The organism is Pseudidiomarina tainanensis, assembly GCF_004214835.1.
In the GTDB taxonomy this organism is placed as follows: Bacteria; Pseudomonadota; Gammaproteobacteria; order Enterobacterales; family Alteromonadaceae; genus Pseudidiomarina; species Pseudidiomarina tainanensis.
In genome coordinates this window covers 1,436,900-1,552,242 of the sequence record NZ_PIQJ01000001.1, presented here as the reverse complement: position 1 = coordinate 1,552,242, position 115,343 = coordinate 1,436,900, and the positions used below count along the sequence as shown (strand labels likewise).

Genomic DNA, 115,343 nt, shown 5'->3' with positions numbered 1-115,343 from the left:
TTCGTCGCGAAGTTGAACAATTCATTTGTGAGCGTTATTGGATAAGCTTTAAAGCTTGTCTACAAAACCTTCCTGAAATGCTGTTGGTGGTTTTTGAAGATAACGCGATTGTCGCCGCTTGCGGCATTCAGCTTGCCGAGCAACGCGCCTTGTTCTCGGAATACTATTTAACGAACCCGGTCGAGTCTTATCAGGTTGCGCATAAAGCGATGCCAACCCGGGACAAGATTGCAGAAGTCGGGTCGATGGCCGCAACATCTGCGGTGTATCTGCAGTTACTTTTTAGTGCAATTGTTAGCGCCCTAAAAGACTTGCGGCGTGAAGTGGCGGTATTCACTGCAACACGTTACTTAAACTTGAAACTGGCGCGGTCGGGCGTGAAGTTGACCATCTTGGCGCAGGCTAAAGAGTCAGCTCTGCCAACTGAGTTACAGTCGATTTGGGGCGATTATTACCAGCATGAACCGATGGTTTTTGCTGGGTGGGTCGCTCAGGGGAAGTTTTTACAGGCTCCGCTTGAATCGACCAAGGCCAGCTTTAGTTTGTTGGAGTCGATTGCATGTTAAAGCAATTCCAACAGCGGCTTGACGCTCACGCTACAGCGAATCCAGAACAGTTAGCACTTGTTGATGGCAACATGCAGTTAACCTATGTGCAACTTGCAGAGCAGTTATCGCAGTTAATTGAGGTGATCAATAAAACTTCTTATCAACGTTTTGCGCTGGATATGAGCAATAGCGTGAACTGGGTGATTTATGATCTCGCGATTATGTTTTGCCAGCGTGTATGTATCCCGATACCGCCATTCTTCACGCCTGAGCAACGCATCAATGTATTACGTGACAGTGGCGCTGATGTTGTTGTGCTAGGTAACGGCAAATTACAGCCTCTTGCACCAACAACTATTCCAGAGTTACCGCTACATACGGCAAAAATTACTTATACGTCGGGTAGTACAGGAGCGCCAAAGGGTGTTTGCCTGTCTACCGATAATCTATTTAACACCGTTGGCGCGTTAACAGAGCGCGTTGGCGATGTTGCGACGCAACGTCACTTGGTCATCATGCCGTTAGCGGTGTTGTTGGAGAACGTGGCGGGCGTTTATTTAAGTTTATGGCTTGGCCATGAAGTAGTGTTGCCGTCTTCCGATGAGTTAGGTTTAAAAGGTTCGTCGGGCCTCAACGGTCAGGCTTTTTTCCAAGCGCTGAATCATTATCAACCCCAGAGTCTCATTCTAACACCGGCGCTATTAGGCGCAGTTGTTCAGGGCGTGAGTTCGAATTATCTCGAAGCGACTCAATTCAAATTATTAGCCGTGGGTGGTGCACGTTTGCCTGAGCCGCTTGAACAAAAGGCGTATCAATTGGGTTTGCCTGTGGTGCAGGGCTATGGCCTATCTGAGTTTGGTTCTGTTGTGGCATTTAACAAGCCCAATAACAGCGTGCTAGGAAGCGTCGGGAAGCCACTACCCCATGCCAAAGTTGAGCTGAAAGACAATGAAATCTGGGTGTCAGGTAACTGCATGCTAGGCTACCTCAATCAACCCGAAAGCTGGTATCCCAAAGGGCTACCCACCGGTGACTGGGGGCAGTTTGATGCGCATGGCAATCTCCACATTCTCGGCCGTAAAAAGAACACGATTGTGACGGCTTTTGGTCGCAATGTTGATCCTGAATGGCTTGAGGGACTGCTCGCGCTTGAACCTGAAGTGTTGCAAGTGGCGGTACTGGGGGATGAACAAATTCCCTTAACAGCACTCTTGGTATTGCGCGATAAAACTAGTGATGCAGCGACAATTATTGAACGCGTGAATCGCGCACTTCCGGATTATGCACACATTCAAGACTACAAGGTGTTGACCACGCCTTTTTCGGTAGCAAATGAACAATTAACCGGCACCGGTCGATTACGTCGTGACGTCATTCGAACAAATTTTGAGCCAATTCTTTTCTCCAGCGCAACGTAGCGAGAGGTATATTTATGTCATTTTTCAATCAACTATGCGAAGCAACTAAAGCAGAAAAACAATATTTGCTCAGCGCACCAATCATCGCTGATGCTTTGGCTGGCCGCATTAGCCTTGCTCAATACCAGGCTTTTCTGACCCAAGCATTTCATCACGTTAAACATACGACGCCTTTATTGATGCGTGCTGGAAGCCGTATTTCTCATCAGCAAGAGTGGATGCGTCGCGCCATCATTGAATATATCAATGAAGAGTATGGTCATGAGCGCTGGATTCTGAATGATCTTAAAGCCACGGGCTTGCAACCCAAAGTTGTCGAGCAGAGTGAAGCACACACGTCCACCGCGGCAATGGTCGCCTTGGTTTACCATCGCATTGATGATGTTCATCCAGCGTCGTTCTTTGGCATGGCACATGTACTTGAGGGTACGAGCGTGAAGTTGGCAACTCAAGTAGCCGGCAAAATTAAAGAGAATCTGAAGCTTCCAGACACAGCTTTCAGTTACTTGTTATCACACGGCGACCTTGACCTAGAACATGTCGAGTTTTTTGAAACGCTGATGAACAAGGTGACCGACGAAGCCGCGCAACAAGCCATTATTACGACAGCAAAACATGTTTATCGGTTATATGGCGATATGTTCCGGGCTATACCGGAGCTAGCTGCTGAGCCAGTAAGCGAAATTCATGAGCTCGCATCATGAACACGGTGAATTGGCGTAATCAACATGTGTTGCTAACCGGAGCTACTGGCGGTCTAGGACAGGAACTTGCTCGTCAACTCACCGCCAAAGGTGCTCGGGTAACACTAGTTGGTCGTAACCTCAAGAAACTTGAGCCGTTGGCGGAATCTCTACAGCAGCCGTTGTTAGTGGCTGATGTTTTAGCGGATGACTTTCTCGAAGTTGTTGATGCGTATATGCAAGCTCAGCACGAACGGCCGGTAACAGCGCTTATTAATAATGCTGCCATTACCGTCGTCGGGCCATTTGAGTCAGTCTCTGGGGCCGATATTGAAACCGTTATTCGAACCAATCTGATCCGTCCGATGCAGTTAACGCAGCTGGTGTTACCGCAGTTGCCAAATTTTGGTTGGGTCTTAAATATTGGCTCGGTGTTTGGCGCGATAGGATTCCCTGGGCAAACGCTTTACAACGCCTCTAAATTTGGCATGCGGGGATTTACGCAAGGATTGCAACGTGAGCGCGAACAAACGGAGGCAAAAGTTTTTTATTGTGCGCCGCGAGCGATTGCTACATCAATGAATGATGGCTTGATGAGCGCAATGAATCGTGCATTAAAAACTACTGAAGATACGCCGGAAGTTGTTGCACAACTTGCCTTACGGCAAATAGAAAAGGGGCATGCCAATACCACAATTGGTTGGCCAGAAAAGCTTTTGGTTCGTTTAAATGGAATCCTCCCTGGGATTGTCGACGGAGCCATGAAAAAACCTCGTTTACTACTTAAACAGCTCACTAAAGGAGCCGCATCATGAAAGTAAAATCATATATTAATGGTTTAGGTTTGGCGCTAACTGTGTTGGCGTCATCAGCGTATGCCGACGAAGCAACCTTAAGTCAGATTCAAACTCGTTGGGCAGAAGTGAATTATACCTTACAGGGCGATGCCCAAGAGGATGCTTTCGAAGCGTTGTTAAATGAAGCGAAAGCTTGGACTGATGCTGAACCCAATAATGCGGAAGCATTTATTTGGCGTGGTATTGTGCAAAGCACATTTGCTGGTGCTAAAGGTGGCTTGGGTGCGTTAGGTTTAGCAAAAGATGCCCGCAAATCGCTTGAGTATGCACTGAAGTTAGATGCTAGCGCTTTACAAGGCTCAGCATATGGCAGTCTTGGTACGTTGTATTATAAAGTGCCTGGTTGGCCACTCGGCTTCGGTGATGATGAAAAAGCTGAAGAATTATTGCTAAAGGCACTCGAGATTAACCCCGATGGTATTGACCCCAACTACTTTTACGCCGACTATTTGTATGAAGAAGGAAAATATACGCGAGCACAGCAGTTTGCTCAGCGCGCATTAGCAGCTGCACCTCGGCCACAACGGCCGTTAGCGGATGCGCAGCGACGCATTGAAGTTGAAGCGTTGCTAGCCAAAATAGGAAAAAAGGTAGGTTAAATGCGGGTTCTTCTGGTTGAGGATGATGCACTACTGGGTCAGGCGGTCCAACTTGGACTGTCTGACCGAGACTTCTCGGTACATTGGGTACGAACGGGAGGGGCTGCGATTTCTGAACTTAACCATAACGAATACGACGCCATGATCCTTGATCTTGGTCTTCCGGATCTCGACGGTACGCGTGTCCTGAGCAGCATACGTAAACGCGGTGGAACGATTCCAATACTAGTATTGACCGCACGTGAACATGTTCACGACAAAATAGCTCATCTAGACGCTGGGGCGGATGATTATCTCACTAAGCCGTTTGATATGAATGAACTTGCTGCGCGCTTGCGGGCTTTATGCCGGCGGCGAATTGGCCAGGCATCCTCAGACATGCAGGTTGGACCTTTGCAGCTTAATATCAACACAAGAGAGGTTACCGTTTCCGGAGCACCAATCAGTTTATCGCGCCGTGAATTTGAGTTACTAAAAGCCATGATGTCAGCTCCTGAGCGTGTTTTAAGCCGAGACAGGCTTGAGCAGGCGGTATTTCAAAGTGAATCGGACATTGAAAGCAACGCGCTTGAGGTACATGTTTCTAACTTGCGACGTAAATTAGGACATAAAGAATGGATTGAAACCATTCGCGGCATCGGATATCGCTTAAAATGCAATTAATCTCGCGGTTAAGAAAAAAATTCCGTTCAATTCGACGCAGAATCCTCGTATTCGTATCGGCCGTTTATTTAATCAGTTCAGGCTTGTCTGCGATATGGATCTATTACGAGGTTAGCCATGAAGTTGACGAATTGTTTGATGCAGAAATGGTGCAGCAGGCAAAAACGCTAGCCGCATTTTTACCAGAGCATCTAACCGAACAACATCTTGATCTCGGCTCACGTATTCTGGGTGATGTGAGTAATCATGAATATGAAGACAAATTGTCCTACCGAATTGTGGACCTCGATTCGGAATGGTCAATTCGAACGCTCGGCGCACCATCACAACAGCAAGTTCCATTTAAACTCGGTTTCAGCACGATTCATTTAGATGGTGAAATTTGGCACGCATTCGGAATGAACTCAGGCAATTACCATGTGCTGCTGTTACAAGAAGATAGCTTCCGCTCTGAACTACGCAGTGATCTTGCGACAGATACTTTAGTGCCTGTTTTGATTTTACTCCCAATGATGTTGTGGTTAGGTTGGTGGACAATCAATCAAAGCTTTGTCAGTTTTCAACGCTTGGCGAGTCACTTACGAAAACGGCGGCCAGATGATTATAGTGCCATAGAACCAGCCAACGATGATGAAGAGGTGGCGGTTGTTAAACAGGCTTTGAACTACTATTTGGGGCGCATTGAACAAACGTTCCACCGGGAGAAGCGATTTTCAGCCGATGCCGCTCATGAATTAAGAACTCCTCTTGCGAGTTTAAAAGCAAGCTTGCAGAACTTAATATCCAGCAAAGAACAACCGCAACAAGACCAATTAAAAAATTTACTTTACAGCACTGATCGTTTGATTCAGCTGGTGGAAAGTTTATTACTTTTGTCGCGGGCAGAATTACCACCGACACAAATCGAAAAAGTGAACATAGCCAAAGAGGTACGTCAAATAATTGCTGAGTATTATGCTCTTGCAGAGGCAAAGGGGTTGACCTTTGATGTGGATTTGCCCGAGTTACTGACTGTTGATGGCAACCTAGATTATTGGCGCGTATTGCTTGCTAACCTCATTGATAATGCGATCAAATATTCGCCTCAACACACCCGTATTGAAATCACCTTAAAAGCTGATTCGTTACAGATTAAGAACGCGATTGTTGAAGATCATCGTGTTGACGTAGAGCGTTTGAGCGAGCGTTTTTATCGTGGGAAACACCTCGATGTGCAGGGGGCTGGGTTAGGTTTAAGTATTGTGCAAAACCTTGCTCGTCAACTGGGTGTTTCAGTTGAGTTTAGTCATCAACAACAGTATTTTATCTGCCGCGTTCAATGGGGAGATAATCTGTGAAGGTTGGGGTATTCGATAGTGGTGTGGGTGGTTTAACGGTTGCAAAGGCACTACAACAAAGTGGATTATTTAGCGAGCTGTTGTATTACGGCGATACTGCGCGTGTTCCATATGGCAATAAAGACAAAAATACAGTCACCCGCTATGCGCTTGAGGCAGTCGAGTTCTTTAATGGCTCTGATGTTGATTGTTTAGTTGTTGCTTGTAATACGGTGAGTGTGACCGCTTTAGAAGCGATGCGACAGTTTTCCAATAAGCCTGTTTATGGTGTCGTTGAGCCCGGTGTTTTGGCTTTGAAACAGTTGAATTTAGCCAATCAGGATGCTCGGATTCTAATTATTGCAACGCGCTCAACTATTAAATCTGGCGTGTATCAACAGCATATCGGCGAGCTTGGTTTTAACCATATTGACGCGATTGCGACACCGTTATTCGTTCCCATCGTCGAAGAAGCATTATTTTTTGGGCCAGTATTAAAAGAAACGATACATCATTATTTTGCTGATTTAGAGCAACCTGATGTGGTGTTACTTGGCTGTACTCACTTTCCACTTATAGCCCAGCAAATTTCGGATTATTGGGGCGGCGTCAAAACAATTCATTCAGGTGAAGCAATGGTCGATTGGTTGCGCCAGCATCTTCGTATAGAGCCAACTTTTGCTGAGACGTCGATTTCGATTCATGCATCCGAAAATGTTGCCGCAGTGAAACAAACAGCACAACATTGGGGCATCCAATTATAACGTTTTAAAGTTGTGGGTTAGTGTTTAAGAACGCGACTAAGTCTTGCTCAGAGATAGGTCGCGATAGCACATATCCTTGAATGGTTTCACACTTCATAGTGCGTAAAATCGCCACTGTATCATGCTCCTCGACACCTTCCGCGGTTACGGATAGGCCTAGCATATGTGCCATTTCAATTGTTGATTGCACTATTTTGTGATTCCGTTCGTTGTTGGCAATATCGAACACATAGCTTCTATCAAGTTTGATTTCAGCGACAGGGAATTTACTTAAGTACGACAGTGACGAGTTACCTGTACCAAAATCATCAACTGAACAGCTGATTCCGAGGTCATTCATTTTTGATAACACATAAAGGGCACGTTCGGAGTCGTCAATCAAACCCGTTTCGGTAATTTTCAATTGCAGGCATTGTGGATCGATATTGGTCACTGTTTTGCGCATAAAACTGACAAAATCGAGCTCGGTTAAATCACGTGTTGAAACATTAATGCTTATCACCAAACCTTTTTGACAAAGATTCAGTCGTTGAATCATCGCAGTGGTTTCTTTTATGACCCAGCGTGTAACCTGCGTCGCTAAACCAGTTTCTTCTAATAAAGGAAATTCTCATCAAGCCACTGAAGTGGCGGGTAATATTGAGAGCCTGTAAAAATAATCGTCGTGTTGTTGGCTAAGGCTATGTGCGGCACTACCGCGACAATAAGACAAAAACAACACGACAGAAACGTTCGCTTCCAAAGCATTCCCAATGGCTTTTTAGAATAATTAAGTCATTGTTTTAGAATGGCATATCTTTCAAATAGATCAATTTTTGAACAGTTATTAATTTAGTGTAGCTCTGGTGGTACGTAATACATCCGGTTTTCATACAAGACGGATGGCAACATAGCGTGTGCCCGGATACGCTGTAATGCCTTTTCATTGAGTCTATTCATACTTGGCGTAAGCGTCTTGCTCGTGGCGTCGTAACTGAATTCTTGATGACCTTTGTCGAGGGTTAAAACGGTTAAATGATCATCTTCGAACCAACCAAAGTTATCACCAAATTGCATAAACGCCCGATTCGCTGGCGCAATATCGGTTCGGCTTAAGTCTTGACCTAGGGTTGGAACGAATGTGCTGACCCCAGCAATAGAGAGTAGGGTCGGTGCGAGATCAATCTGGCTGGCAATCGAAGTGACCTTGCGTGGCGAAATGTCAGCGCCCAGAATAAGGCCCGGAATATGAAATTTTGACAGTGGAATGAGTTCATCGCCATAAACGCGTGTGTCGTGGTCAGCGACCACTAAGAACAACGTGTTTTGCCAATATTCACTTGCCATAGCTTGATTAAAAAACTCTCCAAGCGCATGGTCAGCATATTTAACGGCGTTATTAACGGTATTTTGCGGTTGTTCTAAAAGCGTCACATCACCAACAGGAAATTCAAACGGCTCATGGTTAGATGAGCTAAACGCTAATGTAAATGTTGGTTGCTGGCTATCTTTATTGGCTACAAGACGGTTATGTAGCTTTTGAAATAAATCTTGATCGCTCACTCCCCAGCTACCAACAAACAGTGGGTTCTCGAAATCATCCTGGTCGATGATCTGTTCAAAACCATTGCCGCTGAAAAATGCAGCCATATTGTCAAAGTGCGATTCGCCGCCATAGATGAATTCCGTATGATACCCTTGGCGTTTAAGCGCGTCGGCAATGGTGAAGAAGTAACGCTGTGAATTTGAGAGCTTGACAGTGCTGCGAGCTCGAGACGGCGGAAATCCAGCAACCACAGCTTCAATGCCGCGCACGGAACGAATACCTGTTGCATAGAGTTGTTCGAACCACCAGCCATTGTTTTTAAGCTTCTCAAGGTTGGGGGTTGCGGCAATTCCGCCGAGCGATTCCACAAAAGTGGCACCCAAGCTTTCTTCAAGAATAATGACAATATTAAGCGGTTTATCTCGCGTCACGGAAGCCTGTTGATAGTGCACGGTTGGGTACTGCTTTGACGGAAAGGTTGCATCGCTTAAATGCGGTTCTGCAGTAACAATTTGAATCACCTCACTATCGCTTAGATCACCATAGACGCTATTTGCTTTGGCTTCGTGTTTGAGGTTATAAGCTGCATAAGCGACCGAATAACTTGAGTTGATAAGTAATGAGTTGACCATCGCATCACTGGTTACGGCGAAAAAGGCCGGGTTGGCAGGACGATGCGCCAACGTGGAACGTATGCCTAATACGGTTACAATGACGATGAATGGCCAAAGTATCCAAGCAGACACATGATGCGGCTTGCGTTGCTTGCACTGATGGTAGACTTTATTTATTGCTTTCGTTAAGCCATAAAGAGTCAGTCCGACACTGATCACACCAAAAATTAACCAACCACGAAATCCTTCCCATAAGGTTGAAAGGACTTCTTTCGGGTACAGTAGGTATTCAAAAAACAGGCGATTTGGACGCGTATCGTATTGCATGAGAAATGCCGGCGTTGCGACCTCTAAAAATACGATAACGATGAAGCAGAATGCTAACCAAATCAAGCTCAGCTGAAACCAACGTCGGTGTAGCCGTGAATTATTAAAAAAAGGAAATAAAAGCAACGGAATTAGGGTGAAATAACCTACTTGGATAATATCGGCACGCAATCCGAGCAAAAAGTAAGTTGTTAGTGTTGTGGCGTGTAGAACACGATCATGAAACAAGAATAAATAACCGAGCCGAAATAAACTCAGCACAACGAGGCTGCTTGTCACAAATAGAATGATTGGCAGATAACTTGTCATACCTGATTTAATTGCTTTGATCATATGTTCTCGCCATGTAAAAGAATACAATGACGTTATCAGGCAATCCTTAAGCGAATCTTAAGAAATGAATAGTATTCTTGTGCGATTGCAAAAGAGAGGGTTCCTATGAAGGCAAATAAAACAGGATTAGACAGAATTATTCACGCAACTTTTAATTCGATGCGTGGCATTGCAAAAGTGTGGAAATACGAAGCGGCATTTCGTCAGGAAGCCATTCTATGTGCGATTTTAATCCCCGTGGCTTTATTGATTGAGGCATCACTAGTCGAGCGCTTATTACTTATTTTTACGTTGTTTATTGTGGTTATTACGGAACTGCTTAACTCAGCCGTTGAAGCGGTGGTTGACCGGATTGGCGCCGAATTTCATGAACTGAGCGGTCGTGCTAAAGATATTGCTTCGGCAGCGGTATTCTTTGCTTTAGTTCTGATGATCGTTGTCTGGTGTGCCATTCTATTTACCCCACAATTTTTACAATGACTCGAATACTGAGATAAAGGAATTCTCTGCGCATGTATATTTTCAAGTCACCGCGTTGCCTAGAAACCGAACGTTTCGAGTTGCGGCAAGTATGTTTAAACGATGCGCCATTCTTACTTGAGCTGTTTAATGATCCTAGCTTTATTCAGAATATTGGCGATCGAGGTGTACGTTCAGAACAGCAAGCGCAAACGTATTTAAAATCTGATGTGATAAAGCCACATCGGTTTGATTACATGGGGTTATGGGTAATTCACTCAAAGGAGCGAAAACAAGCGCTCGGTGTCGTCAGTGTGCTGCAACGCGACTATTTACAGCATCTTGATTTAGGCTATGCATTGCTACAGTTTGCGCGTGGAAAAGGCGTCGCATTTGAAGCAACACAAGCAATTCTGGAGTATCTTACTCAGCAGTGTGAGGTGTCTACCGTTGACGCCATTGTTAAACCAAGTAATGCCGCTTCACGCCGCTTATTAGAAAAACTGGGCTTTCAATTAGATGGCGAGGTAACGACCCCGGACAATGAGAATCTGTGTTTGTATCGCTACCGAATCACCTAAATATATGGCACTCTTTGTCCTAAGCAGCAAAAAATAAGAATAAAATGAGGCGATTATGGCAAAGTCTTTAACGGTTTCTACACGAGTTATTTCATTATTCGGGCGCATCGATATCACCGACGAGAATGGTCAACTTTGTTATTATGCGAAAGGTGAGTTTTCGCTGTTAAGGCGGCGTTGGCGCATCTATCGTGGCGATGATCAAGAGATTGCGCAATTGATTCACAAACGTTTTGCCATTCGCCCAACATTTTTAGTCAGTGGTATGCTTGGAGACATGGTGTTGCAGCGAAAGTTTTTTTCGCTGAAACGAGAGTATTGGGTTACCGGTGGACCTTATGATAGCGCTTGGTTTAAAGGGAATATACTTGACCTTGCGTTTACCATTAATCACAACGGCAGATTAATCGCTAAGGCGGCTGAGAAATTAATCTCAATCCGTGACACGCATCGCATTGACATCCATGACGGTAATGAGAATGACGAGCTATTTACCGTGATAGCAATGGTGGCGATGCAACTTGAAAAAAAGGCTTCCGATTAGATGCTCAAATTAGCATTGGCAATTATTATTCTAGCTTTGGGGGGGAATGCCATGGCGCATGCAACTGAAACCTTTACTATTTACGTGACGCGCCATGCAGAGAAGGTCCCTGATCAAGTTGATCCAGGTTTGTCGAATAAAGGTCAGCAACGCGCGAATAATCTCGCCATTATGTTGAAACACACGAAGCTTGAGAAAGTACTCTCGACGAAATATAAACGCACACAAGAGACTGCTGCGCCAGTTGCCGCTCAGTTTAATTTGCCAGTAACCACTTATGTGGCAAGCGATAGCGAAGCTTTGGCAAAGGCGCTGTTAACTGAGCAACGTAATGCATTAGTGATTGGTCACAGTAACACTGTACCGACGCTCGTTAAATTTCTTGGTGGTGACGATTTCGAACTAAGTGAACGTGATTACGGCGATGTGTTTATGTTGCAATTTCACGCCGATGAGTTAATTGTCACAAGACTCGTTGTTACGGTTCCTGAATAATAGACAATGCTAAAGCAATACATTCAAACGCTTGCTGATTATCAGCAGTTTTGGCAATTTTCACCTTTTCAAAATACCCTGTTGACGACCTATCCGTGGCCGCAAGACTTGATTAACGCATTGTTAGAACTGAGTCATAGCGATGTCGAAAGAATCGATAGTAGCTTTGAATATCAGCGTGAATTTTTTAGGCCGTGGTTCGGCGACGTATTCTCACTTCCGAAAATACCACAAGCACTAGCACCTTCTCATCAAACAGCACCATTTTGGCTCACTAACGGCATCGGGGGACGTAAGCTGGCACAAATCAATGCGTTTATTGAACACGTTCCACAACGGCAATCCGTTATTTTAGAATGGTGTTCCGGTAAGGGGCATCTTGGGCGATTGCTGGCTTACGCAGGGCAGCGTCAGGTGATTAGTGTCGAATGGCAACAACAGTTATGTGAAATTGGGAAACGTTTAGCTCATCAACATCAGCTTGCACAACAATTTATCCACGCCGATGTGTTGAATGCCGATTTGTCAGCCACTTGGGCTGTTGCTGACTGCGCTGTTGCGTTGCATGCATGTGGTGATTTGCATGGTGAAATGTTAAAGCAAGCTGTAACACACCGCTGTGCCGATATTATGCTTGCGCCGTGTTGTTATCATTTGAGTGAACCAACTGATTACATTGGCTTTTCTCAAGCAGCACAACGTCAATTGCACGACGCTTCACTGGCGTTAACGACAGAGCAACTAAAGTTAGCCGTGCAGGGGCAAGTGACGGCCGGCGACAGGGTTGCTCGGTTACGACAAACCGAAGTGCAATGGCGGCTGGCTTATCAGCAGCTTTACCAACACGTAACTGGAGATACGAAGTATCGTGCGTTGCCGTCTGTCGGCAAGCATTGGTTTAGCGGTAATTTTGAAGATTTTGCGATTTGGGCGGCTAACTACCATCAACTTGAATTGCCATCGAAATTGAACTGGTTACAGCTATTAGAAGACGGGCATCAAGCGGCTGAACGGGTTGCTCGACTAGAACTTGTGAGGCATGTTTTTCGGCGCCCGTTAGAAGTCATGTTGGTGCTCGACCGTGCCGAATATTTAAAGGAATCGGGTTATCGTGTATCGGTTGCTGAATTTTGTTCCTATCAATTAACACCGCGAAACTATTTAATTCGTGCTGCGCTCGTCAATTGAAAATATTGATGTGGATCAATATTTTAAAACGATAAAAAACTAAGATATTCATAAGACCACAAAAGGAGTAAGGTTATGAATATTTTGCGCGAATTTTTTACTGACCCAGTATTATTCTTCTCATTTACTGGGCTCGCTATTGTGATTGGCCTATGCGTTTTCTACGCAATATTTTTCATCAAGAAGGCAGCCGAAGCAGAGCAGAATCAATCTTCACATTGAGTAAAGCAGTGATCGAAAACCTCGGCACAAGCGTATTTGATGAGCTAAAGTAATGATACTTCTAATCATAAGGTTACTTCCATGAAATACGCACTTCCGAGTTCGCTTTCTCTATCGCTTTCTGCGGTAGCATTGACAATGCTCACTGCAACCGCGGCTCATGCAGATGATCATAATTATGCCCCGCCAGCGTCCGCCAACGCGCAAGACTTTATTGCTGTGTTTAAAGAATTAAATGGCGTCCACCCAGGTATTCGCAAAGCTCATGCGAAAGGTGTGTGCGCGGCAGGAACATTCACGCCATCGGCCGCCGCTAGTCAGCGCTTTAATACCGCTTTATTTGATTCCGGCGAAGTCCCGGTAACACTACGTTTTTCTATGGGTGGCGGAAATCCAGAAGCTGATGAGCGCCAAGGCACTCGTGGCGTGGGGATTCAATTTCAGTTACCAGATAACAAACAGCACAACATTGCAGGAATTACTTCCGCTTTATTCTCGGGGAGTACGCCAAATCATTTTCTAGGTTTATTGCAGTGGAACTTGAAAATTATGCGTGGTGAGGCGACGCGTGAGGACATTGCGAAGTACATTGCTGCTAACCCATCAATGCAAGCAGCTGTTGATTGGAACAAGGGCAGAATGCCATCAAGTGAATATACCAATGCAGATTATTACGGAATTCACGCATTTTGGGTTGCCGGCGAACAGCAGCGCGAGAAGTTTCGCTGGCAGTTGTTACCAAGTTCGGGCAATGATTATTTAACGCAAGAAGAACAGAAATCGCTGCCGACCACATTCTTAGCCGAACGTTTAGTAGAACGACTTGAAGCAGACGGTGAGGTGAGCTTTGATTGGCATTGGACGATTGGCGCTGAGGAAGATCCAACCAATGATCCTTCTGTTTTATGGCCAGAAGATCGTGAGCGTGTCAATGTAGGTAAAATTACCATTACTGCAGCCGGTGGCGAAGATTGCACACCAATCAATTTTGACCCAATGCGTGTTGTTCGTGGTATTCAGCCGAGTGATGACCCTGTATTACCTATGCGTTCAGCCGCTTATGCCATTTCGTTTGGTCAGCGTTTAAGTAATCAATAGTTACTTATTGTTCACTTTTAATTTCTTGAATCAACCGTTGAAAGTCGGTGTTGTTTTGTAGCAACTCAACACCGACATCGGTCAACGCGTCTGCTTGTTCTTCGCTTAACGAAAGACTCGTTGGTATTTGATTAAAGAATCCGCGCCGAGTTTCTTGTTGAATCCCTTCAAAGCTTATTTCGATAAAATAGGGATCAATCGGCTGCCAGAAGCTGGATAGTTCATCAGACCATCTCTCCATACTTCTTCGAATTAAACTGATCGTCGCGGCATTATAGCGATGTAACTGGGTATCGGTAACGGCACTAATCGTTGGTTCGATATCAGGAATCGCATTGGTGTGCTCGATATTGTAGCGCGGTTTCGTTGATGCATTGACTGAGATAATCACCAAACGCTTAGAAGGCTTACTGCCAATTCGCTCCATAAAATTAGCAATACCACCGCCAATTTCAACCATCTCATAAAACGCCATGAGTCCCAAATTATCGGTGATTCCACCGTCGATTAAATGAATATACTGGCGTTCTTCGCGATTCTTATAGCTTCGCAAGGTTTCTACAGTTTCCATAAGGTGCGGTGCTAGCTTAGCTTCCTCAATTCGGTCTTCGTTAAGCTGTTCTAGGTAGTTTTGTGCTGGGTTGTAGCATCCCTGATGATTTTTTAAGACCACCGGATTAAGCATGACGGGTACGGCCGAAGATGCGGTAACTGCTCGGGCTAGAGGAAAACTCGCAATATTTGAGCACAACAGATCAAAATATTCTTGTATAAATGAAAACCGAATACCGCCGCCTAAATCTGATGCATTGATCAGTATTAACGGGCCATCTTGTTTGCTTAAATCAGCGAATGTAGCGCCTTTGAACAATCGTTGTTCATATATACGAGTGGCAATATCGGTACGGCCTTTGCGCGAAAACCACAACATAGGGCTCGCCAAACCATATAGCCATTCGGAAACATAATCGCGCTGTAGGAAATCTTGTTCAAAATCATCAAAGATTTTATCGCCGTGTAAACCATAATATGCGGCAGTAAAACTCCCCCCGGAAACCGAAGTAATTAAATCAACTTCATCGAGTAAGCGAACTTCTTTGTCATCAATGATAAGTTGGGTGTCACGGAGACCTTCGAGGACACCATAGGATAATGCCGCTGCGCGACTACCGCCGCCAGAGAACGCTAAGACCAAGGTAATGTCATCTGAGCGAGAATGGTTTGCATCATAATTCATCAATGAATAGTTTTGCGGCGCATCATTTTCGGTTTGTGATTGGTTATCGATAACGCCGTATGTGGCGCAGCCGGTTAGCTGCAAAAATACCAAAGCACTCAAACCATTTATTAATAGACGCATAAAATCTCCAGAACTCAATCTTGCTCCAGTTTATGAAGTGCAACGAAAATTTGCTAGTAAAGCTTGCGAATTAACTCGCTTAGTTTATGGTTAATAAAGTATATAAACGGTCGGAGAACCTGTGTTTTCAACTCATAAACGCCGCATTGCTTTTATCATTGCTGTTGTGGCCTCGTTGTTGTTCGCCCTTGTGGCAATAGAATATTTGCACGTGTTGAATAAAGAGCGTGTGAAGTCTGAGCAACTGAGCCAGTTACAAAGTGAATTTACCGCTGTGCGAGCGGATCTCGAGTCTGAATTAAATGCCGCGCTTTACAGTGTTTGGGGTATCGCGAGCTATCTTGCGACTCACCCTGATAGTACCCCGCAAGAATGGCGCGCAATGGTGCAACCTATTGTCGAAGGCAATAATTTCGTTCGAAACTTTGCTATAGCACCAAACAATGTTGTGTCTTTTGTTTATCCTAGGCAAGGTAATGAATCTGTGCTGGGGTATGACTACGAGAGTAATCCCGAACAGCGCGACGTCGTAAAACAGGCTCAACTCACTAAAAAAACCTTACTAGCGGGTCCTGTGTCTTTGGTGCAGGGCGGCGAAGGCTTTATTTATCGCATTCCAATTTTTAGCCATCAAGATGATACAGAAACCTATTGGGGGCTTATTGCGTTAGTTATTGATAGTAATAAATTATATGAAGCGACAGGCGTATTAAATTTAGCGGCATTCTACGATGTCGCTATTCGTGGCCGCGATGGTAAGGGTGGTACTGGCGAAGTGTTTTTTGGTAAGGAGACGACCTTCACAACGGCAGATTATACCGAAATAGTGCGTTTCCCCAACGGTTCATGGACATTGGCGCTTTCGGCTAGTTCGTTTATTGATGGGAACTTCTGGGAGCAACAGCGCATTCGACTGATCGGATATCCATTTGTAGCTGCCTTGTATATCATGCTCTTTACATTGTTTGCTTGGTACCGTTCGTCCTATAGCGAAGCGATGGCCGACCCGCTAACTAATGTCGCTAATCGCCGAATGATTATGGATAGGCTACAGACTCTAACGCAGATTAATGAGCGACATCCAACGCCTTTTGCGGTTGTTGTTGTGGATATTGATCGATTCAAACGGGTGAACGATGAATATGGTCATCAAGCCGGAGACACCGTATTAAAAACCGTGGCGCAACGAATGTTCACCAATACCCGTGCTACAGATACGGTCGCACGTATTGGTGGTGATGAATTTCTAGTCGTTCTCATGGGCGTGGACAACGAAAAAGTGATAGTTGAACAATGCGACAAGCTTGCTGAAATTATTTCGAAACCCATCCGGCATAAAGCAATAGACATTAATATCACTGCTAGCCTTGGTTATGCACTATTCGGACGAGATACAAAAACCGTCGAAGCTCTTATTCAACGAGCTGACCATAAGATGTACAAAAATAAACGGAAGTCATGAAAACGCACAGAACAATAGCTGAACTTATTGAAGTCATTCCAGACGCAGCACTTATTTTAAATCGCAACAACGAGCTTGTTATGGTGAATACCATGCTCACAGAGATGTTCGGTTACGCACAGCGGCGTGAGCTTCTTGGTCAACCTCTCGATATTCTCCTACCAGAACAAGTTCGAGCTGGGCATGCGAAGCATGTGGCAGCATTTTTTAATTCTGCACAGAATCGTCCGATGGGGCGAGGTTTTAAGTTTGTTGGTGAACGCAAAGACGGCAGTACCATTTATGTCGAGATCATGCTGAGTCATGTCGATTTTGATGGAGAGCATTTTGCGATCGCATTTGTGCGCGATGCCACGTCTTTAAAAGTAACAGAAGATAAAATTCGCCGTGAATTGGAGCACGAACGTATCTTAGCGCAAACGGATCATTTAACTGGGGTGGCGAACCGCCGCGCTTTTGTTGCTGCTTTGGATGATGAAATTCATGACTTGCGCGATCATGGACTAGAGTTTGCCGTATGTTTTATCGACCTTGATGACTTCAAAAAAATTAATGATACCCACGGTCATGAAATGGGCGATCAGGTACTACAGCAAATTGCGCATGTGATTGAAAGTACATGTCGGGCAAATGATTTAGTTGCTCGGATTGGTGGGGATGAGTTTGCCACCATTCATGTTGGGGCAACGCTTCAAGATGCAATGACGGCGCTGGAACGGATTCGTGAAAGGCTAGTACATGAATTTGCTGAGCACGATTGGCCTGTCACCTTGTCGATGGGGATATGCCACTGCAACGACCCACAGCAGCACTTCGAAGTCGCAACCATATTACGCGCTGCAGATAAAGCCATGTATGAAGCCAAAAAGCAGGGTAAGAACCAGATTAAGATTGCGCACGTTGCCGCTGTTTAAGGTTCTTAATAAACGTAATGAGATGATTGATAGACATAGGGCGCGCGTATAAAAAGCCTTGAAACTCTTGGCAGCCAGCAGTCATTAAATAGTTCGCTTGAGCGTGAGTTTCCACACCTTCAGCCACAACGCGCAAATGTAGCGCTTGCGCCATGGCTAATATCGTCTTTACAAGCTTCGCATCTTGCTTGTTTTGGACAATATCTTTGACGAAACTCTGATCGATTTTAACTTCTTGAATAGGCAGTAATCGAAGCGTGTTCAACGATGAATAACCGGTGCCAAAATCGTCAAGCGACACTTGTACGCCTTTCGCTGTGAGTTTCTCAAGAACTTGTCGCACACCTTCTAAGTTAAGTAACGCTGCACTTTCCGTAAGCTCTAACTCGATGACGGACCAATCGCCAGGTAACTGCGAAAGATTAGCGAGAAAGCGATCGCAGCTCTCGTTACCATTAAAGTCAGCGGCTGAAACATTGAATGAGACCCGCTGTACATCTCGATACAACAAGCCATGCTCGGTTAATTCGTCAATAGCTTGACGCATGACGAAGTCGGTGATGCCGCAAATGAGACTATTTTGTTCAGCTAGAGGAATAAACTCAGCCGGCGATATCACACCACGTTCTGGATGATTCCAGCGGACTAAGACTTCAAGCCCAGTCATTCGGTTTTCTTGGACACAAAACTGTGGCTGGTAAACGACACTCAGTTGACGCTTTTCAATAGCGGCTTTTAGGTCAAACAACAACCGAGCTTTATTCGACATGATTGCACTTAATTCAGCGTTATAGAGCTTGTAGCTGCCGCGACTCGTTTGCTGTGCTTGGTCTAACGCTAGATTGCCGGCATCGATTAATTGGCTCGCATCTGAACCGTCACGCGGGTATAACGCCAGTCCGGCGCTAGCTGTAAAACTCAATTGTGGTGCTTCTGGAATGCGAATGTGCTCAATCCTACGCTGAATTTTCTGCAGTACGGGTAATACGGCGTCGGGCCAAGTGGAGTCAGGTAACGCAACCGCGAATTCGTCATTACCAAACCGAGCAATCAGTGCTTGCTGATGGCATGATTCTCGTAATACACCAGCAACGGCGACTAGAAATTTATCTCCAGCTTCTAAACTGACATGGCTATTAATTTGTTTGAAGCCATCAATGTTGAGCATGATGACACTGAGATTTTGTTGGTTATCGTACGCATATTGAATTTCGCTTGCCAGTTCGCGCTCAAACATATGGCGATTCAATAATAACGTGAGTCCGTCACGTTCAGACAAGTTGCGTTCGCGCTGTAGCGCACGAAAAGCTAATACGTAGAGGAGGGCAGCTGTAATGGTGACGTAGGCCCAACCTTTATAGGTTTGTAACTCAGTTAAATACGTTGATTCTGCTGCGATAGTTAGCAAAAAACGGTCTGAAAAACTAATCCAGATATAACCAAGAAATAAATAAAGAAACGCTATGGCGGCTGCGGCACGGCGCGGCGACATATACTGCTCCTTGTCGGTAATTGAAAACCATTCCCGAAATAGGGTTAAATTTACATTAGCAAGGAGCAGAAAATTTCACCAGATTTTTTTAATACAACCTTATTAATTATCGCAAATGTTGAGCGTGAAAACGCAGATGTTGCTCGATGAAACTGGCGATAAAGTAGTAGCTGTGATCATATCCTTGATGACGTTCAATTTGTGCTGTGATTCCGGTTTTTTGAATCGCTGCATCTAGATCATCAGGACGTAATTGTTCAGCTAAAAAGTTATCCGCTTCACCTTGAGATACCAACATTGGTGGTGCACTCTTTAACTTAAGTAACAGCTCGGTTGCATCATATTCGAGCCATTCAGAGCGATCATCACCGAGGTAGCCGCTAAATGCTTTATGTCCCCATGGGCATGCTGTTGGATGACAAATGGGTGCAAATGCGGACACACTAGCGTACAGGTTCTGATTGCGCAGTGCCATGACGAGCGCACCATGTCCGCCCATGGAATGGCCGCTGATACTGCGGTTGTGATTGAGCGGTAAATGTTGCTCAACGAGTTCGCGCAATTCGGTCACCACATAGTCGTACATGTGGTAATGCTTCGCCCAGGGTTGTTGCGTTGCATTGACATAAAATCCTGCGCCAAGGCCGAAGTCATAGGCTTGTTCCGAATCATCAGGAACATCGTCGCCACGCGGACTTGTATCCGGAATAATGAGCGCAATACCGAGTTCAGCAGCGATGCGTTGAGCGCCCGCTTTACTGCTAAAGTTTTCGTCGGTACAGGTTAATCCAGACAGCCAATAAAGCGCCGGAACCGATTGATGTTCTGCTTGTGGCGGAAGATAAACACTAAACTGCATGGTGCAGTTTAGTGTTGTTGATTGATGTTCAAAGCGAATTTGACGGCCGCCAAATGCTTTCGTTTCGCTAACTTTATTTATCATAGTGAATCACCGAGCGAATCGACTTACCCTCATGCATCAAATCAAATGCTTTATTGATATCTTCAAGGCCCATGGTATGGGTGATGAAGGTACTTAGTTCAAACTCACCATTTAAGTAGCGTTGCACATAGTCAGGTAATTGGCTGCGACCTTTAACTCCACCAAATGCGCTACCACGCCAAACGCGGCCCGTTACCAATTGGAATGGTCGTGTTGAGATTTCCTCTCCGGCACCAGCAACGCCGATAATCACTGACTCACCCCAGCCTTTGTGGCAGCATTCAAGAGCTGAGCGCATCACTTTCACATTACCAATACATTCAAACGAGAAATCGACACCGCCGTCCGTCATTTCTACAATGACTTCTTGAATTGGTTTATCGTAATCATTTGGATTAATGCAATCAGTAGCACCAAGTTTCTTTGCGATATCAAATTTTGACTCGTTAATATCAATCACAATAATCCGGCTTGCTTTGGCCATCACCGCACCAATAATCACCGATAAGCCAATACCACCTAAGCCGAATACGGCAACGGTGTCACCTGGTTGAACTTTGGCGGTGTTCATTACGGCGCCCATTCCTGTGGTGACGCCACAGCCTAGTAAACAAACTTCTTCAAGAGGCGCTTCTTTACTGACTTTTGCCAGCGCAATTTCTGGCACAACGGTGTACTCTGAAAACGTTGACGTGCCCATGTAGTGGTAAATTGGCTTACCGTCTTTGGAGAAACGGGTGGTGCCATCTGGCATCAAACCTTTACCTTGCGTCGTGCGAATAGCTTGGCACAGGTTCGTTTTGCCTGATTTACAAAATTTACACTCACCGCACTCTGGGGTGTACAAAGGAATAACATGATCACCTACTTCAACTGAAGTAACACCTTCGCCCACTGCTTCAACAATACCGCCACCTTCGTGACCTAGAATAGCTGGGAATACGCCCTCTGGGTCAGCGCCTGATAGTGTGTAGGCATCGGTATGACAAACACCGGTGGCAACGATACGCACAAGAACTTCACCTTTTTGTGGTGGCATTAAATCAACTTCTTCAATTGAAAGTGGTTCGCCTGGAGCCCAAGCAACAGCCGCACGAGTCTTGATCATTTCCATAGTTACATCCCTTATGGTTTAAAGTTGAGTGATTAGTGTAACCGCTACGGAAAAAAATTGGAAAAAGCTCAAAAAAAAAGGCCGCTCCGAAGAGCGGCCAACACTTACATGCAGAATGAAGTTACTACAGCGCGTTACCGTCGCTATCCAGCATGGTAACTTCGCCAAGGTTCAATGAACGAACTTGCTCAGCGATTTGGCTCGCATCACCAACAATAACCCAAGTTAAGGCGTCAGTGTCGATGAGTGTGCGCGCATTACTTTGTACGTCTTCGACTGTAATTGCGTTCACTCGTTCACCGTAATTTTCCAACCACGCCATGTCTTTACCTTTATCCAAGGTATCAACAATCGCACGTAACAGCGCACCTTTAGTTTCATAGGCACCTGGTAACTTAGCGGTTTTGTTCATTTGAACTTTTTCAAGCTCTTCCGCTGTTGCTGGTTTACTTGTTTGATACTGGTTCAATTCTTTCAAAATTTCTTGAATTGATTCTTTGGTTTTGTCTGTTTGCACAGGCGCCAAAGTGAAGAATAAACCGGCTTCATCGTATGCAGACCAAATGGTACGTGAACCGTAAGACCAACCTTTGTCTTCACGAAGGTTCATGTTGACGCGACTGGTGAAGCTACCACCCAAAATAGTATTGGCAACGTCGAGCACTTCAGCATTCGGCGTATCATCTGCAGGTGCTAAATGACCGGCAAAGATTGTCGATTGCGGGGTGCCCGGCTGATCAATAATGTACACGCGCGGTTTCGTTTGCATCGCTACATCAGTGAATTGCTTGGTAGGCTTCGCTGTTGCTGGAGCTTCCCAATCGGCAAGTGCACTTTCAAGTAGCGGCTTAATTTCGGCTTCAGTTGTTGCGCCAACAATCACCAGACGTGCATTGTCAGGACGTAGCCAGGTATTACGGTAGTTAATCAAGTCATCACGATTTAAAGATGTGATAGATTGCTCAGTACCTGAACCTGTTAACGGCACGCCATAAGCATGGTTATCGCCGAAAATCAGGCCTGGGAGAATACGTAAGGCTTGGCTGTTCGGGCTCGCTTTTTCACGCTTAATGTTTTCTAACCAGTTAGCACGCTTACGCTCAATTTCATCTTCGCTAAAAGACGCATTTTCTAGAATATCTGCAAGAATGTTCAAACTTGGCTCTAAGTTAGTTACCAAGCTATCCATAGAAACGCTTGAGGTATCAATGCTTGCGCCGGTGTAAAGGTTGGTACCTAGTGTTTCAAGCTCTTTCGCAATTTCTTGTGAGGTACGTGATTCAGTACCTTCGCGTAACATACTCATTGCGAAGCTAGCAGTACCAACTTTGTTACCGAAATCTGATGCATAGCCGCTATCAAAGGTTAACGACATTTGGACTGTCGGCACGTCATGACGTTCAGCTAATGCAACTTCCAAACCATTTGATAAGGTAAAGGTTGTTACTTCAGGCAGTTCAAGTTCTGGTAAATCACCAACCTCTGGTAATTTGGAGCGGTCAGCCTGAGCTTCAGCGGTGGTGAATTTAGGTTGTGGTACAACGTTCAGTACGAACGCACCATCGGTTAACCAACGTTTTGCAGCGGCTTGAATATCTGCTGGTGTCGCGCTACGAAGCTGTTCCATTTCCTTATTAAAGAAACCAGGGTTGCCATGATAAACTTCGCCTGCAGCTAACAAGTCTGATTTACCACCGAAGCCGCCGATACGCTCTGCACCGCGAACAAAGTTAGCAACGTCTGAGAATTTCACTCGAGCTAGCTCTTCAGCGGTTGGACCTTCAGCGATAATTTTTGCAAGTTCTTCGTCGATAATTGCTTCAATTCGCTCAAGCTCAACACCTGGTTTGGCGTCTGCGATAACGAAGAACTGACCGGCTAAAATACGCTCATACTGGAAGCCAGAGACCATGCTAGCGATTTGTTCTTCGTGAACTAAGCGCTGATACAAACGCGAGTTCTTTCCACTGGCTAAAATGCTGGTTAGCAAATTCAAATAAGTAGAATCTGCGGTACCCATTTCAGCGGTATTCCAAAGCTTGTAGACACGTGCGGCTGGCACGTTATCTTCCATTGTTGCACGTTTGGTACCGGTGCTTTTTGCAATCCAGCTATCCAATTTTTGTAATGGCTTACCTGGTGCAATGTGACCAAAGTACTTTTGCATTTTTTCTTTTGCAGTAGCAACGTCGATATCACCGGCTAAAACTACAACGGCATTCGCTGCGCCATAGTAGTCGTTAAACCACTGATGAACGTCGTCTAAAGATGCTGCATTCAAATCTTCCATTGAACCGATAACTGACCACGAATATGGGTGGCCTTCAGGGAAGGTCTGCTCAGCTAAGAAACCAAACACGCGGCCGTACGGTTGCGCTTCGCCTTGACGTTTTTCGTTCTGAACAACGCCGCGTTGCTCGTCTAATTTCTCTTGAGTTACGGCACCTAACAAATGACCCATACGGTCAGATTCCATCCACAACGCCATATCGAGGGCAGGAGTAGGGACGTTTTGGAAGTAGTTAGTACGGTCATTGTTGGTGGTACCGTTCATGTCGGTAGCGCCGGCACGTTCAAATGGACCAAAATACTCATCATCGTAGTTTTCAGTACCGTTGAACATTAAGTGCTCGAACAAGTGTGCAAAACCAGTTTGGCCTACTTTTTCATCCTTCGAACCAACGGCATACCAAACGTTGACAGCAACGATAGGGGCTTTGCGATCTTCATGAACAACGACGCGAAGGCCATTATCAAGCGTGAAGCTTTCGTAATTGATATCAACAGCTGGAAACTGTTGTGCTGCAGCAACTTGTTTGGTTGATGATTGCTCTGCTGTCGTCTGACAACCAGTAAGCAAGACTGACGCAACGGCAACTGCCGTTAGGGTTTGACGAAATAACATAGTAATGTTCCCGTTTTTTATGACGTTATGAAATTGTAAGTAATGGCATCATACCGAAGCTTACGGACAGGGAACACGAATTGATCGTGTCAAAATGTAACAAAATCAGTCGAACTGTCACAATGCTTCCATTTGGAAGCCTTATCGACGATAATTGCCGGCTGTTGTCGGGCAAATGAAAGAAGTTACGCGTGGGAAAAACAACCATCATCGCCATTGCTGGCGCTTCCGCATCAGGGAAAAGTCTATTCGCTTCAACTGTTTATCAAGAGCTTGTTGCTGAGCTCGGAGGGCAGGGTATCGCGATATTGGCCGAAGATGCGTATTATCGTGACCAAAGCCACTTGAGCTTTGAGCAGCGTCAATTAACGAATTACGATCACCCATCGGCTTTTGAGCATGAGTTGTTAGTGCAACACCTCGAACAGCTTCGCGAGGGTGATTCAGTTGCGATGCCGCAATACAGTTATAAAACCCACACGCGATTGCCAGAGACAATTAAAATTAATCCAGGGAAGGTCATTATGGTTGAAGGTATTCTTCTGCTCAACGACCCAAACCTGCGTAAATTATTCGATATTTCAGTATTTATGGACACGCCGTTAGACGTCTGTTTACTGCGCCGAATGATTCGCGATGTTGAAGAACGTGGTCGTACTATTCAATCTGTCGCTGAGCAATATCAAGAGACAGTGCGTCCGGCCTTCTTTGAGTTTATTTTGCCGTCCAAGCAGTTTGCCGATTTGGTGGTCACTCGTGGTGGCCAAAATGAGATTGCAATAGACTTGATAAAATCTAAAATTCGTCAATTATTGGCGGAATAACAAAAACAAAAAACGGCTTTTATACTATGAATAGTTTTCTTGGCATTGCCATTATCTTATTGGTTGCTTACGCATTCTCATCACACCGTAAACATATTCGCTGGCGTACAGTAGGTGGTGCGTTCGCCTTCCAAGTCGCACTCGGTGCCTTCGTTTTATATGTTCCATTCGGGCAAGATGTTCTGTTTGCAGTAGCTTCTGGCGTCGCCAAAGTCATCGCCTTTACCAATGCCGGCATCCAGTTTATGTTCGGCGGCCTCGCATCTGCAGATTTCGGTTTTGTTTTTGCTATTCAAGTGCTTAGCGTTATCGTTTTCTTCTCGTCATTAATTTCTGTGCTTTATTATCTTGGCATTATGAAATGGATTATCCGCATTTTAGGCGGCACCTTGCAGAAAATTATTGGCAGTAGCCGACCTGAGTCGATGTCGGCTGCAGCAAACGTTTTTGTAGGGCAAACCGAAGCGCCAATGATGGTGCGTCCGTTTATTGCTAGCATGACCCGCTCGGAATTATTTGCTGTCATGGTGGGTGGTATGGCGTCAGTATCGGGCTCAGTACTGGCGGGTTATGCCGGGGTTGGAGTTGAACTGAAATATTTAATCGCAGCGAGTTTCATGGCGGCACCAGCAGGTTTGCTGATGGCGAAAATGATTATTCCTGAAACTGAAAAGCCGCGTGAAGATATCGAGAATATTATCTCTGGCAAAACCGGTGATGCGAGTGATAGCGTTGAAGTTGAAGACCGCTCAGTTAACGTTATTGATGCTGCGGCAGCGGGTGCATCGAGCGGTGTGCAATTGGCTATTAACGTTGGCGCCATGTTGATTGCATTTGTCGCCTTAATTGCGCTGATTAATGGTTTATTTGGCTGGGTTGGTGGCTTGGTTTGGCTACCCAGATTTGTCGTTGCAGCAATTATTTGGTTATGTTTTTCAGCCTGTTGCTTATGTCCTTGGCGTAAGCTGGGATGAAGCGCAACTAGCGGGTAGCTTTATCGGACAAAAATTGGTGATTAATGAATTCGTGGCCTACTTGGATTTCGTTAATTACAAAGACCAATTGAGCATGCACAGCCAAGTGATAATCACCTTCGTACTGTGCGGCTTTGCCAACTTTTCATCGATTGCGATTCTTCTCGGTGGGTTAGGCGGGATGGCGCCAAGTCGCCGTCATGACATCGCGCGTTTAGGTATCAAAGCATTGTTAGCGGCAACGCTCGCGAACATGATGAGTGCGGCGATTGCTGGTTTCTTCTTTTCGCTCGGGTAATCTAGATTAGTTAGCTAGCAAAAAGGCGCCAAACCGGCGCCTTTTTTGTTATTTGCGATCGTGCTTGCGCACCACACCTTCTTGCATGGTTGATGCAACCAAGGAGCCATCGCGAGTATAGATTTGACCTCGAACTAAACCCCGTGCGCCGGTAGCAACCGGGCTATCGATGGCATATAGCAACCAATCGTCCATACGAAAATCTTTATGGAACCACATCGAGTGGTCAATCGTCGCCATTTGAATATTCGGTTGTGCAAAGCTATAGCCATGAGGCTGCAGTGCTGTCGGTAAAAAATTGAAGTCTGATGCGTACGCTAATAAATATTTATGTACTCGTGAATCGTCAGGCATGGGGCCATTTGCTCGTAGCCAAACATAACGTCGAGGCTCATCAATGCTTGGTTTGAATGGATTGTTGGCCGTCACAAAGCGCATCTCAATTGGTTTTTCTGAGATAAACTTGTTGCGGATAACTTCAGGTATAAGCTCGGCATGTTCACGATAAATATCGATATCGGAAACCAGTCCTTCCGGGCCGGGCACATCCGGCATCGTGTCTTGATGCTCAAAACCAGGCTCTTCAATTTGAAATGACGCCGTCATGTAAAAAATGGGCTTACCATATTGGATGGCCTGCACACGCCGAGTGGAAAAGCTTTTACCATCACGGATATTTTCGACATCGTAAATAATCGGTTTATGAGCATCGCCGGGGCGTAAAAAGTAGGTATGGAGTGAGTGAACTTTGCGATCTTCAGGCAAGGTTTCTTTGGCTGCCGAGAGCGCTTGACCGATAACTTGACCACCAAATACTGCACCAAAGCCTAAGTCTTGACTTTGACCGCGATAAATACCTTGCTCAATTGTTTCTAATTTCAATAAGTTAAGAAGATCATCCAATACTTGGCTCATTCGTATTCCTTTAACAATAAACAACTGGTCTAATCAGTTTATTATACGGGCTCAATATTGTGGAACAAGCACTCACTTGTCGTCGGCCGCCACTTTAATGCGGTTATCTGTCATTAATTTTGCTTGATACATCGCATTATCGGCTTTTAGTAGCAGTTGCTCAAGTTCACGGCCACAATCTTTTGAAAGTGCGATACCGATACTAATCCCGACGGTAAATGGTTGGCCTGCATTAACTTCTATTGGATTTTGAAAGGCATGGACGATTTTTTCTGCGATATGCTTGGCATCAGTAACCGATTGAATGCGCTCAAGAAGCACCACAAATTCGTCGCCGCCGATGCGCGCGACCATGTCGTTTGTGCGTAAACTTTCGGTGATGCGCTGCGCCGCGACTTTTAAAACTCGATCGCCAATAGCGTGACCGAACGAGTCGTTAATTTCTTTAAACTTATTAAGGTCGAGATAAAGGAGTGCAACCTCACTACGACGTTGCAAAACCTGCAACGCCCGCTGGTAAAAGTAGGCTCGATTCGGTAATTCCGTAAGCGGATCATAAAGCGCCTGCTGTTCGAGTCGTTGCAAAAGCTGTAAACGTTCACTCTCTGCTTGGCGTTGCTCGGTGACGTCACGAGCAACGGCGATACGAAAGTCGTCTTCTTTTGAATAACGTGCCGACCATAGTATGTGAGCAACATCACCATTTTTGCGAATATACCGATTTTCGACGTTAATTTTCGCAATTCCTTGCATGATCTCGGCGACCACAGCCCGAGTTTTGTCATGATCTTCAGGATGCATAAATTTAAACATCGAGTGACCAATCATTTCCTCCGGCTTATAGCCAAACACACGCTCGCCACCGCCACTCACGTATATAAACTCACCATTGGAATTCACCACGCATATAGCGTCAAGTAACAGGTCGAGATACTGTCCAAGGGCTTTGAACTGTACGAGTTTGGGATGCGGCATTGTGTTGTTAATTCCATTCGGAGTTATCTTTCATTTATAGCATGCTCTGCGGTGAAGCAAAATAACTGGCGACTTACGCGCATCAATATTTATCAATGTAACGCATATTCAATATGTTAGCTGGTTGATCTTTGTGTTCATTGTACCCATAGTGAATATAGATAAACGCTATGGCTGAACCACAGATTTGTGTCTAAGCTTAGGGGATGCATCGTTTAAAGAAGGAGTAAGCCATGTCGAGCAACGACAGCTTGAAAACGTTAAGTACGTTAGAAGTAAACGGTAAGACCTATCATTATCACAGTTTGCCGAAAGCGGCAGAAAAGCTCGCCAACATTGCCGATGTCAAGAAATTACCGACATCCATGAAAGTCTTGTTAGAAAACTTATTACGCAATGAAGATGGTGATACGGTTACCTCTGAAGACATTGAAGCTATTGCAAAATGGTTAGATAAACGCAGTTCCGATCGCGAAATTCAGTATCGTCCAGCGCGTGTATTGATGCAAGATTTCACTGGCGTGCCAGCGGTTGTTGATCTCGCCGCCATGCGTGATGCTGTTGCTAAGGCAGGACAAGATCCAGACCAAATTAATCCATTGTCGGCCGTCGATCTGGTCATCGACCACTCGGTAATGGTTGATAAATATGCGTCTGCAGAAGCTTTTAAAGAAAACGTCCGGATTGAAATGGAACGCAATTTTGAGCGTTACCAATTTTTGCGTTGGGGCCAGAATGCCTTTGAAAACTTCCGTGTGGTTCCGCCGGGAACAGGTATTTGTCACCAAGTAAATTTGGAGTATTTAGCCAAGGTTGCGTGGACCAAAGAGCAAGACGGCAAGACATTCGTGATGCCCGATACCTTAGTCGGTACTGACTCGCATACCACAATGATTAACGGTCTTGGTGTACTTGGCTGGGGCGTGGGTGGTATCGAAGCGGAAGCTGCGATGCTCGGACAACCCGTTTCCATGTTGATTCCTGAGGTGGTTGGATTCCGTATGACGGGTAAGCTTCCAGAAGGGGTCACCGCGACTGACTTGGTTTTAACCGTCACCCAAATGCTACGCAAGCACGGTGTGGTCGGCAAGTTTGTTGAATTTTACGGTCCAGGCTTAGATCACTTACCACTCGCCGACCGCGCAACGATAGGTAACATGGCGCCGGAATATGGCGCTACCTGCGGATTTTTCCCAGTTGACCAAGAAACCTTACGCTATCTCGAATTATCAGGTCGTGATGACGATACCATTGCCTTGGTTGAAGCCTATGCGAAGGCTCAAGGCATGTGGCGCGAGTCTGGCCAAGAGCCAGTATTTACCGATTCACTAGAACTGGATCTAAGTACTGTTGAAGCGTCGTTGGCAGGGCCGAAACGTCCACAAGATCGCGTCGGTATGCCGCAACTGGGTTCAGCATTTGACCTATTTTTAGAAACCAACGGTCAGTCTGGTGAAACTGATAAATCTATTCCGGTGAAAGGTAAGGATTACAGCTTATCGCACGGTGATGTGGTGATTGCCGCCATTACGTCGTGCACAAACACCTCAAACCCAAGTGTGATGATGGCGGCAGGTTTAGTCGCGAAGAAAGCTTTGGAAAAAGGTATTCAACGTAAGCCATGGGTGAAGTCATCGCTTGCACCAGGGTCAAAAGTTGTGACCGATTATCTCGCCAAAGCCGGATTAACAGAATATTTAGACAAGCTTGGCTTTAACCTTGTCGGTTACGGTTGTACCACCTGTATCGGCAACTCGGGACCATTACCCGATGAGATTACCGATGCCATTCGTGAAGGTAACTTGACAGTTTCGTCGGTACTCTCGGGTAACCGTAACTTCGAAGGGCGTATTCACCAAGATGTGAAAGCAAACTGGCTGGCTTCGCCGCCGTTGGTTGTGGCTTATGCACTTGCGGGCACAACTCGCATTGATTTAAGTAGCGACCCAATTGCTGAAGATAGCTCGGGTAATCCGGTTTATCTTAAAGATATCTGGCCAAGTAGTGCCGAAATTGCTGAAGCTGTACGTTTGGTTGATGGCGAAATGTTTAGCAAAGAATATGGCGAAGTATTTAAAGGTGATGACGAGTGGCGCGCCATTCCAATTGGTGAGGGTAAAACCTACAATTGGAGCGATGATTCGACTTATGTAAAAAATCCGCCGTACTTTGTCGGCATCGATAAACCTTTGGCGCCTCTCGCTGATGTGAAAGATGCAAGTGTGCTGGCGGTGTTCGCTGACTCCATCACGACGGACCATATTTCACCCGCAGGCTCAATTAAGCCGGACTCACCAGCAGGTAAATACTTGCAAGAAAACGGTGTGGCAGTGAAGGATTTCAACTCATATGGTTCGCGACGCGGTAACCATGAAGTAATGATGCGCGGTACTTTTGCCAATATCCGTATCAAGAACCAAATGCTCGATGGTGTCGAAGGTGGCTTTACTCGCCATGTTCCAAGCGGTAAGCAGATGCCGATCTACGATGCAGCCATGCAATATCAACAAGAGGGCACGCCTCTGGTAGTGCTGGCAGGTAAAGAGTATGGTACTGGCTCAAGTCGTGATTGGGCGGCAAAAGGTACTACTTTGCTTGGCGTGAAAGCCGTTATTGCTGAGAGTTTCGAGCGTATTCACCGCTCTAACTTGGTTGGTATGGGCGTGTTGCCGCTGCAATTTGTGGACGGTGAGGGCGTTCAAGCTCACGGTTTGACTGGCGATGAACAAATCAGCATCGTTGGTATAAACGATGATTTGAAACCAGGTCAAATGTTACAAGTGAAAGCGAAAAAAGCGGATGGCTCCAGCGTTGAGTTTCAGGTGAAATGCCGCATCGACACCGGTAATGAACTGCAGTACTACCGAAGTGGCGGCATCTTACATTACGTGTTGAGACAAATGCTGGCTGCTTAAATCGTTAAAGCACGACCGCCATCGACTTTGATGGATTCGCCGGTGATAAACGGGTTGTCGCGTAAAAACCGCACCGCATTTATCATCGGCTCTAATCCACCTTCAAGGTTAAGTGGTGTTTCAGCGAGTACTTTTTGACGATGCTGACTATCGTGCTCTGGCAAAAATAATATTGGCCCTGGCTGGATGGCGTTTACGCGCACAGCTGGGGCCAATTTTTTTGCGAATGCTTGGGTCAAACTTGCCAAGCCAGCTTTAGCCGCACAGTACGCGACGTAGTCTGTCGACGGGCTATCAACGTAAATATCGGTAATATTAATCACACTGCCTTCGGCATCGCGCAGCTGGTGTTGTAAGTTATTAATCAGTAGATATGGGGCAGCTGTGTGTACATTTAACACAGCCTCTAAATTAGCATCGTTCTCATCAACGCGTGCGTTATCGAAAAAACACGAAGCGTTATTCACTAATAGGTGTAATCTCGAGCAATGCTGTTGAACAGCATGAATCAATTGGTGAACCTCGTTTAACTGCGATAAGTTTGCTTGCAAACCAATTGCGCCGCGTTGTTCAAGCTCTTCTATACCATCCTTTGACGTATTGTAATGAGCTAGTACTTGATAGCCCTCGTCTATCAACGCATGTGCCAAAGCTAAGCCAAAACGACGACCAGCACCGGTCACAAGTGCATATTTTTTAGCGTTATCCATATCATGCCCCTTGGGTTTGAATAAGTTGGTCTGCAATTGGTTTTAGACTTTGCACAACATCGTCAAGATAGGTTGGCACCTCTTGCCAAACATCATCAACGCTGAGTTCACCGAGAATATCGATATCCATAGGACGGTCTTTTTTACTACTCAACGGATCGCTGCGGTCCCGACCCAGGCTTATTTCAATTGCATTAAAACGAGACTTTAACGCGTCGCTATCAAGCGGCGAAACAAGCAGAAATAGAGCGTTGAGGAAGTCATTGTCGCTGTGCATATTGACGGGTTGGGTATAAATAGCACGCGAGTAATAAGCTTTACCGAGTTCTGAAATTAACTCACGAGCTGCCGCAAAGTTGTTCTCTGGGGCAATGTTCGCGCCCATGCTACATAAATAAATCGGATGCATATCTTTCCCTAAACGACAATTGTTGTGAGCATACCCTAAGTTGAAATGATTTTCCTCACTTGGTAGCCTAGGAACAAAGGGCTACAGGAAGGAATTGTGCCAGACCGCGCGAGGTTCGTTATACACATTGCATTGTTGTTACTCATCACGCTGCTTGCGCGACCCGCTTCTGCCTACGTTTTATCCCCAAACGTTGTTCAATCCAATACTGCTGTGCCGCAACTCTCTGCACCGGCTCAAAGCCGCGAAGGTTACTTTGTATTGCGTCTGTCAGAAGCCCCCACACAAAATCTCATGGTCGAATATTCAACCGATGAAAGCTTTCAGAAAGTTGAGCGACGCTATCCTTGGTTTGGCGATTTTCAAAGTATGACACTCACCGGATTCGGGGATGGTAATCATTATTTCCGTCTTATAACGGGCAGTAATGAAACAGCCGCAGGCTCCGAACAACACACTCAGCTAAGTAACGTGGTGCTGGTTCAGGTGGATCACTACAGCTTGACACATGCGCTGATATTATTCGGCTTTGGTGGTGTGCTGTTTGTCATTCTGGTGGTCATTATTTTGCAGCAACACCGACGGAGCCAGGAGCATGACTGAAACAACAGACTTCGCGTTAGACAGCTCTTTAGGGCTCAGCTTAGTTGTTATCTTTGGGCTGTTGTGGATAGTCTTTGGCTGGTATTTAGGCCGTTCAAACAAGACCCACGAAGACTTTGCTCTGGCGGGTCGTAACGTAGGCTTTGCGCTTGCTGCTGCGACCGCAATGGCAACCTGGGTAACCAGTAACACGACACTTGTTGCCCCACAACTGACCTATCAATTCGGTATTTGGGGCATGGTTGGCTATTCGTTTGCGGCGCTCGGATTGATTTTATTTGCCCCACTTGCCGCCCGCATTAAACGACTAATGCCTCACGGCTATACATCAGGAGACTTCATCCGGTTGCGCTTTGGACGAGGTGCATGGTGGGTCTTTATGGTCATCTCCGTGGTGTATGCATTTGGTTGGCTGGTCAGTCTTGGCATGGCAGGCGGTATTTTACTCGAAGCACTTAGTGGTCTCGATTATCACATTGGTATGACAGCGATTTTGATTATATGCGTGGGATATACTCTTTTTGGTGGATTACGCGCCGTTATTGCGACCGATTTTATTCAAGCATTAATCATCATTATAGGTGTCGTCGCCATTGCATGGTTCCTGATTGATACCGTGAGCCTTGAGAGCATTCATACTGAGCTAACCCTGAATCATCCGCGTTTACTCGATTTGATGTTTCCAGCGGCCATAATGTTCTTATTCAACAATATATTTTTTGGTCTTGGTGAAATTTTTCATTCGAATGTCTGGTGGTCGCGAGCGTTAGCATTTAAAGGAAAGGTCGCTTTTCGAGCATTTTTACTCGGTGGATTGCTGTGGTTGCCGATTCCTATTGTGACTGGATTTATCGCCTTAGCAGCACCGCAACTCGGAATATTTCCGCCAAGCGCAGACATGGTGGGCCCCATGGTTGCCGCAAAAGTACTCGGTAAGATGGGTGCTGTCGTCGTATTTATCGTGGTTTTTTCTGCGTTAGCGTCTAGTCTTGATTCATTACTTGCGGCGACATCTGATCTTGTGACTCGTGATTTTTATCACAAGAAATTACGACCGCAAGCAACCGACCAACAATTATTTAAGATCAATCGTTACTGTATTGCCGGTATCGGCTTGTTAACGTGGTTATTGTGTTTACCACAGGTAGCCACGTTAGGCGCACTGTTGAATTTTGCCGGTGCTTTTGTCGCCAGTACGATTTTCCCAATCGTATTAGGGCTTTATCAGAAAAGATTAGCGGGCAAATTCGCTGCCGCAGCCATGGCAAGTGGGACTTTGCTGGGGCTGGTGAGTTATTTCGTCATCGGTTTCTATGTTGCCGCGCTAACCGCCTGCGCGGTATCTGCTGTGGTTTGCGCAATTGGATTACTGCGCTCGAACCATGATTTCGATTGGGAACAATTACAGGAGTCGTCGTGATGCTCGGTTTAACCGGATTTAGCGCACTGGTGATGATTTGTCTGGTTTTTGCTGCCATGGCGCCGCTGATCTTAGTCGCGCTGTGGTTAAAAGATTTCATTTCTAAACAACTTTGGTAACACACTATGAATGTGAACGATGTCTCATTTGAACGTGAGCGGCCTGATGTTTATGGCGATGCACACCCGAAAGCGTTACTTCGGGCAATTCAAGAAGAAGGTGACTATTTAGTTAAGTTAGCGAATCAACATATTGTGTCGGGTGATCAATTTGACCAAGACACCATGAAACAGTTGTTTCGTCTGGCGGCTAAAATTGAGAGTAATCCGAAGCGATTCAGCTCGCCGCTACAAAATAAAATATTAATTAGTGCGTTTTACGAACCAAGTACGCGTACGCGACTCTCATTTGAGAGCGCATGGCATCGCTTAGGCGGCGATATTATGTCGATTACCGATCGTTCAACAACCGGCATAGCAAAAGGCGAGTGCTTGGCCGATGTCGCTGAAATGTTTAATAACTACGGCGATTGCGTGGTATTGCGAGATAACAATGAAAGCTCGCTATTTGAAATGATGGATTCCCTGCGTATTCCAATCATTAATGCGGGTAACGGCGTTGATGAACATCCGACGCAAGCGCTAGCTGATATGTATGCCATTTTTAAATGGCGTCCGCAGCTTATTGATGCTGAGAACAAAACAAAGATTCGCATTGGCGTTATCGGGGTGCCGAATAAGATGCGCACGGTGCGCAGCTTTTTAAAGTGTCTATCGGTATTTCCGCATGCTGTCGATGAACTGGTGATCATTCATGATGAAGCAAGTTCAGCGCAGTTGTTTGGTGCTGGTCAACGTGAAGAACTCGAAGCCCGTGGAATTAAAATCGCCACGACAATCGAATTAGATGACGTGTTACCGAGCTTAGATGTGGTGTATATCAATGCCATCTCTTGGGAAGGCGACACCTTTAATACCTATGGTAGTGCTTTTCACTTAACCGCTAATTCACCACTCAAAGAAGATGCCATTATTTTGCATCCTCTTGCACGTGGTGAAGAGTTATCAACCGATCTCGATCACACTGCGCACAACTGGTACTTCAGTCAGGCGCGTGGTGCGGTATTTTTACGCATGGCCCTTTTGACATGCATGGTAGAACGTGCTGAGCGTGTCATAGACGTCGTATAAAAGAGGACCGAGTAAGTATGTGTGGAATAGCAGGAATATTTAATCGTGATGCCAATCAAGCGCCCGATGCGCAGACCTTGGTGAATATGGCGGCCATCATGCACCATCGTGGCCCCGATGGCTTTGGTTATCAGATTCTCGATAACACAGGCGTTGGCTTTAGCCATGCGCGGTTATCGATTATCGATTTAAACGAAGATCGTGCGCGGCAACCATTCGTGAGTGATAGCGGTGAACTGTTATTGGCTCACAACGGTGAATTTTATGATTTTAAACGTATTCGCGCCGATTTAACGGCACAAGGTGCTCGCTTTCGTAGCAAAAGTGATTCAGAAATCGTTTTGCATCTATTCGCTCGCGAAGGTCTCGACGAGACACTAACGCACCTGCGCGGTGAGTTTGCTTTTGGTTTATATGATCGTAACGAAGATGCGATGTATCTGGTGCGCGATCGGTTTGGAATTAAGCCGCTGTATTACACAGAAACTTCTGACGGTGTGGTATTTGGTTCAGAACTCAAAGTGTTGTTTGCTCACCCAGCAGTAAAACGAGAGTTCTCGAGTGAAGGGCTCTATCATCAGTTGATTCAGGTTATGGTACCCGGTACGACAGCTTTTGCAGGTGTGAAACAAGTGGCACCAGGCCATGTGGTTAAAGTTACGCGACGTAACGGTAAGCTTGAGCTCAGCGAAAGCAAGTATTGGGATGTCAATTTTCCACTGGCGCAAGACTATCCTGGCGACGATGTTGATGAGCAAGAATATATCGATGGTGTTCGCAAGCATTTGTTGGAAGCGGTTCAGCATCGTTTAACCGCTGATGTGCCGGTCGGTTGTTATCTATCCGGGGGGATTGATTCGTGTGCCATCTTGGGGCTTTCGGCTGCCGCTACCCAAACCTCAGTTAAAGCATTTACGATTGGTTTTGACTCCGATGATTATGATGAAACGCCGATTGCTCAAGAAATGGCGGAAGCAACCGGTGCTGATCACCACATTATGCGCCTCAAAGCAGATGATCTTTATGATCATTTTGTGAAAACCATTTGGCATACGGAGCGTACGATTTACAACACGCTGGGCGTAGCTAAGTACCTCATGAGCCAACAGGTGAACGAAGTAGGGTACAAGGTAGTACTCACCGGCGAAGGCTCCGATGAACTATTTGCTGGTTACCCAGCGTTTCGTAAAGACATGTTTTTGCATGGTTTAGACCATTTACCGGACAGTGAGCGCAAAGCTTGGCAAGAGTTGTTAGAAAAGAACAATAAGCTGTTCAAAGGTGCCATGTTAGCGCGTGAGGAATTTGTTAGCGCAGCGTTTAACGCCAAAATGGGCTTTACGCCGAGTTGCGTGCAACCGTGGCTTTCATGTGGTGACGTTGCATTGCCATTGATTGCTGCTGAGCGCCGCCAAAATCTAGAAAATTACGATGCCGGTAAAGCGATTGCTGAAACGTTAGACGAGACGATGCTGAAGGGCCGCCATCCGCTTGACCGTGCACAATATGTATGGATAAAAACCATGCTCGAAGGGCAAATTCTAACGTGGGGGGGGGACCGCGTTGATATGGCGAATTCGATGGAAGCTCGCCCCGCGTTTTTAGATCATCATTTAGCAGAGTATGCGTTTACGGTGCCGCCACACCTGCGTATCAAAGGTAATAAAGAAAAGTATGTGTTGCGCGAGGCAATGAAAGGTCTATTGCCCGAAACGTTGTATAAGCGTGAAAAGTTCGCATTTATGGCACCACCAGCACATACCGATCCGAAAAAATGGCAAGCGGTACTTAAGCTTGCTGAACAGTTCTTATCTGAAGAAGCGGTAAAAGAGGCTGGATTACTCGACTTTGCTGAGGTTCAACGCACGTTTGAACGGCATGAATCAGATGAGGTACCGATTGATGAGAAAGTGCAGCTTGATGCGGTGATTAACCATATGCTGGGCGTGCAAATTCTCCATCATCATTTTGTTAAAGCCGACGTGCCGAAGTTAGCGCAACAGCGCGCTAACGAATTGGGCTGGTGCGCTTAACGCACCAGCTTTAATAAGGCTTTGGCGATATCGGTATTGTCAATGTAGCCACGGAAGGCTTCAGCACCTGGACCAGTCGCCATGACAGGCACATCAACTGCGGTATGGCCTGAAGTAGTCCAACCGGTACGGGTGTGTTCGCTGATAATCTGAACCAAAACCTGATGGACAGATTTGAGTTTATCTCGACCTTTTGCGTTCGCATCAATGGTTACAGATTCAAGCTGTTGCCATTGAGCGTCTGATAACGGCAGATTAAATACTGGCGTTAAATAATCTCGCCACTCTGATTTCGGACGTTTGACCAATTCCGTCGCCATAACTTCTAGTGATTTTTGAATACCCATGACTTTTTCTGAATACCACGCATATTCGCCACCTTGGCCTAGCGTTAAACCACCAGTTGAATGGTCTGCGGTAATGACCAGTAAAGTATTGGGATTCTCACTCATATAATTGCGAACAACCTCGACAGCAGCAGCGAAATCAGCCATTTCGTGTACTGCACAGGCGATATCGTTGGCATGGCCACACCAATCAATCATGCTACCTTCAATCATTAAAGCAAATGGCTTACCCGTGGTTGCAGAGCGCTGTTCAAGTAACCGCAGTGCATGCGTGGTCATTTCGGCAAGACGCCCAGGTCGATCATCAATGGCAAACGGCAGCGCTTTGTCGGCGAATAACCCCAAAACCGGAGCGTTTGAAACGTTGTTGAGTTGCTCGATTGTTGTGACGACTTGCAGACCTTGTTGTTCAAGCTGTGGTAACCAATTTTTCTCTTCGCGTTGGAAGTAGCTGTGTCCGCCACCCAATAAAACATCAAAACTCCAGCCGCCGTTAGTCACCTGCTGAGCATATGAATCGGCGATTTCATTGTATAAGTTGCGCGACGGATGATGCGTGAAAAAGCTCGCTGGTGTAGCATGGTTTACTTGTACCGTGGCAACTGCACCAGTTGACCAACCGTTTTCCCGTGCTAATTCCATTAAGGTTTGTTTCGGATTTTTGTCAGCATCAATACCAATGGCACCGTTATAGCTTTTAACACCAGTGGCTAGCGCTGTAGCGCCAGCAGCTGAATCAGTGACCCAGGTATCGTCATCAGGGTAGGTGGTTGCTGCGCCGACAAGAAGATCATCAAAGGGTGTTGGAGCGAGTTTCCCTGCACCGCGTTCGCTCATGGCGTAACGATAAGCAGAAATGAATTCAAAGCCCATACCATCGCCAATCATAAAAATGATATTGGGTGCTTGCTGATTGGAAGTATGGGTATCTGTCGTTGAATTGTTTGTTGTGCTCGAACAGCTAGCTAATACCAACGCTGTTGCTGCAGTCACTGCAAATAGAGCTCTTGAAGCCATGACCTTTATCCTACATCGGTTTAATTTCGGGTGAGTTTAACACGAACTCATGACAACAAAATGACGAATCAGTCTAATTGACAGGTTTGATCGGTTACCTTCCAAACAACCGGCTCCCAGTACCCGTCATTAAAGCGTTGATAGCGCTTTTCGCGAATAAATTTTGCGGCGATATGATAAGTTTTGTTTGGCTCGATGGCCAGTTCAAGTACTTTCTCTGAAGCACTGCCTCCACCGCGTCGCAAAGACGGCTCATCAATCAGCTCATGAATGCCCACCTGATACTTATTCAACGCTAATCGAAAGGACGGGTTTTTAACGCGAACATTGTCGCCATCAATCGTATTAATAAACGCAGGGTACAAGTCTGCAGTTACGGGTGGGGTAAAAAATACACTGATACGGCCGCACGCTTTTTCGTTAGACTTCGTTGTCATTAAGCCCGTGTGTGAGCCTTCTTCGAGTGTATTATTTACTTCGAGTCGCCAACCTGGAATAACCGTTGCGCGAGCAACACCTTTCAGCTCAAGTGCTTGTTGTTGGCGCAATACACCTACAGAAAATGCCTGATTATGCTCAAGCGATGCCAAAGTGGTCAGGGCTTTATCTAGGTTTTGTGGATCAACTGGCTGTTGATTAATGTGTTGAATGACATCACCGACTTGTAATGTCATTGTTGCAGCAACACTGCCTTTGCGAACACTTACTACTTCAGCTTTTTCATTCATAATTGCGCCCCACTCGAAGTAGCTGCGCGCTGGTTCTTCAAGAATAACCTGCTGTTTTGAACCTTGTGCCTTGCTTGCTGCAATTGCCGCTGCACGAGCGTAATCACGCGCTTGTTGTTCTTGTGCAACAACTGACGTGCACAGCACACTGGTGATGAGAAACGTAGCAATTGATTTAACCATGGTTACTTCTCCTAGTTGGTCAGCGCTTGGTGTTGTTGCCACAATTGCGCTAATTCAACTTCTGATGCGCCCTGCAAGTATGCTTGTTGGATACGTCGTTCTAGCGCATCTAAACGATAATTAGACGCCAGTAACATCGGTTGTGAACTGTCAGTCGGTACTCGTGAGTCATCAACAACGCTGCTGTCATCCACCGTCGGTACTGGCAAAAAGGACAACCACCATGTAATACCAATTGTCATCACTAAAGCCGCAGCACTCAGCCACATTGGTTTGATCTGTGTTTTTAAGCGATGTGGCGATTGATTCTGCTGCGGTGCGTAAAAAGTAATGTCGACATGTTCCGCTTCAGCGGCAACATATTGCTGCCACTTTTGTTGCAGTTGTTGCTCTTGCTTAGTGGTCATGAAGTACCTCGTTATTAGTCAAAAAATCGTGAAGCTTAGCTAGTGCGCGCTGATATCGTTTACGCACTGTTGCGGCTTGCTCATCAAGTAGTTCAGCAATTTCTTCGTGGTTATAACCTTCACCTAGGTAGAGCCATACCGTGAGACGCTCTTGATTGTTGAGCTGCGCAATGAGTGTTTCAATGTCACGCAATTGAATCAGCCAATCGGCTTGTGTGGACCATTGCTCGCTTTCGATTGCGTCTTCTTGAAAGGTATCGCTAACGGGTGGTTGAGCTCGAAAGTAGCTCAACGCTGTACGTATAGTGAGTTGCTTTAACCATCCACCAAAAGCGCGGTAATTGCGAACCTGATGAAGTTTCGAAAAAGCTTGTAAAAAGGCATCTTGGGCAAGATCTCGAGCAAGATCACGATCATGACACAAACCAATTAAGGTTCGGAGCACTGCATTTTTATAGCGCTCGAAAATAATCTTTTGCGCACGTAATTGTCCGCTAGCCGCAGCAGCGAGTGTCATCTCATCGGTAACTTGACCAAATCCAGAGTTTTCCTTACTCACTATCACGGCCTTTGTTGCATCAGTTCGATTATTAAGATGCAACAAAAGCGCAGGATGTGACAAGTTTTGATCAATTTAATTGTTAGAATTGAATGTCGGCAAAAACAGGGTCGTGATCAGACGCGCGATATGGTAGCGGGGCATACCATTGCTCATTGGTTTCAGCATTGTTGTATTGCAATAGCGTTGGTTCATCGGCATTGATTGACCATATAGCTTGGTTAACCACGCGAGCCGTTAACTGACTCGACACCAGTATATGATCCAAGCTACCTGCCTGCGCATCATACACATAGCTGTAAGCATACGGATTAAACGCATCAATTCGGTTGTAATAACCGCGCTTGAGAAGGGTTTGAATTGGATCTTCTTGTGCATAGGCATTGAAATCACCCATCAATACGCGCAACGGGAACCGCTTTAAATCATTGTGGTTATCCATGAAGTTGGCTAAAAGGTTTGCAGATTGAACGCGAACCTCATTCCAACATGCTTGCCCATCGTTTTGATTGGCGTTGGGGTTGCTACTGTCTTTTGGACAGCCACCTTTAGATTTGAAGTGATTGACTGCAACCACTAAGTTTTCAACTGTATTTTGTGGTGAAAAGCGTTGAATAAGAGGTAGTCGACTACGCTCGCCAAATGGCGCTTGCGTAATGGTCAAGGGGGCTCCTTGTGGCGTCACTTTATCGCTACGGTAAATCAGACCATTGGTAATGTCATCACTACCAAAACGACCTGAGGCGGCTTGAACAAAGCGCCAAGGTTGTCCCGTCACTTGACTCAGTGCGTTTGTCAGTTCAACGATAGCACTGTGTTTGTCATAACCATCGTTTTCAAGTTCCAGTAGGCCAATAATATCAGCATTTAACTGGCTCAATGCCGCTACGATTTTGGCGTGCTGACGCTGAAACTCAGCTTGAGTTTTCGCGCCACGCTCAGTTGGAAACTGTTTGTTTTTCCCTTCACCATTAAAGTAATTTAAGACGTTGAAGGCTGCTACTCGCACGGTATTTGTCGCCGGCAACTCAGGTGCCGCAGGGCGCGGGTCGCTGTGAATCACTTCGACAGTTGAGGTCGGTTGCAAGCGGTAGCTATCGCGAAAGTTACTCAGAATGCCTTGAATCGGCGCAAGCTTATCGCCGCTACGCACAGTGTTCGTTGCGGTAATCGTTTGGATAGGTTGTGCTGGCGCCTTTGGGTTAGGCGCCAAGTTGTCGTCAATAACGAGCCTCGCCAAAGCATTGGCAGTCGCTTGTGCCTGCGCTTCGGCTCCTGGTTGTACGTGTTGAGTGGGGGTAAACAAACGCTCGTGAGCAACATCAAATTGACCGTGACGTAGTAATTGATAATGACCGTTGATAATGAGATTTTGCGCAATGCTAACAGGCATCCCCTCTAGCGCTTCAAAATTTCCAAGAGTTTCGACAGGAAGAGTCAATGGTGTGGGTTTAACTGCATATCCCGAGTCGCAGACAGCGACATGAGCAAGGTTGTTTAATTGCGTTAAATTATTGGCTTCTTCAACCGTTCCTGTGAGGTAAACCAAGTCGCCTTGTTTCAGCTCTGGCACATTCTGTTGATGTTGAATAAAAAGACCTTCTGAAGTCTGATTGTTGTTATCTTGATCATCCTCATGACTAACAATGAAAAAGCCGCCCAATTGATCCGAGTTTTGCCACTTGGCAGTCACAATGCCTCGCGTCGTCTCTTGCTGGCCAAGCAATGGCGATTCAAAACTTGCCCCCTGAATTGCGTGAATAGGGGTAATGTCACTAGAACAAATTTCTGGTTGCGAAACTTGTGCGCAACTGGCTAGTAACAGCAGCGAAATACTAGTCAGACTAATGCGAGCGATATTTTTTTTGTTCATAGGTTCCTACTTCAAGTACGTCGGCAGCATCAAGTTTTTCTGCATCCATCATAGCAGCAATACGCTGCATCCCTGCCACGAGCTGTGATTGTTCCCAATCAGCTAAGGATTGAAATTTGTGAATAAAATCTTCTTGTAAGGGGCGTGGCGCTTCGGCTAGACGCTGTTTACCATTAGTGGTTAATGACAGAACTACACGTCGGCGATCTTCGGTACTGCGCTCACGATGGATTAGCTCACGGTGCTCGAGCCTATCAATAACATTACTAACCGTTGCCGGACTGAGCGTAATATTTTGTGCAACTGAGCTTGCAGTGATGCCATCTGGAGCAGCCGCAATCTCTCTTAGAATTAATAATTGTGGTGCCGTTAAGCCAGTGCGTTTATTCAGTTGCTTGGAGTACAAGTCTGTTGCGCGAATGACTTTTCTCAGCGCCAGCAGCAATTCTTCGTACTTTTCCATAGCATTTCCTGTGCTTTCATTTGATGACTTTGTTAGCGACGAGCGGATAAATCAGTACGTCTAATCTGCACCACTAAACCTAACTTCGGATGGTCAAAGTAATGTGTTTCGTGGCTAATGACCCGACGTAATTGATCAAGCCGATAGCTACGTAAAAATCGTGAATTTGAACGATTGGTCTGTAACGCTTGCTCAACTTGTGCGGCTAACTCACGTTGATTAAACTGCACTTGTTGTGGACTGCGCAACTCAAGATCGCTATCAATGTGCAAATAGTTACCGACTAAGTAGATATGTAGCGTACCGTCAAGCTCCCACACTGGCTCTGCACGTTGTGAGCGCTCGCGATCGGGAAGTAACGGTGGTGGATTCGGTGTGCCGTGATCGCGATAACTTAATTTAATTTGTTGCTGATTAATTTGAGATAACAACAATTCTAGCTCTTCGAATAGCTGAGGTTGCTGTTCTGTGTCAATGGCGGCGGTTTCAACCAGGCTAAAGGGCGGTTGTTCATAGCCGCTTGGTAGAAATTCATTACCGAAGTTACGGCCGCCGAAAAGCCGCACAGTATAGCCTTCGCTACGTGAGAAGACGGGCGTGCGATAGGTCACATGTAAAAGTGGTGTGCCGACGTTACGTCGTACCAACTGCTCGCGAAAATCATTAAATAAATGAGTTTCTGCTGGCATCAAGTAAGGCCCTTGACTGGTGAGCATATCCCCACCAAGACCATCAATCACCTGTTGCGGCGCTTGCGCGAAGCCGCTGAGAATTCGACTAGGCTGGTACCATGGCGTCGCAAACGGATCTACTTCGTCAGCTTGTGCACAAAACACCGGACGCATCGAAATGCTCTCTTCATCATTTGGACACAGTGGGAGATCGTTCAGTAACGCAAAAAAGTTTGGGGCGTAATAGCCTGAAAGTGGGTCGTTGCGCGCATCAACTTGTCGGGGCGCATGCCACGGGAATGCCTCCGCATCACTATTTGGTGCTTGCTTAAATGCCAACACTTCAACTTCAAACCAACGCCAATCAGCCGGCGTCTCCTGCGCGATGGCAGTGGGCGTTGAGCTAAGTCCAAGTGTAATTAGAGCGGTGCGCAACCAAACAGTCATAGTTATCCTCGAGCAAATTCGTCTAGTAGTGACTCTACCAGTTTCAACCGTGCTTGAGTATCTTCAATTTTACGAAGAATACGTAAACGCGTTGGCCCTTCCAACCGATATTCTTGTGGCTGTTGCTGAATCAACTGAATGAGAATTTGTGGTGAAACTTTTGTATCAGCAGCAAACTCCACATTGATTCCGTTCGGACCACCATCAATTTTACGAATACCGAGCTGTTGTGCACGACTTCGTAGTTCGGCCACACGAATGAGGTTTTTAACGGCATCGGGTAGTAGGCCAAATCGGTCAATCAACTCCACTTGTACTTCGTGTAAAGCTTGCAGATTGTCACTGCTGGCAATCCGCTTGTATAGGCTCAAACGGGTATTTACATCGGCGATGTAGGTTTCAGGTAACAGTGCTGGTACACGTAAATCGATTTCTGTCTGTGCTTGCAACAACTGGTCGAGCGCAGGTTGCTTCCCATCGCGTAAGGCTTTAACGGCTTGCTCGAGCATCTCCATATACAGCGTAAAACCAATGGTTTCAATTTGTCCGCTTTGTTCATCGCCGAGCAATTCACCGGCGCCGCGAATTTCTAAATCGTGTGTTGCCAACATAAAACCAGCACCCAAATCTTCAAGTTGCGAAATTGCTTCCAAGCGCTTTAGTGCATCCTTGGTCATGCGCTTCGGATGCGGTGTTAACAAATAGGCGTAAGCTTGATGATGAGAACGGCCAACACGCCCGCGTAGTTGATGCATTTGCGCAAGCCCTAAATGATCGGCTCTGTCCATGATAATTGTGTTTGCAGTGGGCACGTCGATACCGGTTTCGACGATGGTTGTACACACCAGAACGTTATAGCGCTGATGATAGAAATCCGACATGATTCGCTCGAGCTCACGTTCACGCATTTGACCATGTGCAACTGTAATACGAGCTTCCGGTACCAATTGAGCTAACGTTTCAGCGGTTTTTTCAATGGTTTCGACATTGTTATGCAGGAAATAGACTTGCCCACCGCGTAAAATTTCCCGTAACACAGCTTCACGAATCGTCGGTTCATCATACTCGCGGACAAAGGTTTTTACTGCTAAACGCTTGGCCGGCGGTGTTGCAATAATTGATAAATCGCGAACCCCGTGCATGGCCATATTAAGTGTACGTGGGATGGGGGTTGCCGTTAATGTCAGAATATCGACGTCGGCGCGCAGGCGTTTGATCGCCTCTTTCTGGCGAACGCCAAAGCGGTGTTCCTCATCGACAATCAGCAAGCCGAGATCGTGAAATTTGACATCGCTGCTGAGTAATTTATGGGTGCCGATCACCATATCGACTTTGCCTTCAGCAAGGTCTTCGAGAACTTTCTGAGTTTGCTTTGCGGTTTTGAAGCGAGATAAGACTTCCACGCGAATCGGCCAATCAGCAAAACGGTCTTTAAAGTTTTCGTAGTGTTGCTGCGCTAACAACGTGGTCGGTACCAAGACTGCCACTTGCTTATTGTCATTCACGGCAACAAAAGCGGCGCGCATGGCGACTTCGGTTTTACCAAAACCGACATCACCGCAAACTAAACGGTCCATCGCTCGTGGTGCTTGCATGTCGGCCAGAACGCCCGCAATTGCAGCCAATTGGTCATCGGTTTCTTCAAACGGGAAACTACCTGCAAACCGTTGATATTCATCCTGATCGAGTTTAAATGGATATCCCGGTTTTGCTTCGCGTCGCGCATACACATCCAATAACTCAGCGGCAACATCGCGAATTTTCTCGGCGGCTTTACGTTTTGCCTTTTCCCACTGGTCATTACCAAGCTTATGCAACGGCGCAGAAGCCTCTTCACCACCACTGTAACGACTAAGCACGTGCAATGCTGCCACCGGCACGTACAGTTTGCTGTTGTTAGCATATTCAATCGTGACAAATTCGGTGGTGACACCACCGGTATCCAGCGTTTGCAAACCTTGGTAACGTCCGACACCGTGATCGATATGCACAACCGGCTGACCGATGCGTAACTCGGCTAAATTTCGCACCATGTTTTCGGCACTGACCGTTGCCTTTTGGTCGCGGCGTCGGCGTTGCGCTATGCGTTGTCCAAGTAATTCGGTCTCGGTAATGACAAGTATCTGTTCGGTATCAAGAACAAACGAGTTTGCAACAGGGCTGACACTGATGGCGTACTTCGCGTCACTTTCGACGAACTCATGAAATTGCTCGATCTCATCTAGACCGAGTTGCAATGGCGCAAGCAATTCCCGCAGGGTTTCACGTCGACCAGCCGACTCAACAAGGAAAATCGCACGTTGCTGAGTCGCTTGTTTTAAGCGAATGCTTAATTTCTCAAGTGGGTTTTTGAGTTGGTGGTTCACCGCAATTTCGCCAATTGGCGACGTTTTAAATGTTTTTGGCCCCGGTTGTGGTTTGTCACCCGGTACCATGGCACGAATGCGCGGCATCGCTTTGAATGCCCCATGAATTTGGTCGACAGTCAGAAACAATTGCTGTGGTGTCAATAGTGGGCGCAATGGGTCATAGCGACGCTGTTCATAGCGTTGATTAATATCGTGCCAAAGGTGCTCTAAGCTACCCTGTAAGTCACCAAATGTGACCAATAGGGTGTTATCCGGTAAGTAATCAAAGATGCTGGCAGTATGCTCAAAAAATAGTGGTAAATAATATTCAACACCCCCCGGGAACTGTTGATTCGAGACTTGCATATACACCGAATCGCGAGCGTTCGAAGCGTCAAATTGGTCGCGATATTGCGCGCGAAATAACTCGATAGCACTTGGATTAGTTGGAAATTCGTGTGCCGGTAATAAGTCAATCGCATCAATTTCGCCAGCTGACAGTTGTGTATCCGGATCAAATAGCCGAATCGAATCTACTTCATCATCAAAGAAGTCGATACGATAGGGTTGACTGCTTCCCATCGGGAACAAATCGAGTAACGAGCCGCGCACACAAAACTCGCCATGCTCCATCACTTGCGCGACATGTCGATAACCTGCGCGTTCTAAGCGTTGGCGTAATCCATGGATATCAAGTTTTTGTCCTTTGTTAACTTGTACCGCTTGCCCAGCAACGTAGTCAGTCGGGGCAATTCGATGCATCAGCGTATTTAACGAGACGATTAATGCGCCTCGCTGCATGTCGGGTAGCTGCGCTAATACACTGAGTCGTTCAGAAATAATATCTTGATGTGGCGAAAAGCTATCATATGGCAGGGTTTCCCAGTCTGGAAATACCATTACTTGCTCACGCCAAGTGGATGCGAAATACTGAACTTCTTGCTCTAAACGATGAGCCTGTGGCGCATCGGGTGTGACCACCAATACAGGGCCATCGTGTTGCTCAATAAGTTGCCCGAGCGCAAGCGCGATGCTACTTCCAGCAAGGTTTTGCCAAGTAATGTCTTGCCGCGCTGAGGATGGTTTCGGTGGCTTAAATGCAGACGCTGTGGTCATGAGTTGTGCGTTTCTCTACTGCTAAAAACAAATTGCTTAGGAGTATACCGTAACTTGACGCTTGGATCAGTGCCGAGTTTTCTTTATGCTTGCTGCGCAAAGTTATTTAGGAATCAACATGTTTAAGCCTGCAGCCTTTTTTCTAGGATTACGATACAGTCGCGCACGCCACGGTAACCGTTTTACGCGGTTCATCAATCGATTTGCGTTAGCGGGTATTTTAATTGGTGTGGCTGCGTTAATTATCGTTAGCTCGGTAATGAATGGTTTCGAACAGCAACTTAAACAACGCATTTTGGGTGTTGTACCGCAACTTACGGTGGCTGAAACGAGTAATCAAATGGTGAGTGACTGGCAACAGCTTGCTCAGCATATTCCGCCGTTAAATGAGCAGATTGGAGTGGTTCCGCAAGTCAGCAGTGCGGGTGTTGTGCAAAGCAGCGGACAACTTCGACCAGTGATAATCCAAGGGTTATTTCCTGATGTTACGGATGCCGATGTGCAATGGCAGCCGCTGCGCGAGCATTTGGTATACGGCAATATCTCCGCACTAACACCTGGTAGCTATCACGTGATCATAGGCCAGGCGTTGGCACAACAGCTGGATGTGTGGCCTGGTGACACAATTCGAGTGATTGCGGCAGCAGGCGGCGTCTATACACCGCTTGGTTTAATGCCGGCACAACGTCAGTTTAAGGTCGCAGCGATTGTCGCAATGCAATCTGAAGCAGATAGTCATTTGCTGGTCATGCATGGGGTTGATGCCGCACGTTTATTGAGGCTACCCCCTAACCATGTTTCTGCGTTACGCTTCTATTTCGCCGACCCATTCGCAGCACTTGGAGCTGAACAAGAGATTCAAGAGATACTTGGCGATACGGTGACAACGCAAACGTGGCGCGAGCAATACGGTGAATTATTCGATGCTGTGAGTATGGAAAAACGTATGGTTGGGTTGATGCTAAGCCTCATCATTGCCGTTGCTGCATTCAACGTGGTGTCGGCTTTAATGATGGTGATTCAAGACAAACGTTCGGATATTGCGATTTTACAGACCATGGGATTGAGACGTAGCCATTTGTACATCATGTTCATGGTGCAAGGCGCCACCAGTGGTGTTATCGGTAGTGTGATCGGTTTGTTACTCGGTATTGGAGTTGCTGCGAACCTCAACGAGTTAATGGCGCTACTACAAATTGATTTAAGCTTCACCGGGCAAGCAGGGCTTCCGGTGTTAATGGAGGCAACGCAGATTAGTTTAATCGTTGTTGCCGCTATGGTGCTAACTCTATTAGCAACACTTTATCCAGCTTGGCGAGCGAGCCAAGTGCTACCAGCTCAGGCTTTGCGCTATGAATAATAACCCAGAAGGATTGTCCGCCATGTTGATGGAATGTCGCCAGTTGTCTCGTGTTTACCAAGACGGTGATCGCCAGTTACAGGTGTTAAAGGACGTTAATATTGCCATTCATCCGGGCGAAATGTTGGCGATTGTTGGTAGTTCAGGATCAGGTAAAAGTACGTTATTACATTGTCTGGGAGGTTTGGATAAACCAACTGCAGGCGAAGTTCTGTTTGCTGGGCGCGCTATTCAAGATTGGTCGGCGAATCAACTTGCCGATTGGCGCAACAAAGAACTTGGTTTTATCTACCAGTTTCACCATTTGTTGCCTGAGTTTACCGCACTTGAAAACGTTGCCATGCCACAGCTTATCGCTGGAGTAGCAACCGGTGATGCCAAAATAAGAGCCGAACAGTTATTAACCCGTGTTGGGCTGGCTGAGCGCTTACAACACCGTCCAGCGGAATTATCGGGTGGGGAGCGTCAGCGGGTGGCAATTGCAAGAGCATTAGCAAATTCACCTCGCCTAGTACTTGCTGATGAGCCGACTGGTAATCTAGATGATACGACCGCTGAACAAGTCTTCGAATTGTTATTAGAACTTAATCAAGAGCTTGATACGGCCTTTGTGATTGTCACCCATGACAATGCCTTGGCCGCTAAACTGCCGCGAACTCTCTCATTGCATCATGGTGTTTTAGACCACAAGGAGTTACTCGCATGATGCAACGTCTGCACCTGACGTGGCAATTGGCGCGCCGATTTCGCAAGCGCCGTGAGCGCAGTGGTTTTGTCTCATTTATTTCAGCGTCATCGACGCTCGGGATCGCTCTAGGGTGTATGGTTTTTATTGCTGGTTTGAGCGTGATGAATGGCTTTGAGAAGGTTTTGCAGGATCGCTTTCTGAGCCTGATTCCGCATGTTGAATTCACGGCTGTAAATGAACGCCTTGCCAATGAGCAACAGATCATCGATGTGGGTTTAGCGCATCCAGGTGTCATTAGCGCAAAACCAGTGATTCGAACGCAAGGTATGGTGCAGCAAGGGGCCCAGTTTACTGGTGTGCAAGTACAGGGCATTGACACCAATCAAGCGCAAGCGATTCAAGAATATATGTCGGAAGACGTATGGCAAGCACTGCGCACGGAGCCCAATGCTGTGGTGCTTGGGAGTGAGTTGGCAGAGAAGTTAAACGTCACATCCGGCGATACGGTGATGTTACTCGTGGCACAAAATGCCAATTTCCGCGAGCCCAAGCGTATTCGATTAAACGTGCAGGGAACATTTGAATTTGGCGGACAGGTGGATCATCAATTTGCTTATGTTTCGCTCACAACCGCGCGCGAAATGGTTGGTATTGAGAGCGGCGCAACAGCGGTTGAGATGACACTTGCCAATGTCATGCAGGCGCAACAAGTAGCCAATGAGATAGGTTACAGTATTAAAGATTATGTGTACTTAGATCATTGGATGCGTTCGCAGGGGCACTTGTATCGCGATATTCAACTTGTTCGTATGGTCATGTATTTAGTGTTGATTCTTGTTCTAGCGGTTGCTTGCTTTAACATTATTTCGACGCTAATTATGACCGTGCAGGAGAAGCAGCGGCACATCGGCATTCTGCGTACCATGGGGCTACGCGGTAAGCAGGTGATGCAAGTGTTTGTTTGGCAAGGCTTGCAAAATGGTCTTATCGGAACGGTATTAGGCACCATTGCCGGAGTGATGTTAACGTTAGTACTACCTGATTTGATGAGCTGGTTGCAGTGGTTAAGTGGTGAAAGTCTATTAGCCAGCGATGTTTATTTTATTAATCAGATTCCAGTGCATCTACAATTAGCTGACGTGGTGTTAGTAGCGGTTGTTGCTTTATTAATGAGTACGTTGGCTACCTTATATCCGGCTTGGCGTGCCGCGAAACTCGAGATTGTTCAAGCCATTAGTCATTAGCATTCTGTTTAGCGCGTTGCTTTGCTTTTTCCAGCATTTTTTGCGCGCGCTGCCGCCAAGCACTGACAACAGACTGGCGCCAAAGTAAGCTAATAGTGAAATAACCAATCACACTACTGACCACTGCCATAATCAAGCAACCCAATAAAAACGCGGGGCCGATAGTGGCAATACTTTGTGCTAACCAATGCCAGGACAGCTCAAAGGTAAAGGCCTGTGCCGGTTCACCAATGATCCAGTTACCTAATAGATAACAAAAATAGAAGAGGACTGGCATAGTAATCGGGTTAGAGACCCAAACTAACGCCACTGAAAGAGGGAGATTGACTCGAAATGGAATCGCGGCCGCAGCGGCTAGCACCATTTGAAATGGCACGGGAATAAATGCAAAAAATAGGCCGACGGCGAATCCACCGGCGGCAGATCTGCGATTAAGATGCCATAAATTGGCATCGTGCAACAACTTGCCGAAGACTTTTAGGCTTTTGCTGTTTCTCACAGTTTCATGCTTGGGCATGATGCGCTGAATAAACTTGCGTGGCATCTCTAATCCGTCTTCATTTTGACTGAAATTATTTGCAAAACAGGTACAACGTCCATGGATAGGTGGTTGTGCGCAGCGCTCGTTGGCTTTGCTGTGACCTTTACTTTTAGCAAGCCGATGCCGATTTCACAATGGTTACTGCTTGCTACTTTAGTCGCGATATGCGCTTGGCATAGCTCTTTTATTCGTCGCTATGCCGTCGTACTTGGGTGTGTATTGTGCGGCATAGCGTGGGGTAGTGGCAATGCTTATTTGCATCGAATGACGCTTATTTCCGATGAGAATTTCGGGACAACCTCAACTTTACTGATGAAGGTCACAGAAATCACCCAAGTTCAGCCTGAATTTTGGCGTGTACAGGGTGAAGTGACCCGTATCAACCACGACATCCTGGCACGTCCGGCAACTGTTCGATTAAGTTGGTACGAGCCACCGCAACAAATGACACCGCCGCAGGCGGGAACGACTTGGCAATTTCAAGCACGACTTAAAGCTGCGCAAGGTGTGCGTAATGATGGCGGCTTTCTTTATCATCGTTATCTTGTTGGTCAGCAAATTCATGCACTTGGCAGTATCCGTAGCGGCGCTTATGCGTTGGGACAAGCGAGTTATCGGCAGCGTGTGTTTAATCGATTGGCGGAATTTGCAGATGAATTGCAACAGTTTGGGATTCTGCAGGCGCTAACACTCGGTGAGCGACAAGCGTTAACGGTGGAGCAATGGCGAATTTATCAGCGTACGGGTCTTGCTCATTTAATCGCTATTTCTGGTTTACATCTAACCCTTGTCGCGGCTGGGGTACTGTGGATAACGCGTCATGTTTTGCGCTACCGAGCGCGAAGTCGTCAACGTCGAGAAATCAATAATAGCTGGCTGTGGGCAACGTGTATTGCGCTGGGTATAACATGTTGTTACGCCGCTTTGGCTGGCTTTGCCACGGCAACGGTGCGAGCGTTTGTCATGTTTGCAGTGGTCATTATCCATAAATATTATGCGTTACATACGCCGCCAAGCCGGGTGTTGTTAAGAGCTGTTTCCGTCGTGCTCGTAGTGCATCCGTTGGCGCCGTTGCAAAGTGGGTTTTGGCTATCAGTAGTAGCGGTTGCGACCATTTTATGGATGCATTGGCGGTGGCCGATTATTCGCGGACGCTGGCGGGGGCTACGCGCACTTTGGCGACTTGAGTTGACATTAACGTTAGCAATGTGGCCATTAACTGCATTATGGTTTGATGGCTTACCCGTTCTTGCGCCGCTAACGAATCTGGTGGTTGTGCCGATGGTCACATTTTGGGTGCTCCCATTGAGCTTGATTAGCCTCGTTCTCGTTATGCTTGGTGCCTCGACAAGTGCGCTGTGGCTGTTCTCCCTTGCTGAAGTACCTCTGAATACGCTTGAACCGCTATTGCGGTATCTTGCGGATGCCCCGTGGCAGTTGCTGTCAGCATCGCTAACCGGCGCCGCTAGTAATCTCCTGTGGTTGTTGTTGGCATGGTTTTTTCCATGGCGTTGGTGGTGGAGGGTAGCGAGTACGGCGTTGTTTTGTTTCGTGCTTTTGGTATCAGACGAATTGCACCAGCAAGATACACAGATTCAATTTCACGTTCTTGATGTCGACCAGGGCAGTGCCATGGTGATTGCCTCTGCCGATGAGGCGATTATCATTGATACTGGTGCGAATTGGGAACTAGGTGGAAATATGGCGGAGCGCGTTATTTTGCCTTTTTTAAAACATCATCAGCTCACGCCGGTTCTCGGCTTTGTAAGTCATACCGATAATGACCATCAAGGAGGCGTTGCAGCACTTACTGACCAATTTCCGCGCATGCGTTGGTTTGGTAGTGGCCATGGTTTGCCATGTGTTGCTGGGCAAACAGGAACATGGAAGCAAATTTCATGGCAAGTTTTATATCCGCGCCGCGTAACTAATAACGACCATAATGACGACTCATGCGTACTAAAATTTATGATCAACGGGACTTCAATATTGATTCCCGGCGATATCACCAAACGTGGTGAGAGAGCTTTGTTGGCGCATGTTGCGCCTATTCGAGCAGATGTTTTAGTGCTAGCTCACCACGGTAGTAATAGTTCGAGCGAAGGTTATTTTTTACAGGCAGTAGGGCCTAAGCTAGCAATCGCAAGTCGCGGCAGGAATAATGCCTACGGAATGGTCGCCGAGTCGGTAAAGCAGCGGCTTAGCCAACTCAATATTCCGCTACTAGATACCGCCATTGGTGGACAAATTTCAATGACTTTTACGCCGCAGCAGTGGTGGGTAGAACAACCTTGGACGGGCGCGAATCGAGCATGGTTTGACGCGGATAACTAGCCAGCCACCGGTGAAAGCGGTTAGAATGCGGATATTGTTGAACTTTATAAGAATTGCATGAGCGCTGAAAATATTCTTGAAAACATGACCGAAGCCCAGAAGAAACGGACGTTTCGACGCTTGTTGAGCTATATAAAGCCCTATCGCGCGGCCTTTATTTTCTCGGTTATTGCCATGATCGGCTATGCCGCTGTCGATACTTTTTTCTTTTCTCAAATTGAAACCCTCATTGATGAAGGTTTAACGGAACAAGATTCAAAAATCCTGATTTACGGCGCGATTTTTGTGCCATTGGTGTTTGTCGCGCGAGGCACGTTCAATTTTATTTCAACCTATCTGCTTAATTGGGTTGGCTTTCGCGTGATTACCACACTGCGACAGCAATTATTTGATCATATGATGAAGTTGCCAGTGTCGTTTCACGACCGTCATTCTACCGGCGATTTACTATCAAAAATTACCTACACCACACAGCAAGTAGCAGAGGCGAGCTCGCGCGCGATATTAATTTTGATTCGTGAAGGTGCTTTTGTGATTGGCTTGCTGAGCCTGATGTTTTACATCAGCTGGCAGTTATCTCTGGTATTTCTGGTTGTCGGGCCGCTTATCGCAAAAGTTGTGTCAGTGGTATCAAAGCGCTTTCGCCAGGTATCACGCCGCATTCAAACGGCTATGGGGAATGTCACAACCACCGCTGAGCAAATGCTCAATGGTCATAAAGTGGTGGTGATGTACGAGGGACAGAAACGCGAGTCTAAGCGCTTTCAAGACATCAACAATGTCACGCGCAATCAGAATATGAAGTTGATTAATGCGCAGACGGTGAGTACGTCGGTGATTCAGCTTATCGCATCATTTAGCTTGTCGATGGTGCTGGTACTGGCGAGTTATCCTGAGATGTTGGAACAACTTTCGGCCGGTGCATTCACCACGCTGCTAACCTCAATGATTATGTTACTGCGTCCGTTAAAGCAGCTGACCACCGTTAATAGCGACTTCCAGCGCGGTATTGCTGCAGCGCAAAGCATTTTTGAAGTATTGGATGAAAAAGCTGAACCGAATGCCGGCACCCATGTGGTTGAACGTGCCCAAGGTCATATTCGATTCGAGAATGTCACCTTTACCTACGATGAAGCGGAATCGCCGGCACTCGATAAAGTTAGTTTTGATGTGCAGCCGGGTAAAACCTTGGCTTTAGTGGGACGCTCGGGTAGCGGTAAGTCAACGATTTCGAATTTGTTGACGCGTTTTTATGCACCTCAAAGTGGCAATATTTATCTCGACGACGTGGATATTTACGACTACAAACTCAAATGCTTGCGTCGTCAGTTTGCATTGGTTTCGCAACATGTCACCTTATTTAATGACACTATCGCTAATAATATCGCTTATGGCGCGCGTGGCGATGTTTCCGCAGAACGTATTCGCGAAGTGGCCGAGCAAGCGTTCATCACCGAGTTTACTGACAACTTGCCATTAGGGCTGAATACCATGGTGGGAGAGAACGGGGTGATGCTCTCGGGGGGGCAGCGCCAACGTATTGCGATTGCCCGGGCTCTTTTGCGGGATGCGCCAATTCTGATTCTCGATGAAGCGACGTCCGCACTGGATACCGAATCAGAACGACATATTCAAAAAGCCCTGAGCCGATTACAGCAAAATCGCACCTCGATTGTGATTGCCCACCGTCTTTCAACGATTGAAAGCGCGGATGAAATCTTAGTGATGGAGGAGGGCAAGGTGTTGGAGCGTGGCGATCATCAGACCTTGCTCGATAAGCAGGGTGCATACTATCAATTGTATAGCTTGCAGTTTAGCGGGGGCGAATAGCCATGTTTTGGCAGCGGGCTTGGTATCGTGCGGGCCTCCATCCATTGTTGCTATTACTGTTGCCGTTACACCTGTTATTTGTTGGGTTAAGTACCGTACGGCGCTGGATGTTTAACAAGGGCTTGCTTGGGATCTACCGAGCGCCGGTACCGGTTATCGTCGTTGGCAATATCAGCGTTGGTGGCACCGGCAAAACTCCCGTCACAGAAGCTCTCGTGCAATGGCTTAAACAGCAGGGTTATGAGCCTGCGATTATCTCTCGCGGCTATGGAGCCAAAGGACCATTCCCGCAATTAGTTACTGCCTCGTCATTAGCATCTAAAGTTGGTGATGAACCGCGTTTACTTGCTACTCGAACTGAAGTGCCGTTGGCTGTTGGGCCGAATCGACAACAGGCCATCGAGCTACTGTTACAAGCTTTTCCGGCAACCAATATTATAATTAGCGATGATGGTTTGCAGCATTACCGATTGGCGCGGGATATCGAAATTGCTGTGATTGATGGTAGTCGCGGTCTCGGTAACGGGTGGCGTTTACCCCTCGGGCCTTTGCGTGAATCGAAACAACGCCTGCAGCAAGTCGATATTGTTGCGCAAAACGGTGACACAGAAAAAAAATTGGGGTGGGTGTTTCGTCTGCAGCCGCAAGGCTGGAAGCGTGTAAAAGATTCACAGGATGTGCCAGCACCTGCCGGCGAATGCGTCGCGATAGCAGGTATTGGTAACCCGCAACGATTTTTTGCAACGCTGAGGCAGCAACCGGTGGTACTTAAGCAATGCATTGAGTTTGCTGACCACCATCCGTTTTCAATTGCAGATTTTACGCAATTTGATAAGACACTTAATGTACTGATGACGGAAAAAGATGCGGCAAAATGCCAGTTATTTGCCCGTGATAACTGGCTATATTTGCCAGTTTCAGCAGAATTTGAACAAGGGTTTTGGCTGCAGTTAGAGCAGCGTTTACAAGAGATAGCACCCAAGGAGTGAGTATGGCGGTTGATGAAAAGACATTGGCTATTTTGGCGTGTCCTTTATGCAAGGGAAAGTTGATTTGGGTTGCCGCAAAAAGTGAGTTGGTGTGTCGTGGAGACCGACTTGCGTACCCAGTCCGAAACGACATACCAATGCTATTAAGTCATGAAGCTCGCGAACTGAGTCGCGACGAACTGGAGCAGTTACCATCATGAGTTTTACTGTCATAATTCCAGCGCGTTACGCCTCATCGCGCTTGCCGGGTAAGCCGCTGGCCATGATCGGCAACAAAACCATGATTCAACGGGTTTATGAGCGCGCCGCTGCAGCTGGTGCCGCAGAAGTCATTGTGGCGACCGATGATCAGCGTATTATTGATGCAGTGGAAGCTTTTGGTGGACGCGCCATGATGACTGCATCACACCATAATTCGGGAACTGAGCGAATCGCTGAAGTTATCGATTATTTAGCGATAGCTGATGATCAAGTGGTGGTGAATGTGCAGGGTGACGAACCCTTTATTCCGCCGGAAATTATTCGCCAAGTAGCGGATAATCTCGCCAACCAAAAAATTGCGCAAATGGCCACGTTGGCTGTACCAATTGCTTCGCTGGAAGAGGTACAGAGTCCACATGCGGTGAAAGTCGTGACCGATGTGAATGGGTATGCGCTGTATTTTAGTCGCGCACCGATTCCATATGAACGCGACGGCTTAACGCAAAATCGTTTAGGCGAACTTGCAGACTACCGTCGTCACATTGGCATCTACGCGTATCGCGCTGGTTTCGTCTGGCGCTACGTTGAGTGGGAACCGAGTCCGTTAGAGCAAATCGAATCTTTAGAGCAATTGCGCGTACTTTGGTACGGCGAACGCATTCATGTGGCTGAAGCGATTGCCTTACCGCCGGCTGGCATTGATACGCCAGCCGACTTAGCTCGTGCTAACCAGGTAGTAACTGATTAACTTTTGCTTGTGCGTGCTGGCATAAACGTTGCCAGCGCGCCCGCATGCCAATCAGGCGAGCGTAAGCATAAGGTACAAGAAATAAACTGGTTATGGTTGAGAACACCAAACCGCCAATAATCGCAATGGCCATTGGCGCATAAGGCGGGCCATCGCCACCTATTTGGGTGGTGCCAAAAGCCAGTGGTAACAAGCCTAACACGGTAGTTGAAACGGTCATCAAGATCGGGCGTAAACGACTCACGCTACCCTCAATAATCGCATCTTTTAACGATGCACCGGTATCAAGCAAATGATTGATACGGTCGACCAAAACAATACCGTTATTAACCACAATCCCCATCAAAATCAGGATGCCAATCATCGCCATCACGGAAATTGACTGACCGGTGATGAGCAACGCCCAAAATACACCAACAATTGAGAATAATAGTGAGGTGATAACCGCCGTTGGCAGTAATAGCGATTCGAATAATGCGGCCATGACAATATAGATTAATGCTACCGCAAGTAACGTATTAACGAGCATCACGCTTTCGTTTTCACGCTGCCGTTCGAAGCTGCCATCGAGACTCCACAAGTAGCCTTGTGGAAGTTGTAACTGTTCTAACGCAGCGGTAATTTTGTCTCGGGCTTCATTGGTTGTGAGTTCATTCAAATTCGCATCAATATTCAACGACGTGCGTCGGTCGGTGCGTCGAATCTGACCCAATCGAGGTTGCTTCACTAAACTGGCAATGTCTTGTAAGGCAATTATCTTTTGGCCCACCTGCAAAATCGGCAGGTTATACAGCGCAGGCAACGAGTTTTCGAGTTCTTTATCAAACGCGACACGCAGGTCAATCTCGCCATTTGGGTCGCCACGATAAGAGCGAAGGCGCTGACCACGTAGGGCCGTGGCTACCGTCTTAGCGACGTCAGTTGAGCTAAGTCCAAGGTTGTGCACGCGTTCGCGATCGATGGTGATCACGAGCTCAAACTGGCCGGTTTCTAGTTCGGTTTGAACATCGGTGAGTCCTTCTATCGCACTTAACTTGGGTACAACGTCGGCAGCTAAGCGTTGCAGCACCTCAGTTGACTGTCCACTTAAGGTCACTCGAACACCATCTCGGCCACCGCCAAAACCAAACTTCGGCTCGCTACGCAATAGTTTTGGCATATCTTTACGAATACGCTCCATGAGGTCAGCCAGTTTTTCGTCTCGGTTTTCTTTTAATAATAAAGTCGAAATGGCGTAGTCGGGCGTGTAATAACTGTATACCGCATTGATATCGAAACTATCTTTGTTGGCATACAGATAAGTCTCAAGCTGAGTTACTTCGTCTTCAACTTCGGCAAGACTGTATTGCGTGTGCAAATTGTAGTTAATAAACAAGCGGTCATTGAAGCCTTGTGGACCTTCATCGCCGCTTACCGCAGCAAATGGAATCACGATACTTGCGAGCAATAATATCGCAAAGAAGCCAGTCCAAATTGGATGATGCCAGCTCCACTCCAGTGCTTTGCGATAGCGGCGCGGTGGCTTTTGTGGTTTCACTTTATTATTGCTGAAACGGCGAAGTTTAGTGATCAGTAACGGTACCAGCGTTTGTGATAACAACAACGATGCCAACAGCGATAAACAGATGGCAATAGCCGTGTGCTCTAAAAAGATAGTGATATCGGTTTTTTTACCGAAAATATTCGGCAAAAAGACAATTGCTGTTGTTAACGTACCGGCGACAACAGCCAGTGACACTTGTCCGACACCCTCTATCGTTGCTTGCTCCGCAGCAGCTCCTTGTTCACGCTCATGCTGTATACTTTCGGTAATCACAACCGCATTATCAACCAACATACCTACCGCTAACATGAGCCCCATAAGCGAGAGTACATTGAGCGAATAACCGAGGAAGTACATACCGCCAAGTGCAATACAGATAGCGATAGGAACACTCAAAACCACCACTAACGTAGTAGTGAGGTTGCGAAGAAACGCATAGAGCACTAAAAATGAGAGAAACGCACCGAGTAATCCAGCGCTGACCAAATCACTTAACGATGTGGTCACGCCTTTCGCGGTGTCATCCATCACGAATAAATTAATCCCGTTGAATTGCGGATCTTCTTTAATTTTGTCGATGACTTTCATTACGCGAGCTGACACATCAACGAGGTTGGCGTTTGACTCCTTGAATACTTCCATGCCAATCGCATAACTTTGATCAAGATGGCGGCCATCAACTTTGCGGGGCATTTCCCGACCTATCTCGGCGATATCTCGCAGCTTTAAACCCGGGCGAATAGGGAAGTTGCCAATCTCGTACTCGCTTTGGAATTCACCAACAGGGTTAACAAGAATTCGCTCATGCTCATTCTCAATAAAGCCTGCGGTCAGTGAGAAATTAGCGCGCTGCAACGCAGCAGTTATTTCTGCTGGGGACAATTGATGAGCTAACAGCGACGCCTGATTGAGTCGAATGACAATTTGCTGTGGCTCGACGCCGTATAACGTGACGCGAGAGACACCATCGACGCGTTCAATCGGCTTACGCAGACTTCGGTCCAATAAGTCATAGGCATTGGTTAAATCTCGTTGGCTACTAATGCGCAATTGAAATACCGGCATGTCTTCCGTATTAAATTGAAATACTACGACACGGTCGACATCGTCTGGTAATAAATGCTTGATGGCATCTACCTTTTCTCGCGCTTCAATGCTTTTGGTTCGAATGTCTTGGCCCCATTCAAACTGCAAGAGTACTTGTGCATTATCTGATGTTGACGTTGAGCGCATCCGACTCACATTACTCAGCGTCGCTAGGGCTTCCTCAAGTGGCCGAGTGATTAATCGTTCGACTTCTGCCGGGGTGGAATTAGGGTAGGCGACCTGAACCACAACTTCGGGAATCTCTATTCCTGGAAACTTCTCAAGCGGTAACAATCTTGAGCTGATAGCGCCAAGCAACAGCATGGATAAGAAAATCATACAGGTGGTCACTGGACGACGAAGCGCCCAGCGAGCCAGAGCTGATCCTATTTGCGCAGCATTCATACCTGTGCCTCCTTGCTTTTGGCATTGCGATCAACCAGCAGATACAAGCAAGGGATGAATAACAGCGTGAGTAACGTTGAGAACAACAGACCTGCGATGACACTGATCGCCATCGGCGCTCGAATTTCAGCACCTTCACCGAGGCCAATTGCCAGTGGCAACAAACCTAACACGGTCGTTAGCATGGTCATGAGGATTGGACGCAAACGTTGCTGTGCAGCGGTATAAACTGCCTGATACCGATCGACACCTTCGGCTCGTAATTGGTTGATGCGATCGACGAGTACAATGGCATTATTCACCACAATACCAGCCAACATAATGAGCCCGATAAAAACGATAATACTGAGCTCAGTGCCTACTAAATACAGTCCTAAAACCGAACCAGCGCCGGCTAGCGGAACAGTGAACAAGATAAATAGCGGATGTAACAGCGATTCAAACTGTGAGGCCATTACCAAGTAGACCAAAAACACCGCCAACACGAGAGCGAACTGTAATGACGTGAATGATCGCTGCATATCTTCATTTTGACCAGCGACACGGGCAGTCACAGTCGGCGGTAATGGTGTTGCCTCGAGTAATTGCTCAGCGTTATTAACGGCACTACCGAGGTCACCAAAGTTTAAATTTGCTTCAACTAAAGCTGTGCGTTGCTGGCCGATACGGGTAATTTCGCTGGGGCCGACCACAGGAACGACTTCCGCCACTGCTTGCAACGTGATTTCTCGATTTGCACCAGGGTTGATGATGACTTGCTCTAGGTCACGCAATGAATTGCGATCGGTGGACTGGCTGCGAACAAGAATATCTATTTTACGGTCATCTAAACTAAATTGGCTTGCGACGCGTCCGCCAATTTTGGTCGCTAGTAGCTCCGATACTTCAGCACTAGTCAGCCCATATTGGCTGAGTTTCGCGTGGTCAAAATAGACGGCAAGCTCTGGTTGTCCGTCCGTCATATTCACGCGGATATCGGTGAATTGCGGGTGTTGCTCGAGAGTTGCACCGAATTGTTGTGCTGCTTGTTGTAACAAGTCGAGATCATAACCAACAAACTCAATCGTAATTGGGCTCGCAAAGCTTAATAGCTCCGGCGTACCAAACTTGGCCATCACCCCAGGCATGGCTTGCACTTGCTGGCGTAACTGGTCTTGCACGCGTGCTGTCGCGACAGCGTCTTGTTCATTCATGACGACGTTGAGTCGACCCCATTGATTACCACTTTGTCCCGGCGCTGCATTTAGTAAGCTACCGGTACCTGCGATAGTGTAGTAGCGAGCAACTGAGTCGTTTAGCTCTTCAGAATTAGCAATGACTTGCCCTAGTTGAGCTAAAACAGCATCAGTTTCATAAATCGTTGCGCCTGGTTGTAGTTCCACTTCCACATAAAACTCACCCTGCGCCATGCTCGGTAATAAGGCAACCGGTAATCGCGGTAATAGGGTATAGCATGCGGCTGCGCTAAGCAGAATAACACTTAAGGTAATACCAGCACGCTTGAGCGCAAGGTTTAGTAAACTTTGGTAGCTGGTTTCTAACGCAGAATACATCGCATTAAAAAGCTTCAACAATGGTGTTGTAAGCAATGCAAATAGTTTAGAAACGAGGCGCGCGATGCCAACCACAATGCTGATCAGCAAGAATGGGACCCAACGAAACACGAGGTAAATTGGTGTTTTTACCCAAAACCGCCATCCTGTTGCGTACTCAAACGGTACTACGGCATTTGCATTGCCTTGGCGTTGACGACTCGAGAGCATCGGGATAAGCGTTAGTGCAACGATAAGCGACGCAGCAAGTGAGAAGGTTACGGTTAACGCTTGATCACGAAAGAGTTGCCCGGCAATACCCTCGACAAAAACGAGCGGGAAAAACACGGCCATCGTAGTTAAGGTGGAGGCGACGATAGCTCCAGCAACTTCGCGAGTACCAGTTTCTGCCGCTGTTTCGACGTCAGATGTTTGTTGATGGCGGGCAATATTTTCAAGCACCACAATGGCGTTATCAACCAGCATACCTACCGCAAGTGCAATACCACCTAATGACATCATGTTCAGCGATACTTGATAACCATAAAGTAGATTAAAGGTCGCAATAATTGAGATTGGAATCGCTAAGCTAATGACTATGGTCGGCCAGACGCGTTGCAAAAAGAGATAGATAATCACCATCGCGAGCAGACCACCGACTATGGCCGCATCGCGGACTTCGGCAATTGCTGCGCTGATAAACACCGCTTGGTCATAGATTGGTTTAATCGCATATTGTTCCGGCAGTAGTTTGGCATCTTTCAGTTGCTGCAAATGAGACTGAATAGCTTTTGAAACCTGCACTGTATTAGCATCACCTTCTTTATAAAGCGATACTTCGACGGCTTCCATACCGCCAACACGACTAATCGCATCGCGTTCTTTGTAACTGTTTTCAATCACAGCGATGTCTTTTAGTAATATTGGACGGTTATTGCGGGTGGTTAAATAAATTGAGCGGATATCATCAAGATCTTCAAATTGGTTAAGTGTGCGAACTAAGTATTCTGCACGGTCCGCTTCAATACGGCCGCCTGATAAGTTGATATTCTCTTCGCGTAGCCGCTGCGTGATTAAGGTCATTGGAATCTGTAATGCAGCAGCTTGGCGTTCATTAACAAGAACTTGTATCTCATCTTCGAGACCGCCACCGAGACGCACTGAGGCGACGCCTTCAATACTCTCTAGTTGACGTTTTAAATCTTCTTCAGCATAGGTGCGTAATTGTTTTAGTGCCGAAATCGATTGCTCATTGTTGGTTAAGCTTAACGCTAATCGATAAACCGGTTCTTCGCTTGGGTTAAAACGTAGTAAAACGGGTTCATCCAAATCGAGTGGTAACTCAACCCAGTCGAGTTTCTCGCGTACATCAAGGCTAGCCATTTCCATGTCCGTGCCCCAACTAAATTCAAGTAGAACATCACTTTGACCAGCGCGCGAAATTGATTCGATACGACGAATTCCTTTCACTGTACCGAGTGTTTCTTCAATGGGTTTACTCACTAGCTGCTCAACTTCACCTGGCGCGCCGCCAGGATAGTCGGTGCGCACAGTTAAAGTTGGGTAGGCTAAATCGGGTAGGAGAGTCACCGGAATTCGACCCAGTGAAACAAAGCCGAATAACATCACGGCGAGCGTCAGCATTGCAATGGTGACGGGGCGTTTGACCGCAAGTTTAACAATACTCATGATTGTTGCTCGCTCCGAATCACTTCAACTAAAGCGGCATCTTTTAGATTAGCTTGGCCGCTAACGACAATCGCATCACCAATTTGTAAGCCGTGCGTGATTTCGAGATGGGTTTCATCTTCAAAACCAATCTTTACGTCAACTTTGTGTGCGATTCCGTCGGCATCCACGGTAAACACACTGTGTTGATTATCGAGACTTTGCACAGCATAACGCGGCACGGTCACGGTATTTTGACGGGTTGCATAATTCAGATTCACGTGTGCAAACATGCCTGGTTTAAGCTGGTTATCTTGATTGTCAACGTGCAAAACCGCTTTAAATGTGCCTGATTGAGTGTCCACAACCGGACTGATTCGAGCCACGGTGGCGGTAACTGTTTGATTATTCAAAGCCGTTAATTGCAGTTGTGCGGTTTGTCCAACTTTAACGCGTTGTAGTTCGCGCTCAGGCAAGTAGACATTACTTTGCAAAACATCTGATGCCACAATGTGGAAGAGCTTTTGCTGTTCATACTGACGTACAAGATTGCCAGGTTTAACGTAGCGATACGCAACGTAGCCACTGATTGGCGCGCGGATTTCAGTTTCGGCAAGATTTAGTGCTGCCATGTCGTATTTAGCTTGCAGCATATCTGCTTGAAAACGTAATTTATCGTAGGCATCGGCACTAATCATTTCGCGTTCGGCCATGTCTTTCACACGTTTTAATTCTTGCTTGATGGAATTTAACTCGGCGTTTGCTTGCGCTACTTGAATGCGATATTCATCGTCGCGCATGTGGGCAAGAATTTGGCCGGCTTTTACGTAATCGCCTTCTTCGACCAAGATTTCCTCGATAATACCGGTCGCCTTGCTCGTCACATCCGCTTCATCACGTGCTTCTAGGGTTGCCGTTGTCTTGAAACTTGAAGTGATCTCACCCGCTTTAACGGTTTGGGTAGCGACTGGAATACGGGCGACTTGAGCTTGCTCTTGCGCCGCTGTTGTTTCGTCATTCGCTCCAGCATCGCTGCAAGCCGCAGTACTGAGGGCCAGAAGTGATGTGAGAGTTAAAACGGCAAAGCGATTGATGTACGTGTTCATTTTCTTATCCCGATTTAGTTCGTTAATCGTTATGGGTTATTCGTTATTCGTAGCTCCGGGTTCTGCGCCGGCGCCTGTCTGTTAAGACTTGGTATCGATATACATGCATAGAACGTGCCAATAATTAAGGTGGTGTATTAAAAAGTTGGTTAACCCTTTGTTTTAAAGGCGTTCTAAGAAGGTGTTGGTGTTTTAGATGAGGCGTAACATGGAATGGTTTACGGGCAAGAGAAATAAAAAAAGCACTCCGAAGAGTGCTTTTCACTAACAAGTGGTGAATTTTACCGATTGCTTAGCGCTTGAGTGGCTTAAAATCGCGCTTCGCTTCGCCAGTGTATAACTGACGCGGACGACCAATCTTCTGATTTTCTTCGCCCATCATTTCATGCCAGTGTGAAATCCAGCCAACGGTACGTGATAATGCGAAGATTACTGTGAACATATTGGTTGGAATGCCGATTGCTTTCAAGATAATACCTGAATAGAAATCAACGTTCGGATACAGTTTCTTCTCAACGAAGTAAGGGTCTTCAAGCGCAATGCGCTCAAGCTCCATCGCGACATCTAACAACGGATCGTTGATGTTGAGCTCTTTCAAAACTTCGTGAGCACTTTCGCGCATCACTGTTGCACGTGGGTCGAAGTTTTTATAAACACGGTGACCAAAGCCCATGAGACGGAACGGATCGTTCTTGTCTTTTGCTTTATCAATGTATTTAGGAATGTTTTCGACACTGCCGATTTCTTTCAACATACGCAAACACGCTTCGTTTGCGCCGCCGTGAGCAGGCCCCCACAGTGATGCAACACCTGCTGCAATACACGCATATGGGTTAGCGCCAGAAGAACCAGCCAGACGAACAGTTGAAGTTGATGCGTTTTGTTCGTGGTCTGCATGCAATGTGAAGATACGGTCCATCGCCTTCGCGATAGTCGGACTAATTTTGTAGTCTTCTGCTGGCACTGAGAACATCATGTTCAGGAAGTTCTCTGAATAGCTTAAATCGTTGCGTGGATAGACGAATGGCTGACCAATACTGAATTTGTATGCCATGGCAGCAATCGTTGGCATTTTCGCAATTAAGCGATAAGCGCTACGTAAACGTTGCTTTTCGTCATGAATATCCAAATCGTCGTGATAAAACGATGACAGGGCACCGGTTACTGCACACAGCATCGCCATTGGATGCGCATCGCGACGGAAGCCGTTAAAGAAGTTGTGCAAACCTTGATGAACCATCGTGTGCTTGGTAATGGTTTGCTTAAATTTTGCATACTCTTCTTCGTTCGGTGCTTCACCGTGTAGCAGCATATAACATACTTCGAGATAATCCGCTTGAGTCGCAAGCTGATCAATTGGATATCCGCGATGCAGAAGAATGCCGTTTTCACCGTCGATGTAGGTGATTTTTGATTCACACGAACCGGTTGCTAAAAAGCCTGGGTCGAAGGTGAAAAAACCATGTTTGCCGAGAGTACGCACGTCAATTACATCATAGCCGGCTGTACCAGATAGAACTGGCAATTCAATGGATTGGCCGTCAATCTGCAGGGTGGCTTTACGATCAGCCATAAGGAAATCTCCTTGTTTAAGTCTGCTTCATCACTAAAAGGGCGATAGAATTTACTTGATCTTAACCGTGAATGTCAATTCAAACGACCGTTTAAACCGAATAAATCTGCTGATTCAGGTCAAGTAAAAGCCCGGAAATTTGAGCGAAAGCTCCAATACTGGGTGCTAGTTTAACACGCCATTGTTACGCTACAACGTGACAGTCGGATGACAATCACCTGAAAAAAAATTGAGCCTGAACGTTATACGCCGATCTGCGAAGCGGTTGTATGCGACTAAGGTAGAATTGTCATCGAGTGCTGGATTTTATTGGCTTGATCTATTGATAAATAATTTACGTTTTTAAACGAAAGACGTCGCTAAGGAATTGTAATTCATAAGCATGGCTTATATACTTTGGCGGCGATCTCACAGGGTCCTCTCTACCATTTCTACGGGACGAGGATGTTTGAAGTTCCGAGCATGTTAACAATGCTTTTCGTAAAGGCACAACAATCGTGAAAAAACAAAGACCTGTAAATTTAGACTTAAACACTATCAGCTTCCCGGCTGCAGCCATTAGTTCCATTCTCCATCGTATCTCTGGCGTGATTATGCTGGTGGGCGTTGGTTTTCTGGTTTGGGCTTTGGCAACCTCACTTCAATCCGCAGAAGGTTTTGACATGGTGCACGGTTTACTGACCGGCTTCATTGCCAAGTTTATCGCTTGGGGCATCATGACCGCGTTGGGTTATCACTTACTTGCTGGCGTTCGCCACATGTTCATGGACATGGGCTATTTTGAAGAACTCGATTCTGGTCGAGTGAGCGCACAGATCGTTTTCGTGTTAGCTATCGTACTTTCAGTACTAGCAGGAGTTTGGTTATGGTAAAAGCAGCTTCAACATTCGGCCGCACCGGTAGCCATGATTTCATCTTGCTCCGTGCGTCAGCCATCATCATGGCGTTGTACACCATCTTCATGGTGAGCTTCCTAGTTTCAGCAGAAGCGATTACGTACGCTACTTGGACCAATTTATTCGCGCACTTGGGTATGAAGATCTTTACCATGTTAGCGCTAACTGCCGTATTGATTCACGGTTGGATTGGTATCTTCCAAGTGTTGACTGACTACGTTAAAAACACGGGCTTACGAGCTTTTCTTCAATACGCAGTATGTGTCGCATTAATCGTATACTGGTTAGCCGGTTTATTGGTTGTGTGGCCAGTGGAGGGTGTCTAAGTGAGCGTACAAACACTCGAATTTGATGCCGTAGTAATCGGCGCTGGCGGCGCAGGTATGCGCGCTGCCTTACAAATTTCGCAATCAGGCATGACTTGTGCCTTGATGTCGAAAGTATTTCCAACTCGTTCTCACACAGTTTCTGCCCAAGGCGGTATCACCGTAGCGCTAGGTAACGCGCACGAAGATAACTGGCAATGGCACATGTTTGATACCGTAAAAGGTTCAGACTACATCGGTGACCAAGACGCTATCGAATATATGTGTAAAACGGGGCCTGAAGCTATTCTAGAGCTTGAAAATATGGGATTGCCTTTCTCACGTTTTGAGAACGGTAAAGTTTATCAACGTCCGTTTGGTGGCCAATCAAAAGAATTCGGTGGCGAACAAGCAGCACGTACTGCTGCAGCAGCTGACCGTACTGGCCATGCGTTGTTGCACTTGTTGTATCAACAGAACGTGAAAAACAAAACCACCGTTTTCTCTGAATGGTATGCATTAGATTTAGTCAAAAATGACGAGGGTGCGATTGTTGGTGTGACTACACTGAACATCGAAACCGGCGAAATTTTTTACGTCAAAGCTAAAGCCGTTGTGCTAGCGACGGGTGGTGCAGGGCGTATCTATGCATCGACCACGAACGCGCACATCAATACCGGTGACGGTGTTGGTATGGCACTGCGTGCTGGTGTACCAGTTCAAGATATGGAAATGTGGCAGTTCCACCCAACCGGTATCGCCGGTGCGGGTACCTTGGTAACTGAAGGTTGCCGTGGTGAAGGTGGTTACCTTTTGAATAAAGATGGTGAACGCTTCATGGAGCGTTATGCACCGAATGCTAAAGATTTGGCGTCGCGTGACGTTGTTGCGCGTTCAATGATGACTGAGATTCGTGAAGGTCGTGGTTGTGATGGTCCACTAGGTCCGCACTTGAAACTGAAGCTCGACCATTTAGGCCGTGATGTTTTAGAAAGTCGCTTACCTGGCGTTTGTGACTTAGCGAAAACCTTTGCGCACGTCGACCCAGCTGAAGAGCCAATTCCGGTTATCCCAACCTGTCACTATATGATGGGTGGTATTCCAACTGACGTAAACGGTCAAGCGTTACAGATCGATGAGAATGGTAACGCAACGCCAATCCATGGCTTATTTGCTTGTGGTGAAATCGCTTGCGTATCAGTACACGGCGCTAACCGCTTAGGTGGTAACTCGTTGCTAGACTTGGTGGTATTTGGTCGTGCGACTGGTCTGCATCTTGCTGACGCGATGAAATCACTTGGTGATGCGAAAGAAGCATCAGAAGAGCAAGTCGAAGCCGCACTGGCACGTGTTCGTCGTTGGGAAAACAACAAAGATGGCGAAGACCCAGTACAAATTAAGAAAGACTTGCAGAAGTGCATGCAGCTGAACTTCTCGGTATTCCGTGAAGGCAAAGCGATGGCTGAAGGTTTAGAAGAACTGAAGAAAATCCGTGAACGTTTGCAAAATGCGCGTTTGGATGACACCAGTAAAGAATTTAACACACAGCGTATTGAATGCTTAGAGTTAGATAACTTGATGGAAACAGCTTATTCAACAGCAGTTGCTGCAAACTTCCGTACTGAAAGCCGTGGTGCTCACAGCCGTGCCGACTATCCAGATCGTGATGACGAAAACTGGTTGGTGCACACCGTATATCGTCCACAGGACGAATCGATTGTGAAGCGCGAAGTGAATATGCAGCCAAAACTGCGTGAAGCATTCCCGCCGAAAGCGCGGACTTACTAAGGTTAGGTGACAACGATGAAGAAGTTGAATATTTCAGTTTATCGTTACAACCCAGACGTTGATAACGCACCATACATGAAAGAGTACACCATTGAGGTGGAGAAAAACCGTGACATGATGGTGCTCGACTTGCTGTTGTTGTTGAAAGAGCAAGATCCAACGTTGGCGTTCCGTCGCTCATGCCGTGAAGGTGTGTGTGGTTCTGACGGTCTGAACATGAACGGCAAAAACGGCCTCGCATGTATCACGCCATTGTCAGCGCTTAAAGGCGGTGACAAGAAGATTGTGATTCGTCCATTACCAGGTCTTCCGGTTATCCGTGACTTGATTGTCGACATGAGTCAGTTCTATACGCAGTATGAAAAAATCAAACCGTATCTGATTAACGATGACAAAACCCCACCAGCGCGTGAGCGTTTGCAATCGGTAGAAGATCGGGCGAAGTTGGATGGTTTGTACGAATGTATTTTATGTGCATGCTGCTCAACGTCATGTCCTTCGTTTTGGTGGAACCCAGACAAATTTATTGGACCAGCAGGTTTGTTAAACGCCTACCGCTTCTTGATTGATAGCCGTGATACGGCGACAGAAGAGCGTTTAAACGACCTTGACGATGCGTTCAGCGTATTCCGTTGCCACGGTATCATGAACTGCGTCAACGTGTGTCCAAAAGGGCTCAACCCAACGAAGGCTATTGGTAACATCAAATCCATGCTATTGAATCGCGCAATTTAATTTAATTGCGCAGATTTGCTATAGTAGTGGCCGAGCTGTATCGAAATAGCCATCCAGCTTGGGTGGCTATTTTTTTATAAAACGAGTGTGAAGGAACAGCGATGCAAGATGGCGTAATGCAGGCCTGGCTAGAATCCTCCCACCTGGCTGGTGGTAATATGGCCTATGTCGAGGAGTTGTTCGAGTTGTATCTCGACGATCCGACGGCGGTTAGTGATGAGTGGCGCAAATTCTTTGATCAATTGCCGCGTGAAGGCGCAGGTGTTGATACAAAGCATAGTGCGGTTCGTGAACAATTCCGTTCGCTTGCGAAAAATAAGCTCAAGCAAGCCGGCACGGTGACAGCGGGCGCTCCCGATCAGAAGCAAGTTAAAGTCTTGCAGTTGATCAACGCTTATCGTTTCCGCGGTCATCAGCACGCGAACCTTGATCCACTCGATTTATGGAAGCAAGAGTCAGTTGCAGACCTAGCGCTAGAACACCACGATCTATCGAAAGATGATTTCGATAAAGAATTTAACGTGGGTTCGTTAGCTGTTGGTCAAGAGACCATGAAGCTGGGCGAAATCTATGAGGTCTTAAACAATATCTACTGTGGCTCAATTGGTGCCGAGTACATGCATATTGTCTCGACTGAAGAGAAGCGCTGGATTCAGCAACGTCTTGAAGGCGTTCGTGGTCGTCCAGAGTTTGCTAAAGAGCAGCAACAACGCATTCTAAAAGAGCTTGTCGCAGCCGATGGCCTCGAGAAATATCTCGGCTCAAAATTCCCGGGTGCGAAACGCTTCTCACTAGAAGGTGGCGATAGCCTCATTCCAATGCTGAAAGCGCTGATCAGCCGCGCTGGTGAGCAAGGCAGTAAAGAAGTCGTTATTGGTATGGCACACCGTGGCCGTTTGAACGTGCTCGTAAACGTTCTCGGTAAAAAGCCACAAGATTTGTTTGATGAATTTGCTGGTAAGCATTCGAATAACAAGGGCTCAGGTGATGTGAAGTATCACTCGGGCTTCTCGTCTGATTTTGCAACACCAGGTGGCGATGTTCACCTTGCCTTGGCATTTAACCCTTCACACCTTGAAATCGTTAACCCAGTGGTTATGGGCTCAGTGCGAGCGCGTATGGATCGTTTGGGTGATAAAACGGGTGCGAAAGTATTACCAATAACCATTCACGGGGATTCGGCGATTGCGGGTCAAGGTATCGTGCAAGAAACCTTCAACATGTCGCAAACTCGTGCGTATCAAGTGGGTGGTTCAATTCGTATCGTGGTGAACAACCAAGTTGGCTTTACCACGTCAAAACGTGAAGATACTCGTTCAACGCAATATTGTACTGATATTGCAAAAATGGTTCAGGCTCCGATTTTCCATGTGAATGCCGATGACCCAGAAGCCGTTGTGTTTGTGACTCAGCTTGCGCTTGACTTCCGTAACACGTTTAAACGTGATGTGATGATTGACTTGGTTTGTTATCGTCGTCACGGTCATAACGAAGCAGACGAGCCAAGTGCAACACAGCCAGTGATGTATACGAAGGTGAAAAAGCATCCTGTTGCTCGCGCTATCTATGCAGAGCGTCTTGAAAAGTCTGGCGTTATTAATGGCGATACGAGTGAAAGTCTGGTTAGCGATTATCGTGATGCGCTGGATAAAGGCGAAATTGTCGTCGACGAATGGCGTGAAATGAAGAGCCACTCATCAGATTGGTCTCCGTATATAGGCCAAGAATGGGATGTTGAATACGACGCGAAAATGAGTAAGCAACAAGTTGAAAAGCTTGGTAAAGCGATGAGCACTGTGCCGAAAGAGCATAAGTTGCACTCGCGCGTGCAGAAAGTTTACGAAGAACGCATGAAAATGGCGAAAGGTGAAAAACCAGCTGACTGGGGCTTTGCCGAGAATCTTGCGTATGCAAGTTTAGTTGACGAAGGCGTGCATATTCGTCTAACTGGTCAAGACAGCGGTCGTGGTACGTTCTTCCATCGTCATGCGGTATTGCATAATCAAAAAGATGCAAGCACCTACATGCCACTGAACAATATTCGTGACGGCCAAGGCCAAATTGAAATTTATGACTCAGTACTATCAGAGGCAGCCGTAGTTGCTTTTGAATACGGCTACGCAACCGCAGAGCCAAAATCAATGGTGATGTGGGAAGCGCAGTTTGGTGATTTCGCCAACGGAGCACAGGTCGTTATTGACCAGTTCTTGAGCTCAGGTGAGCAGAAGTGGGGTCGTTTGTGTGGTCTGACGTTGTTGCTGCCACACGGCTATGAAGGTCAAGGCCCGGAGCACAGCTCGGCGCGTCTTGAGCGCTTCTTACAGTTGTCTGCAGACCATAACTGGTCAGTGTGCGTACCTACTACACCAGCTCAGGTGTTCCATATGATTCGTCGCCAGCATCTACGTCCGGTTCGCCGTCCGTTGATTGTGATGACGCCAAAATCATTGCTTCGTCATCCGTTAGCGGTATCTGAGTTAGATGAATTAACAACAGGTGTTTTCCAGAATGCGATTGGTGAAATCGATTCTTTGACACCGAAAAAAGTAAAACGCGTGGTAATCTGTTCGGGTAAAGTCTACTTCGATTTACTCCAAGAGCGCCGCAAGCGTGAGCAAGAAGACGTTGCAATTATTCGTATCGAACAATTGTATCCGTTCCCTGCTGAAGAAGTCGCTGAAATCATGAAAGATTATCAGCATGTGAAAGATTTTGTTTGGTGTCAGGAAGAACCGCAAAACCAAGGTGCTTGGTATAGCAGTCAGCACAACTTCCGTGCGGCAATTCCGAAGGGCGCAGAATTAACTTACGCAGGTCGCGAAGCTTCGGCTGCACCAGCAGTAGGTTATTTGTCTGAGCATAACAAACAGCAACAAAAATTAGTCGATGACGCGCTAACCATTAAATAGGTGACAATTGACCATGGCTATTGATATTAAAGTTCCACAACTCCCTGAATCTGTTGCTGACGCAACAGTTGCTACTTGGCACGTGAAGCCAGGTGACAAAGTATCGCGCGATCAGAATCTGGTCGATATCGAAACCGACAAAGTGGTGTTGGAAGTGGTTGCACCTGCTGATGGCGTAATCGGTGAAATCATTGCTGAAGAAGGCGCTACTGTTGGTGCTGAAGAAGTTATTGGTAAGCTTGAAGAAGGTGACGGCGCAGTAGCTGAAAAATCTGAAACCAAGGCCGATGACAAAAAAGCAGAGAAAAAAGCGGATAAGCCAGCTGAGAAGAAAGCTTCTGGTTCAGGCGAAAAGCTTGAAGTTAAAGTTCCTCAGTTACCGGAATCTGTCGCTGACGCAACGATTGCGACTTGGCACGTGAAAGCAGGTGAAGCCGTGACTCGCGACCAAAACTTGGTCGATATCGAAACGGATAAAGTTGTTCTTGAAGTTGTTGCTCCGGCAGACGGTGTGTTAGCTGAGATTAAGCAAGAAGAAGGCGCAACTGTTGGTGCTGATGACGTCATCGGCATTGTTGAAGCCGGTGCTTCAGCAGATTCAAGTGATTCAGCCAAAGAATCTTCAAATGCCAGTAAAGAAGAATCTGCTGATGACGGTGATAGCGAAGTTGCAGGCCCTGCGGTACGCCGTATGTTGGCTGAAAATAACCTGAAAGTGTCTGACGTCAAAGGCACTGGTAAAGGTGGCCGTGTCACGAAAGAAGATGTTGAGAAGCATCTGAAAGACGGTGCGTCGAAAAAATCTGAGCCGGCTAAGACTGCAAGTGCTCCCGCACCAGTAGCTGGTGACCGTGACCAGAAACGTGTGCCAATGACTCGTTTACGTAAAACAATTGCGAAGCGTTTGCTTGAAGCGAAAAACGCAACTGCAATGTTGACGACTTTTAACGAAGTGAACATGAAGCCAATCATGGACTTGCGTTCGAAGTACAAAGACGAATTCGAAAAACGTCATGATACACGTTTAGGTTTCATGGGCTTTTACGTGAAAGCTGTAACCGAAGCGCTCAAGCGTTTCCCTGAAGTGAACGCGTCAATTGACGGCGACGATATTGTTTACCACAACTACTTTGATATCAGTATCGCAGTGTCAACGCCACGTGGTCTGGTAACGCCGGTATTACGTGACACCGATAAGATGAGCATTGCAGAAATCGAAAATGGTATTCGTGACCTCGCAATCAAAGGTCGTGATGGCAAGTTGACTATGGAAGATATGCAAGGCGGAAACTTCACCATTACCAACGGTGGTGTATTCGGTTCACTGTTGTCGACGCCAATTCTCAACCCACCGCAAAGCGCAATCTTGGGCATGCACAAAATTCAAGATCGCCCGATGGCGGTTGACGGTAAAGTGGAAATTTTACCGATGATGTATTTGGCATTGTCTTATGACCACCGCATCATTGACGGTAAAGAATCTGTTGGTTTCTTAGTGACCATCAAAGATTTGTTAGAAGATCCACAGCGTTTGTTGTTGGACCTATAACATAATACACAGCCGCTGTGTTGCAATTGCATGTCAATTCGAACAGCGGCTGTATTTTTTCCGCGCGAAACTGTAAAATACGCGCGAATTTTCGGGTAAGCAGCATGACGCTGCTTTTGTTGTTCAAACGAATCGGAAGATCATCATGAACTTGCATGAGTATCAGGCTAAACAACTCTTCAAAGAGTTTGGTTTGCCAGTATCTGAAGGCTTTGCAGTAGACACTGCAGACGAAGCCGTTGAAGCTGCCAAAAAAATCGGCGGTGATCGTTGGGTTGTTAAAGCTCAAGTACACGCAGGCGGCCGCGGTAAAGCCGGCGGTGTTAAATTAGTATCTAGCCTTGACGAAGTGCACGCATTTGCGAGCAACTGGTTAGGTAAAAACTTAGTGACTTACCAAACAGACGCAAACGGTCAGCCGGTTGCTAAAATCTTGGTAGAGAGCTTGACTGATATCGCTTCAGAACTGTACTTAGGCGCAGTTGTTGACCGTGCGACACGTAAAATCGTGTTCATGGCGTCAACCGAAGGTGGTGTTGAAATCGAGAAAGTTGCTGAAGAAACGCCAGAAAAAATCTTGAAAGCGGTGATTGACCCAACTGTTGGTGCACAGCCATACCAAGGTCGTGAGCTTGGCTTCAAATTAGGCCTAAACCCAGAGCAAGTGAAGCAGTTCACTAAAATCTTCTTGGGCCTAGCAAAAATGTTCGAGCAGTATGATTTCGCTTTGTTGGAAATCAACCCGTTGGTTATCACTGAGCAAGGCAATCTGCACTGCTTAGACGGTAAAATCAATATCGACAGCAACGCACTGTATCGTCAGCCTAAAATCCGCGAAATGCACGACCCGTCGCAAGAAGACGAGCGCGAAGCACAAGCGGCTAAGTGGGAACTGAACTACGTTGCCCTAGACGGTAACATCGGTTGTATGGTTAACGGTGCTGGTTTGGCTATGGGTACCATGGACATCGTTAAGCTTGCTGGTGGCCAACCTGCAAACTTCTTGGATGTTGGTGGCGGCGCAACCAAAGAGCGCGTAACCGAAGCATTCAAAATTATCCTGTCTGATAGCGCTGTTAAAGCCGTATTGGTTAACATTTTCGGCGGTATCGTTCGTTGTGACATGATTGCTGAAGGCATCATGGGCGCAGTTGAAGAAGTTGGCGTGAAAGTTCCAGTTGTTGTTCGTCTTGAAGGTAACAACGCAGAACTAGGTCGTCAAAAATTAGCAGAAAGTGGCCTGAACATCATCGCAGCAGAGAGCTTGTCTGATGCTGCTGATAAAGTGGTTGCTGCGGCAGGAGGTCAATAATGTCTATCTTGATCGATAAAAACACCAAAGTTATCTGCCAGGGTTTCACTGGTGGTCAGGGTACTTTCCACTCTGAGCAAGCAATTGCTTACGGTACGCAAATGGTTGGCGGTGTAACTCCAGGTAAAGGCGGTCAAACGCACCTTGGTTTACCAGTGTTCAATACTGTACGTGAAGCGGTAGAAGCAACTGGTGCAACAGCATCTGTTATCTATGTACCAGCACCATTCTGTAAAGATTCAATCATTGAAGCTGCAGACGCTGGTATCGAGCTGATCGTATGTATCACTGAAGGTATTCCAACATTGGATATGCTTTACGTGAAAGAGTACTTGACGCACAAAGGCGTGCGTATGATTGGTCCTAACTGCCCAGGCGTTATCACTCCTGATCAATGTAAGATTGGTATCATGCCTGGTCACATTCACAAAGCAGGTAAAGTAGGTATCGTATCGCGTTCTGGTACGTTGACTTATGAAGCTGTGAAGCAAACGACTGACGAAGGTTTCGGTCAATCGACCTGTGTTGGTATCGGTGGTGACCCAATTCCTGGTTCAAACTTCATCGATATTCTTGAAATGTTCGAGAAAGATCCTGCAACTGAAGCAATCGTAATGATTGGTGAAATTGGTGGTACTGCAGAAGAAGAAGCAGCCGAGTACATCAAGCACAACGTGACTAAGCCAGTTGTTTCTTACATTGCTGGTGTTACCGCTCCTCCAGGTAAGCGCATGGGCCATGCTGGTGCAATTATCTCTGGTGGTAAAGGTACTGCAGACGAGAAATTTGCTGCGCTTGAAGCTGCTGGTGTTAAAACTGTGCGTAGCTTGGCCGATATCGGTAAAGCGTTGCGCGAAAAAACTGGTTGGTAATTACTTCCAGTTAAGTCATGCTAAAAGCCGCTCATTTGAGCGGCTTTTTTGTTTTTAACAACCGACTTTGAGAATTGAGCGCAAACAATGAAAACAACCATGCTCTTTCTTGTTGCCCTGTTAGCATTTGCAGGTAACTCGATTATTGCTCGCTACGCTTTGCTAGATAATAGTATTGATCCCGCATCATTTATTTGGTTACGCATTGTTAGTGGTGCGCTAGCGCTGTGGTTGCTCGTAGCAATTTTAGGTCGAGCATCTTCTGTTAAGGCGTTACAAACCAGCAAGGGTAATTGGTGGGGCGCATTGACGTTGTCGATATACGCAATTGCATTTTCGTTCGCTTATGTCGTGCTTGAAACAGGTTTTGGCGCATTAGTTTTATTTGCCGCAGTGCAGTTATCAATGTTTGGTATTAATCTCGTACAGGGCGCCTCTGTGTGCGTTCGAGAGTGGCTAGGCAGTGCCATTGCTTTTGCTGGGCTGGCTTACTTAGTAGCACCGAGTTTGCAACTGCCGGAATCATGGTTATCGGTAGTGCTGATGATAATTGCTGGCACGGCGTGGGGCTTTTATTCAATTCATGGTCGCGGCAGTGCCACACCATTAATCGATACAACCTATAACTTTAGTCGCGCGATAGTCGTGGTTACCTTTGCCTTGATGTGGTTTCTACCCGATCTACAAGTGACAAGCAAAGGTGTCGGACTTGCACTGTTGTCTGGAGCGGTGACGTCAGGTTTAGGCTATGCCGTTTGGTATTTGGTGCTACCACGGCTTCATGTGAGCACTGCAGCAATCGGGCAGCTGAGTGTTCCGCTAATCGCAACGGTTGGTGGAATTATCGTCGCCGATGAGACGATTACATCACGACTTTCAATTGCCGCATTATTAATTATTGGCGGCATTCTCATTAACGTCCTTAAATTCCGCACTTGAAACTATATCTAATGATATAAGAGCGCCGTTAAATATTAAAAAATGGGTATTATTTTTATAAAATTGTAATATATGATTTTATTGTCTAAGATAAATCCATAACAAATGTGGTGTGAGTGTTATTAACTCTGATGTTAATCGGGAACGCCTCATGAAAAAAATAATATTAATTTGTGCGCTAATTCTTGCTATTTGGAATTACTTCGAAGAACAAAAACCTACGCCGGAAAACCGCAGTGGGCTTTTGAGCTATTTTGTACAGTCGGTAAAAGGTAAGGTGGTTCAAAAGAAACCTGAGTTTCACTGTGATGGACGCGTATATTGTGCGCAAATGAAATCTCGCGCAGAAGCTGAGTTCTTTTTAGAGTTCTGCCCAGGCACTTATCTAGATGACAACAATAATGGTATTCCGTGTGAAAACGATTCACGTTTTTGAATGCATCAAGTAGCTCAAGGAACTCGCTAAATTATGCTCGTTGCACTGAAAAATATCATTCTTAAGCACTGGCGTGGCGATTATTCCCTTGGCTTCGCTTACTGGATCATTGGCGTCGGGCTGACTGTTGCGGTGTCGATTGGTGTCGCAATAACCAATGAGTTTGTCAGTTCCTATGCCGTAAGCTCAAGCCTGTTTGGCTCAATTCTGGTTCTTCTATGCAGTCTCATTGTGCCGCTAACCATTTGGCAGCTCGTGGGAATTTGGCGTTCGGCAAAATACCATACTTCAGAAGGCGGACGATTGCTTTGGGCTAATACTGCCAAGGTCATGGTGGTTCTTGCAGCTGTCCGTGCTGTATTAGATTTCACCGCAATCGGGATCCCGCAGTTTAAAGAGGGGGTCGATTTAATGTCGAATGGCGATATGGTTGGGGATTTTGAGTTGCGAGTGCTGAATCAAGGCACCGAACTCGAACTCATTGGAAGCATGCCGTTTGGTACCACTGAGAGTGTTCGTGAAGTTGTGAAGCAGTATCCGTCGGTACAGGTCATTCATTTAAATTCAAAAGGTGGCCGAGTCAGTGAAGCGGTCAAGTTATACGAGTTTATTCAACAGCAACAATTCGATACCTATGTGGCGAGTGAATGCTCAAGTGCTTGTACGTTGGCATTCATGGGCGGGAATAAACGTTATTTAAGCAAACGGGGCATCTTGGGATTCCATAGCGCTTCGCTACCTACCCAGTCGAGTGAAAACCTCGCTCAATTAAATGATGAATTTAAACGTATTTATCGTCGCCATGGGGTTTCTGAGCAATTTATTCGTCATGCGGTTGGGGTGGATGGCGCGAGTATGTGGTATCCCGGACACATCGAGTTGATAGCATCGCGAGTTGTTGATGAGATTGTTGAGAGCGAACGATTTGCAAGTAGTAATGCGACGCCACAACTACAGAAATCGTGGCAACCTGAACATTTGCAGCAAGCGCCGGATGATGCATTAGTTAGATATTGGCAAAGCGTGGTGGATAATCTTAATTATTTAAACTTCACTAATTCACAGCAATGCGTTCAGTATTTATTTCCAGAATGGTTTGATTCTGCCTTAGCGTTGGAAACCGTATTACCTACAAATTTATACGCAACCCATCGTCGCGCTATTGAGCAGGTTATTGAAACCACTGATTTACAAGCCGATTATAAAGCGGTGTTTGGCAGTACGCCGGTGTTAGCGAATAATATGTTAGACAATATCTCGCGCGATAATCCGAATTATCGAAACATTATCGCTGATTCAGAGTCGTATCGCGCACAACCCAAACTGCTGTGTACCGCATGGATAACCTTGTATGAATCAGCATTACGACAAGAAACGATTGCTCAGCAAGCCGCCGTGCTTCGTTACTTGGCATACGACGAGTAATGGAGAAGTAAAAAAAAGCGCACCAAGGGTGGTGCGCTAATCACGACCAATCGGGGGAGGTCGTCGAACCGTCACTCAAATCTTAATTACAGTTCCGCTACCGCTTCTTCAGCAGCTGCTAATGCTTGTTGGCGGGGCTCGTCGCCTAAGTTAACACCCTCTGCACGAACCACGTGCACATCGGTAATACCAATGAAAGCTAATGCATTGCGTAGATAGCTCTCTTGATGGTCAAGTGCCGCCGCGTCGCCTTTGCTGTAGATACCGCCACGACCAGAGGCAATATATGCCGTTTTGCCCTTGAGCAGACCTTCAGGACCTTGCTCGGTATATTTGAAGGTGACACCGGCTTTCAATACGCGATCCAACCACGCTTTCAATTGCGTCGGAATCGTAAAGTTATACATCGGGGCACCAATCACTAACACATCGGCGGCCTGCAATTCGGCAATCAATTCGTCACTCAGCGGGTTTTCAGTTGCCAGTAATGTTTCGGCATCCAAATGTGGAATCGGATTCAAGACGACATCGCGATGGACGACTTCTGCTGGTTGTTGTGCTGTTAGATGCGTCACGATATCGCGACTAATTTTACGGCTAACAGATTGCTCAACAAAAATACCTGAATCAATATGTAAAATTTTCATAGAAACCTCTCTAATCATTTGCGCTGTGGTTTTTATTCAATGACGCTAGTTTAATGATGTTCCATTTATGATGGTAGTTAGCTATATTGGGAAATATCGTTCCATATATGGAACGCTTGCTTGGGGCAACAATACGATGGCGATACCTGATTTAACGAACTACCTTATTTTTGCGCGCGTAGTGGCAACTGGCAGTATTAGTGCCGGCGCACGCGAGCTCAATATGCCGAAATCAACAGTTAGCCGGCGCCTTACTGAATTGGAAGAGGAGCAGGGCGTTCGACTATTACACCGCAGCACGCGAGGTCTCAAGTTAACGGAGATTGGTCAAGCATTTTTGGTACATTGCGAAACACTCGTGGCGGCAGCTGAAGCTGCCCAGCAAGTGACACAGATGGTGCAAGAAACACCGCGCGGTGAAATTCATGTCAGCTCACCCTACGCCATCAGCCAAAGTATGTTAGTTACGCTATTGCCTGAGTTTTTAGCGTTGTATCCAGAAGTTCGTATTAATCTGATGGTAACTAATCGGCCAGTTAACCTGATCGATGAGGGAGTTGATGTGGCTTTGCGAGTGCGCCCATTTATAGAGGATTCGTCACTTATTGCAAGGCCGCTTGCCGATTCCCCGAGTACACTGTTTCGTAGCCCTAATCGCGGTGATGTTGCGCGCATCGATAAACCTTTACGGCATCCTCTTGATCTCGTGCATTATCCACATTTGAGTTTGCACTATACGAGTGGCCGTTATCGTTATGATTTAACCGCTCAAAGTGGCGAGAAGTTGACCGTCAGTTTCCGGCCGCGGTTAATTACTGATGACATGATTGTACTGCGCGAAGCAGCCATTGAAGGTTTGGGTATTGTGTCATTACCGAACTATTTAGGTGAACAAGCGGTGCAAGATCGCTTGCTTGTGCCGATATTGCCGGACTGGTCACTACCAGTGGGCATCATGCACATGGTTTATCCATACCGACGCGGACTATTACCAGCTGTACGCGTATTTATTGATTTTCTGGCAGAGCGGCTACCGGCTACGGCACAACGATCATTAAACACGACATAAAGACTTTTAATTTTGCGCTGACTCACTACAATCATTCAAACAGTCGTTTAAATAATAATGAATTTTCTGGACAGCAGGGTAGCCCTATGGACTTTACGCCAAGCAAAAAGACTCTTGAATATCGCAAGCGTTTGATAGCGTTTATGCAAGAGCATATAGAACCCATCGAAGCCAATTATCATAAAGAAAATCGTCGCCTTAACCCTGATTCAAACTGGCGCCATTGGCAGGTGGCGCCAATCGTTACGGAATTAAAAGCGAAAGCTAAGCAAGCAGGACTGTGGAACCTATTTCTACCTGATGAAAAATTAGGCGCTGGATTAACTACGCTTGAGTACGCGCCCTTGGCCGAAGTTATGGGACACAGCCTATTAGCTCCCGAGATTTTCAACTGCAACGCGCCAGATACCGGCAATATGGAAGTGCTCTATCACTTCGGTAGCGAAGCACAACAGCAACGGTGGTTAACCCCCTTGTTGAACGGCGAAATTCGTTCCGTATTTTGCATGACCGAACCTGATGTGGCCTCGTCAGATGCGACCAATATGCAGGCGAGTATTGTGGCTGATGGCGATGATGTGGTTATCAACGGTCGCAAATGGTGGTCTACCGGACTTGGACATCCACAAGCTAAATTTGCCATTGTCATGGGTTTAACCGATGCGGATGCGCCAAAGCATCAACGTCATTCAATGGTATTGGTGCCATTGGATAGCGCTGGGGTAACCGTTGAGCGTATGTTGCCGGCATTTGGTGAGTACGACGCACCCTATGGTCACGGTGAAGTGCTGTTTGATAATGTGCGGGTACCTAAAGAAAACGTGATTGGTGAACTTGGCGATGGCTTCAAGATTGCGCAAGGGCGACTTGGGCCGGGTCGTATTCACCACTGCATGCGTGCGTTAGGAGCTGCAGAGAAAGCGTTACAGTTGTTTATTCGGCGTGGACAGGAGCGCATTGGCTTTGGCAAGCCGCTGTTACAGTTAAATGGCAATCTCGAGCGCGTTGCAGATATGCGCATCGCGATCGATCAAGCTCGGCTATTAACCTTTTATGCCGCATGGAAGATTGATCAAGTTGGCGCCATGAAAGCACTCGCAGAGATTTCTGCGATAAAAGTGGCTGCTCCAAATGTACTCCAGCAGGTTGTTGACGAGGCCATACAAATTTATGGTGGCGCCGGCATGAGCCACGATACACCGTTAACCGCGTTATTCGCGATGGCACGTGCGTTGCGTATTGCTGATGGTCCCGATGCTGTGCATCGAACAACTATCGCTAAAGTTGAATTAGCGAAATATCGGGAGGCGTAGGTGCATAGCGATAAACTTGAAGACCAAGCCAGCGCCGTACGTAGCGGTGAAGAATTACCTGAAACAGTATTAGCTGACTGGTTACGTATGCAACTACCAGACTTGTCCGGTGAGATGCGAGTCACTCAATACAGTGGTGGCGCATCAAACTGGACGTACCGTTTGCAGTTCGATAATGCCGATTTGATTCTGCGCCGCCCACCGGCAGGTACAAAAGCAAAATCTGCTCACGATATGGGGCGTGAATATCGGCTTCAAAAAGCATTGAAGCCAGTGTTTTCTTATGTTCCTGAGATGCGTTTGTACACCGACGACAATAGCATTATAGGGGATGAGTTTTACGTCATGGACCGCGTTGCTGGCATCATTCCGCGCAAAAACATGCCCCGGGATCTGGAACTGAATGAAGCACAAACTCGCCAACTTTGTTTGAACGCGCTAGACGTTCTCATTGAATTGCATCAAGTCGACATAAACGCCGCTGGGTTGAGTGATTTGGCAAAAGGCGCTGGTTATACCGAACGTCAGGTTCGCGGTTGGAGCGAGCGTTACACCAAAGCAAAAACGTGGAATGTCCCCTCGGGCAAAAAGATTATGCATTGGCTGAATGCGAATATGCCAACGCATGAAACGATTTGTATGACACACAATGATTTTCGCTTCGATAATTTAGTGTTAGATACGAGTGACCCCACCAAGATTATTGGCGTACTTGATTGGGAGCTGGCCACTTTAGGTAATCCACTCATGGATCTTGGCAATAGTTTAGCTTACTGGATTCAGGCTGATGACGATCCAATTGCGCGTTCAACGAGACGCCAACCCACACATTTGCCGGGCATGCTCACACGCCAACAAGTAATTGAGTATTACTGTGAAAAAATGGGTGTTAACGTCAAAGATTTTCGCTTCTATGAAGTGTTTGGTTTGTTTCGACTTAGCGTGATTGCCCAACAAATTTATTTTCGTTATCACCACAAACAAACACGCAATCCAGCGTTCAAAAACTTTTGGTTCTTAGTGCATTACTTGCATTGGCGAGCTCGTAAACTGATAAAACAAGGATAATTAATGCGCAAAACAATATTGATAACCGGAGCTAGCTCAGGTTTGGGTGAGGGGATGGCACGTGAGTTTGCCAAACATGGCCGCAATTTGGCTTTGTGCGCACGGCGTACTGAACGGCTTAATGCCTTAAAGCAAGAACTTGAGAAAGCCTACCCAGAAATTAAGGTTAGTGTGAAGGCTTTAGATGTGAACCAGCACGATGATGTATTTGCGGTGTTTAAAGCCTTCAAAGAAGAGTTTGGCAGTATAGACCGAGTGATCGTTAATGCTGGAATGGGCAAGGGTGCATCACTTGGCACTGGGTATTTTTATGCGAATGTGCAAACCGCTCAAACCAATTTTGTTGCCGCTCTGGCCCAGTGCGAAGCTGCGCTTGAAATTTTCCGCGAGCAAAATAGTGGTCACTTGGTCACTATTAGTTCTATTAGTGCGCTACGCGGTATGCCGCGCGCAATGACTGTTTATGCGGCAACAAAGGCTGGTTTGCTCGCACTTACAGAAGGTATCCGAGCCGATTTAATCAAGTCACGCTCGCCGATAAAAGTCAGTGCCATTCTTCCGGGTTATATTCGCTCAGAGATTAACGAGAAAGTTAAAAATACGCCATTTATGATTGATACTGAAACCGGTTGCCGGAAGCTCGTACAAGCAATTGAGAAAGAACCTGTGCAAGCTTATGTGCCAACTTGGCCGTGGGCATTTATCGGCTTCTTGATGAAGCGCTTACCACTGAAATGGGTGATGAAGCTTGGTTAAAGCGGACACTCTTTTTCTTCACGTTGAGTCGTGACGCTGATGGTTGCAGGTCGACCGTTGGCGTCATTGTAAATCACCGAGGCTTTCGCAATATTGAGATCGCCGCGGCTGTGACCGTGGTGGATAATCAGTTGACCTTGGCGTTGCCACGATACTGTTAAACATGGCCCTTGCTCGGCTGTCGCAATACGTAGCCACTCATTAACTTTTGGTTCATAGAGCCATACTTCGAAGCTTTGCCAGTTGTTATTTGTACTGCCACGCTGACACTCATAGACATGAATTTCGGCGGCGCTATCGGTAGTTGTAATTAGCTGTAACGACTGGCAATTTGCAACCACAGGTGGATCCGGTTCAAACACCGTCAGTTTATAAATGAGAACCGCCGTAAACAACACCGCAAGTGTGATTCCCGCAGCGAGAAACCATAGTCCGAGTCGACGTGTGGCTCTACTGACAAAACGAACGAGTCCCATGACTAACCTTTTTTGGCATGATAATGTTCAACCGTACCAAACCGCTTATGCTTGGCGTCCCAATCTTGCTGTGCTTGCTCGACTCGTTGCTGTGAGGCACTGACAAAGTTCCACCACATTTTTACCGGTTGCTCAAATGTCTCACCACCCAATAAAAGCACTTGAGTGTCTGCCGCAAACTCGAGAACAAGTTTCTGACGATTACTGCCAAGGCTCAATAATTGATGCGTGCGCACGGTTTTATCGAGTGTTTCGAGTTGCCCGCTAATCACATACAGTCCGTACTCAAAGTCACGCTCTAGGTGCAGCTCAATGGCCGTTGTGCGCGGTGTTTGCAACAGCATTGCGATACTTGGGCTAAAGCTTAAAGCAGGACTATTCCAACGGCGTTGTGACGTTGCGTAACTACCGCAAATTAGCGTTGCGGTACAATCGCCCAGACTAAACTTTGGAACTTCTTGATAATGGTCAAAACGCGGTTCGGTTTGCTCATGTTCAGGTGGTAGCGCACGCCATAACTGCAAGCCGTGTAGCGGTTGGTCTGGATCATGGTCGGCGACTTCTGCGTGGGTAATGCCGCGACCTGCTGTCATTAAGTTCAGTTGACCACGGCGTAGTGGTTGTTCGTAGCCTAAACTATCTTGGTGTAATAGTTGTCCGGATAGCAACCAAGTGATGGTTTGCAGACCAATATGCGGGTGTGGTGGCACATCGAATTGGCGGTAGTTGGTAGGTGCAACGGGGCCGAAATGATCAAGAAAGCACCATGGTCCAAGCATTCGAATAGCTTTTTGCGGCAAAATCCGGTGTACGGCTAAATAGGGCGTTAATTGACGTTGTACCGATGCATAAATTGTTGCGTCATGTTGCAAGTGCTCGGATTCGCATGTTTCAAGTTGCGTTTCTTGTGCGGCTCGGGTCATAGCTGCCTCGTGGCTGATGTTAGTATTCCCATAAAAACTAGCATAAAAATCTCTCACGGCAGTATGGCACTCGCCCCGACAATAGTCGAATATAATGATTGAAGCCTTTCACGATGCTGAAGATTTAAGTAAGGTGTAGGTTCAAATAAGGAGATTGCGATGATTTATCCTCTCATCTTAGCGGTTGTAGGTTTTGCTGCCATGCTCAGCGGTATTTGGGAGCAAACCTTAAGTACCATCATTGTCGGTATCATCATGCAATTAGTCGGTTGGATATGGTTCTTCATGGTTTGGCGAAAAGAAAAACAAAAAGGGCAAACATAAGCTTATGAAAACAACAAGTACAACACGAATTAGCGCACTCGCAATTATCGTAATTGGTATACTACTCGCAGTACTAGCACCAGCCGGAGAGGCAACGTCAAGTTACCGTCAATTAGGCGTTGTATTATTAGTGATTGGTGTGGTGTGGTTACTTCGCCAAAAACGGCCAGAACCTGCTACGGAAGAACGAGTAGAGCCTTATCAGCGGCCTGTTTTAAAGTGGTATCAATCACCTATTTTGTGGGTTCCGGTAATTGCCGCAGTTATTGCGATTTTGTCCTGGTTGCTCATCTAGAATAATTAATATAGGAAACAATGATGTCATTAACCACGCGATTAGTGATTTTAGCAGGCTTGGTCGGTTTGATGTTTTATAATGCCAGCGAACAACAATTGTGGGCCGCAATTATTGATTGGCAATTGGGGTGGTATAAATTAGGGGTACCGATTGCGTGGGGGATTATTCTCGGCGCATTAGTGAATTTGTTAGGCGGTACCGTGTTATTAAAGTGGCTCGAACCGATTACTTTGGTTGCAGCTTCACTGATTACACTCGGATTAACCGGCGCTGCGGCTGTGTACGGTGCTCACCAAATTGGTGGGTTAACCTTAGCACCATTATTTATTACCAGTGTCGGTGTCGGCGTGTATCTATTTGCCTATAGTTATGCACGGTTTACTGGCGCGCGCAGCCAAAAGTCAGAGGATTCGGTTGATAAGCAGTGATGATCAAACTTAATTGTGACATGGGAGAAAGTTTTGCCGCATGGCAGATGGGCGATGATGATGCGGTCATGCCGTATATTGATATGGCCAATATTGCTTGTGGGTTTCATGCTGGTGGGCCAGCCATTATGGCGGAGACCATTCAACTGGCGCTTCAACATCAGGTCGAAATAGGTGCGCATCCAGCTTATCCTGACTTGGCTGGTTTCGGCCGCCGGACATTGCATTTTCCGCCAGCTGAACTAAAGGCGATATTGCATTATCAAATTGGCGCCATGCGCGCTTTGTGTCGCCAAGCAGGCGCCGATTTGACTTACGTGAAGCCGCACGGCGCTTTGTATAATGACATGCAACGCGATCAAGAACTGTTTGAACTGGTTTGTCGTGTGATTGCAGAACAAAACCAGATGTGTCCAGATCAACCATCACTGTATTTACTAACACTGGCTACAGCGAATAACTCTATCCAGCAACGTATTGCCGAGCAAGCGCAAGTGACACTTTGTTTCGAAGCATTTGCAGATAGACGCTACGAACCCGATGGAACCTTGCGGTCGCGCCAATATGCAGATGCTGTATTAACGGATCGCAATGCGATTTTGGCGCAAGCACGTGCGTTTGCGAACGGCGAGCCAATCATAGCCAGCGATGGTTCGCAGCTGCAGCTTGTCCCACAAACACTATGTGTGCATGGCGACAACGCTGAATCTATCGCAACTGTCGTTGCCATTCGTCAAGCCTTGAATGGCGTCTAGTATGCAGGTTTCGATAGAAGTTGCCGGTATTGATTCGGCCATGGTCGTTTTTGAACCTAAAGTTAATAAGCAATTGAATCACCAGGTTCATATTTTGCGCGATATGATCATTCGGGCACAGCCAAGCTGGTTGATCGATGTTGTCGCTGCTTACCATAGTTTAATGATTGTTTATGATATCCAAACGACTGATTTTGATCGCGTAGAGCAGTGGCTCAAGAACCAGTTGAATCAATTACAACAGCATAAAGTTGATGGGCATCAGGCTAACATTCACGAGTTTTTTGTGTGTTTCGATGCTGAGTTTGCGTTGGATATGGAACGTGTATGCGAACACTCTTGCTTGAGTTCAAGCGAAGTTATCGAGCGTTACAGCGCAGAAACGTATCATGTTTATACCATTGGTTTTGCTCCCGGATTTGCCTATCTTGGTGATGTTCCAGAGCCCTTGCAGGTGCCGCGCGTTGACACACCGCGTACCAAAGTGCCAGCGGGTAGTGTTGCCATTGCTAATCAACAAACCGCAATTTATCCACGTACTTCACCTGGCGGTTGGAATATTATCGGTCGCGTAGCAGGCTGGCGCACGCAGTCAGGGTTACAATTACGAGCCGGTGACCAAATTCGCTTTATCGCTGTCTCGAAACAACGCTTTATTGAGATAGAAGCAACTGCCAACGTACGTTTTGAGGGTTCTGCGGGTTCTACAGAGGGGCAGTCATGAGCGGTCGTAGTCAATACGCAGCCCTTCGCATCGAACAGCCCGGGCTACTGGCAACCTTGCAGGATTGGGGGCGATTTGGACATTTATCGCAGGGCATCACTCGCGGCGGGCCAATCGATGAGCGTGCATTTTTATGGGCGAATAAGCTATTAGGTAATAAAGCCACAGCCGCACAATTAGAGATTACTCTGGGTGGTTTGAGCGTCACAGCATTATCTCACAGCTTTTGGGTGGTCTGCGGAGCACCGGTACAGCTGACGAAAAACCAACAGCCCATACCAACGTGGGAAGTATTTTCGGTAGAAGCCGGTGATACTGTGCGTATCGATGCACCAGAGCGAGGCTTGCGTAGCTATCTTGCGGTAGCGGGGGGATTCTTGGCCACGCCAAGTTTTGGCTCAGTTGCCACGGTGATGCGCGATGGTTTGGGTGGTTTGCACGATGACGGTCTACCATTGCGTGGTGGAGATGAATTAAATGCCGGCGCATACAATACTAGTGGAGTGGTTCCGTATCGACGTCCCCAGCATCAATTCGTACCACGTATTTCGAGTACGTCAGAGTTATGTTTGCCTATTATTGCAACGGCGCAATATGAGCAGTTTGAGGCGCAAGCTCGGCAACTACTGGTGCAGCAGACCATGCAGGTAACCGCCAAACAAGATCGCATGGGAGTGAGACTACAGGCGTCGGAACCGATTTTATGGGCACAGCCACAGATTATCTCAGAGCCACTGCCGCTTGGCACTATTCAAATTCCGCCGGATGGGCAGCCTATCATCATGTTAAACGACTGCCAAACACTAGGTGGCTACCCGAAAATTGGTGTGGTGAGTTGGTCAGGCCGGATGGCTCTAGCACAGGCAACGGCCGGCACGTCACTGCGTTTTCAACTCATCTCGTTGGCACAGGCTCAAGCTGAGGTAAAACAGGCTTATCGTTTCTTTAACCTCACTCTATAGGTCTTGCGTAGGTGTCGATAAACTGCGATCATAACGCTCATTTTTTTGAATTAGCATCGGAGTAGAATAATTCATGGCCGCAGATATGGCAGCAAACGCGCCCCGCAGTAATTTTATCCGCCAAATTATTGACCAAGATCTGGCTTCAGGGAAGCATCAGAGCGTCCACACGCGTTTCCCACCAGAGCCGAATGGTTTCCTTCACATTGGTCATGCTAAATCGATCGTGTTGAACTTTGGCATTGCGGAAGATTATCAGGGCAGCTGTAACCTGCGCTTTGACGATACCAATCCACTGAAAGAAAAAGTGGATTACGTCAATTCTATTCAGGCCGATGTGCAATGGCTCGGTTATACCTGGGAAGGTAAGCCACGCTATTCATCAGACTATTTTGACCGTTTACATGGCTACGCAATTGAACTGATTGAAAAAGGCTTAGCGTACTGTGATTTTTCGTCGCAGGAGCAAATGCGAGAAATGCGCGGTACCTTGAAAGAGCCAGGTACCAATAGCCCTTATCGCGACACTGCCGTTGACGACAATCTGAAGATTTTTGCTGATATGACCGCCGGTAAATATCAAGAAGGCGAAGTGTGTTTGCGCGCCAAAATTGATATGAGCTCGCCATTTATGTGTATGCGCGATCCGGTAATTTATCGGGTGCGTTTTGCCCATCACCACCAAACTGGTGACAAGTGGTGCGTTTATCCAATGTACGATTTTACCCATTGTATTTCGGATGCAATCGAAGGTATTACACACTCATTATGTACACTGGAGTTCCAAGATAATCGCCGTTTGTATGATTGGGTATTGGACAACATCAGTATTGATTGTCACCCACAGCAAATTGAGTTTTCGCGCTTAAATCTGCAATACACGGTGATGAGTAAGCGTAAGCTGAACTTACTGGTGGAAGAGGGTAAGGTAAGCGGCTGGGACGATCCACGCATGCCAACCATTGCCGGCATGCGCCGTCGTGGTTATACACCAGGCTCGATTCGCGAGTTCTGTCATCGCATCGGGGTTACCAAAATGGATAACCAAGTTGAGATGAGCATGCTCGAAGCCTGTATTCGTGACGAATTAAACCAAAATGCACCACGTGCGATGGCGGTGATTGATCCGGTTCGTTTGGTCATTGAAAACTACCCAGAAACTCACGAAGAACAACTGAATGCACCAAATCACCCGAATGATGAAAGTATGGGGACGCGTCAGGTTCCGTTTGCACGTGAAATTCTAATTGAGCGCGAAGATTTTCGTGAAGAGGCGAACAAGAAATATAAGCGTCTGGTATTAGGAAAAGAAGTTCGTTTGCGTAACGCTTACGTAATTAAAGCAGAGCGCGTAGAAAAGGACGCCGAAGGCAATATTACGACCATTTATTGCACATATGATCCAGACACCTTGGGTCAAGATCCTGCGGATGGTCGTAAAGTGAAAGGGGTGATTCATTGGGTAGCTGCCGCTCACGCACTGCCGTGCGAATTCCGCTTGTATGACCGTTTGTTCCAAGTGCCAAACCCTGGTGCGGAAGAAGACTTTTTTAGCACCTTAAACCCAGAGTCGTTGGTGGTAAAACATGGCTTTGTTGAGCCTAGTTTGGCTGTTGCTAGTGCTGAGCAAGCTTACCAGTTTGAACGTATTGGCTATTTTTGTGCTGACAGTAAAGATAGCGAAGAAGGCAAGCTAGTATTCAACCAAACGGTTGGTTTACGCGATACTTGGAGCGATAGCGAATAATCGCTGCCCAATAGATAACGCAAAAACGAAAAACGCGACATGATGTCGCGTTTTTTATGTCAATCTGATGGCTGCCTTAATTAGTCCATATCAGCGTTTTGATTGTTCACACATGTGTCTGGTGCTTTGCACTCACCATACAGATATAAACTGTGATTGGTTAGCTTAATATTATTAGCTTCAGCAACTTGCAGCTGACGTTGCTCAATCACGTCGTCCTCGAATTCGAAGACATGACCACAAGTTAAACACACCAAATGGTCGTGATGATCTTTCGCGCTCAACTCAAACACTGAGCGGCCACCTTCAAAGTGGTGACGACTTACAATACCGGCATCGTCAAATTGATTGAGCACACGGTAAACCGTGGCCAAGCCAATTTCTTCGTTTTTCTCGAGTAATATCTTATACACATCCTCAGCGCTAATGTGCTGATTATTTGGATCTTTTAAAATCTCTAAGATTTTGACTCGGGGAGACGTGACCTTAAGGCCAGCTTTTTTTAATTGTAATTCGTCTTTGTTGCTCATGATTTCTTCGCTACTCGAGTTCGATTCGCTAATAATGCTTAGCCTAATTGATCTAAGCCCATTTCGTCACGAATTTGTGCACACCATTTTTGCACGCGCTCTTTCGTGAGCTCAGGTTGACGGTCTTCGTCAATGCCTAAACCGACAAAGTGATTATCATCAACTAATGCCCGCGATGCTTCAAATTCATAACCATCTGTTGCCCAGTGGCCAATGATGATGCCGCCACGAGCCTCCACGATATCACGAATAGTACCCATCGCATCTAAAAAGTATTCAGCGTAGTCTTCTTGATCACCACAGCCAAAGATCGCGATCAGCTTGTTGTTGAAGTCAATTTCTTCCAATTCAGGGAAAAAATCGTCCCAATCACACTGGGCTTCACCGTAATACCAAGTTGGAATGCCAAACATGAGCAAATCGTATGATGCGATGTCTTCTTTGCTTGATTTTGCGATATCAAAAACATCGATCAAGTTTTTGCCCAATTCTTTTTGGATCATTTGCGCAACAGCTTCAGTGTTTCCAGTGTCGCTACCGAAAAATATACCTACACTTGCCATAGAGTCTTACTACCTGCTGTAAAAATTAAAGACCTGCTTCCCAGAATGCTTGAATAATGCCTTTCGCAATAAAGCCAGCGCACCCTAAAAATAATACCAACCAAACAAACCAACGACCAAATTTTGGCACATCACCTTTTTTCAGAACATCTTGAATAGCTAATCCAATGAGTACAAACAAAAACGCAATGGCGAAATTAGTACCTAAGGTTTCAATCAATTCATAATGTTCTGACAGCATAACAGTAACACCTGATTCTTGGTTATTTGGATCATTTCAAAAAGAACGCAGAGTATAGCACGAACGCCACTTAGGTGCGAGAATGATTCTCAATAAACGCCCGTACCAGCCGATTGAAAATGCGTGGTTTTTCTGCGTGTAACCAATGTCCAGTACCCTCTATTATTTTCACTTCAACCTGACTAAAGCGAGCCTTAATTTCATCGGCATGGTCATTCATTAAGTAGTTGGAATCACCGCCTTTAATAAACAAAATTGGGCCATCATAGCTACCATCACGCACAGCACCTGAAATTTCTTCATAGCAGCTATCTAATGTCTCGAGATTAATGCGCCAGTGATAACCATTGTCGTCGCGTCGTAAATTTTTTAACAAGAACTGACGTACGCCTTTGGTATCGATATGCTGGGCGAGTTGCTTGTCGGCATCAGTACGACTATTTACTTGGTTCAGATCGAGTGCTTTCAAAGCTTCGAGTATATGTCGATGCTTTGGGTCATAAGCAACGGGAGAAATATCTGCGGCAATGACGCTTCGCACGCGTTCTGGGTAGGTCAGTGCAAATTCCATAGCGATTTTACCACCCATCGAGTGACCAACGATATGCGCCGAATCAATCTTGAGTTCGTCGAGCGTTGCGGCTAGGTCCTTTGCCATATCCGCATAGTTCATATGGTCGCTGTGAAAAGAGTCGCCATGATTTCGGGCATCAACCAGAATGACCTGATAGTCTTCGCTTAAATCGCGACCGAGGCCTTTTAGATTGTCTAAATCGCCGAATAGACCGTGAAGTAAAACCACGGGTTCGCCGCTACCTATCACTTCATAATTAAGAATCTGTGCTGTGCTCATGTTGAATTCCTGTACCCTAGCCGATGCTTGGGTATAATAGCGTGCAGAAGACGTGCCTTAAAGCACCATCCATAATTAATATAGCTAACGAGAAGCGATCGGGTAATGACCAAACGCATTGAAATTGATGATGAATTATACCGCTATATTGCCAGCCATACTCAACATATTGGCGAGAGCGCATCGGCAATCTTACGTCGTTTACTTGGCCTAGGCCCAGCTGAGCAGGCAACCGGACAACCGGTTATTGCCATGCCCGAAGTCGATGACGCAGCTGCAGTAGCAGCGGATAATAGCGAAGGCCTAGGCCGACGCACCATTTTTGATGTGATGACGCGCGCCGATCTGGCTGGTCAACGGAGTATTGTCGCTCGTTTTTTATATATCTTGAGCATGCTTTATAAATGCCATAGCAAAAAGTTTGATGCGGTGTTGCAGATTAGTGGACGTGATCGGCAGTATTTTGCAAAAACTGAGGCAGAACTCGAGGCCTCGGGAACGAGTACGAATCCCAAACAAATTCCGGATGCCCCTTATTATGTGGTAACCAACAATAACACCACGCGTAAGAAATCAATGCTAACCCAAGTTGCACTCGAATTGGGTTACTCACAGGAACATGCAGAAAAAATTAGGGACTTTTTATAATGGCTTTGCATCCTCGCGCCGGACAACCGGCAGCAGCTGAAGATTTAACCAATATTGCCCAACTGGTTAGTGCCTATTTTGTTAACGAAGTTGACCCACGAAACCCACAACAGCAAGTTAAATTTGGTACCTCAGGGCACCGCGGTTGCGCACTCACTAGTTCATTTAATGAAGCTCACATTCTCGCAATAAGCCAGGCTTTAGTTGCTTATCGCGAAGAGCAGGGTATTACCGGACCTTTGTTACTTGGTCGCGATACTCATGCATTGTCAGAAGCAGCGTACATGACTGCACTAGAAGTATTTATTGGTAATGGTATTGAAGTACATATTCAAACGGATGATGGTTACACGCCAACACCAGTGATTAGCCACGCGATTTTGCGATACAACCGTGGGCGTAGCAAAGATTTATGTGATGGGGTGGTGATTACTCCATCGCATAACCCACCAACCGATGGCGGTTTTAAATACAACCCGCCGCATGGTGGGCCTGCTGATACAGATGCTACTAAAACCATCGAAAAATATGCCAACGCGTTGTTATCTTCGGAGTTGATGGGCGTGAACGCTGTTTCTTATGCAGAAGCACGTGCAAGTAAAAAGTTGAAGCAAGTAGACTGGCGTAAAAACTATATTGAGAGTTTGCATGAAGTGATTGATATGCAAGCCATTGTGGACGCAAAATTGCGAATTGGTGTTGATGCGATGGGTGGTGCAGGTGCCGCTTATTGGGCTCTCATTGCTGAGCACTATGGCCTAAATATCGAGGTTCATCATGCCGACGTCGATGCGAGCTTCCGCTTTATGAGCCTAGATAAGGACGGCAAAATCCGTATGGATTGCTCATCGCCCTATGCCATGGCCAGCTTACTTAAGCTTAAAGACCAATACGATATTGCTGTGGGTAATGACCCAGATTATGACCGCCATGGGATTGTCACGCCAACACACGGTTTGATGAATCCAAATCACTATCTTGCCGTTGCTATTGATTATTTGTGCAAGCACCGTAACTGGAAACCTGAGCTCGCTATCGGAAAAACGCTCGTCTCAAGCGCTATGATTGATCGTGTTGTGGCGCAGAATCAGCGTGAGTTGCGAGAAATGCCAGTTGGTTTCAAATGGTTTGCCCAAGAGCTATTCGCAGAAACAACGGCCTTTGGCGGTGAAGAAAGCGCTGGTGCCAGTTTTCTTGACCGCGAGGGGCGAGCATGGTCAACCGATAAAGATGGCATTATCTTAGCCTTGTTGGCGGCAGAAATTTGCGCCGTTACCGGGAAAAACCCGAGTCAATATTATGATGGACTCTGCGCCGAACATGGTACGGCGTATTACAAACGTATTGATGTGGCGTCATCGGCTGAGATGAATGCTGGTTTTAGCGGTATTCGTGCCTACAAGCTCAAGGTATCTGAGTTGGCTGGTGATGAAGTCATGGCTATCACCACCAAAGCTCCGGCAAATGATGCATTAATTGGTGGAGTTAAAGTGACCACTGCAAATGGTTGGTTTGCAGCTCGACCATCGGGTACCGAACCAGTTTATAAAATTTATTGTGAGAGTTTTGTCAGTGCCGAGCACTTAGATGCGCTGGCTGAACAAGCTCAGCAACTCGTCACCAGTTGGGTGCAAGCCTAAACGCTTGCACCACCGGAAGGGCGCTGATCATCTTGTGATTCAGCGTCTAACTGGGCTTCCTGATACTCTTCATCCAACAGTTCTTGCTCATTCGCTAACGTTGTTAAAAGCTCATCAGATGTTTGTGTGGGTGCCAACATTGCGTACGCGCTATGCGATTGATCGCCAGCTTTCGCTCGTTTGGTAACGCGATATAACGAGTAACCGCAAACAATACTGGTGAGTACCATGATTAATAAGAAGAAGTAATTCACTGCGCCAAATTGCATGAGGGCGGCGACCGAAGGGGCGCCGATAATCGAACCGATACCACCGACTTTGATGATAGCGCCAGTTGCGCCAACCATCTGGTCCTTTTCAAGAAAATCATTGGTATGTGCCATACCGAGAGAATAAAGCGGTAACGCGCACGCGCCAAAGAGGCCAACGCATAAGTAAATGAGCCAAGCGACCGATGCATCTAGTTGCGATAAGACAAACGCCATGATGGCCGCCGTACCTGCACAGAACGACATGACGATGCGTCGATCGATACGATCTGAGAGCAGACCGATTGGCGCTTGGGCAAGCATGCCGCCGAGTATAAAAGACGCCATAAATAGTGATACTTGCGCCACTGATAAGCCAATGTAGGTGGCATACATTGGCCCGATACCGTAAAACATTGCATAACATGCTTGCATGATGAAAGCATTCACCATTCCGAGCGGCACTACTTTTAGTAGGCTACTGATAGCAACTTTGCGCGGTTCATGCGTTGTTGGTTCAACGGTAACGGAGATTAAAATTGGAATGAGCGACAAGTTAATTAACAACGCAACCAACGCAAAGGCAATAAACCCAGCTGGGTCGGTGATACCAAGAATGAGCTGGCCAGCGACTAATCCACCATAAATCAGCACCAAGTAAACAGAAAGCAAGGTGCCGCGATTCTTGTTATCGGCCATAGTGTTCAGCCAACTTTCAACGATCACGAAGATAGCTGAAATCGCAAAGCCAGTTAGAAAGCGCATGACAAACCATACGATAGGGTCAATCCATATTGCTTGAATGAGGATAGAGGCTGCCGCTAGCGCAGCAAGGCCGCCAAAGGCTCGAATATATCCCACTCGACGAATATCTTTGGGGGCGCGCGTGGTACCGAACAAGAAGCCAATAAAATAGGCTGACATGATGATACCGGTGGTGAGTGTACCAAAGTTTTCAATCGTGGCACGTAAACTCAACAACGTACTGGTCATGCCGGTGCAAATACCAATAAGCGTAATACTTGTCAGTAAAGAGCTTATAGCGCGCAATTGTTGCTTAAGCATGAGACGATCCTTGAGTTTGTCACGATGAATTTATTGAGCGAGTTTATCACGTTGGTAAATTTTCGGAAACGCCAAGAGGTTATCCACAGCTTGTTACTTGCGAGCAAGCATAGGGCTGTTTATGATGAGCACAAGATGTTGTGATGAGGTAGCTATGCGAACCCTAAAAATCGCTGTAATTGGATTATTTATAATCGCTCTTAATTTGCTCACGCCTTTGCAAACAGGGCATGCAGCCGTTGAAGTGAAACAGCTTTATCAAGCTCGTGTGGCAGTAACCAGCCAAGCCACCAGCGAACGTAATGAAGCATTGCGCACAGCTTTAACAAACACGCTGTTGAAAGTTTCTGGCGACGATGCAGTTCTAGAGCATGAATCTGTGCAATTAGCATTGCAAAATGTGCGTAATTTTGTGGTTCAGTATGGTTATCAACAAGCTGCTGATGAACTGTTGTTGTGGGTGCAGTTTGACCAACCTCAGATTGACCGGGTCATTCAACAAGCGGATTCTGGTGTTTGGAGCAGTCGTCGCCCAGAATTATTGTTTTGGGTAGTTGCTGAGGATGAAAACTTACAACGGCAAATTCTGGGGGGCGGTGAAGACTGGCCGGTCATCAATGAATTACGAAAAGCTGCGCAAACACGTGGTTTACCGGTGAAATTGCCGTTGCTAGATTTAAATGACTCCATGAGTATTTCAGTGGTTGATTTGTGGGCTCGTTTTGAAGATAGGATTACGTTTGCAAGCAGTCGATATGATGCTGATGGGGTGGTTGTCGCACGACTATATCAAGCCGATAGTGCAATAACGAGCGATGAATGGATGCTGGATTGGACATTGGAACTCGGCGGAATGCGCTGGCGCGGCGAAGTGAGTGCCATGCAACCTGAGTTACTTGGCGGTATGTTAGTAGCTGACGTCACACAACAATTGTCGCAGCGGTTTCGAATCGGTACTAATGCAGACATGGCAGGAACTTGGCGGATAAAGGTAAATGATTTGAGCCAGTTTATGGATGTATTACGGGCTGAAAAGTTACTTCTCGAGTTGCCGTCAGTGAATCGTGTCCAACTTATGCAGTATGGCGAGCACGAAGCTGAATTTGAGTTGTATATTCAAACCGACCCGGCACAAATTATGCAGGCGATTGATTTGAGTCGCACGTTCATTCCGATCAATCCAGAACGTCGGTCTGAGTTCGAAATGCCAGTTTATCGCTGGAGTCAGTCTTGAGTGCAATAGCGCAATTACCTTTAGCCGTTCAACTTCCCGATGACGAAACGTTTGCGACCTTTGTGCGAGGCGCGAACCAGGAGTTAATCCAGGTATTACAGCAGCTTCCTGATGGTTTAACTTATCTTTGGGGCGCCGAAGGCGTGGGTAAAACGCACCTCCTACATGCTTTGTGTGCGAATACTGAAGAAGCAGTAATGTACGTACCGCTGGCTGAATTACATGACCAAGTGCAGCCACAGATTTTACAGGGTCTTGAGCATTATTCTTTGATTTGCTTAGACGACATTGATGCCATCAGTGCCAATGAAAATTGGTGTTTTGAGCTATTTGCGTTGCTAAACCGGGTGAAGGATGCTGGGCGGGGTTGTATTGTCATCACCGCAAAACATGCACCGAGTCACTTACAGGTAGCAATAGCTGATGTCCATTCGCGTTTGCAGTGGGGATTGAGTATGCACGTTCATGCGCTCACCGATGAAGACAAGGCGCGAGCTTTGCAAGTTCGCGCAAAAGCGCTGGGTTTACATTTAGCTGACGACGCAGCCCAGTTTATGGTGCAACGACTTGGGCGAAATATGCGAAGTTTATTGGTATGTTTAGCCCGATTAGATCGGGCATCCATAGCAGCGAAACGGCGTTTAACCATTCCTTTTATCAAGGACGTTCTCGCTATTTAGAGTTGTCTTTTAGCTTCTTTAAGCCCAAGCCTAAAGCCTTACCTTGACGTCGCGCATACCAAGTGCACCCGACAAAAGCCGCGCTGGTTAGCACGAGCTCAGCGATAGCGAAGCCTCTTTGTTCTGGCGCGACATAGAGCATGGTAAGACTATGCAGAAAGTACCACATTAAAATGAAATTCGCCCAAGCATAGGTGTATGGTTTACCTCTCAGCATACCTGGTAATGCGAATAGCAACGGCACTATCCAGAGTCCAATCCGAAATACCACACTAAACTCGCTGTCACGTTGACACCAAACTTGCCAGATAATCATTAAGGCGAGTAAACCGAGATAGCTTGCCAGTGCAAGAAATCGAATTTGTCGAGTTTTTTCATCTAGGATCATAGCGTACCTTGCTTTCGTGCTGTTTTTAAAGCTTCTGCAACGACTGTGACGCGTTTACCAAGAGCGACCGCTGCTTGATATTCGTGATCAGTTAATTGCTTGCCATGGCCATGTTCAACGTGACTTGCGCCATAGGGCGATGCCCCTGAGACGGTTTGTTGAATGGCTGGTTCGGTATATGGAATGCCGCATAGTACCATGCCGTGGTGAAGGAGTGGCACGCCCATCGCGAGAAGAGTTGATTCTTGACCGCTGTGCATACTGCTTCCAGAGGTAAACACTGCCGCGGGTTTACCTTCCAGTTCACCTTTAAGCCAACTGATGCTGGTTTGTTCCCAAAACTGTTGTAATGCACTTGCCATGTGGCCGAAGCGCACTGGGCTGCCGAGTATTAACCCGTCACATTGCTTTAATTCATCTTTATTAATCGTTAGATCGCGCTGGCTGGCTGGGTCACCAGCGCCAGTTACCGTGCGCAACAGCGGCTCGCCGCCAGCTTTCAAGATCCCCTCAGCAAGGGCATCCGCCAATGCTTGGGTTGCACCGTGACGACTGTAATAAAGAATAATAATGTTGACACTCATGCAGGTAATATCTCAAGCACTGCTTCTGGAGGACGGCCTAAACGCGCTTGATTGCCCACCACCACAATCGGGCGTTCAATCAGTTTTGGGTGTTCGGCCATTGCCTGAATCAATTTTGATTCGTCGTGTTGATTGGCCAAATCGAGCGCTTTATACGTATCTTCTTTTGAGCGCATCAATTCACGCGCTGAAATAAAACCGAGTTGTTGTATCAAGGTTTGTATTTCTGTCACACTAGGTGGTGTTTTTAGATACTCAACAATCTGCGGTTCAATATGATGTTGTTCGAGTAATTGTAGGGTTTGGCGGCTCTTTGAGCAGCGTGGGTTGTGATAAATCGTTACCTGTGCCATTGCTGTGAATCCTCGATTAAATAATGCTTTAGCTTAAGGGAAACTCTATGCGTTGTCGATTTTTGCCAGCAGTGACGTTGGCTTCATTAGTTTTTTTAAGCGGCTGTCAGCCGGCCGCAGATTTTTCCACTGATACTGATGGTAGCTATAGCTGGCAACAGCTTGAAGGTGGTTATGTGGTCGTGAATTATTTTGCTGAATGGTGCGCGCCATGCTTGCGGGAATTGCCCGAACTCAATGAGTTTCATGAACTTTACGGCGATCAGGTGAAATTACTTGGCGTGAGTTTTGATGGGCTAAATAACGAAGAGTTAGCGGCATTGCGGGCTGAATATAATATTCAGTTTCCATTAATTCAAAATGAACCGTTGCCGATGTTGCCATTTGCTCAACCCAACGCCTTACCGGCAACGTATATCGTGACCCCGAGTGGGGAAATCAAAGGGCCGCTATTAGGTGAGCAAACCCTGGAAACTTTGGCGAAAGCAACGGATTTGGAAGTGCCGCCGGGGCATTAGTTTTATGAACTAAGCTTCTGCAACAACTGCTTTTGTTCCATGAGCTGCTCAATGCGAGCCTGCAAGCGTCGCTTTTCAATCTCTAGACCGCTTTGTTTGTGCGCTTTATGCAAGTGATCAATGGCTTGATCAAAGGCGCCATATAAAGCGGCCAGTTCAGCTTGGGTTTCATGCATTGAACTGCTGTTACCATTTAACCGGTAAGCAGTAGCTAATAAGTCGAGTGCTAATACATTATTTTCGTGACGCTGCAGGAATTCGCGAAGCAAAGCGATAGCTAAGTCATATTGTTTAGCTTCTACGGCCACATTGGCGAAGTTGAGCGTAATCGTTTGTTCATTTGGTTGCCGCATATAGGCATTTTCAAGCGTTTTCAACGCATCATCATAACGATTTTGAGCCAACAAAATATCGCTTTGAACATCGATAAAAAATGTGTTCATTGGGTCCCGTTTCAGAAGCGGGGCTAACACGTCTTCAGCTTCTTGGGCTCTACGGTTATCCAACAACACAATCGCCAACGCGTAAGTTGCCGCTGTTTTAATGTGCTCAGAAGGCGCAGACTCTATTTGGCGACGGAGTTCGGCCTCGCTAAACTGCCTTAAGTGACGAGCTTGAATTCGATATTTTGCTAACAAAAATGCTTGTGCGTCACGAACTTCGGGGCGCCGCATTGATTCAGCTCGGGCTCGCATATCGGCAAGTCGATTCTCGCTGTATGGGTGCGTTAATAAAATTTCTGGTGGACGCGATGTATAGCGATATTTTTCACTCAAACGACCAAAGAAATCCGGCGAACCCATCGGGTCAAAACCAGAATTAACTAAAATGGACAAACCAACGCGGTCCGCTTCTTGCTCAAATTGGCGGGTATAATTAATTTGCATTTGCTGCGATACGCCCATGGTGCCGGTCAATGCGGCCATACCAAGTTGCGGATTGATGACCGCTAGAATGACCGACCCTAACATGGCTGCCATTGTAGTTGGTGAGGCGTTGGACATGCGTTCCATATTACGAACGATATGGCGTTGAGAAACGTGGGCAATTTCGTGTGCCAAAACAGCAGCTAGTTCACTCTCGGTTTGAGCCTCAGAAATTAATCCTGTATGAACACCAATATAGCCACCAAAGAAGGCGAAGGCGTTAATGTCTTTTTGGTTTACCCAAAAGAAGCTAAACGGGAACCGAACGCCATCTGCTTCTCTTACCATTCGTGAACCAAGGTCACGTAAGTATTCATCGAGGACAGGGTCACCGACCAATGGTGCTTGTGCGCGCAACTGCCGCATGTACATATCGCCGTAGATACGTTCACGATCGATAGTCATGACCGAAGCACCAGCAGTACCGATTTCGGGTAAGCGATCTTGTGCCTGCGTGCTGTTCGCACTCAATGCGATTATAAGTCCAAGCGAGACTGCTGTGATGGTTGCAATATACTGCTTCATTTAATACGCCTAATTAACCTGCTGCTTCGAGTATAAAATTGTGAAAAGGTTCCCGTTTTCAGCATGCAGCTCTGTTACTCTGGTACGTTCAAAGCTATGATGTGGTATCTATGGGTGGCATGCAATATCTTTACCCGAAATTTTGGAGCTGCAGCAAATGTTTGATTACTTAAAGCAATGGTACAACCGCAAGTTTTCAGATCCTGATGCGGTGACCTTGTTTTTACTGTTATTGACTACGTTTGCGCTGATTATTTTGTTCAGCGATATCTTAGCGCCGATTTTGGTGGCGCTGGTACTCGCCTATTTATTGGAGTGGCCAGTACAACGTTTAGAGCGAGCGGGGATGCCGCGACTGAGTGCGGTGGGTATCGTGTTTTTAAGTTTTGTCGCGCTGAACGTCGTGTTATTGCTGTTCCTCGCTCCAGTTATTTGGCAACAATCCGTTGCATTAATTGGCGAATTGCCGCAAATGTTTGGGCAAGTTAAGGTCCTTCTTAACCGGCTGCCCGAAATGTTTCCTGAATATATTAGTCAAGCCAATATAAATACGTTTATCGAGACAACAACGTCACGCGCTCTATTGTTTGGTGAAACGATATTGGGCGAATCTTTATCACGAATTGTCGGCATCATGGCGTTGCTAATTTATCTGATTGTGGTGCCGTTGCTCGTGTTCTTTATGTTGAAAGATAAGCATCAATTATTGCGCCACGTAAGTCGTATTTTACCGAGCAACCGTCGACTCATCGCTCAGGTAAGCGATGAAATGAACATGCAGATCATGAATTATATTCGAGGTAAGGCCGTTGAAGTTGTTGTCGTTGGGGTGTTTACCTATTTGTGCTTTGCCTTTTTTGACTTGCGGTATGCGGTATTGCTCGCGGTACTGGTCGGCTTCTCAGTATTGATTCCTTACATTGGCGCTGCTGTTGTGACATTGCCCGTATTTTTGGTTGCACTGTTTCAATTTGGTTGGACCGGAATGTTTGCTTGGGTCATGATTGTATATCTCATTATCCAAGCGCTGGATGGTAACTTACTCGTGCCATTGCTGTTCTCAGAAGTGGTGAACTTAAATCCGGTCTATATTATTGCGGCAGTGCTGGTGTTTGGTGGGCTCTGGGGTTTTTGGGGCGTGTTTTTTGCAATTCCATTGGCAAGCTTGGTAAAAGCAGTGATTACTGCGTTATCTTCCAAGCCAGAGCCAACGGAATTAAGTCATGACAAAGCTTAAGCGTCGGCTAAATAATCCAATACGACTTGATGATGATCTTTCGTTTTGAACTTATCAAAAACGTGAGCAATCTGGCCGTCTTGATTAATTAAAAAGCTAATACGATGCAAACCATCATATTCACGACCCATGAACTTTTTCAGGCCCCAGACGCCAAAAGCTTCAGCGACTTGGTGGTCGACGTCGCTAAGCAGCGTGAAGTTAAGCTGATCGCGTTCGGTGAATTTAGCGAGCCGTTTCGGTTCATCGGTGCTGATACCGACAACTTGCACATTGTGCTCTTGAAGTCGTTGTTGATGGTCACGAAGTTGTTGGGCTTGCACCGTACAACCTGGCGTCATCGCTTTCGGGTAAAAATAAACAAGAACACGACCTTGCTTGAGTAGGTCGGCAAGTGCTACGGACTGCTCATTCGCATCAAGTAAGGTAAATTGAGGTGCTTTATCGCCTGCTTTTAAAGTATTCATAATCGCTCCGTTCCATCGCGTGTGAATATTTATATACGAGGCAAACATGATAAAAGATGCATGGGATTGAAGCAAAGCCTGTGCCAGCCTTGTCATTAGTCAGCGGTAAAAGTACCATGAGCTACACATAAAATATTGGGGGCAATATGCTAACAGGTAGTATCGTCGCGCTCGTGACGCCGTTTACTCAGCAAGGTAACGTTGATTTTAACGCTCTTGAAGGGCTCGTTAACTGGCACTGTGAAGCGGGAACTGACGCGATTGTGGCGATGGGAACAACGGGTGAGTCTGCCACCATGAGCCACGAAGAACACATTATGGTGGTTGCTGCGGTGGCGGAAATTGCGGATGGCCGTATTTCGGTGATTGCAGGTAATGGTTCGAACGCGACGGCTGAAGCAGTCATGTTGACCGAACGTATGAGTAGTTTCCCAATCCAAGGCTTCTTAAACGTTAACCCATATTATAATAAACCCTCACAACGGGGCTTATTGGCGCATTATAAAGCATGTGCTGAAGCTTCAGATTTACCGCAATTGTTATATAACGTGCCGGGGCGCACAGCCTCTGACATACTGCCAGAACAAGTTGCTGAGCTGGCACAAATTCCCAATATTGTGGGTATTAAAGAGGCCACAGGTGATATTACGCGGGTCGAACAACTGCGCAAACTTTGCGGTGAAGATTTTATTTTGTTAAGTGGTGATGACCCAACTGGTTGTGAATTCATGCTACTTGGTGGTCAAGGCGTGATTAGCGTTACCGCCAATATTGCCCCAGAAAAAATGAAAGCGATGGTAGTCGCAGCAACGGCAGGCGATGCCGCCACAGCAAAGGCAATTGATGCTGAATTGGCGAGTCTTCATGAAATGCTATTTGTTCAGGCAAACCCGATTCCAGTGAAGTGGGCACTCGCACAAATGGGTAAATTAGACGCGAATTACCGCTTACCTATGACCGAGCCGGAACTTCCGCAGCAACAACATATCGAACAAACATTAAAACAAGCAGGTTTAATCTAAAGCGGAGTAATAATGAGAGTTAATTTATTGGTACTAGCAGGGGCTGCCACTGTACTTGCTAGTGCATGTACGTTTACCCCAAAACAACAAGCTGAAGGCAAGTTTGAGTACACTGACCTGACTGCCGAGAGTGCTATTCAACCTGCACCGAATAAGCAATTACCAGAGCCAACCAATCGTTATACGGTGCCGGATGTGCAAGGTTCAGGGCCCATCGGTACAGCAGTGCCGATTTTAGCCCCGAAACTAGTTTGGCCAGTCGCCGACGGCAGTCGAGTTGAAGAGGCTGAAGATCAAGTTCGCGTATATTTTGATGAACTCGATGGCATGTCTGATATTGAACAATATGTATGGCAGGGGGCATTACAAGCTTTGCGAATGCGCAATATTGCAGTAACTGAGCAAGTTGACCGAAAGCTTATTCAAACCGATTGGGTTACTGAAACTTTTGTTTACGGTGAAGATGAAGAAGAAGTAAACATTCGTCGCCGCTTCGAGCTCAAGTTCGACACCGCCGAGCATGGCCGAACAACTGCAGTAAGTAGTGCTGTAGTTGAACGAGACTTGAGCGCGGTCGATACCGTTGAAATTGAAAATAGTTATCTTCAGTTCCGTGACCGTGATGCCGCCACGTCGGTGTTAAATATGGTTGTGAGTGAAATTGCAATGACCCAACAAACTGGCGTTGCTGACCTTGATGATGAAGGTGCCGTGCTTGTTGACATGGGCTTTGATGAAGATGGCTATGCAAGTTTCATCATGGGTGCGAGCTTCAGCTATACATGGGCGCTAATGCAGGATGTTTTGCCTGAGCTAGGCTTTGAAGTTGATGACTTTAACCGTGAAAATGGCCGTTATTATGTCACTTATGAATTTGAGGAATCGTTCTGGGGTGGTAGCTCTGAAGGTAAATTAGACTTATCTGAAGGGGCTTATGAAGTGAAGGTAACCGGTGATGCAAAACGTACTTCAATTACTATCTTCCGTGATAGAACACCACTAAGTGCTGATGACGTGATGCAAATTTTTGCACCATTTGCTGCTGAAATTCGCACCCAAAGTGGCATATAATATCGCCAATTTAAATCGCTAACTGTTCGGAGATATAGCTGCTCATGGAAAAACGTACTGAATTATATCGGGGTAAGGCCAAAACCGTATTTACGACGGACAACCCCGAGCGGTTAATTCTTCAGTTCCGCAACGACACCTCAGCCTTTGATGGTGAGAAAGTTGAGCAGCTGGATCGCAAAGGTATGGTGAATAACAAGTTTAACAACTTCATCATGGCAAAACTTGAAGCGTCAGGTATTCCTACGCAGTTAGATAAAGTACTTAGCGATACTGAAACGCTGGTTAAAAAGCTAGCGATGATTCCAGTTGAATGTGTCATTCGTAACTACGCCGCAGGTTCGTTAGTGCGCCGTTTAGGTGTCACTGAAGGTCAAGAATTGAATCCACCGACATTCGAGCAATTTTTGAAAAATGATGCGCTACATGATCCGATGATCAACGAATCATTAGCAATCAGCTTCGGTTGGGCAACTGCTGAACAACTAGCACAAATGAAAGAACTAACGTTCAAAGTAAACGACGTTCTGAAAAAGCTATTCGACGATGCTGGTATGCTCTTGGTTGATTTTAAACTCGAGTTTGGTGTGGACGGCGACGGTAACATTGTTTTGGGCGACGAATTTAGCCCAGATGGTTGCCGCTTATGGGATAAAGAAACCCGTAAAAAGTTAGATAAAGACCGTTTCCGTCAAGGTTTGGGCGGCGTTGTTGAAGCCTACGAAGAAGTCGCGGCGCGCTTGGGCGTTCCGCTTTAATCATCGCGCCAACCATCGTCCTCTAAGTCATCTTGATGCCGTTGCTGTTTATCTTTCAGCGACGGCATTTTTATATGAGCTGTGTGTTTGAGCAACATTAAATTACCCACGATAATGCCCACGGCAAGTAAAATCATTAACCAAACCATATGTCACCTGAAGTGATATCTGCATTGCAGATGCTGTCAATATAACGGTGTTTAATTTCGGCCATCTGATCGAGTATATAATCGCTTCCCACCACGTTATGACCACTGATGATTTCAGCTAACTGGCTCACGTTTACTTCGGCGTGTGCCTGATTCGCTAAATGTTGGTGACTTAAATGCCATGGTTCCACTGCGACGCCACCTTGATAGCGCGCATACGGGAAGAAAAAACCAAAGTCGCGAGCATATTTGAGCAACCATTGATGTAATGCATAACAAGGTCCGGTCTCTTGATACTCGGAAGGGATGAGTTGGAGTTGACGTTCGCCACTGCTAAATGGGGTAGGGTCATAAATGTCAAAATCGGTACCCCAATGATGGCGAGAAGCGCCTGGCAATGCCGACCAAGTCAGTATTGCTTCAATTTTTTCCCCAATTGATAGCTGTGTCGAATCGAGTTGCTCGCCGCGATCGTTATAAAGCGGTGCTTCACCGTTAAATTTACGGTTCCAAATCTGCCGCTGGCGCTCGAAATCGCGAAATGCAGAAGCAATTGCCATATTGATTCCATCATTCAGCGCTGCAGAACGCATCGCGATGTAGGCCTGGGCGACAGGCTCTTGCAATCGCACACCGTTGCGCTCACCGGAAACGTGACTGGTGTGACTGTCGTGAATGCCGTAGAGCTGCTCAATAGTTAGCATAAGAGGTTCTCAAGGATTTTTTCATACACGCGGGTCAAGGTTTCTAAATCGTCTTCTGCGACGCATTCGTTTACTTTATGTATGGTTGCATTGACTGGGCCTAACTCGATAACTTGAGCGCCAGTTGGCGCAATAAAGCGACCATCTGAGGTTCCTCCAGCAGTTGATAACTCAGGAAGTCGACCGGTAAACTCAGCAATCGCCTTTACTGTTGCATCAACCAACTCGCCAGAATCCGTTAAAAACGGCTCGCCATTTAACTTCCAAGTCAACGAGTAGTCGAGTTCATGCTGTTCGACAATATCCATGACACGTTGTTTCAGTTGCTCGGAGGTCGATTCAGTGCTGAAGCGGAAGTTAAACTGTACATGCATTTCGCCGGGGATGACGTTACCAGCTCCGGTGCCTGCATGAATATTTGAAACCTGAAAGCTCGTCGGTGGAAATGAACTATTGCCATTATCCCAATGCGATTGCGCTAATGCTGCAAGAGCAGGGGCCGCCAAATGAATCGGATTCTCCGCTAAATGCGGGTAAGCAACATGGCCTTGAATACCAAAAACGGTTAAGTCGCCCGTTAAACTGCCGCGCCGACCGTTTTTAACGACATCACCGAGTTCTGCGGTACTTGACGGCTCTCCGACTAAGCACCAAGTTATTTTTTCCTCACGAGCCTCCAACGTTTCAATCACTTTTGGAGTGCCGTTGATAAATGGGCCTTCCTCGTCGCTGGTGATTAAAAACGCAATACTGCCTTGATGATCTGGGTGGTTAGCTACGAACCGCTCCGTTGCAACGACCATAGCAGCTAAGCTACCTTTCATGTCAGCGGCACCGCGGCCATAGATATAACCATCTTTTCGAGTTGCTGAAAACGGCGGGTAAACCCACGCGTGTTCTGCTCCTGCCGGCACCACATCCGTATGACCAGCGAAACAAAAAACCGGGCCTTCAGAGCCGCGACGTGCCCATAGATTCGTTGTGTCTTCGAATACCATCGACTCAAGTTGAAATCCGAGCCGCGCTAAACGTTCGCCAATCAGTTCTTGGCAGCCTTCATCATTCGGCGTGACCGATGCGCGTTTAATCAGTTCACACGTTAGTGCAATAGTATCCACTACGCTTGCTCCAAGGCAGCTTGCCACTGTTTATCATTAAAGCCCGCACATAAAGTGCCATGACAATCTAGAAGTGGTCGTTTCATCAAGGTGGGGTGTTGTTGTAATAATTTGATAGCATCGGCATTGCTGGCAATATGCTGTTGCGCTGCACTAAGTTCGCGCCAAGCTGTGCTGCGCTTATTAATTACTTTTTCGACACCCAACTGTTCAAGCCACGCCTGAATAATAGTTGGTTGAACCGGTTCAGCACGGACATCATGAAAATCAAATGGTACAGACTGTTGTTCCAGCCATTTGCGCGCCTTGCGAACGGTATCGCAATTGGGAATACCATAAACTTTTATACTCATTAGCTGATTATCTCTCGCGGTTGTTACATCTGTAACTGCATTGTGACAAAGCCGCTGTGAATTCTCCACAATTTATGTGGATAACTCTGTGAGTTAGCTGCATTGAAGTTTGTAAGTGTATGAATATTAAGGTATTGACGTGGTGATTGAATTCCGTACAGTTAGCGTGAAAAGAAACTGGATATTAGCTATTGGATATTAGATATTAGAAAGGAAACTTCGAATGACGATTAACGATTAACGCTCTTATGAATTTATTTAAGTTACTGAAAGATGGTCAACACTACGCCAGCATTTGGCCTCGCCATGCAGTTGTTGCGGCGATGACCGAAACTCGTGTCGTGCCGGCGGTACAATTTGCAGCACGCTGGATGCCAGCGCTTGCGGTGATAAACCTGGCTGTACAGTGGCAGTGGCAAGGACAATTATTGGTTCCACAGGCGTTAGTCACTTCATTGTTTTTATTATCGTTACCGTTTCAAGGCTGGTATTGGCTTGGGCGTCGCGCCAATACGAAATTAGATCCGCGTTTGCGGCATTGGTATGGTGATTTGGCGAAAAAGCTAAAAGTGCAACCGCATGCGCAACCCACGTATATGCACTTAGCTAAAATCTTAAGAAAAGCATTGCAAGAATTGCCGCCTGACGAACATTAATCGACGCCTGGCGGCAAGCATTCATTAGATTGAGAACGAGCTCCATATCGGAGCATGGTCTGAAGGCTTTTCGATAGCGCGTAATTCATAGTCGATGCCGACATCGTTACAAACCGCGGCTAATTTTTGTGTCGCTAAAATCAGGTCGATGCGTAGGCCACGATTATCATCGAACCCACGTGAGCGGTAATCAAACCAGCTATATTGGTCGGTTACGTCAGGGTTTATTTGACGATAAGTATCAATTAAGCCCCAATCCAGTAGGGTATTCAGCCAAACGCGTTCTTCTGGTAAAAAGCTACATTTGCCGGTGCGCAACCAACGCTTGGCGTTATCTTCACCAATGCCGATGTCGCAGTCTTGATGCGAGATGTTCATGTCTCCCATGACAATCACAGCTTGTTCGCTATCTAATTCATTGTTCAAGTAAGCCATTAAATCACTATAGAACTTTTCTTTGGCTGGAAACTTTAACGGATGGTCACGACTTTCCCCTTGCGGAAAGTAACCATTTAATACTCGCACGCGCTCACCGTTATCAGTTATGTAGTCACCCATAATCATTCGGCGTTGCGCCTCTTCGCCATCGTTGGGGAAGCCGAAAGTTGGATTTTCCAACGGCTTTTTACTTAGCAGTGCAACCCCATAATGGCCTTTTTGACCATGATAAATTACGTGATAACCCAGTGCTTCAACATCTGCGAGAGGAAATTGTTCATCGTGAACTTTAGTTTCTTGTAGTCCAATGACATCTGGTTGGTGCTTTTGAATGAGCGCTTCGAGCTGATGTAAGCGAGCGCGAATACCATTAATGTTGAATGAAATGACTTTCATTTTTTCTCTCTTGTCTTCATTTGGAACAATATTAACAACGAAAGTTAGGCCAGAGCGGCAAGCATATCAGATTGCCACAATCGAGGCGACAATAGCTGTTTCATACCTGCTTTTTCGATATACTCAGGTCTTATAAAACGTTGTACGAAAAAGGAATACAGACATCATGACCACCGATTGGTTAACCATTAAAGCGGGACGCGACGCTTGGTTGCAGATTCAAGATAACGGCCTTAAAGCCGATGATATCGGCTTATTGCTAGGTGCCTCTGGTGGTCCGAAGTGGTTTGTATTACAGGGGATTGATCGCTATTTATTTGGTGAGTTTTTCCAACAACGGTCAAAGCCTCTCGACATGTTGGGCACGTCGGCAGGGGCATGGCGCTTTGCCAGTCTTGGGCAAACCGATCCGATTGCCGCGAGTGACTTGTTTTGCCAACTTTACCGGCAGCAAACTTATAGTGAAAAGCCTGATGTTCGTGAAATCACTGATGAAGCGATTAAGCTACTTCATGAGTATGTACCCGATGCTGCGGTGAATGATATTTTGCAACAGTCGCAATATCGACATCACTGGATAGTGACGCGTTGCCGCGGTTTTAGTGGCACTAATGGTCGCCGACAAATTGCTGGCTTACTGGGCTCGGCCGCGGCCAATGCGATTAGTCGAAAGCACCTTGGTCGATTTTATGATCGCGTCATCATGCATCATCCGCTATCAACTGTCGAATTTGCTCAGAAATGGCAGGATATTCCAACCTTTACGGTACCGCTTAGCACTGAAAACTTTAAGCAGGCGTTATTGGCGACAGGATCAATTCCAATGGTACTTGAAGGTGTAAAAGATATTCATGGTGCCCCACCAGGGATGTATCGTGATGGTGGGATTACCGACTATCACTTTGATCTTGATCTCAGTGCGGTCGATGGTTTGGTGCTATATCCGCATTTTTATCACCAAGTTGTTCCTGGATGGTTTGATAAAAGTTTGAAATGGCGTCGAACTCAAGGCAAACAGTGGCCGAATGTGATCCTAATGTCACCATCACCCGAATTCATTGCATCGTTACCGTACGGTAAGATTCCAGATCGAACTGATTTTGCGAAATTGAGTGTTGAAGAGCGGTTTAAATATTGGCAGCAGGCTGTTGAACACGGACATCGTATGGCCGATCAACTGCGCGAGTGGATTGAGTCAGGTAAAATTCGCCAAAAAATACAGTTGTGGACTTAAGCTCGTCAAATAAGATATCGACGCTTAGTTATATCAATGGAGTAGCAACAATGCGTTATCAAGGTAGTCCAAAGTTTAGTCATGCCCAGACCGATAAAATTGGTGTGCTTATTACCAATTTAGGCACCCCAGATGAGCCAACGACGCCGGCGTTACGTCGCTATTTGCGTGAGTTTTTGTCCGACCCAAGAGTAGTTGAAGTACCACGATTGCTGTGGTGGTTGATACTTAACGGTATTATTTTACGAATTCGTCCGCGGCGTTCGGCAGCGGCCTATAAAACAGTATGGACCGAACGGGGTTCACCGTTAATGTTCCATACGCAAGACCAGCAGCAGGCGTTACAGCAAAAGCTCGCAGAGCGATACGGGGACGACGTTGTGGTGGAATATGCCATGCGTTATGGCAACCCGTCGATTGCCTCTGGATTACAAAAGCTCTTTGATGCTGGCGCTCGTAAACTGGTTGTATTACCACTTTATCCGCAGTATTCAGCGGCTACCACGGGGTCTACGTTCGATGCGGTTAGCCATGATTTTTCACGCCGCCGTTGGTTACCTGACTTTCGTTTTGTTGGACATTATCACGACGAACCAAAGTATATTGCTGCCGTTGTTGCCAGTATTCAAAAGTTTTGGGAAACCCATGGTAAACCAGAAAAGCTGATTTTGAGCTATCACGGGGTACCGTTGAGATACTTGCATGAAGGTGACCCGTATCATTGTGAATGCCATAAAACCTCGCGGTTAATCGCTGAGCAACTTGGGCTTGAAAAGCACGAATATATGACCACTTTTCAGTCACGTTTCGGTCGTGAAGAGTGGCTACAACCGTATACAGATGCTACTTTAAAAGCATTACCAGAACAGGGTATTAAACGCATTCACGTGGTTTGTCCTGGTTTTAGCGCAGACTGTTTAGAAACTATTGAAGAAATTGGCGAAGAAAACCGCGAGTATTTCATGGAAGCGGGTGGTAAGGAGTATGCCTACATTCCTGCGTTAAATGCAGAACCCGCGCATATTGATGCGCTAGCGGAAATCGTTGAGAAGCAGTTACACGGCTGGCAGTTAACGCACGATGAAGCGCAACGCGCTGAACGTGCTAAGCAACTGGAGGTGAAGCATGAATGAGCAAAAAGATACAGTCGATGCTGACCAGAATGAAAACCAGAGCCATGTCAAAACCGAAGAAGAGCACGAGCGTGAGCGCGTTTTTCAAATTTCGGCAAATCGCGGTCGCTCGCGACACAAACTGCGCTATGTAGAGAGCTCAGTTAGTGATACCGGCGACTGTCGTTTGTGTGTTGGTGCGTTGAGTCCAGAACAGGAAGAAAACGATAAATCATGACCGAGGCGCCAGCTGGTCGATTCGCCGCAGCGATAAGTCCGTTATTAGCCAAGCATCCAAATCAAAGTGGCGTATTACCGCTGGTTAAAGCTCGCGAAGCATTTGCGGCTCGGGTGGTATTAGCTCGCCACGCACAATTTTCCCTAGATATTCAATATTATATTTGGCGCAACGACCGCACTGGAACCTTATTATTTGAGGCGCTTCATGAAGCCGCTGATCGTGGCGTCAAAGTGCGTCTGCTGCTTGATGATCACAATACAGCTGGACTAGATGCGGTACTCATTGGTCTGCAGAGCCATCCAAATATTGAAGTTCGCCTGTATAACCCACTGAAATTACGCCGCCCCAGATTCTTAAATTATCTATTCGATTTTATGCGGGTGAACCGCCGCATGCACAACAAGGCCTTTATTGCAGATCAGCAGATATTAATAAGCGGTGGTCGCAATATTGGCGATGAATATTTCGCCGCGCATGATGATGTCGTGTTTGCTGATCTTGATGCGGTGATGGTGGGGCCGGTTGTGCAACAAGCTCAGCAAGAGTTTGAGAAATATTGGGGGAGCGTTTCAGCCGTGCCTTTGGCGCACTTGTTTACCCTTGCTAAACCACAAAGTTTATCCTCATTAGAGCGACGTGCGAGCGTTATTGAAGCTGATCCAAATGCTCGACAATACATCGATGCCATCAAAGCATTACCTTTTGTACAAGACTTTTTAACCCAGAAGCTTGAGTTTGTATGGGCGCATGTCAGTTTGATGTCAGATAGTCCAACCAAGACGCTTGGTTTGGCTAAGCAGCAGCACTTGCTCGCGTTTCAGCTTCAACAGGCTATCGGTCATCCCAAGCAATGTGTACGATTGGTTTCACCTTATTTTGTACCAACCAAAACCGGTGTAGAGCAACTGAGTCAATTAGCTGCCGATGGCGTTGATATTACGATATTAACCAATGCCCTAGAAGCGACAGACGTAGCCGTTGTGCATGCCGGGTATGCGAAGTGGCGTAAAGCACTAATTTCGGCTGGAATAAAATTGTATGAAGTGCAAAAGGTATCGCCGTTGGCGCGCAAACAAGAGCGTAAACTCAGGCGTCAGCGCTTGAAGGGGAAAGAGCGTTTTGGTAGTTCCGCATCGAGTTTGCATGCGAAAACCTTTAGTGTTGATCAAGAGCGGGTCTTTTTGGGCTCGTTCAACTTTGATCCGCGCTCGATTGCACTCAACACCGAACTAGGGTTTATTATTCATAGCCCTGCGCTGGCAGAAAAAATTGATAAAGCTTTTCGTGATACGGTACCTAATTATGCGTATCGCGTTGATCTTGATGATCAAGGTAAGCTGTTTTGGGAAGAACGACTAGGGCCACGTGTTACCCGCTATAACAACGAGCCTGGAGTATCGTGGTGGCGACGCTTAGGTATGAGAACTTTGGCGTTATTACCAATCGATTGGTTATTGTAAGAGTGACAAGTGATTCACTTGGCATATGAGTTAGCAAACAGGAGTCGTCTATGCATTTAACCTTTCTTGGTGGTTGTGAAACGGTTACTGGTTCAAAGTATTTACTTGAAACAGACACCACTCGCGTGTTGGTCGACTGTGGTATGTACCAAGGCTACAAGTGGCTACGTCGTCGTAATTGGCAACCATTACCAAAGGGTATTCAAGATGTTGATGCGATAGTGTTGACACATGCTCACCTTGATCATTCTGGGTTTATTCCGGTGCTGTACAAACATGGCTATCGTGGCCCCGTATTCACCCACCATGCAACCGCAAGATTATGCGGATTACTCTGGCCGGATAGTGGCAAAATTCAAGAAGAAGACGCAAAGTTTTATGGTCGCCATAAATTGAGTCGACATGAGAATCCTGAACCTCTGTATGACGAAGCAACGGCTGAGGCAGCATTGAATTTACTTCAGCCAATTGATTTTAAACAACAGTTTGCGGTGGGGGACATTGAATTTTCGTTGCATCCGATGGGACATATTCTTGGCGCTGCCAGCATTGTAGCTGAGCATCAAGGTAAACGTATC

General features: G+C 46.5%; 109 protein-coding genes and 2 pseudogenes (2 of these 111 running past the window's edge). 69 read left to right on the top strand and 42 right to left on the bottom strand.

Going from position 1 to position 115,343, the window contains the following annotated elements:
- From CWI82_RS07615 to murI, 8 genes are all read left to right on the top strand, one after another.
- On the top strand, positions 1 to 566 hold the 3' portion of the coding sequence (locus CWI82_RS07615) for a thermostable hemolysin (protein WP_092854399.1). It extends 34 nt beyond the left edge of the window; 566 of the gene's 600 nt are visible here — the last part of the coding sequence; its start codon lies beyond the left edge, outside the window; it ends in the stop codon at positions 564 to 566.
- The gene (locus tag CWI82_RS07610) at positions 560 to 1,966 is read left to right on the top strand and encodes an AMP-binding protein (RefSeq protein WP_130203075.1); all 1,407 of its coding nucleotides are present in this window, start codon (positions 560 to 562) and stop codon (positions 1,964 to 1,966) included. The genes CWI82_RS07615 and CWI82_RS07610 overlap by 7 nt, the downstream gene beginning before the upstream one ends.
- Before the next feature lie 14 nt (positions 1,967 to 1,980).
- Entirely contained in the window at positions 1,981 to 2,670 is a 690-nt protein-coding gene (locus tag CWI82_RS07605) for a TenA family transcriptional regulator (RefSeq protein ID WP_130203074.1), read from the top strand.
- Positions 2,667 to 3,464, top strand: a complete 798-nt coding sequence (locus CWI82_RS07600) for an SDR family oxidoreductase (RefSeq protein WP_130203073.1) — start codon at positions 2,667 to 2,669, stop codon at positions 3,462 to 3,464. Before CWI82_RS07605 ends, CWI82_RS07600 begins: the two co-directional genes overlap by 4 nt.
- The gene (locus tag CWI82_RS07595) at positions 3,461 to 4,105 is read left to right on the top strand and encodes a tetratricopeptide repeat protein (protein ID WP_130203072.1); all 645 of its coding nucleotides are present in this window, start codon (positions 3,461 to 3,463) and stop codon (positions 4,103 to 4,105) included. The genes CWI82_RS07600 and CWI82_RS07595 overlap by 4 nt, the downstream gene beginning before the upstream one ends.
- Complete coding sequence (locus tag CWI82_RS07590) at positions 4,106 to 4,768, top strand: response regulator (protein WP_130203071.1); 663 nt, start codon at positions 4,106 to 4,108, stop codon at positions 4,766 to 4,768.
- A gap of 83 nt (positions 4,769 to 4,851) precedes the next feature.
- Positions 4,852 to 6,105 (top strand): histidine kinase dimerization/phospho-acceptor domain-containing protein, encoded by a 1,254-nt coding sequence (locus CWI82_RS07585; RefSeq protein WP_233340214.1) that lies wholly within the window; start codon positions 4,852 to 4,854, stop codon positions 6,103 to 6,105.
- On the top strand, positions 6,102 to 6,848 hold the full coding sequence (gene murI, locus CWI82_RS07580) for a glutamate racemase (RefSeq protein WP_130203070.1): 747 nt from the start codon (positions 6,102 to 6,104) through the stop codon (positions 6,846 to 6,848). The genes CWI82_RS07585 and murI overlap by 4 nt, the downstream gene beginning before the upstream one ends.
- A 4-nt stretch (positions 6,849 to 6,852) precedes the next feature.
- On the opposite strand, the pseudogene CWI82_RS07575 reads toward murI, so the two are convergent.
- Positions 6,853 to 7,443: pseudogene (locus tag CWI82_RS07575) on the bottom strand (EAL domain-containing protein); the annotation flags it as partial.
- A 236-nt stretch (positions 7,444 to 7,679) separates the two neighbouring features.
- Positions 7,680 to 9,647, bottom strand: coding sequence for an LTA synthase family protein (locus tag CWI82_RS07570; RefSeq protein ID WP_092854417.1), 1,968 nt, complete (start codon positions 9,645 to 9,647; stop codon positions 7,680 to 7,682).
- A 105-nt stretch (positions 9,648 to 9,752) separates the two neighbouring features.
- Here CWI82_RS07570 and CWI82_RS07565 point away from each other — a divergent pair, with 105 nt between their 5' ends.
- From CWI82_RS07565 to CWI82_RS07535, 7 genes are all read left to right on the top strand, one after another.
- Positions 9,753 to 10,127 carry a diacylglycerol kinase gene (locus CWI82_RS07565; RefSeq protein WP_092854419.1) on the top strand — a complete coding sequence of 125 codons (375 nt, stop codon included), beginning with the start codon at positions 9,753 to 9,755 and terminating at the stop codon, positions 10,125 to 10,127.
- A 32-nt stretch (positions 10,128 to 10,159) separates the two neighbouring features.
- Positions 10,160 to 10,687 carry a GNAT family N-acetyltransferase gene (locus tag CWI82_RS07560; RefSeq protein ID WP_130203068.1) on the top strand — a complete coding sequence of 176 codons (528 nt, stop codon included), beginning with the start codon at positions 10,160 to 10,162 and terminating at the stop codon, positions 10,685 to 10,687.
- 55 nt (positions 10,688 to 10,742) lie between these two features.
- Positions 10,743 to 11,231 carry an LURP-one-related/scramblase family protein gene (locus CWI82_RS07555; RefSeq protein WP_130203067.1) on the top strand — a complete coding sequence of 163 codons (489 nt, stop codon included), beginning with the start codon at positions 10,743 to 10,745 and terminating at the stop codon, positions 11,229 to 11,231.
- Positions 11,232 to 11,726, top strand: a complete 495-nt coding sequence (locus CWI82_RS07550; protein WP_092854425.1) for a SixA phosphatase family protein — start codon at positions 11,232 to 11,234, stop codon at positions 11,724 to 11,726.
- 6 nt (positions 11,727 to 11,732) lie between these two features.
- Entirely contained in the window at positions 11,733 to 12,914 is a 1,182-nt protein-coding gene (locus CWI82_RS07545; RefSeq protein WP_092854427.1) for a methyltransferase, read from the top strand.
- Positions 12,915 to 12,989: 75 nt separating this feature from the next.
- Positions 12,990 to 13,136: a DUF3149 domain-containing protein gene (locus CWI82_RS07540; protein WP_130203066.1), complete on the top strand. Its 147-nt coding sequence runs from the start codon at positions 12,990 to 12,992 to the stop codon at positions 13,134 to 13,136.
- Between the two features lie 81 nt (positions 13,137 to 13,217).
- The gene (locus CWI82_RS07535; RefSeq protein WP_130203065.1) at positions 13,218 to 14,234 is read left to right on the top strand and encodes a catalase family peroxidase; all 1,017 of its coding nucleotides are present in this window, start codon (positions 13,218 to 13,220) and stop codon (positions 14,232 to 14,234) included.
- A gap of 4 nt (positions 14,235 to 14,238) precedes the next feature.
- Here CWI82_RS07535 and CWI82_RS07530 read toward each other — a convergent pair whose 3' ends face one another.
- Entirely contained in the window at positions 14,239 to 15,594 is a 1,356-nt protein-coding gene (locus CWI82_RS07530) for a patatin-like phospholipase family protein (RefSeq protein WP_092854431.1), read from the bottom strand.
- Between the two features lie 121 nt (positions 15,595 to 15,715).
- Between CWI82_RS07530 and CWI82_RS07525 the strand changes: the two genes are divergently transcribed.
- Both CWI82_RS07525 and CWI82_RS07520 read left to right on the top strand, forming a co-directional pair.
- A complete protein-coding gene (locus CWI82_RS07525) occupies positions 15,716 to 17,056 on the top strand; it encodes a diguanylate cyclase domain-containing protein (protein ID WP_092854433.1) in 1,341 nt (446 codons plus the stop codon).
- Positions 17,053 to 17,970, top strand: coding sequence for a sensor domain-containing diguanylate cyclase (locus tag CWI82_RS07520; protein ID WP_092854435.1), 918 nt, complete (start codon positions 17,053 to 17,055; stop codon positions 17,968 to 17,970). Before CWI82_RS07525 ends, CWI82_RS07520 begins: the two co-directional genes overlap by 4 nt.
- Here the strand turns inward: CWI82_RS07520 and CWI82_RS07515 are convergent.
- The 4 genes from CWI82_RS07515 to CWI82_RS07500 all read right to left on the bottom strand — a co-directional run bounded on the left by CWI82_RS07515 (position 17,942) and on the right by CWI82_RS07500 (position 24,424).
- Positions 17,942 to 19,462: a putative bifunctional diguanylate cyclase/phosphodiesterase gene (locus CWI82_RS07515; protein ID WP_092854437.1), complete on the bottom strand. Its 1,521-nt coding sequence runs from the start codon at positions 19,460 to 19,462 to the stop codon at positions 17,942 to 17,944. The genes CWI82_RS07520 and CWI82_RS07515 overlap by 29 nt on opposite strands.
- Positions 19,463 to 19,568: 106 nt before the next feature.
- Positions 19,569 to 20,405, bottom strand: coding sequence for an S-formylglutathione hydrolase (gene fghA, locus CWI82_RS07510; RefSeq protein ID WP_092854439.1), 837 nt, complete (start codon positions 20,403 to 20,405; stop codon positions 19,569 to 19,571).
- The gene (locus CWI82_RS07505; protein ID WP_092854441.1) at positions 20,395 to 21,519 is read right to left on the bottom strand and encodes an S-(hydroxymethyl)glutathione dehydrogenase/class III alcohol dehydrogenase; all 1,125 of its coding nucleotides are present in this window, start codon (positions 21,517 to 21,519) and stop codon (positions 20,395 to 20,397) included. The genes fghA and CWI82_RS07505 overlap by 11 nt, the downstream gene beginning before the upstream one ends.
- A 124-nt stretch (positions 21,520 to 21,643) precedes the next feature.
- Positions 21,644 to 24,424 (bottom strand): M16 family metallopeptidase, encoded by a 2,781-nt coding sequence (locus CWI82_RS07500; protein WP_130203064.1) that lies wholly within the window; start codon positions 24,422 to 24,424, stop codon positions 21,644 to 21,646.
- A gap of 191 nt (positions 24,425 to 24,615) precedes the next feature.
- Between CWI82_RS07500 and udk the strand changes: the two genes are divergently transcribed.
- Both udk and CWI82_RS07490 read left to right on the top strand, forming a co-directional pair.
- The gene (gene udk / locus CWI82_RS07495) at positions 24,616 to 25,248 is read left to right on the top strand and encodes a uridine kinase (protein WP_092854445.1); all 633 of its coding nucleotides are present in this window, start codon (positions 24,616 to 24,618) and stop codon (positions 25,246 to 25,248) included.
- 26 nt (positions 25,249 to 25,274) lie between these two features.
- Positions 25,275 to 26,520: pseudogene (locus CWI82_RS07490) on the top strand (NupC/NupG family nucleoside CNT transporter).
- Positions 26,521 to 26,568: 48 nt separating this feature from the next.
- Here CWI82_RS07490 and tesB read toward each other — a convergent pair.
- Positions 26,569 to 27,435 carry an acyl-CoA thioesterase II gene (gene tesB, locus CWI82_RS07485; protein WP_092854449.1) on the bottom strand — a complete coding sequence of 289 codons (867 nt, stop codon included), beginning with the start codon at positions 27,433 to 27,435 and terminating at the stop codon, positions 26,569 to 26,571.
- Between the two features lie 72 nt (positions 27,436 to 27,507).
- Positions 27,508 to 28,410: a sensor domain-containing diguanylate cyclase gene (locus CWI82_RS07480; protein WP_130203063.1), complete on the bottom strand. Its 903-nt coding sequence runs from the start codon at positions 28,408 to 28,410 to the stop codon at positions 27,508 to 27,510.
- Positions 28,411 to 28,643: 233 nt separating this feature from the next.
- On the opposite strand from CWI82_RS07480, the gene acnA reads away from it, so the two are divergent.
- Positions 28,644 to 31,325, top strand: coding sequence for an aconitate hydratase AcnA (acnA, locus tag CWI82_RS07475; protein ID WP_130203062.1), 2,682 nt, complete (start codon positions 28,644 to 28,646; stop codon positions 31,323 to 31,325).
- Here the strand turns inward: acnA and CWI82_RS07470 are convergent.
- A complete protein-coding gene (locus tag CWI82_RS07470) occupies positions 31,322 to 32,035 on the bottom strand; it encodes an SDR family oxidoreductase (RefSeq protein ID WP_130203061.1) in 714 nt (237 codons plus the stop codon). The genes acnA and CWI82_RS07470 overlap by 4 nt on opposite strands.
- Before the next feature lies 1 nt (position 32,036).
- Complete coding sequence (locus CWI82_RS07465; RefSeq protein ID WP_130203060.1) at positions 32,037 to 32,444, bottom strand: 2-amino-4-hydroxy-6-hydroxymethyldihydropteridine diphosphokinase; 408 nt, start codon at positions 32,442 to 32,444, stop codon at positions 32,037 to 32,039.
- A gap of 96 nt (positions 32,445 to 32,540) precedes the next feature.
- On the opposite strand from CWI82_RS07465, the gene CWI82_RS07460 reads away from it, so the two are divergent.
- The 4 genes from CWI82_RS07460 (at position 32,541) to asnB (ending at position 37,690) form a co-directional block, all read left to right on the top strand.
- Positions 32,541 to 33,047: a hypothetical protein gene (locus tag CWI82_RS07460; RefSeq protein ID WP_092854458.1), complete on the top strand. Its 507-nt coding sequence runs from the start codon at positions 32,541 to 32,543 to the stop codon at positions 33,045 to 33,047.
- Positions 33,040 to 34,467, top strand: coding sequence for a sodium:solute symporter family protein (locus tag CWI82_RS07455; RefSeq protein WP_130203059.1), 1,428 nt, complete (start codon positions 33,040 to 33,042; stop codon positions 34,465 to 34,467). Before CWI82_RS07460 ends, CWI82_RS07455 begins: the two co-directional genes overlap by 8 nt.
- Positions 34,468 to 34,592: 125 nt before the next feature.
- A complete protein-coding gene (locus CWI82_RS07450; RefSeq protein WP_130203058.1) occupies positions 34,593 to 35,657 on the top strand; it encodes an aspartate/ornithine carbamoyltransferase family protein in 1,065 nt (354 codons plus the stop codon).
- 17 nt (positions 35,658 to 35,674) lie between these two features.
- Positions 35,675 to 37,690, top strand: coding sequence for an asparagine synthase (glutamine-hydrolyzing) (gene asnB / locus CWI82_RS07445; RefSeq protein ID WP_130203057.1), 2,016 nt, complete (start codon positions 35,675 to 35,677; stop codon positions 37,688 to 37,690).
- Here the strand turns inward: asnB and CWI82_RS07440 are convergent.
- The 8 genes from CWI82_RS07440 to mfd all read right to left on the bottom strand — a co-directional run bounded on the left by CWI82_RS07440 (position 37,687) and on the right by mfd (position 47,849).
- On the bottom strand, positions 37,687 to 39,054 hold the full coding sequence (locus CWI82_RS07440; RefSeq protein WP_130203056.1) for an alkaline phosphatase: 1,368 nt from the start codon (positions 39,052 to 39,054) through the stop codon (positions 37,687 to 37,689). The genes asnB and CWI82_RS07440 overlap by 4 nt on opposite strands.
- 68 nt (positions 39,055 to 39,122) lie before the next feature.
- Positions 39,123 to 39,965, bottom strand: coding sequence for a PDZ domain-containing protein (locus tag CWI82_RS07435; protein WP_130203055.1), 843 nt, complete (start codon positions 39,963 to 39,965; stop codon positions 39,123 to 39,125).
- Positions 39,966 to 39,976: 11 nt separating this feature from the next.
- Positions 39,977 to 40,372, bottom strand: a complete 396-nt coding sequence (locus CWI82_RS07430) for a hypothetical protein (RefSeq protein ID WP_092854470.1) — start codon at positions 40,370 to 40,372, stop codon at positions 39,977 to 39,979.
- Positions 40,362 to 40,931 carry an RNA polymerase sigma factor gene (locus CWI82_RS07425; protein WP_130203054.1) on the bottom strand — a complete coding sequence of 190 codons (570 nt, stop codon included), beginning with the start codon at positions 40,929 to 40,931 and terminating at the stop codon, positions 40,362 to 40,364. The genes CWI82_RS07430 and CWI82_RS07425 overlap by 11 nt, the downstream gene beginning before the upstream one ends.
- Positions 40,932 to 41,013: 82 nt before the next feature.
- Positions 41,014 to 42,804, bottom strand: a complete 1,791-nt coding sequence (locus CWI82_RS07420) for an ExeM/NucH family extracellular endonuclease (RefSeq protein WP_130203053.1) — start codon at positions 42,802 to 42,804, stop codon at positions 41,014 to 41,016.
- Positions 42,776 to 43,267, bottom strand: coding sequence for a MarR family winged helix-turn-helix transcriptional regulator (locus tag CWI82_RS07415; RefSeq protein WP_092854477.1), 492 nt, complete (start codon positions 43,265 to 43,267; stop codon positions 42,776 to 42,778). The genes CWI82_RS07420 and CWI82_RS07415 overlap by 29 nt, the downstream gene beginning before the upstream one ends.
- 32 nt (positions 43,268 to 43,299) lie before the next feature.
- The gene (locus tag CWI82_RS07410; protein ID WP_130203052.1) at positions 43,300 to 44,385 is read right to left on the bottom strand and encodes a CsiV family protein; all 1,086 of its coding nucleotides are present in this window, start codon (positions 44,383 to 44,385) and stop codon (positions 43,300 to 43,302) included.
- Positions 44,386 to 44,387: 2 nt separating this feature from the next.
- Entirely contained in the window at positions 44,388 to 47,849 is a 3,462-nt protein-coding gene (gene mfd, locus CWI82_RS07405; protein ID WP_130203051.1) for a transcription-repair coupling factor, read from the bottom strand.
- Positions 47,850 to 47,967: 118 nt separating this feature from the next.
- Between mfd and CWI82_RS07400 the strand changes: the two genes are divergently transcribed.
- The 3 genes from CWI82_RS07400 to CWI82_RS07390 are packed head-to-tail and all read left to right on the top strand — an operon-like array spanning position 47,968 to position 51,141.
- Positions 47,968 to 49,209, top strand: a complete 1,242-nt coding sequence (locus CWI82_RS07400) for a lipoprotein-releasing ABC transporter permease subunit (protein ID WP_092856813.1) — start codon at positions 47,968 to 47,970, stop codon at positions 49,207 to 49,209.
- Positions 49,210 to 49,222: 13 nt separating this feature from the next.
- Positions 49,223 to 49,915 (top strand): lipoprotein-releasing ABC transporter ATP-binding protein LolD, encoded by a 693-nt coding sequence (gene lolD / locus CWI82_RS07395; RefSeq protein WP_199286255.1) that lies wholly within the window; start codon positions 49,223 to 49,225, stop codon positions 49,913 to 49,915.
- Positions 49,912 to 51,141: a lipoprotein-releasing ABC transporter permease subunit gene (locus CWI82_RS07390; RefSeq protein WP_233340213.1), complete on the top strand. Its 1,230-nt coding sequence runs from the start codon at positions 49,912 to 49,914 to the stop codon at positions 51,139 to 51,141. Before lolD ends, CWI82_RS07390 begins: the two co-directional genes overlap by 4 nt.
- On the opposite strand, the gene CWI82_RS07385 is transcribed toward CWI82_RS07390, so the two are convergent.
- Positions 51,131 to 51,685, bottom strand: coding sequence for a DUF2062 domain-containing protein (locus CWI82_RS07385; protein ID WP_130203049.1), 555 nt, complete (start codon positions 51,683 to 51,685; stop codon positions 51,131 to 51,133). The genes CWI82_RS07390 and CWI82_RS07385 overlap by 11 nt on opposite strands.
- A 54-nt stretch (positions 51,686 to 51,739) precedes the next feature.
- Between CWI82_RS07385 and CWI82_RS07380 the strand changes: the two genes are divergently transcribed.
- The 5 genes from CWI82_RS07380 to kdsB all read left to right on the top strand — a co-directional run bounded on the left by CWI82_RS07380 (position 51,740) and on the right by kdsB (position 57,784).
- The gene (locus tag CWI82_RS07380; protein ID WP_130203048.1) at positions 51,740 to 54,016 is read left to right on the top strand and encodes a DNA internalization-related competence protein ComEC/Rec2; all 2,277 of its coding nucleotides are present in this window, start codon (positions 51,740 to 51,742) and stop codon (positions 54,014 to 54,016) included.
- A gap of 84 nt (positions 54,017 to 54,100) precedes the next feature.
- A complete protein-coding gene (msbA, locus tag CWI82_RS07375) occupies positions 54,101 to 55,846 on the top strand; it encodes a lipid A export permease/ATP-binding protein MsbA (protein ID WP_092856819.1) in 1,746 nt (581 codons plus the stop codon).
- A 2-nt stretch (positions 55,847 to 55,848) separates the two neighbouring features.
- Entirely contained in the window at positions 55,849 to 56,835 is a 987-nt protein-coding gene (gene lpxK / locus CWI82_RS07370) for a tetraacyldisaccharide 4'-kinase (protein ID WP_092854490.1), read from the top strand.
- A 2-nt stretch (positions 56,836 to 56,837) separates the two neighbouring features.
- Positions 56,838 to 57,035 carry a Trm112 family protein gene (locus tag CWI82_RS07365; protein WP_092854492.1) on the top strand — a complete coding sequence of 66 codons (198 nt, stop codon included), beginning with the start codon at positions 56,838 to 56,840 and terminating at the stop codon, positions 57,033 to 57,035.
- Positions 57,032 to 57,784: a 3-deoxy-manno-octulosonate cytidylyltransferase gene (gene kdsB, locus CWI82_RS07360; RefSeq protein ID WP_092854494.1), complete on the top strand. Its 753-nt coding sequence runs from the start codon at positions 57,032 to 57,034 to the stop codon at positions 57,782 to 57,784. The genes CWI82_RS07365 and kdsB overlap by 4 nt, the downstream gene beginning before the upstream one ends.
- Here kdsB and CWI82_RS07355 read toward each other — a convergent pair.
- The 4 genes from CWI82_RS07355 to CWI82_RS07340 form a co-directional block, all read right to left on the bottom strand.
- Entirely contained in the window at positions 57,762 to 60,818 is a 3,057-nt protein-coding gene (locus tag CWI82_RS07355) for an efflux RND transporter permease subunit (protein ID WP_130203047.1), read from the bottom strand. The genes kdsB and CWI82_RS07355 overlap by 23 nt on opposite strands.
- Complete coding sequence (locus CWI82_RS07350; protein ID WP_130203046.1) at positions 60,815 to 64,039, bottom strand: efflux RND transporter permease subunit; 3,225 nt, start codon at positions 64,037 to 64,039, stop codon at positions 60,815 to 60,817. The genes CWI82_RS07355 and CWI82_RS07350 overlap by 4 nt, the downstream gene beginning before the upstream one ends.
- Positions 64,036 to 65,124 (bottom strand): efflux RND transporter periplasmic adaptor subunit, encoded by a 1,089-nt coding sequence (locus CWI82_RS07345; protein ID WP_130203045.1) that lies wholly within the window; start codon positions 65,122 to 65,124, stop codon positions 64,036 to 64,038. The genes CWI82_RS07350 and CWI82_RS07345 overlap by 4 nt, the downstream gene beginning before the upstream one ends.
- Positions 65,125 to 65,416: 292 nt before the next feature.
- Positions 65,417 to 66,697 carry a citrate synthase gene (locus tag CWI82_RS07340; RefSeq protein WP_092854502.1) on the bottom strand — a complete coding sequence of 427 codons (1,281 nt, stop codon included), beginning with the start codon at positions 66,695 to 66,697 and terminating at the stop codon, positions 65,417 to 65,419.
- Between the two features lie 497 nt (positions 66,698 to 67,194).
- On the opposite strand from CWI82_RS07340, the gene sdhC reads away from it, so the two are divergent.
- The 11 genes from sdhC (at position 67,195) to CWI82_RS07285 (ending at position 79,863) form a co-directional block, all read left to right on the top strand.
- Positions 67,195 to 67,569 carry a succinate dehydrogenase, cytochrome b556 subunit gene (gene sdhC / locus CWI82_RS07335; RefSeq protein ID WP_092854504.1) on the top strand — a complete coding sequence of 125 codons (375 nt, stop codon included), beginning with the start codon at positions 67,195 to 67,197 and terminating at the stop codon, positions 67,567 to 67,569.
- A complete protein-coding gene (sdhD, locus tag CWI82_RS07330; protein ID WP_092854506.1) occupies positions 67,563 to 67,919 on the top strand; it encodes a succinate dehydrogenase, hydrophobic membrane anchor protein in 357 nt (118 codons plus the stop codon). The genes sdhC and sdhD overlap by 7 nt, the downstream gene beginning before the upstream one ends.
- Entirely contained in the window at positions 67,920 to 69,686 is a 1,767-nt protein-coding gene (sdhA, locus tag CWI82_RS07325; RefSeq protein ID WP_092854508.1) for a succinate dehydrogenase flavoprotein subunit, read from the top strand.
- Positions 69,687 to 69,701: 15 nt separating this feature from the next.
- A complete protein-coding gene (locus CWI82_RS07320; RefSeq protein WP_092854510.1) occupies positions 69,702 to 70,421 on the top strand; it encodes a succinate dehydrogenase iron-sulfur subunit in 720 nt (239 codons plus the stop codon).
- 101 nt (positions 70,422 to 70,522) lie between these two features.
- Positions 70,523 to 73,330: a 2-oxoglutarate dehydrogenase E1 component gene (sucA, locus tag CWI82_RS07315; RefSeq protein WP_092854512.1), complete on the top strand. Its 2,808-nt coding sequence runs from the start codon at positions 70,523 to 70,525 to the stop codon at positions 73,328 to 73,330.
- Between the two features lie 13 nt (positions 73,331 to 73,343).
- The gene (gene odhB, locus CWI82_RS07310) at positions 73,344 to 74,879 is read left to right on the top strand and encodes a 2-oxoglutarate dehydrogenase complex dihydrolipoyllysine-residue succinyltransferase (RefSeq protein WP_130203044.1); all 1,536 of its coding nucleotides are present in this window, start codon (positions 73,344 to 73,346) and stop codon (positions 74,877 to 74,879) included.
- A gap of 145 nt (positions 74,880 to 75,024) precedes the next feature.
- Positions 75,025 to 76,191, top strand: coding sequence for an ADP-forming succinate--CoA ligase subunit beta (gene sucC / locus CWI82_RS07305; protein ID WP_092854517.1), 1,167 nt, complete (start codon positions 75,025 to 75,027; stop codon positions 76,189 to 76,191).
- Positions 76,191 to 77,063, top strand: a complete 873-nt coding sequence (sucD, locus tag CWI82_RS07300; RefSeq protein WP_092854519.1) for a succinate--CoA ligase subunit alpha — start codon at positions 76,191 to 76,193, stop codon at positions 77,061 to 77,063. Before sucC ends, sucD begins: the two co-directional genes overlap by 1 nt.
- A gap of 87 nt (positions 77,064 to 77,150) precedes the next feature.
- Complete coding sequence (locus CWI82_RS07295) at positions 77,151 to 78,002, top strand: DMT family transporter (protein ID WP_130203043.1); 852 nt, start codon at positions 77,151 to 77,153, stop codon at positions 78,000 to 78,002.
- 151 nt (positions 78,003 to 78,153) lie between these two features.
- Positions 78,154 to 78,438, top strand: a complete 285-nt coding sequence (locus CWI82_RS07290; protein WP_130203042.1) for an excalibur calcium-binding domain-containing protein — start codon at positions 78,154 to 78,156, stop codon at positions 78,436 to 78,438.
- A gap of 33 nt (positions 78,439 to 78,471) precedes the next feature.
- Positions 78,472 to 79,863, top strand: a complete 1,392-nt coding sequence (locus CWI82_RS07285) for a COG3904 family protein (RefSeq protein WP_130203041.1) — start codon at positions 78,472 to 78,474, stop codon at positions 79,861 to 79,863.
- 86 nt (positions 79,864 to 79,949) lie between these two features.
- On the opposite strand, the gene CWI82_RS07280 is transcribed toward CWI82_RS07285, so the two are convergent.
- Positions 79,950 to 80,510 (bottom strand): FMN-dependent NADH-azoreductase, encoded by a 561-nt coding sequence (locus CWI82_RS07280; protein WP_092854527.1) that lies wholly within the window; start codon positions 80,508 to 80,510, stop codon positions 79,950 to 79,952.
- 67 nt (positions 80,511 to 80,577) lie between these two features.
- Between CWI82_RS07280 and CWI82_RS07275 the strand changes: the two genes are divergently transcribed.
- The 4 genes from CWI82_RS07275 (at position 80,578) to CWI82_RS07260 (ending at position 84,716) form a co-directional block, all read left to right on the top strand.
- Entirely contained in the window at positions 80,578 to 81,579 is a 1,002-nt protein-coding gene (locus CWI82_RS07275; protein ID WP_233340212.1) for a LysR family transcriptional regulator, read from the top strand.
- A gap of 86 nt (positions 81,580 to 81,665) precedes the next feature.
- On the top strand, positions 81,666 to 82,892 hold the full coding sequence (locus CWI82_RS07270) for an acyl-CoA dehydrogenase family protein (RefSeq protein WP_130203040.1): 1,227 nt from the start codon (positions 81,666 to 81,668) through the stop codon (positions 82,890 to 82,892).
- Positions 82,893 to 83,960: a phosphotransferase family protein gene (locus CWI82_RS07265; protein WP_233340211.1), complete on the top strand. Its 1,068-nt coding sequence runs from the start codon at positions 82,893 to 82,895 to the stop codon at positions 83,958 to 83,960.
- Positions 83,961 to 83,963: 3 nt separating this feature from the next.
- Entirely contained in the window at positions 83,964 to 84,716 is a 753-nt protein-coding gene (locus tag CWI82_RS07260) for an SDR family oxidoreductase (protein WP_130203039.1), read from the top strand.
- Here the strand turns inward: CWI82_RS07260 and CWI82_RS07255 are convergent.
- Complete coding sequence (locus tag CWI82_RS07255) at positions 84,713 to 85,192, bottom strand: hypothetical protein (RefSeq protein WP_130203038.1); 480 nt, start codon at positions 85,190 to 85,192, stop codon at positions 84,713 to 84,715. The two genes, CWI82_RS07260 and CWI82_RS07255, sit on opposite strands and share 4 nt — an antisense overlap.
- Before the next feature lie 2 nt (positions 85,193 to 85,194).
- The gene (locus CWI82_RS07250) at positions 85,195 to 86,115 is read right to left on the bottom strand and encodes a pirin family protein (RefSeq protein ID WP_130203037.1); all 921 of its coding nucleotides are present in this window, start codon (positions 86,113 to 86,115) and stop codon (positions 85,195 to 85,197) included.
- Between the two features lie 159 nt (positions 86,116 to 86,274).
- Here CWI82_RS07250 and CWI82_RS11435 point away from each other — a divergent pair, with 159 nt between their 5' ends.
- The 7 genes from CWI82_RS11435 (at position 86,275) to glnS (ending at position 91,353) form a co-directional block, all read left to right on the top strand.
- Positions 86,275 to 86,439, top strand: a complete 165-nt coding sequence (locus CWI82_RS11435) for a hypothetical protein (protein WP_165383895.1) — start codon at positions 86,275 to 86,277, stop codon at positions 86,437 to 86,439.
- A 4-nt stretch (positions 86,440 to 86,443) separates the two neighbouring features.
- Positions 86,444 to 86,734, top strand: a complete 291-nt coding sequence (locus tag CWI82_RS07245) for a hypothetical protein (protein ID WP_130203036.1) — start codon at positions 86,444 to 86,446, stop codon at positions 86,732 to 86,734.
- 20 nt (positions 86,735 to 86,754) lie between these two features.
- Positions 86,755 to 87,165 carry a hypothetical protein gene (locus CWI82_RS07240; RefSeq protein WP_233340210.1) on the top strand — a complete coding sequence of 137 codons (411 nt, stop codon included), beginning with the start codon at positions 86,755 to 86,757 and terminating at the stop codon, positions 87,163 to 87,165.
- The gene (locus CWI82_RS07235) at positions 87,165 to 87,920 is read left to right on the top strand and encodes a 5-oxoprolinase subunit PxpA (RefSeq protein ID WP_130203035.1); all 756 of its coding nucleotides are present in this window, start codon (positions 87,165 to 87,167) and stop codon (positions 87,918 to 87,920) included. The genes CWI82_RS07240 and CWI82_RS07235 overlap by 1 nt, the downstream gene beginning before the upstream one ends.
- Position 87,921: 1 nt before the next feature.
- Positions 87,922 to 88,644 carry a 5-oxoprolinase subunit B family protein gene (locus CWI82_RS07230; RefSeq protein WP_165383894.1) on the top strand — a complete coding sequence of 241 codons (723 nt, stop codon included), beginning with the start codon at positions 87,922 to 87,924 and terminating at the stop codon, positions 88,642 to 88,644.
- On the top strand, positions 88,641 to 89,606 hold the full coding sequence (locus CWI82_RS07225; protein WP_130203034.1) for a 5-oxoprolinase subunit C family protein: 966 nt from the start codon (positions 88,641 to 88,643) through the stop codon (positions 89,604 to 89,606). Before CWI82_RS07230 ends, CWI82_RS07225 begins: the two co-directional genes overlap by 4 nt.
- An 85-nt stretch (positions 89,607 to 89,691) precedes the next feature.
- Positions 89,692 to 91,353, top strand: coding sequence for a glutamine--tRNA ligase (glnS, locus tag CWI82_RS07220; RefSeq protein WP_092856825.1), 1,662 nt, complete (start codon positions 89,692 to 89,694; stop codon positions 91,351 to 91,353).
- 80 nt (positions 91,354 to 91,433) lie between these two features.
- Here the strand turns inward: glnS and fur are convergent, their stop codons facing one another.
- From fur to CWI82_RS07200, 4 genes are all read right to left on the bottom strand, one after another.
- Positions 91,434 to 91,883 carry a ferric iron uptake transcriptional regulator gene (fur, locus tag CWI82_RS07215; RefSeq protein ID WP_092854550.1) on the bottom strand — a complete coding sequence of 150 codons (450 nt, stop codon included), beginning with the start codon at positions 91,881 to 91,883 and terminating at the stop codon, positions 91,434 to 91,436.
- Positions 91,884 to 91,921: 38 nt separating this feature from the next.
- On the bottom strand, positions 91,922 to 92,446 hold the full coding sequence (gene fldA, locus CWI82_RS07210; RefSeq protein WP_130203033.1) for a flavodoxin FldA: 525 nt from the start codon (positions 92,444 to 92,446) through the stop codon (positions 91,922 to 91,924).
- Positions 92,447 to 92,471: 25 nt separating this feature from the next.
- Entirely contained in the window at positions 92,472 to 92,687 is a 216-nt protein-coding gene (locus CWI82_RS07205; RefSeq protein ID WP_092854554.1) for a DUF2788 domain-containing protein, read from the bottom strand.
- A gap of 70 nt (positions 92,688 to 92,757) precedes the next feature.
- Positions 92,758 to 93,540, bottom strand: coding sequence for an alpha/beta fold hydrolase (locus CWI82_RS07200; protein ID WP_092854556.1), 783 nt, complete (start codon positions 93,538 to 93,540; stop codon positions 92,758 to 92,760).
- A 105-nt stretch (positions 93,541 to 93,645) separates the two neighbouring features.
- Here CWI82_RS07200 and seqA point away from each other — a divergent pair, with 105 nt between their 5' ends.
- Both seqA and pgm read left to right on the top strand, forming a co-directional pair.
- On the top strand, positions 93,646 to 94,188 hold the full coding sequence (gene seqA / locus CWI82_RS07195) for a replication initiation negative regulator SeqA (RefSeq protein ID WP_130203032.1): 543 nt from the start codon (positions 93,646 to 93,648) through the stop codon (positions 94,186 to 94,188).
- On the top strand, positions 94,188 to 95,828 hold the full coding sequence (gene pgm, locus CWI82_RS07190; RefSeq protein ID WP_130203031.1) for a phosphoglucomutase (alpha-D-glucose-1,6-bisphosphate-dependent): 1,641 nt from the start codon (positions 94,188 to 94,190) through the stop codon (positions 95,826 to 95,828). The genes seqA and pgm overlap by 1 nt, the downstream gene beginning before the upstream one ends.
- Here pgm and CWI82_RS07185 read toward each other — a convergent pair.
- On the bottom strand, positions 95,825 to 97,141 hold the full coding sequence (locus CWI82_RS07185) for an MFS transporter (protein ID WP_130203030.1): 1,317 nt from the start codon (positions 97,139 to 97,141) through the stop codon (positions 95,825 to 95,827). The genes pgm and CWI82_RS07185 overlap by 4 nt on opposite strands.
- A 154-nt stretch (positions 97,142 to 97,295) precedes the next feature.
- On the opposite strand from CWI82_RS07185, the gene CWI82_RS07180 reads away from it, so the two are divergent.
- Positions 97,296 to 98,375: a DUF2066 domain-containing protein gene (locus CWI82_RS07180; RefSeq protein ID WP_165383893.1), complete on the top strand. Its 1,080-nt coding sequence runs from the start codon at positions 97,296 to 97,298 to the stop codon at positions 98,373 to 98,375.
- A complete protein-coding gene (gene hda / locus CWI82_RS07175; RefSeq protein WP_233340209.1) occupies positions 98,372 to 99,055 on the top strand; it encodes a DnaA regulatory inactivator Hda in 684 nt (227 codons plus the stop codon). The genes CWI82_RS07180 and hda overlap by 4 nt, the downstream gene beginning before the upstream one ends.
- Here hda and CWI82_RS07170 read toward each other — a convergent pair.
- Genes CWI82_RS07170 through arsC form a run of 3 tightly spaced genes read right to left on the bottom strand, consistent with a single transcriptional unit; the run spans position 99,048 to position 100,380 of the window.
- Positions 99,048 to 99,443 (bottom strand): DUF2069 domain-containing protein, encoded by a 396-nt coding sequence (locus CWI82_RS07170; RefSeq protein ID WP_130203028.1) that lies wholly within the window; start codon positions 99,441 to 99,443, stop codon positions 99,048 to 99,050. The two genes, hda and CWI82_RS07170, sit on opposite strands and share 8 nt — an antisense overlap.
- Positions 99,440 to 100,027: a flavodoxin family protein gene (locus CWI82_RS07165; RefSeq protein ID WP_130203027.1), complete on the bottom strand. Its 588-nt coding sequence runs from the start codon at positions 100,025 to 100,027 to the stop codon at positions 99,440 to 99,442. Before CWI82_RS07165 ends, CWI82_RS07170 begins: the two co-directional genes overlap by 4 nt.
- A complete protein-coding gene (gene arsC / locus CWI82_RS07160; RefSeq protein ID WP_092854570.1) occupies positions 100,024 to 100,380 on the bottom strand; it encodes an arsenate reductase (glutaredoxin) in 357 nt (118 codons plus the stop codon). Before arsC ends, CWI82_RS07165 begins: the two co-directional genes overlap by 4 nt.
- Positions 100,381 to 100,427: 47 nt before the next feature.
- Between arsC and CWI82_RS07155 the strand changes: the two genes are divergently transcribed.
- Positions 100,428 to 100,898 (top strand): TlpA family protein disulfide reductase, encoded by a 471-nt coding sequence (locus CWI82_RS07155; protein WP_092854572.1) that lies wholly within the window; start codon positions 100,428 to 100,430, stop codon positions 100,896 to 100,898.
- A 2-nt stretch (positions 100,899 to 100,900) separates the two neighbouring features.
- Here the strand turns inward: CWI82_RS07155 and bepA are convergent, their stop codons facing one another.
- Complete coding sequence (bepA, locus tag CWI82_RS07150; RefSeq protein ID WP_130203026.1) at positions 100,901 to 102,349, bottom strand: beta-barrel assembly-enhancing protease; 1,449 nt, start codon at positions 102,347 to 102,349, stop codon at positions 100,901 to 100,903.
- Between the two features lie 157 nt (positions 102,350 to 102,506).
- Between bepA and CWI82_RS07145 the strand changes: the two genes are divergently transcribed.
- Entirely contained in the window at positions 102,507 to 103,586 is a 1,080-nt protein-coding gene (locus tag CWI82_RS07145) for an AI-2E family transporter (protein ID WP_092854576.1), read from the top strand.
- On the opposite strand, the gene bcp is transcribed toward CWI82_RS07145, so the two are convergent.
- Positions 103,583 to 104,053 (bottom strand): thioredoxin-dependent thiol peroxidase, encoded by a 471-nt coding sequence (bcp, locus tag CWI82_RS07140; protein ID WP_130203025.1) that lies wholly within the window; start codon positions 104,051 to 104,053, stop codon positions 103,583 to 103,585. The genes CWI82_RS07145 and bcp overlap by 4 nt on opposite strands.
- Positions 104,054 to 104,199: 146 nt before the next feature.
- Between bcp and dapA the strand changes: the two genes are divergently transcribed.
- Genes dapA through purC form a run of 3 tightly spaced genes read left to right on the top strand, consistent with a single transcriptional unit; the run spans position 104,200 to position 106,904 of the window.
- The gene (dapA, locus tag CWI82_RS07135) at positions 104,200 to 105,075 is read left to right on the top strand and encodes a 4-hydroxy-tetrahydrodipicolinate synthase (protein WP_092854580.1); all 876 of its coding nucleotides are present in this window, start codon (positions 104,200 to 104,202) and stop codon (positions 105,073 to 105,075) included.
- Positions 105,076 to 105,087: 12 nt separating this feature from the next.
- A complete protein-coding gene (bamC, locus tag CWI82_RS07130) occupies positions 105,088 to 106,146 on the top strand; it encodes an outer membrane protein assembly factor BamC (RefSeq protein WP_130203024.1) in 1,059 nt (352 codons plus the stop codon).
- Between the two features lie 44 nt (positions 106,147 to 106,190).
- On the top strand, positions 106,191 to 106,904 hold the full coding sequence (gene purC / locus CWI82_RS07125) for a phosphoribosylaminoimidazolesuccinocarboxamide synthase (protein WP_092854584.1): 714 nt from the start codon (positions 106,191 to 106,193) through the stop codon (positions 106,902 to 106,904).
- Here the strand turns inward: purC and CWI82_RS07120 are convergent.
- Genes CWI82_RS07120 through CWI82_RS07105 form a run of 4 tightly spaced genes read right to left on the bottom strand, consistent with a single transcriptional unit; the run spans position 106,901 to position 109,228 of the window.
- Positions 106,901 to 107,053, bottom strand: coding sequence for a DUF2897 family protein (locus CWI82_RS07120; protein WP_130203023.1), 153 nt, complete (start codon positions 107,051 to 107,053; stop codon positions 106,901 to 106,903). The two genes, purC and CWI82_RS07120, sit on opposite strands and share 4 nt — an antisense overlap.
- Positions 107,041 to 107,757 carry a M15 family metallopeptidase gene (locus CWI82_RS07115; RefSeq protein ID WP_130203022.1) on the bottom strand — a complete coding sequence of 239 codons (717 nt, stop codon included), beginning with the start codon at positions 107,755 to 107,757 and terminating at the stop codon, positions 107,041 to 107,043. Before CWI82_RS07115 ends, CWI82_RS07120 begins: the two co-directional genes overlap by 13 nt.
- Entirely contained in the window at positions 107,751 to 108,875 is a 1,125-nt protein-coding gene (dapE, locus tag CWI82_RS07110; protein ID WP_199286245.1) for a succinyl-diaminopimelate desuccinylase, read from the bottom strand. Before dapE ends, CWI82_RS07115 begins: the two co-directional genes overlap by 7 nt.
- Entirely contained in the window at positions 108,875 to 109,228 is a 354-nt protein-coding gene (locus CWI82_RS07105) for an arsenate reductase (protein ID WP_092854592.1), read from the bottom strand. Before CWI82_RS07105 ends, dapE begins: the two co-directional genes overlap by 1 nt.
- 248 nt (positions 109,229 to 109,476) lie before the next feature.
- On the opposite strand from CWI82_RS07105, the gene yfbV reads away from it, so the two are divergent.
- Positions 109,477 to 109,884: a terminus macrodomain insulation protein YfbV gene (yfbV, locus tag CWI82_RS07100; RefSeq protein ID WP_092854594.1), complete on the top strand. Its 408-nt coding sequence runs from the start codon at positions 109,477 to 109,479 to the stop codon at positions 109,882 to 109,884.
- Positions 109,885 to 109,908: 24 nt separating this feature from the next.
- Here the strand turns inward: yfbV and xthA are convergent, their stop codons facing one another.
- The gene (xthA, locus tag CWI82_RS07095) at positions 109,909 to 110,718 is read right to left on the bottom strand and encodes an exodeoxyribonuclease III (protein WP_130203020.1); all 810 of its coding nucleotides are present in this window, start codon (positions 110,716 to 110,718) and stop codon (positions 109,909 to 109,911) included.
- A gap of 166 nt (positions 110,719 to 110,884) precedes the next feature.
- On the opposite strand from xthA, the gene CWI82_RS07090 reads away from it, so the two are divergent.
- The 5 genes in view from CWI82_RS07090 to CWI82_RS07070 are tightly spaced (at most 50 nt apart) and all read left to right on the top strand, a layout consistent with a single transcriptional unit that may run on beyond the window.
- Complete coding sequence (locus CWI82_RS07090) at positions 110,885 to 111,952, top strand: patatin-like phospholipase family protein (protein WP_092854598.1); 1,068 nt, start codon at positions 110,885 to 110,887, stop codon at positions 111,950 to 111,952.
- A gap of 50 nt (positions 111,953 to 112,002) precedes the next feature.
- A complete protein-coding gene (gene hemH, locus CWI82_RS07085; RefSeq protein WP_130203019.1) occupies positions 112,003 to 113,085 on the top strand; it encodes a ferrochelatase in 1,083 nt (360 codons plus the stop codon).
- Positions 113,078 to 113,302 (top strand): hypothetical protein, encoded by a 225-nt coding sequence (locus CWI82_RS07080; RefSeq protein WP_092854602.1) that lies wholly within the window; start codon positions 113,078 to 113,080, stop codon positions 113,300 to 113,302. The genes hemH and CWI82_RS07080 overlap by 8 nt, the downstream gene beginning before the upstream one ends.
- Entirely contained in the window at positions 113,299 to 114,765 is a 1,467-nt protein-coding gene (locus CWI82_RS07075; RefSeq protein WP_130203018.1) for a phospholipase D family protein, read from the top strand. The genes CWI82_RS07080 and CWI82_RS07075 overlap by 4 nt, the downstream gene beginning before the upstream one ends.
- 50 nt (positions 114,766 to 114,815) lie before the next feature.
- On the top strand, positions 114,816 to 115,343 hold the 5' end (the start) of the coding sequence (locus CWI82_RS07070; RefSeq protein WP_130203017.1) for an MBL fold metallo-hydrolase RNA specificity domain-containing protein. 828 nt of this gene lie beyond the right edge of the window; 528 of the gene's 1,356 nt are visible here — the first part of the coding sequence; it begins with the start codon at positions 114,816 to 114,818; its stop codon lies beyond the right edge, outside the window.

Coding starts and splice junctions, on each gene's coding strand:
- CWI82_RS07610 (WP_130203075.1), top strand. CDS start 560: ATGTTAAAGCAATTCCAACAGCGGCTTGACGCTCACGCTACAGCGAAT.
- CWI82_RS07605 (WP_130203074.1), top strand. CDS start 1,981: ATGTCATTTTTCAATCAACTATGCGAAGCAACTAAAGCAGAAAAACAA.
- CWI82_RS07600 (WP_130203073.1), top strand. CDS start 2,667: ATGAACACGGTGAATTGGCGTAATCAACATGTGTTGCTAACCGGAGCT.
- CWI82_RS07595 (WP_130203072.1), top strand. CDS start 3,461: ATGAAAGTAAAATCATATATTAATGGTTTAGGTTTGGCGCTAACTGTG.
- CWI82_RS07590 (WP_130203071.1), top strand. CDS start 4,106: ATGCGGGTTCTTCTGGTTGAGGATGATGCACTACTGGGTCAGGCGGTC.
- CWI82_RS07570 (WP_092854417.1), bottom strand. CDS start 9,647: ATGATCAAAGCAATTAAATCAGGTATGACAAGTTATCTGCCAATCATT.
- CWI82_RS07565 (WP_092854419.1), top strand. CDS start 9,753: ATGAAGGCAAATAAAACAGGATTAGACAGAATTATTCACGCAACTTTT.
- CWI82_RS07560 (WP_130203068.1), top strand. CDS start 10,160: ATGTATATTTTCAAGTCACCGCGTTGCCTAGAAACCGAACGTTTCGAG.
- CWI82_RS07555 (WP_130203067.1), top strand. CDS start 10,743: ATGGCAAAGTCTTTAACGGTTTCTACACGAGTTATTTCATTATTCGGG.
- CWI82_RS07550 (WP_092854425.1), top strand. CDS start 11,232: ATGCTCAAATTAGCATTGGCAATTATTATTCTAGCTTTGGGGGGGAAT.
- CWI82_RS07545 (WP_092854427.1), top strand. CDS start 11,733: ATGCTAAAGCAATACATTCAAACGCTTGCTGATTATCAGCAGTTTTGG.
- CWI82_RS07540 (WP_130203066.1), top strand. CDS start 12,990: ATGAATATTTTGCGCGAATTTTTTACTGACCCAGTATTATTCTTCTCA.
- CWI82_RS07535 (WP_130203065.1), top strand. CDS start 13,218: ATGAAATACGCACTTCCGAGTTCGCTTTCTCTATCGCTTTCTGCGGTA.
- CWI82_RS07530 (WP_092854431.1), bottom strand. CDS start 15,594: ATGCGTCTATTAATAAATGGTTTGAGTGCTTTGGTATTTTTGCAGCTA.
- CWI82_RS07520 (WP_092854435.1), top strand. CDS start 17,053: ATGAAAACGCACAGAACAATAGCTGAACTTATTGAAGTCATTCCAGAC.
- CWI82_RS07515 (WP_092854437.1), bottom strand. CDS start 19,462: ATGTCGCCGCGCCGTGCCGCAGCCGCCATAGCGTTTCTTTATTTATTT.
- fghA (WP_092854439.1), bottom strand. CDS start 20,405: ATGATAAATAAAGTTAGCGAAACGAAAGCATTTGGCGGCCGTCAAATT.
- CWI82_RS07505 (WP_092854441.1), bottom strand. CDS start 21,519: ATGGAAATGATCAAGACTCGTGCGGCTGTTGCTTGGGCTCCAGGCGAA.
- CWI82_RS07500 (WP_130203064.1), bottom strand. CDS start 24,424: ATGTTATTTCGTCAAACCCTAACGGCAGTTGCCGTTGCGTCAGTCTTG.
- tesB (WP_092854449.1), bottom strand. CDS start 27,435: ATGAGCCAAGTATTGGATGATCTTCTTAACTTATTGAAATTAGAAACA.
- CWI82_RS07480 (WP_130203063.1), bottom strand. CDS start 28,410: ATGCCGCATCCCAAACTCGTACAGTTCAAAGCCCTTGGACAGTATCTC.
- acnA (WP_130203062.1), top strand. CDS start 28,644: ATGTCGAGCAACGACAGCTTGAAAACGTTAAGTACGTTAGAAGTAAAC.
- CWI82_RS07470 (WP_130203061.1), bottom strand. CDS start 32,035: ATGGATAACGCTAAAAAATATGCACTTGTGACCGGTGCTGGTCGTCGT.
- CWI82_RS07465 (WP_130203060.1), bottom strand. CDS start 32,444: ATGCATCCGATTTATTTATGTAGCATGGGCGCGAACATTGCCCCAGAG.
- CWI82_RS07455 (WP_130203059.1), top strand. CDS start 33,040: ATGACTGAAACAACAGACTTCGCGTTAGACAGCTCTTTAGGGCTCAGC.
- CWI82_RS07450 (WP_130203058.1), top strand. CDS start 34,593: ATGAATGTGAACGATGTCTCATTTGAACGTGAGCGGCCTGATGTTTAT.
- asnB (WP_130203057.1), top strand. CDS start 35,675: ATGTGTGGAATAGCAGGAATATTTAATCGTGATGCCAATCAAGCGCCC.
- CWI82_RS07440 (WP_130203056.1), bottom strand. CDS start 39,054: ATGGCTTCAAGAGCTCTATTTGCAGTGACTGCAGCAACAGCGTTGGTA.
- CWI82_RS07435 (WP_130203055.1), bottom strand. CDS start 39,965: ATGGTTAAATCAATTGCTACGTTTCTCATCACCAGTGTGCTGTGCACG.
- CWI82_RS07430 (WP_092854470.1), bottom strand. CDS start 40,372: ATGACCACTAAGCAAGAGCAACAACTGCAACAAAAGTGGCAGCAATAT.
- CWI82_RS07420 (WP_130203053.1), bottom strand. CDS start 42,804: ATGAACAAAAAAAATATCGCTCGCATTAGTCTGACTAGTATTTCGCTG.
- CWI82_RS07415 (WP_092854477.1), bottom strand. CDS start 43,267: ATGGAAAAGTACGAAGAATTGCTGCTGGCGCTGAGAAAAGTCATTCGC.
- CWI82_RS07410 (WP_130203052.1), bottom strand. CDS start 44,385: ATGACTGTTTGGTTGCGCACCGCTCTAATTACACTTGGACTTAGCTCA.
- mfd (WP_130203051.1), bottom strand. CDS start 47,849: ATGACCACAGCGTCTGCATTTAAGCCACCGAAACCATCCTCAGCGCGG.
- CWI82_RS07400 (WP_092856813.1), top strand. CDS start 47,968: ATGTTTAAGCCTGCAGCCTTTTTTCTAGGATTACGATACAGTCGCGCA.
- CWI82_RS07390 (WP_233340213.1), top strand. CDS start 49,912: ATGATGCAACGTCTGCACCTGACGTGGCAATTGGCGCGCCGATTTCGC.
- CWI82_RS07385 (WP_130203049.1), bottom strand. CDS start 51,685: ATGCCACGCAAGTTTATTCAGCGCATCATGCCCAAGCATGAAACTGTG.
- CWI82_RS07380 (WP_130203048.1), top strand. CDS start 51,740: ATGGATAGGTGGTTGTGCGCAGCGCTCGTTGGCTTTGCTGTGACCTTT.
- msbA (WP_092856819.1), top strand. CDS start 54,101: ATGACCGAAGCCCAGAAGAAACGGACGTTTCGACGCTTGTTGAGCTAT.
- lpxK (WP_092854490.1), top strand. CDS start 55,849: ATGTTTTGGCAGCGGGCTTGGTATCGTGCGGGCCTCCATCCATTGTTG.
- CWI82_RS07365 (WP_092854492.1), top strand. CDS start 56,838: ATGGCGGTTGATGAAAAGACATTGGCTATTTTGGCGTGTCCTTTATGC.
- kdsB (WP_092854494.1), top strand. CDS start 57,032: ATGAGTTTTACTGTCATAATTCCAGCGCGTTACGCCTCATCGCGCTTG.
- CWI82_RS07355 (WP_130203047.1), bottom strand. CDS start 60,818: ATGAATGCTGCGCAAATAGGATCAGCTCTGGCTCGCTGGGCGCTTCGT.
- CWI82_RS07350 (WP_130203046.1), bottom strand. CDS start 64,039: ATGAGTATTGTTAAACTTGCGGTCAAACGCCCCGTCACCATTGCAATG.
- CWI82_RS07345 (WP_130203045.1), bottom strand. CDS start 65,124: ATGAACACGTACATCAATCGCTTTGCCGTTTTAACTCTCACATCACTT.
- CWI82_RS07340 (WP_092854502.1), bottom strand. CDS start 66,697: ATGGCTGATCGTAAAGCCACCCTGCAGATTGACGGCCAATCCATTGAA.
- sdhD (WP_092854506.1), top strand. CDS start 67,563: ATGGTAAAAGCAGCTTCAACATTCGGCCGCACCGGTAGCCATGATTTC.
- CWI82_RS07320 (WP_092854510.1), top strand. CDS start 69,702: ATGAAGAAGTTGAATATTTCAGTTTATCGTTACAACCCAGACGTTGAT.
- sucA (WP_092854512.1), top strand. CDS start 70,523: ATGCAAGATGGCGTAATGCAGGCCTGGCTAGAATCCTCCCACCTGGCT.
- odhB (WP_130203044.1), top strand. CDS start 73,344: ATGGCTATTGATATTAAAGTTCCACAACTCCCTGAATCTGTTGCTGAC.
- sucC (WP_092854517.1), top strand. CDS start 75,025: ATGAACTTGCATGAGTATCAGGCTAAACAACTCTTCAAAGAGTTTGGT.
- sucD (WP_092854519.1), top strand. CDS start 76,191: ATGTCTATCTTGATCGATAAAAACACCAAAGTTATCTGCCAGGGTTTC.
- CWI82_RS07295 (WP_130203043.1), top strand. CDS start 77,151: ATGAAAACAACCATGCTCTTTCTTGTTGCCCTGTTAGCATTTGCAGGT.
- CWI82_RS07290 (WP_130203042.1), top strand. CDS start 78,154: ATGAAAAAAATAATATTAATTTGTGCGCTAATTCTTGCTATTTGGAAT.
- CWI82_RS07285 (WP_130203041.1), top strand. CDS start 78,472: ATGCTCGTTGCACTGAAAAATATCATTCTTAAGCACTGGCGTGGCGAT.
- CWI82_RS07280 (WP_092854527.1), bottom strand. CDS start 80,510: ATGAAAATTTTACATATTGATTCAGGTATTTTTGTTGAGCAATCTGTT.
- CWI82_RS07275 (WP_233340212.1), top strand. CDS start 80,578: ATGATGGTAGTTAGCTATATTGGGAAATATCGTTCCATATATGGAACG.
- CWI82_RS07270 (WP_130203040.1), top strand. CDS start 81,666: ATGGACTTTACGCCAAGCAAAAAGACTCTTGAATATCGCAAGCGTTTG.
- CWI82_RS07260 (WP_130203039.1), top strand. CDS start 83,964: ATGCGCAAAACAATATTGATAACCGGAGCTAGCTCAGGTTTGGGTGAG.
- CWI82_RS07255 (WP_130203038.1), bottom strand. CDS start 85,192: ATGGGACTCGTTCGTTTTGTCAGTAGAGCCACACGTCGACTCGGACTA.
- CWI82_RS07250 (WP_130203037.1), bottom strand. CDS start 86,115: ATGACCCGAGCCGCACAAGAAACGCAACTTGAAACATGCGAATCCGAG.
- CWI82_RS11435 (WP_165383895.1), top strand. CDS start 86,275: ATGATTTATCCTCTCATCTTAGCGGTTGTAGGTTTTGCTGCCATGCTC.
- CWI82_RS07245 (WP_130203036.1), top strand. CDS start 86,444: ATGAAAACAACAAGTACAACACGAATTAGCGCACTCGCAATTATCGTA.
- CWI82_RS07240 (WP_233340210.1), top strand. CDS start 86,755: ATGATGTCATTAACCACGCGATTAGTGATTTTAGCAGGCTTGGTCGGT.
- CWI82_RS07235 (WP_130203035.1), top strand. CDS start 87,165: ATGATCAAACTTAATTGTGACATGGGAGAAAGTTTTGCCGCATGGCAG.
- CWI82_RS07230 (WP_165383894.1), top strand. CDS start 87,922: ATGCAGGTTTCGATAGAAGTTGCCGGTATTGATTCGGCCATGGTCGTT.
- CWI82_RS07225 (WP_130203034.1), top strand. CDS start 88,641: ATGAGCGGTCGTAGTCAATACGCAGCCCTTCGCATCGAACAGCCCGGG.
- glnS (WP_092856825.1), top strand. CDS start 89,692: ATGGCAGCAAACGCGCCCCGCAGTAATTTTATCCGCCAAATTATTGAC.
- fur (WP_092854550.1), bottom strand. CDS start 91,883: ATGAGCAACAAAGACGAATTACAATTAAAAAAAGCTGGCCTTAAGGTC.
- fldA (WP_130203033.1), bottom strand. CDS start 92,446: ATGGCAAGTGTAGGTATATTTTTCGGTAGCGACACTGGAAACACTGAA.
- CWI82_RS07205 (WP_092854554.1), bottom strand. CDS start 92,687: ATGCTGTCAGAACATTATGAATTGATTGAAACCTTAGGTACTAATTTC.
- CWI82_RS07200 (WP_092854556.1), bottom strand. CDS start 93,540: ATGAGCACAGCACAGATTCTTAATTATGAAGTGATAGGTAGCGGCGAA.
- seqA (WP_130203032.1), top strand. CDS start 93,646: ATGACCAAACGCATTGAAATTGATGATGAATTATACCGCTATATTGCC.
- pgm (WP_130203031.1), top strand. CDS start 94,188: ATGGCTTTGCATCCTCGCGCCGGACAACCGGCAGCAGCTGAAGATTTA.
- CWI82_RS07185 (WP_130203030.1), bottom strand. CDS start 97,141: ATGCTTAAGCAACAATTGCGCGCTATAAGCTCTTTACTGACAAGTATT.
- CWI82_RS07180 (WP_165383893.1), top strand. CDS start 97,296: ATGCGAACCCTAAAAATCGCTGTAATTGGATTATTTATAATCGCTCTT.
- CWI82_RS07170 (WP_130203028.1), bottom strand. CDS start 99,443: ATGATCCTAGATGAAAAAACTCGACAAATTCGATTTCTTGCACTGGCA.
- CWI82_RS07165 (WP_130203027.1), bottom strand. CDS start 100,027: ATGAGTGTCAACATTATTATTCTTTATTACAGTCGTCACGGTGCAACC.
- arsC (WP_092854570.1), bottom strand. CDS start 100,380: ATGGCACAGGTAACGATTTATCACAACCCACGCTGCTCAAAGAGCCGC.
- CWI82_RS07155 (WP_092854572.1), top strand. CDS start 100,428: ATGCGTTGTCGATTTTTGCCAGCAGTGACGTTGGCTTCATTAGTTTTT.
- bepA (WP_130203026.1), bottom strand. CDS start 102,349: ATGAAGCAGTATATTGCAACCATCACAGCAGTCTCGCTTGGACTTATA.
- CWI82_RS07145 (WP_092854576.1), top strand. CDS start 102,507: ATGTTTGATTACTTAAAGCAATGGTACAACCGCAAGTTTTCAGATCCT.
- bcp (WP_130203025.1), bottom strand. CDS start 104,053: ATGAATACTTTAAAAGCAGGCGATAAAGCACCTCAATTTACCTTACTT.
- dapA (WP_092854580.1), top strand. CDS start 104,200: ATGCTAACAGGTAGTATCGTCGCGCTCGTGACGCCGTTTACTCAGCAA.
- bamC (WP_130203024.1), top strand. CDS start 105,088: ATGAGAGTTAATTTATTGGTACTAGCAGGGGCTGCCACTGTACTTGCT.
- purC (WP_092854584.1), top strand. CDS start 106,191: ATGGAAAAACGTACTGAATTATATCGGGGTAAGGCCAAAACCGTATTT.
- CWI82_RS07120 (WP_130203023.1), bottom strand. CDS start 107,053: ATGGTTTGGTTAATGATTTTACTTGCCGTGGGCATTATCGTGGGTAAT.
- CWI82_RS07115 (WP_130203022.1), bottom strand. CDS start 107,757: ATGCTAACTATTGAGCAGCTCTACGGCATTCACGACAGTCACACCAGT.
- CWI82_RS07105 (WP_092854592.1), bottom strand. CDS start 109,228: ATGAGTATAAAAGTTTATGGTATTCCCAATTGCGATACCGTTCGCAAG.
- yfbV (WP_092854594.1), top strand. CDS start 109,477: ATGAATTTATTTAAGTTACTGAAAGATGGTCAACACTACGCCAGCATT.
- xthA (WP_130203020.1), bottom strand. CDS start 110,718: ATGAAAGTCATTTCATTCAACATTAATGGTATTCGCGCTCGCTTACAT.
- CWI82_RS07090 (WP_092854598.1), top strand. CDS start 110,885: ATGACCACCGATTGGTTAACCATTAAAGCGGGACGCGACGCTTGGTTG.
- hemH (WP_130203019.1), top strand. CDS start 112,003: ATGCGTTATCAAGGTAGTCCAAAGTTTAGTCATGCCCAGACCGATAAA.
- CWI82_RS07080 (WP_092854602.1), top strand. CDS start 113,078: ATGAATGAGCAAAAAGATACAGTCGATGCTGACCAGAATGAAAACCAG.
- CWI82_RS07075 (WP_130203018.1), top strand. CDS start 113,299: ATGACCGAGGCGCCAGCTGGTCGATTCGCCGCAGCGATAAGTCCGTTA.